Source organism: Sorangium sp. So ce406, from assembly GCF_051474675.1.
Classification (GTDB): Bacteria; Myxococcota_A; Polyangia; order Polyangiales; family Polyangiaceae; genus Sorangium; species Sorangium cellulosum_G.
This window is the reverse complement of sequence record NZ_CP150340.1, coordinates 3,648,187-3,763,529: the sequence shown is the minus strand read 5'-3', so window position 1 is coordinate 3,763,529 and position 115,343 is coordinate 3,648,187. Positions and strand designations below refer to the sequence as shown.

At 73.3% G+C, this 115,343-nt stretch carries 81 protein-coding genes, 2 tRNA genes and 1 pseudogene (2 of these 84 only partly in view); 31 read left to right on the top strand and 53 right to left on the bottom strand.

The window, feature by feature from the left end; translation table 11 throughout:
• From WME96_RS14020 to WME96_RS14010, 3 genes are all read left to right on the top strand, one after another.
• On the top strand, positions 1–319 hold the 3' portion of the coding sequence (locus WME96_RS14020; RefSeq protein ID WP_437290624.1) for a hypothetical protein. 179 nt of this gene lie to the left of the window's left edge; only the last 319 of its 498 coding nucleotides appear in the window; its start codon lies off the left edge, out of view; it ends in the stop codon at positions 317–319.
• 631 nt (positions 320–950) lie between these two features.
• Positions 951–2,639, top strand: a complete 1,689-nt coding sequence (locus WME96_RS14015; RefSeq protein ID WP_437290623.1) for a L,D-transpeptidase — start codon at positions 951–953, stop codon at positions 2,637–2,639.
• 155 nt (positions 2,640–2,794) lie between these two features.
• Complete coding sequence (locus WME96_RS14010; protein ID WP_437290622.1) at positions 2,795–4,096, top strand: UDP-glucose dehydrogenase family protein; 1,302 nt, start codon at positions 2,795–2,797, stop codon at positions 4,094–4,096.
• Between the two features lie 102 nt (positions 4,097–4,198).
• Here WME96_RS14010 and WME96_RS14005 read toward each other — a convergent pair whose 3' ends face one another.
• The 6 genes from WME96_RS14005 to WME96_RS13980 all read right to left on the bottom strand — a co-directional run bounded on the left by WME96_RS14005 (position 4,199) and on the right by WME96_RS13980 (position 13,771).
• Complete coding sequence (locus tag WME96_RS14005) at positions 4,199–5,749, bottom strand: sigma-54-dependent transcriptional regulator (RefSeq protein ID WP_437290621.1); 1,551 nt, start codon at positions 5,747–5,749, stop codon at positions 4,199–4,201.
• Positions 5,746–8,085 carry a sensor histidine kinase gene (locus WME96_RS14000; protein WP_437290620.1) on the bottom strand — a complete coding sequence of 780 codons (2,340 nt, stop codon included), beginning with the start codon at positions 8,083–8,085 and terminating at the stop codon, positions 5,746–5,748. Before WME96_RS14000 ends, WME96_RS14005 begins: the two co-directional genes overlap by 4 nt.
• A 180-nt stretch (positions 8,086–8,265) precedes the next feature.
• Positions 8,266–10,101, bottom strand: a complete 1,836-nt coding sequence (locus WME96_RS13995; RefSeq protein ID WP_437290619.1) for a hypothetical protein — start codon at positions 10,099–10,101, stop codon at positions 8,266–8,268.
• A gap of 275 nt (positions 10,102–10,376) precedes the next feature.
• On the bottom strand, positions 10,377–11,507 hold the full coding sequence (locus WME96_RS13990) for a hypothetical protein (protein WP_437290618.1): 1,131 nt from the start codon (positions 11,505–11,507) through the stop codon (positions 10,377–10,379).
• Positions 11,508–11,681: 174 nt separating this feature from the next.
• Positions 11,682–11,990 carry a hypothetical protein gene (locus WME96_RS13985; protein ID WP_061618292.1) on the bottom strand — a complete coding sequence of 103 codons (309 nt, stop codon included), beginning with the start codon at positions 11,988–11,990 and terminating at the stop codon, positions 11,682–11,684.
• 308 nt (positions 11,991–12,298) lie between these two features.
• Positions 12,299–13,771, bottom strand: coding sequence for a DUF4178 domain-containing protein (locus WME96_RS13980; RefSeq protein WP_437290617.1), 1,473 nt, complete (start codon positions 13,769–13,771; stop codon positions 12,299–12,301).
• A gap of 65 nt (positions 13,772–13,836) precedes the next feature.
• On the opposite strand from WME96_RS13980, the gene WME96_RS13975 reads away from it, so the two are divergent.
• The 3 genes from WME96_RS13975 to WME96_RS13965 all read left to right on the top strand — a co-directional run bounded on the left by WME96_RS13975 (position 13,837) and on the right by WME96_RS13965 (position 18,167).
• Positions 13,837–15,429 (top strand): polyamine aminopropyltransferase, encoded by a 1,593-nt coding sequence (locus WME96_RS13975; protein ID WP_437290616.1) that lies wholly within the window; start codon positions 13,837–13,839, stop codon positions 15,427–15,429.
• A 4-nt stretch (positions 15,430–15,433) separates the two neighbouring features.
• Positions 15,434–17,083, top strand: a complete 1,650-nt coding sequence (locus WME96_RS13970) for an FAD-dependent oxidoreductase (protein ID WP_437290615.1) — start codon at positions 15,434–15,436, stop codon at positions 17,081–17,083.
• Between the two features lie 265 nt (positions 17,084–17,348).
• A complete protein-coding gene (locus WME96_RS13965; RefSeq protein ID WP_433935947.1) occupies positions 17,349–18,167 on the top strand; it encodes a PP2C family protein-serine/threonine phosphatase in 819 nt (272 codons plus the stop codon).
• 140 nt (positions 18,168–18,307) lie between these two features.
• Here the strand turns inward: WME96_RS13965 and WME96_RS13960 are convergent, their stop codons facing one another.
• The 4 genes from WME96_RS13960 to groES all read right to left on the bottom strand — a co-directional run bounded on the left by WME96_RS13960 (position 18,308) and on the right by groES (position 21,508).
• The gene (locus WME96_RS13960) at positions 18,308–19,075 is read right to left on the bottom strand and encodes an MBL fold metallo-hydrolase (RefSeq protein WP_061620633.1); all 768 of its coding nucleotides are present in this window, start codon (positions 19,073–19,075) and stop codon (positions 18,308–18,310) included.
• Between the two features lie 4 nt (positions 19,076–19,079).
• Positions 19,080–19,250, bottom strand: coding sequence for a hypothetical protein (locus tag WME96_RS13955; RefSeq protein ID WP_437290614.1), 171 nt, complete (start codon positions 19,248–19,250; stop codon positions 19,080–19,082).
• Positions 19,251–19,448: 198 nt separating this feature from the next.
• Positions 19,449–21,137, bottom strand: coding sequence for a chaperonin GroEL (gene groL, locus WME96_RS13950; RefSeq protein ID WP_437290613.1), 1,689 nt, complete (start codon positions 21,135–21,137; stop codon positions 19,449–19,451).
• A 65-nt stretch (positions 21,138–21,202) separates the two neighbouring features.
• Positions 21,203–21,508, bottom strand: a complete 306-nt coding sequence (gene groES, locus WME96_RS13945) for a co-chaperone GroES (RefSeq protein WP_061607224.1) — start codon at positions 21,506–21,508, stop codon at positions 21,203–21,205.
• A 530-nt stretch (positions 21,509–22,038) separates the two neighbouring features.
• Between groES and WME96_RS13940 the strand changes: the two genes are divergently transcribed.
• The 4 genes from WME96_RS13940 to WME96_RS13925 all read left to right on the top strand — a co-directional run bounded on the left by WME96_RS13940 (position 22,039) and on the right by WME96_RS13925 (position 23,781).
• Positions 22,039–22,112 (top strand) — tRNA-Gln (locus WME96_RS13940).
• Positions 22,113–22,151: 39 nt separating this feature from the next.
• Positions 22,152–22,226: transfer RNA gene (locus WME96_RS13935), tRNA-Glu, on the top strand.
• 316 nt (positions 22,227–22,542) lie between these two features.
• Positions 22,543–23,238 carry an NUDIX hydrolase gene (locus WME96_RS13930; RefSeq protein ID WP_437290612.1) on the top strand — a complete coding sequence of 232 codons (696 nt, stop codon included), beginning with the start codon at positions 22,543–22,545 and terminating at the stop codon, positions 23,236–23,238.
• A gap of 150 nt (positions 23,239–23,388) precedes the next feature.
• The gene (locus tag WME96_RS13925) at positions 23,389–23,781 is read left to right on the top strand and encodes a hypothetical protein (RefSeq protein ID WP_433935943.1); all 393 of its coding nucleotides are present in this window, start codon (positions 23,389–23,391) and stop codon (positions 23,779–23,781) included.
• Here the strand turns inward: WME96_RS13925 and WME96_RS13920 are convergent.
• Positions 23,773–24,741 carry a hypothetical protein gene (locus WME96_RS13920; RefSeq protein ID WP_437290611.1) on the bottom strand — a complete coding sequence of 323 codons (969 nt, stop codon included), beginning with the start codon at positions 24,739–24,741 and terminating at the stop codon, positions 23,773–23,775. The genes WME96_RS13925 and WME96_RS13920 overlap by 9 nt on opposite strands.
• Positions 24,742–25,285: 544 nt before the next feature.
• On the opposite strand from WME96_RS13920, the gene WME96_RS13915 reads away from it, so the two are divergent.
• The gene (locus WME96_RS13915) at positions 25,286–26,173 is read left to right on the top strand and encodes a DNA adenine methylase (RefSeq protein ID WP_437290610.1); all 888 of its coding nucleotides are present in this window, start codon (positions 25,286–25,288) and stop codon (positions 26,171–26,173) included.
• Positions 26,174–26,210: 37 nt separating this feature from the next.
• Here WME96_RS13915 and WME96_RS13910 read toward each other — a convergent pair whose 3' ends face one another.
• The gene (locus WME96_RS13910) at positions 26,211–26,477 is read right to left on the bottom strand and encodes a hypothetical protein (protein ID WP_437290609.1); all 267 of its coding nucleotides are present in this window, start codon (positions 26,475–26,477) and stop codon (positions 26,211–26,213) included.
• Between the two features lie 295 nt (positions 26,478–26,772).
• On the opposite strand from WME96_RS13910, the gene WME96_RS13905 reads away from it, so the two are divergent.
• The 3 genes from WME96_RS13905 to WME96_RS13895 are packed head-to-tail and all read left to right on the top strand — an operon-like array spanning position 26,773 to position 34,041.
• Positions 26,773–31,347: a DUF2339 domain-containing protein gene (locus WME96_RS13905; protein WP_437290608.1), complete on the top strand. Its 4,575-nt coding sequence runs from the start codon at positions 26,773–26,775 to the stop codon at positions 31,345–31,347.
• A 57-nt stretch (positions 31,348–31,404) separates the two neighbouring features.
• Positions 31,405–32,298 carry a LysR family transcriptional regulator gene (locus tag WME96_RS13900; protein ID WP_437290607.1) on the top strand — a complete coding sequence of 298 codons (894 nt, stop codon included), beginning with the start codon at positions 31,405–31,407 and terminating at the stop codon, positions 32,296–32,298.
• 42 nt (positions 32,299–32,340) lie between these two features.
• Complete coding sequence (locus WME96_RS13895; protein WP_437290606.1) at positions 32,341–34,041, top strand: right-handed parallel beta-helix repeat-containing protein; 1,701 nt, start codon at positions 32,341–32,343, stop codon at positions 34,039–34,041.
• A 25-nt stretch (positions 34,042–34,066) separates the two neighbouring features.
• On the opposite strand, the gene WME96_RS13890 is transcribed toward WME96_RS13895, so the two are convergent.
• The 3 genes from WME96_RS13890 to WME96_RS13880 all read right to left on the bottom strand — a co-directional run bounded on the left by WME96_RS13890 (position 34,067) and on the right by WME96_RS13880 (position 38,067).
• On the bottom strand, positions 34,067–34,741 hold the full coding sequence (locus WME96_RS13890; protein ID WP_437290605.1) for a type II toxin-antitoxin system RatA family toxin: 675 nt from the start codon (positions 34,739–34,741) through the stop codon (positions 34,067–34,069).
• 399 nt (positions 34,742–35,140) lie between these two features.
• Positions 35,141–36,685: an aminopeptidase gene (locus WME96_RS13885; protein ID WP_437290604.1), complete on the bottom strand. Its 1,545-nt coding sequence runs from the start codon at positions 36,683–36,685 to the stop codon at positions 35,141–35,143.
• 269 nt (positions 36,686–36,954) lie between these two features.
• Positions 36,955–38,067, bottom strand: a complete 1,113-nt coding sequence (locus WME96_RS13880; RefSeq protein ID WP_433935934.1) for an S-(hydroxymethyl)glutathione dehydrogenase/class III alcohol dehydrogenase — start codon at positions 38,065–38,067, stop codon at positions 36,955–36,957.
• A 497-nt stretch (positions 38,068–38,564) separates the two neighbouring features.
• On the opposite strand from WME96_RS13880, the gene WME96_RS13875 reads away from it, so the two are divergent.
• The gene (locus WME96_RS13875) at positions 38,565–39,692 is read left to right on the top strand and encodes a hypothetical protein (protein WP_437290603.1); all 1,128 of its coding nucleotides are present in this window, start codon (positions 38,565–38,567) and stop codon (positions 39,690–39,692) included.
• Positions 39,693–39,738: 46 nt separating this feature from the next.
• On the opposite strand, the gene WME96_RS13870 is transcribed toward WME96_RS13875, so the two are convergent.
• The 3 genes from WME96_RS13870 to WME96_RS13860 form a co-directional block, all read right to left on the bottom strand.
• On the bottom strand, positions 39,739–40,902 hold the full coding sequence (locus WME96_RS13870; RefSeq protein ID WP_437290602.1) for a serine/threonine-protein kinase: 1,164 nt from the start codon (positions 40,900–40,902) through the stop codon (positions 39,739–39,741).
• A gap of 422 nt (positions 40,903–41,324) precedes the next feature.
• Complete coding sequence (locus WME96_RS13865) at positions 41,325–42,248, bottom strand: diacylglycerol/lipid kinase family protein (RefSeq protein ID WP_437290601.1); 924 nt, start codon at positions 42,246–42,248, stop codon at positions 41,325–41,327.
• Positions 42,249–42,314: 66 nt separating this feature from the next.
• On the bottom strand, positions 42,315–42,737 hold the full coding sequence (locus WME96_RS13860; RefSeq protein ID WP_433935930.1) for a TerB family tellurite resistance protein: 423 nt from the start codon (positions 42,735–42,737) through the stop codon (positions 42,315–42,317).
• A gap of 153 nt (positions 42,738–42,890) precedes the next feature.
• On the opposite strand from WME96_RS13860, the gene WME96_RS13855 reads away from it, so the two are divergent.
• Positions 42,891–43,934 (top strand): serine/threonine protein kinase, encoded by a 1,044-nt coding sequence (locus tag WME96_RS13855; RefSeq protein WP_437290600.1) that lies wholly within the window; start codon positions 42,891–42,893, stop codon positions 43,932–43,934.
• A gap of 64 nt (positions 43,935–43,998) precedes the next feature.
• Here WME96_RS13855 and WME96_RS13850 read toward each other — a convergent pair whose 3' ends face one another.
• From WME96_RS13850 to WME96_RS13805, 10 genes are all read right to left on the bottom strand, one after another.
• Positions 43,999–44,559: an SET domain-containing protein-lysine N-methyltransferase gene (locus WME96_RS13850; RefSeq protein WP_437290599.1), complete on the bottom strand. Its 561-nt coding sequence runs from the start codon at positions 44,557–44,559 to the stop codon at positions 43,999–44,001.
• A gap of 96 nt (positions 44,560–44,655) precedes the next feature.
• On the bottom strand, positions 44,656–46,383 hold the full coding sequence (ftsH, locus tag WME96_RS13845) for an ATP-dependent zinc metalloprotease FtsH (RefSeq protein WP_437290598.1): 1,728 nt from the start codon (positions 46,381–46,383) through the stop codon (positions 44,656–44,658).
• A 368-nt stretch (positions 46,384–46,751) separates the two neighbouring features.
• A complete protein-coding gene (locus WME96_RS13840) occupies positions 46,752–49,661 on the bottom strand; it encodes a PAS domain S-box protein (protein ID WP_437290597.1) in 2,910 nt (969 codons plus the stop codon).
• A 179-nt stretch (positions 49,662–49,840) separates the two neighbouring features.
• A complete protein-coding gene (locus WME96_RS13835) occupies positions 49,841–50,266 on the bottom strand; it encodes a DoxX family protein (RefSeq protein ID WP_437290596.1) in 426 nt (141 codons plus the stop codon).
• A 136-nt stretch (positions 50,267–50,402) separates the two neighbouring features.
• A complete protein-coding gene (locus WME96_RS13830) occupies positions 50,403–51,257 on the bottom strand; it encodes an ABC transporter ATP-binding protein (RefSeq protein ID WP_437290595.1) in 855 nt (284 codons plus the stop codon).
• Positions 51,254–52,171, bottom strand: a complete 918-nt coding sequence (locus WME96_RS13825; RefSeq protein ID WP_437292316.1) for an ABC transporter permease — start codon at positions 52,169–52,171, stop codon at positions 51,254–51,256. The genes WME96_RS13830 and WME96_RS13825 overlap by 4 nt, the downstream gene beginning before the upstream one ends.
• A gap of 2 nt (positions 52,172–52,173) precedes the next feature.
• Positions 52,174–53,604 carry an ABC transporter substrate-binding protein gene (locus WME96_RS13820; protein WP_437290594.1) on the bottom strand — a complete coding sequence of 477 codons (1,431 nt, stop codon included), beginning with the start codon at positions 53,602–53,604 and terminating at the stop codon, positions 52,174–52,176.
• Positions 53,605–53,608: 4 nt separating this feature from the next.
• Positions 53,609–54,592, bottom strand: a complete 984-nt coding sequence (locus tag WME96_RS13815; protein WP_437290593.1) for a HEAT repeat domain-containing protein — start codon at positions 54,590–54,592, stop codon at positions 53,609–53,611.
• A gap of 19 nt (positions 54,593–54,611) precedes the next feature.
• Positions 54,612–54,896 carry a 4Fe-4S dicluster domain-containing protein gene (locus tag WME96_RS13810; protein WP_433935921.1) on the bottom strand — a complete coding sequence of 95 codons (285 nt, stop codon included), beginning with the start codon at positions 54,894–54,896 and terminating at the stop codon, positions 54,612–54,614.
• Between the two features lie 19 nt (positions 54,897–54,915).
• Positions 54,916–56,649: a fumarate reductase/succinate dehydrogenase flavoprotein subunit gene (locus tag WME96_RS13805; RefSeq protein ID WP_433935920.1), complete on the bottom strand. Its 1,734-nt coding sequence runs from the start codon at positions 56,647–56,649 to the stop codon at positions 54,916–54,918.
• A gap of 561 nt (positions 56,650–57,210) precedes the next feature.
• Between WME96_RS13805 and WME96_RS13800 the strand changes: the two genes are divergently transcribed.
• Together WME96_RS13800 and WME96_RS13795 are read left to right on the top strand one after the other, a co-directional pair.
• Complete coding sequence (locus WME96_RS13800) at positions 57,211–61,656, top strand: serine/threonine-protein kinase (protein ID WP_437290592.1); 4,446 nt, start codon at positions 57,211–57,213, stop codon at positions 61,654–61,656.
• On the top strand, positions 61,653–62,939 hold the full coding sequence (locus tag WME96_RS13795) for a patatin-like phospholipase family protein (RefSeq protein ID WP_437290591.1): 1,287 nt from the start codon (positions 61,653–61,655) through the stop codon (positions 62,937–62,939). Before WME96_RS13800 ends, WME96_RS13795 begins: the two co-directional genes overlap by 4 nt.
• Positions 62,940–63,111: 172 nt before the next feature.
• Here the strand turns inward: WME96_RS13795 and WME96_RS13790 are convergent, their stop codons facing one another.
• Positions 63,112–65,325 carry a PilZ domain-containing protein gene (locus tag WME96_RS13790; RefSeq protein WP_437290590.1) on the bottom strand — a complete coding sequence of 738 codons (2,214 nt, stop codon included), beginning with the start codon at positions 65,323–65,325 and terminating at the stop codon, positions 63,112–63,114.
• A gap of 340 nt (positions 65,326–65,665) precedes the next feature.
• On the opposite strand from WME96_RS13790, the gene WME96_RS13785 reads away from it, so the two are divergent.
• Entirely contained in the window at positions 65,666–66,028 is a 363-nt protein-coding gene (locus tag WME96_RS13785; RefSeq protein WP_437290589.1) for a hypothetical protein, read from the top strand.
• A gap of 258 nt (positions 66,029–66,286) precedes the next feature.
• Here WME96_RS13785 and WME96_RS13780 read toward each other — a convergent pair whose 3' ends face one another.
• Entirely contained in the window at positions 66,287–71,440 is a 5,154-nt protein-coding gene (locus tag WME96_RS13780) for an AAA family ATPase (protein ID WP_437290588.1), read from the bottom strand.
• Positions 71,441–71,667: 227 nt separating this feature from the next.
• On the opposite strand from WME96_RS13780, the gene WME96_RS13775 reads away from it, so the two are divergent.
• The 3 genes from WME96_RS13775 to WME96_RS13765 all read left to right on the top strand — a co-directional run bounded on the left by WME96_RS13775 (position 71,668) and on the right by WME96_RS13765 (position 74,798).
• Positions 71,668–72,324 carry an RNA polymerase sigma factor gene (locus WME96_RS13775; RefSeq protein WP_437290587.1) on the top strand — a complete coding sequence of 219 codons (657 nt, stop codon included), beginning with the start codon at positions 71,668–71,670 and terminating at the stop codon, positions 72,322–72,324.
• The gene (locus tag WME96_RS13770; protein WP_437290586.1) at positions 72,317–73,684 is read left to right on the top strand and encodes a FecR domain-containing protein; all 1,368 of its coding nucleotides are present in this window, start codon (positions 72,317–72,319) and stop codon (positions 73,682–73,684) included. The genes WME96_RS13775 and WME96_RS13770 overlap by 8 nt, the downstream gene beginning before the upstream one ends.
• Before the next feature lie 193 nt (positions 73,685–73,877).
• Positions 73,878–74,798, top strand: a complete 921-nt coding sequence (locus WME96_RS13765; protein ID WP_437290585.1) for an SMP-30/gluconolactonase/LRE family protein — start codon at positions 73,878–73,880, stop codon at positions 74,796–74,798.
• A gap of 45 nt (positions 74,799–74,843) precedes the next feature.
• On the opposite strand, the gene WME96_RS13760 is transcribed toward WME96_RS13765, so the two are convergent.
• Genes WME96_RS13760 through WME96_RS13745 form a run of 4 tightly spaced genes read right to left on the bottom strand, consistent with a single transcriptional unit; the run spans position 74,844 to position 79,350 of the window.
• A complete protein-coding gene (locus tag WME96_RS13760) occupies positions 74,844–76,784 on the bottom strand; it encodes a YjhG/YagF family D-xylonate dehydratase (RefSeq protein WP_437290584.1) in 1,941 nt (646 codons plus the stop codon).
• Positions 76,781–78,286: an aldehyde dehydrogenase (NADP(+)) gene (locus tag WME96_RS13755; protein ID WP_437290583.1), complete on the bottom strand. Its 1,506-nt coding sequence runs from the start codon at positions 78,284–78,286 to the stop codon at positions 76,781–76,783. Before WME96_RS13755 ends, WME96_RS13760 begins: the two co-directional genes overlap by 4 nt.
• A 3-nt stretch (positions 78,287–78,289) precedes the next feature.
• Positions 78,290–79,156: a fumarylacetoacetate hydrolase family protein gene (locus WME96_RS13750; RefSeq protein ID WP_437290582.1), complete on the bottom strand. Its 867-nt coding sequence runs from the start codon at positions 79,154–79,156 to the stop codon at positions 78,290–78,292.
• A complete protein-coding gene (locus WME96_RS13745) occupies positions 79,153–79,350 on the bottom strand; it encodes an aldehyde dehydrogenase family protein (RefSeq protein ID WP_437290581.1) in 198 nt (65 codons plus the stop codon). Before WME96_RS13745 ends, WME96_RS13750 begins: the two co-directional genes overlap by 4 nt.
• A 129-nt stretch (positions 79,351–79,479) precedes the next feature.
• On the opposite strand from WME96_RS13745, the gene WME96_RS13740 reads away from it, so the two are divergent.
• On the top strand, positions 79,480–80,607 hold the full coding sequence (locus WME96_RS13740; RefSeq protein WP_437290580.1) for a hypothetical protein: 1,128 nt from the start codon (positions 79,480–79,482) through the stop codon (positions 80,605–80,607).
• A 157-nt stretch (positions 80,608–80,764) separates the two neighbouring features.
• Positions 80,765–82,267 (top strand): hypothetical protein, encoded by a 1,503-nt coding sequence (locus WME96_RS13735; protein ID WP_437290579.1) that lies wholly within the window; start codon positions 80,765–80,767, stop codon positions 82,265–82,267.
• Positions 82,268–82,466: 199 nt separating this feature from the next.
• Here WME96_RS13735 and WME96_RS13730 read toward each other — a convergent pair whose 3' ends face one another.
• The gene (locus tag WME96_RS13730) at positions 82,467–83,750 is read right to left on the bottom strand and encodes an expansin EXLX1 family cellulose-binding protein (RefSeq protein WP_437290578.1); all 1,284 of its coding nucleotides are present in this window, start codon (positions 83,748–83,750) and stop codon (positions 82,467–82,469) included.
• A 439-nt stretch (positions 83,751–84,189) separates the two neighbouring features.
• Here WME96_RS13730 and WME96_RS13725 point away from each other — a divergent pair, with 439 nt between their 5' ends.
• A complete protein-coding gene (locus tag WME96_RS13725) occupies positions 84,190–85,599 on the top strand; it encodes a 3' terminal RNA ribose 2'-O-methyltransferase Hen1 (protein WP_437290577.1) in 1,410 nt (469 codons plus the stop codon).
• On the top strand, positions 85,596–88,163 hold the full coding sequence (locus WME96_RS13720) for a polynucleotide kinase-phosphatase (RefSeq protein ID WP_437290576.1): 2,568 nt from the start codon (positions 85,596–85,598) through the stop codon (positions 88,161–88,163). Before WME96_RS13725 ends, WME96_RS13720 begins: the two co-directional genes overlap by 4 nt.
• A 151-nt stretch (positions 88,164–88,314) precedes the next feature.
• On the opposite strand, the gene WME96_RS13715 is transcribed toward WME96_RS13720, so the two are convergent.
• From WME96_RS13715 to WME96_RS13635, 17 genes and pseudogenes are all read right to left on the bottom strand, one after another.
• Entirely contained in the window at positions 88,315–89,781 is a 1,467-nt protein-coding gene (locus WME96_RS13715; protein ID WP_437292315.1) for a dockerin, read from the bottom strand.
• Positions 89,782–89,814: 33 nt separating this feature from the next.
• Positions 89,815–90,168: pseudogene (locus WME96_RS13710) on the bottom strand (cellulose binding domain-containing protein); the annotation flags it as partial.
• A gap of 500 nt (positions 90,169–90,668) precedes the next feature.
• Positions 90,669–92,060 (bottom strand): MFS transporter, encoded by a 1,392-nt coding sequence (locus tag WME96_RS13705; RefSeq protein ID WP_437290575.1) that lies wholly within the window; start codon positions 92,058–92,060, stop codon positions 90,669–90,671.
• Positions 92,061–92,281: 221 nt separating this feature from the next.
• Positions 92,282–93,658, bottom strand: a complete 1,377-nt coding sequence (locus tag WME96_RS13700; RefSeq protein WP_437290574.1) for a sigma-54-dependent transcriptional regulator — start codon at positions 93,656–93,658, stop codon at positions 92,282–92,284.
• A complete protein-coding gene (locus WME96_RS13695) occupies positions 93,655–96,657 on the bottom strand; it encodes an ATP-binding protein (RefSeq protein WP_437290573.1) in 3,003 nt (1,000 codons plus the stop codon). The genes WME96_RS13700 and WME96_RS13695 overlap by 4 nt, the downstream gene beginning before the upstream one ends.
• Positions 96,654–96,911 carry a hypothetical protein gene (locus WME96_RS13690; RefSeq protein ID WP_437290572.1) on the bottom strand — a complete coding sequence of 86 codons (258 nt, stop codon included), beginning with the start codon at positions 96,909–96,911 and terminating at the stop codon, positions 96,654–96,656. The genes WME96_RS13695 and WME96_RS13690 overlap by 4 nt, the downstream gene beginning before the upstream one ends.
• Before the next feature lie 113 nt (positions 96,912–97,024).
• The gene (locus WME96_RS13685) at positions 97,025–97,951 is read right to left on the bottom strand and encodes a TolB family protein (RefSeq protein ID WP_437290571.1); all 927 of its coding nucleotides are present in this window, start codon (positions 97,949–97,951) and stop codon (positions 97,025–97,027) included.
• A gap of 270 nt (positions 97,952–98,221) precedes the next feature.
• On the bottom strand, positions 98,222–99,193 hold the full coding sequence (locus tag WME96_RS13680) for a macrolide 2'-phosphotransferase (protein ID WP_437290570.1): 972 nt from the start codon (positions 99,191–99,193) through the stop codon (positions 98,222–98,224).
• A gap of 369 nt (positions 99,194–99,562) precedes the next feature.
• Positions 99,563–99,937: a hypothetical protein gene (locus tag WME96_RS13675; protein WP_437290569.1), complete on the bottom strand. Its 375-nt coding sequence runs from the start codon at positions 99,935–99,937 to the stop codon at positions 99,563–99,565.
• Positions 99,907–100,971 (bottom strand): hypothetical protein, encoded by a 1,065-nt coding sequence (locus WME96_RS13670; protein ID WP_437290568.1) that lies wholly within the window; start codon positions 100,969–100,971, stop codon positions 99,907–99,909. Before WME96_RS13670 ends, WME96_RS13675 begins: the two co-directional genes overlap by 31 nt.
• Before the next feature lie 19 nt (positions 100,972–100,990).
• Complete coding sequence (locus WME96_RS13665) at positions 100,991–101,215, bottom strand: hypothetical protein (RefSeq protein WP_437290567.1); 225 nt, start codon at positions 101,213–101,215, stop codon at positions 100,991–100,993.
• A 472-nt stretch (positions 101,216–101,687) separates the two neighbouring features.
• The gene (locus WME96_RS13660; protein ID WP_437290566.1) at positions 101,688–102,866 is read right to left on the bottom strand and encodes a DTW domain-containing protein; all 1,179 of its coding nucleotides are present in this window, start codon (positions 102,864–102,866) and stop codon (positions 101,688–101,690) included.
• A gap of 62 nt (positions 102,867–102,928) precedes the next feature.
• Complete coding sequence (locus WME96_RS13655) at positions 102,929–103,864, bottom strand: hypothetical protein (RefSeq protein WP_437290565.1); 936 nt, start codon at positions 103,862–103,864, stop codon at positions 102,929–102,931.
• A gap of 179 nt (positions 103,865–104,043) precedes the next feature.
• Positions 104,044–105,036, bottom strand: coding sequence for a methylmalonyl Co-A mutase-associated GTPase MeaB (meaB, locus tag WME96_RS13650; RefSeq protein WP_437290564.1), 993 nt, complete (start codon positions 105,034–105,036; stop codon positions 104,044–104,046).
• Complete coding sequence (gene scpA, locus WME96_RS13645; RefSeq protein WP_437290563.1) at positions 105,033–107,699, bottom strand: methylmalonyl-CoA mutase; 2,667 nt, start codon at positions 107,697–107,699, stop codon at positions 105,033–105,035. The genes meaB and scpA overlap by 4 nt, the downstream gene beginning before the upstream one ends.
• Entirely contained in the window at positions 107,692–108,150 is a 459-nt protein-coding gene (locus WME96_RS13640; protein ID WP_437290562.1) for a VOC family protein, read from the bottom strand. Before WME96_RS13640 ends, scpA begins: the two co-directional genes overlap by 8 nt.
• 76 nt (positions 108,151–108,226) lie before the next feature.
• Positions 108,227–109,726 (bottom strand): M14 family metallopeptidase, encoded by a 1,500-nt coding sequence (locus WME96_RS13635; protein WP_437290561.1) that lies wholly within the window; start codon positions 109,724–109,726, stop codon positions 108,227–108,229.
• A gap of 235 nt (positions 109,727–109,961) precedes the next feature.
• Here WME96_RS13635 and WME96_RS13630 point away from each other — a divergent pair, with 235 nt between their 5' ends.
• The 5 genes from WME96_RS13630 to WME96_RS13610 all read left to right on the top strand — a co-directional run bounded on the left by WME96_RS13630 (position 109,962) and on the right by WME96_RS13610 (position 114,910).
• Positions 109,962–110,597 (top strand): rhomboid family intramembrane serine protease, encoded by a 636-nt coding sequence (locus WME96_RS13630; RefSeq protein ID WP_437290560.1) that lies wholly within the window; start codon positions 109,962–109,964, stop codon positions 110,595–110,597.
• 56 nt (positions 110,598–110,653) lie between these two features.
• A complete protein-coding gene (locus tag WME96_RS13625) occupies positions 110,654–111,328 on the top strand; it encodes a uracil-DNA glycosylase family protein (protein WP_437290559.1) in 675 nt (224 codons plus the stop codon).
• A gap of 429 nt (positions 111,329–111,757) precedes the next feature.
• Positions 111,758–112,072, top strand: coding sequence for a hypothetical protein (locus tag WME96_RS13620; protein ID WP_437290558.1), 315 nt, complete (start codon positions 111,758–111,760; stop codon positions 112,070–112,072).
• 91 nt (positions 112,073–112,163) lie between these two features.
• Positions 112,164–112,973 (top strand): class I SAM-dependent methyltransferase, encoded by an 810-nt coding sequence (locus tag WME96_RS13615; protein ID WP_437290557.1) that lies wholly within the window; start codon positions 112,164–112,166, stop codon positions 112,971–112,973.
• 524 nt (positions 112,974–113,497) lie between these two features.
• Entirely contained in the window at positions 113,498–114,910 is a 1,413-nt protein-coding gene (locus tag WME96_RS13610) for an RICIN domain-containing protein (RefSeq protein WP_437290556.1), read from the top strand.
• A 17-nt stretch (positions 114,911–114,927) separates the two neighbouring features.
• On the opposite strand, the gene WME96_RS13605 is transcribed toward WME96_RS13610, so the two are convergent.
• Positions 114,928–115,343, bottom strand: the 3' portion of a protein-coding gene (locus WME96_RS13605) for a glycine-rich domain-containing protein (protein ID WP_437290555.1). Its footprint extends 268 nt past the window's final position; 416 of the gene's 684 nt are visible here — the last part of the coding sequence; the start codon falls outside the window, past its right edge; the stop codon is at positions 114,928–114,930.

Genomic DNA, 115,343 nt, shown 5'->3' with positions numbered 1-115,343 from the left:
CCGGGCGGGCGCGCGCGCGTTCGCGCCGCTCGACCTCGGGGACGCGGCGGCGCTCCTCGGCGTGGACGAGACCGAGCTCGCCGCCGCGCTCGACGCGCACCGCGCCGTGATCGATCCGGTCATCGCGTGGGGCGAGCGGTGGAGCGCGCTCCGGTTCCGGCACGAGGCCCTGCGCGCGGCCTGGGTGGCCGCGAGCGAGGACGGCGCCGCCCTCTGCGAGCGGCGGTTCGTCGAGGCCGCCCGAGCGCTGCTGGGCGCGTGCGCCCGGGCGAGCGGTCGTCCCCCGGAGGGCCGCGCCGCCGCCTATCTCCGCCGGTAGCTTCGGCGACGCCGCCGGCTCGGTCACGCTGGCGTCGACCCTGAGCGGCTGGGGAGGCGTGGAGATGCTCGCGCCGCTCGTGGCCCGGATCGGCGGCGACGGCGCGCTCGTGGCCGCGGCGGACGCCCTGCGCGAGGCGAACGAGTGGCTCGCGTGGATGGAGTCCACCGGCGGGAGCTCCTGACGCGTCGCGCCCCGCGCGGCAGGTCGCGACCTGTCCCCGCCCCCTCGAGAGGGGGGCCGGGTCGATCCGAAACCGAACCGGAGGGCCTCCGGGGCCCGCTCCGGCACGTCGCGACCTGTCCCCGCCCCCTCGAGAGGGGGGTCGGGTCGATCCGAAACCGAACCGGAGGGCCTCCGGGGCCCGCTCCGGCACGTCGCGACCTGCTCCCGCCCCCTCGCGAGGGGTGTGCGGGCGATTCGAGACCCTGCCGGAGGGCCTCCGGAGCCCGCTCCGGCAGGTCGCGACCTGCCCTCGCCCCTCGCGAAGGGCGCGCGGACGATCCAGGACCCTGCCGGAGGGCCTCCGGAGCCCGCCGCGGGGAGCGCCTCGGGTGCTCACCCAGACGCCGCGACGGGCCCGCCGAAAACTGGCCAGCCTCCCCCTCCTGTGCACTACGGTCGCCCCGCCATGGACACGCCGCCCCGAACGCGCGCCGCAGCCACGCCCGCGGCGAGCCGCCGTGCCTTCGCGCTCCTCGCCCTCGCCGCGCTCCTCCCGGGGTGCGGTCAGTCCGGGAGCGCCCCCGAATCGCCGAGCGAGCTCCCGGGCCCCGGCGATGTCCAGAAGCCCGCGGCCGCCGCGCCCTCCGCCGCCGCCTCGGCGTCCCCCGCCTCCCCTGCCCCCGCCGAGGATGAGCCCCCGCCCGGCCAGCCCGTGGGCCCGCCCATCGTCTCGCTGAGCGGCGTCGCCACCCCGCCCGCGCCGCCCCCGGAGGGCAGCCCGCGGCTCGCGAGCCTCTCGATGCTCACCCGCGTCTACGCCCGGCCCAGCACCGACGCGAAGCGCGTCGGCTTCCTTCGCGCCGGCGCGATCGTGGAGATCGACCCCGAGCCCGCCGGCACCGCCGGCTGCCCCGGGGGCTTCCGCAAGATCAAGCCGTTCGGCTACGTGTGCCTCGGCCCCGACGCGACCCTCGACCTCGATCACGAGATCGTCCGCGCCGCGTCCCGCCGCCCCGACGTCACCCACAAGCTCCCGTACATGTACGGCGTCGTGACGCGCGGCGGCCCCGCCTACGCGCGCATCCCCACCGAGGACGACGTCGCGCGCCACGAGCCGAGCCTCAAGAAGCACCTCGACCGCTGGGCCAAGGACGAGGAGAGCGGCGCCACCTACGGCCTCGACGTGTGGCTCAAGTGGCGCAGCGAGCCCGCCCCGCCCGCGCTCGACGCGCTCGCGCAGCGCATCACCGATCGCGACATCCCCTGGTTCCTGCGCGACGGCCGGCGCGCCCCCAACCTCTCCGGCCTCATCAAGACCGACGACGCCGTGAAGATCGACGAGGTCTCGCGGCGCAACGGCATGGCCTTCATCGAGTCGTTCCTCCACGAGGGCCGGCGCTACAACGTCACCACCGACCTGCGCGTCGTCCCCGCCGACCGCTTCCGCCCCATCCGCGGCTCCGACTTCCACGGCGTCGAGATCGGCAAGGACATCGACTTCCCGTTCGCGCTCGTGCGCCGCGCCGGCGGCAAGCGCTGGCGCGTCGAGGGCAAGAAGCTCGTCGATGGCGGAGAGCTCGAGTGGCGCTCGGCCGTGCCCCTGACCGGCAAGCAGCAGTTCTTCGGCGGCAAGCTGCACTACGAGACGAAGGACGGCGACTGGGTCGACGACCGCCACGCCGGCCGCATCGACCCCGCCAAGAAGATGCCCGCGTGGGGCAAGAACGGCGAGAAGTGGCTCGACGTGAACCTCACGAAGCAGGTGCTCGTCGCCTACGAGGGCACGAAGCCCGTCTACGCCACGCTCATCTCGAGCGGCGAGGCGGGGCTCGAAGACCACGAGTCCTCCACCGCGACCAAGCGCGGGATCTTCCGTATCCACACGAAGTACATCTCCATCACCATGGACTCGGACGCCGTCGGCGAGGAGTTCGAGCTGCGCGACGTCCCCTACGTGCAGTACTTCGAGGAGGGGTATGCGCTGCACGGCGCCTACTGGCACGACAAGTTCGGCCGGCCCAAGAGCCACGGTTGCATCAACCTGTCTCCGGAGGACGCGCGCCGGCTCTTCTTCTGGACCGAGCCCGCCGTCCCGCCGGGCTGGCACGGCGCGGCGCGCTCGCTCACCGGAACGGTCGTGTTCGTACACCCCTGAGCCACCCGCCGCCGCAGGCGTCGAGCGCCCGCGGCCACGCGGCGAGCGCGTCCGCGCGAGGGCGCACGCTGCAGGAGCGGGACGGATCGATCGCAGGTCACACTTCGCGCTCCTCACCGCTCGAACAGCAGCGGAGTCGTGGTAGCGTCCCGCCCATGCAGCTTGCCGTCGTGGGAACAGGGTATGTCGGCCTGGTGGCCGGCGCGGGGTTCGCGGATTTCGGGAACGACGTGGCTTGCGTCGACGTGTCCGCCGCGAAGATCGAGATGCTGAAGCGCGGCGAGGTGCCGATCTACGAGCCCGGCCTCGACGTGCTGATCGCGAAGAACGCGCGCGACGGCAGGCTCCGCTTCTCGACCGACGTCGCCGGCGCCATCCGCGACGCGGAGATCGTCTTCATCGCCGTCGGGACGCCCCAGGCCGACGACGGCTCCGCGGACCTCTCCGCCGTCGAGGCCGTCGGCGAGACGATCGGCAAGAACCTCAACAATTTCAAGGTGATCGCCACCAAGAGCACGGTCCCGGTCGGGACGGCCGACAGGCTCCGGCAGATCATCGGCGCGCACACGTCGCAGGCGTTCGCCGTCGCGTCGAACCCGGAGTTCCTCAAGGAGGGCGACGCGGTGAACGACTTCATGAAGCCCGACCGCGTGATCATCGGGTCGGACGACCCGAAGGCCCGCGAGATCCTGCGCCACCTGTACAACCCGTTCGTCCGGGCGAGCGATCGCATCCAGCTCATGGACGCGCGCTCGGCCGAGCTCACCAAGTACGCCGCCAACGCCCTGCTCGCGTCGCGTATCTCGTTCATGAACGACCTGGCCTTGCTCGCGGAGAAGGTCGGCGCGGACATCGAGCTCGTGCGCAAGGGCGTCGGGGCCGACCCGCGCATCGGCACCAAGTTCCTCTTCGCCGGCCCGGGGTTCGGCGGGTCGTGCTTCCCCAAGGATCTCTCGGCCATCCTGTACACGGCGGGGTCGGTGGGGCACGACCTCGAGATCGTCCGGGCGACCGAGCGGATCAACGCGCGCCAGAAGCGGGTCCTCGCGAGCAAGGTGAGCGCCCACTTCGACGGCGCGCTGAAGGGCAAGACGATCGCGGTCTGGGGGCTCGCGTTCAAGCCGCAGACCGATGACATCCGCGAGGCGCCCGCGCTCACGCTCATCGACGAGCTGCTCGAGGCGGGCGCGACGGTCCAGGCGCACGACCCGCAGGCGATGCCGAACGTGCGCGCGATCTACGGCAACCGCATCCTGCTGAGCGACGGCATGTACGGCGCGGCCGAGGGCGCGGACGCCCTGGTCGTCGTCACCGAGTGGCACGAGTACCGGCGCCCCGACTTCCACCGGCTGAAGCGCATCCTGAGCTCCCCGGCGCTCTTCGACGGGCGCAACGTCTGGGAGCCCGACGAGCTCCGCGGGATGGGGTTCCTCTACACGGGCATCGGCAGGAAGTAGCGCGCAGCGCGGCATCGCGGGCGTGCGGCCGCGACAGCGCGCAGCGCGGCCGCGACCACGGCGCCCGCGGCCACAGCGCGCCCGCAGCGAAAGCGCGGCCGCTCAGGTGTCGCCCGGGTCCGACGGCAGCGTGAAGCGGCGGCTGCTCGGCGGCTCCTCACCCCCGAAGTACCGCGACGCGTTCGCCGGCGTCAGCCGCCGGCTGCTCGGCGGCTCCTCCCCGAGGTACCGCGGCGCGTTCGCCGGCGTCAGCCGCCGGCTGCTCGGCGGCTCCTCCCCGGTGTGCCGGTCCCAGCGCCGCTCGAGCATCTTCCGGTCGACGCCGATGAGCCGCGCCGCGGCCGCCTTGTTGCCGCCGCAGCTCTCGATCGCGTGGTGCAGCACCGCCCGCTCGATCACCCGCAGCTTCGACCCGAGCCGCTCGGGCAGCGCGAGCAGCGCGCGCGCCAGACGGTCGATCTCCGCGGTCGCGTCGATGACCGGCCGCTCGCGCGCGAGCTCCTCGAGCGTGGGGACGTCGATGAGATCGTCGTCCGCGAGCAGCGCCAGCCGCTCGACGACGTTCCGGAGCTCCCGCACGTTGCCGGGCCACGGCCGCCGGACGAGCCACGCGATCGCGTCGTCGGTGTAGCGGAGCTTGCGCGGGAGCTCCGCGGTGAACGCGAGCAGCAGCTCGATGAGATCCGCGTCGCGCTCGGCCAGCGACGGGACGTGCACGGTGACGACGTTGAGCCGGTAGAAGAGGTCCTCCCGGAAGCGCCCCTCGTGGATGCGCTTCTCGAGGTCGACGTGCGTCGCGGCGAGGACGCGGGCGCGGAGCGGGATCTCCGACTCGGCGCCGAGCGGGCGGAAGCGGCGGTCCTCGAGGACGCGGAGCAGCTTCGCCTGGAGCTCGCCGGGCATCTCGGCGATCTCGTCGAGCAGGATGGTGCCCGCGCCCGCGAGCTCGAGCTGGCCGCGCATGCGCTTCTCGGCGCCGGTGAAGGCGCCGCGCTCGTGGCCGAAGATGAGCGACTCGATCAGCGTCCCCGGCAGCGCCGAGCAGTTGACCGCCACGAACGGCTCGCCGCGGCGAGAGCTCATCTCGTGCAGCGCGCGGGCCACCATCTCCTTGCCGCTGCCGGTCTCGCCGCGGATGAGCACCGTCTTGCTCGACTCCGCGACGCGCTCGATGATCCGGCGCACCCGCTCCATCGCGGCGGACGAGCCGAGCAGCGCCTTCGTGCCGAACGTGCGATCGACGCGCTCGCGCAGCCGCACCACCTCGCCCTTGAGCAGCAGCCGCTCGCGCTGCCCCTCGACGATCGGCAGCAGCATCTCCGGGCAGAGCTCGTCCTTCAGGACGTAGTCCTGGGCGCCGAGCCGCATGGCCTCGCGGATCTCGGAGAGCTCGCTCACCGAGGTGACCATCACCGCGGGCGTGCTGCGCCCCGAGGCCCGCACCCGCCGCAGGATCTCCAGGCCCCCGCGGTCGCGCGGGTCGTCCGAGAGGCGCACGTCGAGCAGCAGGAGGTCCGGCGCGCTCCGCTCCACCGCCGCGATGGCGTCGTCCAGTCCCACCGCCTCCAGCACCTCGACCTCGTCGAGCGCGGTCAGGATCTGCCGCAGCGTGCGGCGGCCGCTCCGCTGATCATCGACGACCAGGATCTTCACGCGACCTCTTCCTCCGCGCTCTGGGACACGTCGGCGGCCGGGATGGAGATCACGAACCGCGTCCTGCCGTCGCGCCGCTCCGCGTCGATGGTCCACCCGTGGGCGCGGACGATGCGGTGGGTGATGGCGAGCCCGAGCCCCGTCCCGCCGGGCTTCGTCGTGTACCAGGGCGCGAAGATCCGCGCCGCGTCGCCCGAGATCCCGGGCCCCGTGTCCCACACGACGAGCTCGGCGCCGCCCTCCGTGGTCGCCCAGGTGACGCCGATGGTCCCCTTCTCGCCCGCCGCGTCGAGGGCGTTCGAGAGCAGGTTCACGAGCACCTGCGTCGCCTGATCGTGGTCGCAGCGGAGCCTCGGGGTCGCGCTCACCCGCGCCTCGATCCGCCGCTTGCCGAGCTGATCGCGCAGCAGCATCTCCGCCCGGCTCACGAGCTCCTCGACAGACAGGCGGCGGCGCTCGAGCTTCCGGTGCGTGACCCGCCGCAGCCCCATCACGAGGCGCTCGAGGCGCTCGACCTCCTCGCAGCCGATCTCGACCTCCTCGGCGTCCAGGCGCTGGTCGCTCGACCCGCGCTGGAACACCGAGCGGAAGAAGTTGATCGGGTAGCGCACCTCGTGGGTGATCTCGGCCGCGAGCGTCTCGATGAGCGCCGCGCGCTCGTCGCGCCACGCGGCCGCCTGCTCGCGCCGCCGCCGCTCCAGCTCGGCGTAGCTGTGCGCGTGCGCGAGGGCGAGCGCGGCCTGGTTGCCGATGGTGCGGAGCAGGTCGAGGTCCTCGCTCGTGAACAGGGCGCCGCCGCGCTTCCGGCCCACCTCGAGGACGCCGAGCAGCCGGCCGCGGAACATCACCGTCAGCGACAGCTCGCTCGCGCTCACCTCGGGCGGGCCGAGCCCGAGGATCCGCTCGCCGCTCTGCTCGGTCGCCCGCGGCTCTCCCTCGCTGTCGAGGTGGCCAGCGTCGATCGCGTCGGCCGCGAAGGGGCGGAAGGTGACCCGCTCGCAGGGCAGCCAGCGCGCCACGATCCGCTCGACAGCGTCGGCGACCTCCTCGGGATCGGTGACGAGCGTCAGCTCCTCGCTGAGCTGCTCGACGGTGGGCTTGTACTCCGCGCGCGCCGGGAAGAGCTTCCGGTCGCCGGCGCCGAGCGCGAACACGACGAGCACGGCGCTGACGACGGCGGCCGGCACGGCGACCTTCAGCGCGCCGAGCAGCGGCAGGCCGGCGTACCCCGCGCAGGCGGAGCAGACGATCACCGTGAGCGCGACCATCATGCCGGCGATGATGACCCGCGTGAGCGGGCGCGAGAGGAGCGCGCGGCTCCCCCAGAGGTCGTAGCGGATGAACGCGACGACGCTCGAGACAGGCGTGAGGGCGAGCGCCGGGATCGCGAACCAGGCGAGCCGCGACGCCGAGACGCCGAGCATGGCCAGCATGAAGCCGAGCGCCATCACGACGTGCGGCGGCGCCATCGCGAGGAGCAGCACGCGCAGCGTGCGGCGCCGATCCCCCTCGGCCACGGCGAAGCGGACGATCAGGGCGGTCGCGAAGAAGAAGAACGACGCGACCATGAGCGTCGCGCAGACGCCCCGGAGCCCGACGGTGGTCCACCCCACGGCGTGCGAGGCGAGCAGGCCGGCGGCGAGCAGGCCGCCGAGCGCCTCCGCGATCCACCCGAGGGCGGGGTAGCGCGCGAGCAGCGGGACGTCATCCGGCAGCCGGAGCGCCAGGGTGAAGAAGCTCATCGGGACGAGCGCGTAGGCGACGTGGAAGAACGGAACGAGGTCGCGCGCGCCGTGGTAGTCGAAGATCGTGAACTGGAAGAGCGCGGTGAACAGCGCCGCGCTCGCGAAGGCGCGGGCGAGCTTGCCGTGCGGGCTGGCGCTCAGCGCGATGAGCGCGGCGCCGACGTAGAGCGAGGCGACCACCATCAGCCCGCCGGCGTAGAACCACCAGGCGAGCGGATCGAACGGGGCGAGCGTGAGCTCGACGTCGCGCAGCCCTTCCGCGGTCTCGACGCGGACGCGCATCGAGCGCTGCCCCTCGCGCGCCGCCTGCTCGACTGCGGCGTCCCAGACGCTGGCGCGGTAACGCCCCGCGGTGCTCTCGAGGCGCCAGCCGTTCACCTCGACGACCCGATCGGGGAACCGGAGGCCCTTCTGGAAGCCCTCCCAGGAGGGCAGGCCCAGGCTCGAGACAACGCCGTCCGGGTCGACGAGGACGCCAGGAAACGGGCGCTCGTACCAGCGCAGAGCGTTCCTGATCCCCAGGCCGCCCAGAACGAGCGCCGCGAGGACGACCGCCGCAAGGAGCCAACGCCGATTCTCGATAGCTCGCATCGGGAGACTCGACAGCGCGTAAATTGCGCCCCGAGCCACCCACGATACGCTGGAACCCCGGGTGAACCAACGGGGCTCACGCCCCGGCCGAGGCGCGGCGCCCCCGCCCCCACGTCCCGGTCGCCCGGCGGCGCTGTCGCGCGAGGTTCATTACGTTCCAGGGCGGAGATGAGGGCGGGATCACTCCACCGGAGGGGCGGCGGAGCGCGCCCGGGCGGCGCTCTCGGGCGCGCCGCGCTCCGCGGCGCCCGCGAACACGGCGGCCGCCAGGTCCCCGAAGCGCGCCTCGACGGCCTCCACGGCGTCGGCGTCGCTCGCGGATCGCTCGAGCCAGTCGAGCAGGGCGGCGAGCTCCTCCCGCACGCCCGGCGAGCGCGCGGGCGCCGGGCGGCTCACGGCGAGGCCGCGGACGAGGACCGAGAGGTGCCGCAGCACGACGCCCACGCCGTGGGCGCGCTGGCGCCGGGGGTCTCCCGCGGTGAGGCGGGCGTGGCGCGCGAGGGCGCAGACGCCGTGGCAGAGGCCCGGGTCGGCGAGCAGCGCGCGGACGGCCCAGCGCGCGAGGCGGCGCGAGTACAGGCCGCGGGCGAGCGGGCGCGTCGCGCGCGCGTCGTGCCAGGCGCGCGCGGCGTCGTCCTCGCCGAGGAGCACCAGCGAGAGCGCGATCGGATCGCCGGCGGCGAGGCACGCCCGGCCCGCGTCCATGCGGCCGTAGCCGTGCTTCGCGTTGTGGCCGTCGCGGTCGCGCGCCTCGGGGAGGAGGTCCCACCTGTCGGCCACCGGCTCGGCCGACGCGGGCGCCTCGGGGGGCACCGGGTCGAGCGTGCGCCGGACGAGGACGTCGAGCTCGGGCACGCGGAGCGCGGGGTTCTGCGCGAGGACGAGGAGCAGGGCGCCCGCGGCGAGGGCCGACGCCCCGCTCGACTCCGCGTGGCAGAGCCGCTCGGTCGCGGGCTCCACGCCCGACGCGGGCGGGAGCGGGCACGTGAGATCGTCGCCGGGCGCGAGCCACCGCACCGCCGGGCCGCGGTTGGCGAAGGGGCGGCTGCGCCGCCGGCGATCCCGCCAGAGGAACCAGCCCTCGCCGCGGGCGGCCGGGCCGACGCAGAACACGCGCGGGTCGCTCGCGGGCTCGCCGAACCCGAGCGAGAAGCTCGCGTGGAGCGAGTCGGGGGGGCTCGACGCCTCGCGGCCGGTCGGGAAAACGACCGGGCAGCCCCGCCCGCGGCGCCCGAGGCGGGCGGCGAACTCGAGCGCGTCGTCGAGCATCGGCGTCGTGGAGCCCTCGATGTACGCGGCGCAGACAACGACGTCGGCGCCGTCGCTGACCGCCTGGACGATCGCGACCGGCAAGGCGAGGACGCACCCGCCCGGCTTCGGGATCAGGTAGAGCCGCGGCGAGGCGTCCGGCGCGACGCCGCGGAAGCCGCCGGGGCGGCGGACCCCGACGGCCCACGCGACCATCAGCGCGCCGTGCGCCTGGCTGCGCGGCGGCTGCTCGACAAGGACCAGCACCTCGCGGTCGAGCCCGAGCTCGTCGGCCGCCTGGCCGTCGTCGTCGATCACGCCGAGGCGCATCCCGGCGCCGGTCCCGCAGCGGCGGCGATCGACGGCGATCCCGCCCTGCTCGGCGCGGAGGAACCAGCGGCCGGGCGTGACGGGCTCGTCCTCGTCCGAGGCGCCGCGCGCGGCCCAGCCCTCGCCGGGGCGCGCCGCGTCGGCCGGGGCGGCGTCGAAGCGCGGCGCGACCGCGGCGCTCGTGCGCTGGGCCGACGCGACGTAGCGCACCGGGAGCCCCGCGGCCGCGAGCGCCGCGGCGACCTCGGCGCGCCGCCCGCGATCGGGCGACCGGACGCGCAGCCAGAAGATGGGCGCCCGCTCGACGATCCGCTCGACCTCGACCCCGGACCACCGCGCCGAGAGCGCCGCGGTCACGGCGTCGGGCGCCACGGCGCGGCGCGCGGCGACGACCACATCGAGGGGGCCGCCGTCGTCGTCGCACGCGGCCGTCGGCACCGGGGCATAACCGAAGTCCCACGGCGGGCGCGGCGGGCGCTCCCGGCGCGAGGCGGCGGACGCCGGGGGCGGAGCGCTCGAGCGGCTGCGCTCCGGGCGGGCGGGTCCTTCCTCCGGGAGGCCCTCCCCTCCTGGGACGGCCGCGCCGCCCTCCGGGCAGCCCGCGCCTCCTGGGGTGGCCGCGCCGCCCTCGGGGGGGGCCGCCCCCCCTGGCGTGGCCGCGCCGCCCGCCGGAGGCCCCCCTCCCTTTCGCGTGGCCGCGCTGCGGCCCCGGCTCATGCCAGCACGGCCTTGGCCCACGACTTGAGCGCATGGGCGCGGTTGGCGAAGCCCGGGCTCTCGGCCTCGCACCGCGCGAGCTCCTGCGCCTGCACCTCCCTCCCCTCCGCCCAGGCGGCGACGCGGCGCGCGCCGAGGACGGCCGCGCGCCGCCGGGCGGCGCGGAAGCACCGGCGCTCCCCGTCGAGCATCGCCCCGAGGACGCCGGCGTCGAGGACCATGCGCCGGACGGGGATCAGGGACGAGGACGCGCTGGAGGCCGGCGGCTCGCTCTGCGCCTTCGGGGTCGCGGCGATGCCCCACGGCGGCGTGCCGAGCGGCCCGTACGCGACCGCGCCGCGGCGGTGCGCGCCGCCGGGGGCGCGCGCGGCATCGTCATCCCCGTCGTCGACGTCGCCGACGTCGCCGACGTCGGGTTCCCCGTGCGCGCGCGACCGGAGCTCCGAGGCCAGGACGACGGCCCAGGCGCCGCCGCGCTGGTAGTCGTCCTGCCAGTCCATGACGTCGTCGTGGAGCTGCAGGCCGAGCCAAACCGACGAGAGCATCCGCGAGAGCACCTCGCGCTGCGCGGCCGTCCAGCCCGCGGCGTGCGCCAGGGCGATCGACGCCGGGAAGCCGACGCTCTGCTTGGCGAGCGAGAGCGCGTAATAGCGGCTGAAGCCGGCGGGCTCGCCGCTCGCGAGGAGGACGCGCTCGGCCCCGATGGCGAGCAGCGTGGCCTCGTCCGCGCGGGCGAAATCGATGGCCGGGTCGTCGACGCCGGGGGCGACGCGGCGGAGCGCCTCGTCGCGCGCGCGCCGCGCGTGGGCCAGGATCGCCTCGAGCTGCCAGGTCGGGCGGACCTGCGCGTCGTGGATGCGGTCGGTGCCGAACGCCTCGATGACGGCGAGCACGTGCGCGAGGAGCGCGTCCTGCACCGTGGCCCCCCGGACGCCGGGCATCGCCTCCGCGAGCAGCGCGGGCGCCGCCAGGGTGAACTCGTTGCGGAACACCGCGCTCCAGGGCACGTCGCGCGACGGCGCCAGGCCGAGGGTGTGGGCCAGCCCCTGCGCCTCGGCGTGCAGCATGCCGGGGAGCGTCCGCCAGAACGCCTTGTAGAGCTCATCCACCCAGAGCGCCTCATCCATGAGCGGGCACCTCCGTCGCCAGGCGCGCCGCCCCGCCGGACCTGCGCCGCGCGCTCCGGGCGCCGGTGGACGGCCGCGCACCCGGGGCGCCGGTAGATGGCACCGGGGCGGAGCCGCGCCGGTGAGATGTACGTCGATGGCGGTGCAACCCCGCCTGTCGCCTGCGCCGCAGCATCAATAAATGTTCGACTCCTTCCAGGGCGACAGGCACACGTTGATGCGCTCCTCGACCACGATGGCCCGCCACTGGAGCACCTGAGCGGCGCTCAGCCCGTCGAAGAAGCCGCCGATCCAGGAGCGGATGCGCCCGTTGAGCTCCGCGCGGACGCTGGCCGCATCCGCCGGCTCCTCGTCGGACTCGGGCGCGACGACGTAGAGGGCGAGGAGCTGCTTGAACTCGTCGAAGTGCTCCTGGTTCCGGAGCAGGGAGATGTAGAGCGCGCGCAGCTGTGCGTGCGGATCGACCGAATTCACGGTTTGCATGGTCCTCCGTCACCGGCCCGCGCCGGCTTCGGCGGCACATTGCACGTCACGGGCCGCCGCCGACCAGCGTGTAAACCGTTGAAATCACTCGGCCGCCACGGACGGCCGGCCGCGAACGGTACCCGAAACCGACCATCGTCTGCCCGAATCCGACCGCTCCGCTCGCCGCGCGATCACCCTCGCTGCGGGGGTGGACACAGACGTGTCCAGCCCTCGGCGCCCCGACTCAGCACCAGCCGGATCGCGTCAGTCGCCGCGCCGCGACGCCGCTCAATTCAAGTCCAGCCGAATCGAGCAGTGAAGCTGGATCACTTCCCGCCGCCGAAGCTCGGGCTGCTCCCGCCGGTCGGAACGAAGATGATGCCCCCGCCGCCCCCGCCGCAGTCGCTGAGCGCGCTGAGGAGGATGAGGACGATGATCACGACGACGATGATGACGAGGATCGTGCCGGCGCTCATCCCCGTCCCGCCGCCGAGCGCGGGGCGCGGCGGGGGCGACAGGTGGAAGGCGGCGGCGAGCTCCTTGCCCGGGAGCGGCGAGCAGAACGACACGCTGACCTCGGTCGGGGCCTGCTCGATGCTGATCTTGCCGTCCGAGCCCTGGTACTCCGTCGCCTGGACCGACTCGCCGATCTCGACCTTCCAGTAGAACTCGCCGATGACGTACTCCACCTCGGCCTGGACGCTCTGCTTGAGCGAGTACGTCTGTCCCTTGTAGGTCGCGACCGAGCCCATGGGCTGGACCTCGCCGGGCGAGAGCGGCGCCACGAGCTGCCACGCGCCGTCCTCTTCCATGAGCCACAGGTAGCCGACGCTCGGCCCGCCGTAGAGCAGGTACTCCCGCCAGCGGTAGCGCTCGCCCTCCACCGTGCAGCCCCGGATGACGAAGCCGATGCAGAGCACGCGCATGCCGCGGAGCTGGCCCTCGGCGCCGAGCGGGACGTACGGCTCCATGGGCGGCCGGGGGACCTGGCCGAGCGCGGTGAGGGCGCCCCTCGAGAGGTCGCTCGCGGTGCCGCAGTACCGGCAGACGATGCGCTCCGCGGTGCCGGGGGCGGCGAGCGGCAGGTTGCCGCCGCAGTTGGGGCACGCCACGGCGGTCACCTGCGCCGAGGGCATCTCCACGGGCGCGCCGGTGTCGAGCCGCATCACGGCCGGGTCGAACTGCCGGCCCAGGTAGAGCTTCGGCGGGATGCTCCGGCCGTCGCCGTAGTCGAGGGTCCCGAACTCGCCCTGCGGCCCCGCGATGTCGACGAAGCCGGTCACCACGCCCGGCGGGGCGACGTAAGGCATCTCGCCTTCGGCCGAGATGACGCGCCGGCGCCCCACCTCGACGACGGTGAACATCCCGTGCCCCTCGAGGTGGACGCGCGCGCCGGGCTGGAGGGCGGTCCACGGCGGGAGGCCGTTCAGCGGGAGCGGCGCCTCGCTGGTCGCGTACCAGCGCCCCTGGGCGAAGGCGACCCACGTCCAGCGGCCGCTGCTCGGGAACGCGATGAAGATCTCCTGCCACGGCGCGCCAGGCGCGCCGGCGCGGTCGAGCTGCACGCGGCCGTCGACCACGAACGGCTCGTTGCCCCAGCGCCCGGTGACCCCGACCTGCAGGGGCGTGGGGATCTCGACGAGGTCGGCGACGCGGCCGATGGCGCGCAGATCCCGGTCGGTGCGGGCGATGACGAACTTGCAGTGCTTGCACACCTGGGCCATCGCGCCCGCGAAACGAAACGTGATCGGCGCGCCGCAGGAGGGGCACGCGGCTGCTCGGTCGAAGGGCGTGCTCACGCGAGCACCATACTAGAAGCGGAGGCCAGCTGTGATCCAGCACGAGCGGTGCTAGGACCGCGCCGATGCCGGTCACCGAGGAGAGCTCGACGGGCGCCGCGCTGGCCCCTGCTGGAGACGCCCTGACGGCGCAGCCGCTGCCCCGGCTCGTGCACCCGGCGCTGCTCGCGAGCGTGTTCGTCATCGCCACGTCGGGGCTCATCTACGAGCTCATCACCGGCACGCTCGCGAGCTACGTCCTCGGCGACTCGGTGACGCAGTTCAGCTTCGTCATCGGCCTCTACCTGTTCGCGATGGGGATCGGCTCGTACCTCTCGCAGTACATCGAGACCCGCCTCCTCGAGCGCTTCGTCGAGATCGAGCTCGGCCTCGCGCTCGTCGGCGGGCTCTCCGCGCCGATGCTCTTCCGGGTCTACACCGCGCTCGGGGCGTTCCGCGCGCTGCTCTACTCGCTGGTGCTGCTCATCGGCGTGCTCGTGGGGCTCGAGATCCCGCTGCTCATCCGGCTGCTCAACTTCTCCCTGGATCTCAAGCGCCTCGTCGCGCGGGTGCTCACGCTCGACTACATCGGCGCCCTCGCCGCGAGCCTGCTCTTCCCCGCGATCTTCCTGCCGCGCCTCGGGATCCACCAGACGAGCCTCTTCTTCGGGCTGCTCAACGCGGCGGTCGCGCTCACGAGCACGTTCCTCTTCCCGCTCGAGCGCGCCGTCATCGTCAAGCTGCGGGCGCTCTGCCTCGTCGTCATCGCGGGGCTCGGGGTCGCGTTCGCGCTCGTCTCGCGCTTCGTCGAGCGCTCGGAGGCGCTCTACTTCGGGGCGCCCATCGTCTACGCGGCGCAGTCGCCGTACCAGCGCATCGTCGTCACGAGGGGCCCGCGCACCACGCGCCTGTTCCTGAACGGCAACCTCCAGTTCTCGTCGGACGACGAGCACCGGTACCACGAGGTGCTCGTGCACCCGGCCGTCGCCGCGCTGGGGCGCGATCCGCGGCGCGCGCTGGTCCTCGGCGGCGGGGACGGGCTCGCCGCGCGCGAGCTGCTCCGGTACCCGTCCATCGAGCAGATCCTGCTCGTCGACCTCGACGCCGCGGTCACGGGCGCCTTCCGCGACCTGCCGCTCGCCGCGGACCTGAACGGCGGCGCGCTCCGCGATCCGCGCGTCGTCATCCGCAACCAGGACGCGTTCAAGTACCTCGAGGAGTCGACCGAGTCGTTCGATCTCGCGATCGTCGACTTCCCCGATCCGGGCAACTACGCGGTCGGCAAGCTGTACACGGACGCCTTCTACCACCTGCTCCGGCAGCGGATCTCCGTGCGCGGCCTCGCCGTGGTCCAGGCGACGTCGCCGCACTACGCGCGCGAGTCGTTCTGGTGCGTCGTGACGACGCTCGAGGCCGCCGGCTGGAAGACCGCGCCGCTGCACGTCTACGTGCCGAGCTTCGGCGAGTGGGGGTTCATCCTGGCCGGCGGCGAGGGGCTCGCCGCGCCCGGCGCCCTCCGCGTCGATCCGTCGAAGCTCCGCTACCTCGACTCGAGCGGCCTGCCGGAGCTCTTCCGGTTCCCGCGCGATCTCGGCCGCGTCGAGGCGCCGGTGAACCGGCTGAACGACCAGAAGCTCGTCTCCGTGTACACGCGCGAGTGGGCCGAGTGGTCGCGGTGATCCGGTGAACCGCCGCGGCTTCCTGAGCTCCGTCGCCGCGGGCTGGCTCGTGCACGCGGCCTCGCCGGGGCGGCCGCCGCTCGCCGGCGAGATCGTCGGCGCGTCCCACGGCGCGGGTCACCTGCTCCGCGGCGGCGCGCCGCGCGCGTCGACGATGACGGCGTCCGGCCCGCCGGAGCGCGCGGACGTCGTCATCGTCGGCGGCGGGGTGAGCGGGCTGTCGGCCGCGTGGCGCCTCGCCGACGCCGGGCTCGATCTGCGGGTGCTCGAGCTCGAGCCGCGGCCCGGCGGCACGAGCGCGTGGGGCGAGGACGGCGTGGTGCCGTACCCGTGGGGCGCGCACTACCTCGCCGCGCCGAACGTGGAGGCGCGCGCGACGCTGCGGCTGCTCGATCAGATGGGCGTCGTCACCGGGTGGGACGCGGCGGGGCGCCCCGTGTTCGATCCGCGCAGGCTCTGCCACGCGCCGGGCGAGCGGCTGTTCTACGAGGGCGCGTGGCACGCCGGCCTCGCGCCTGTCGACGCGCTGCCGGACGACGCGCTGGAGGAGCTCGAGCGGTTCCACGCGCTCGAGGAGGACCTCACGGAGCTCACCGGCAGGGACGGGCGCGCGGCGTTCCAGATCCCGCTCGCGCGCTCGTCGCGCGATCCCGAGCTCCTCGAGCTCGACCGGATCAGCATGGCGGCGTGGCTCGATCGCGAGGGGTACCGCACGCCCTTCCTGCGCTGGTACGTGCGCTACGCGATGCTCGACGACTTCGGCGGCGAGCCGGAGGAGATCTCGGCCTGGGCCGGGCTGCACTACTTCGCGGGGCGCAAGGTGCGCACGCCGGAGCTCGCGGGCAGCCACTACCTGATCTGGCCCGAGGGCAACGGCCGGCTCGTGAAGGCGCTGCTCGAGCGCGCCGCGCCGCGCGTGTCGCTCGGCGCGCTCGTCACGTCGGTGCGCCCGCTGCCGGAGGGCGGCGTCGAGGTCGGCTACATCGACGTGCAGCGCGGCGAGGCGCGCCGGGTCGAGGCGCGCGCCGCGATCCTCGCGGCGCCGGCGTTCGTCGCGCGCCGGATCTTCGCGGGGAGCGCGGCGGGCGAGCTGCCCGAGCGGACCACGTCGGCGTGGCTCGTGGCGAACCTGCACGTCGAGCGGCCCCTCGACCCGAACCACGCGTGGGATTCCGTCCTCTACGGCGCAGACGGGCTCGGCTACGTCGACGCGCGCCACCAGCTCACCGATCTCGCGGCGGCGACGACGCAGCGGTCGCGCCTCGCGACGCCGATGCAGCGCACCGTGCTGACCTACTACCGCGCCTACGGCGGGCCCGACGTCGCCGCCGCGCGCGCGGCGCTGCTCGGCGCGCCGTGGGCGTCGATCGCGGACGGCGTGCTGCGCGATCTCGCGCCGGCGCACCCGCACCTGCGCGACGACGTCGCGCGCATGGACGTCATGATCTGGGGCCACGCGATGCCGCGCCCGCGCCCGGGCTTCCTCGGCGCGCGGCCGTTCGATCCGCCCTGCGCGCTCTCGGAGCGCGTCGCCTGGGCGCACGTCGATCAGGCCGGGATGGCGCTCTTCGAGGAGGCGCAGGCGTGCGGCGTGCGCGCCGCCGAGACGATCGCCGCCGCGCTCGGGATCGCGATCGGCGAGAGCTGGCTCTGAGCGGGCGCCCGCGCCGTCGTCGCGCGCCGGAAGCGCGCCGCGCGCGCTCGGTCGGGCGCGCGGCGGGGAAATCCACGTCCCCCCTCATCTTTCAAGAGCAAAGTGCGCGCGGCGAGCGGGCGCCTCCGGAAGGGTCCACCGCCCCCGCGGCTGGCCGCTTCTTACGGGCACGGAGCCGCCCCTGTGGGAGATCCGGCCCAGGATTTCAGCTTTGCCCTCGCCTTGAACTTGCGCTGCCCCCCTGCTCCGCGTCTACTCTCTGCCCATGTTGCGGACCCGGTTTGCCGGGATGACGGATACCGGGCTCCTCCGGGACCACAATGAGGACAACCTCCTCGTCAGCGAGGAGTACCGTGTCGTGGCCGTGGCGGATGGCATGGGCGGACACCGCTCGGGCGACGTCGCGAGCCAGCTCGCCGTGAGCACCCTCTCGGACTTCCTGTCCGTGACGGTCGGGAGGGACGCGACGTGGCCGTTCCCTGCCGATCCGAACCTCACGGAGGAAGAGAACTACGTCGTCACCGGCCTCAGGCTGGCGAATCGGCGCATCTTCGATCGCTCGCTGAAGACGCTCGCCGACTTCGGCATGGGCACGACGATCGTGGCGGCGATGTTCTCCAAGGACGCCGAGCACGTGACGGTCGGCCACGTGGGCGACAGCCGCTGCTATCGCCTGCGCGACAGCCAGATCACGCAGCTCACGCGCGACCACTCGCTCGTCAGCGACGCCGCGCACATGGCGCCGTGGATGACCGAGGAGGAGGTCCGGCAGCTCCCGGCCAACGTCATCACGCGCGCGCTCGGCATCCGCGAGGACGTCCTCGTCGATCTCGTGACGGACGAGACGCGCCACGGCGACGTGTACCTCCTCTGCTCGGACGGCCTCTCCGGGCTCGTGAGCGACGATCAGATCCTCGAGCTCGTGATGTCCAGCGGCTCGCTGGACGCGGCGTGCAAGGCGCTCATCGACCGGGCGAACTACTTCGGCGGCACCGACAACATCACGGTCGTCCTCGCCCGCGTCGAGGAAGTCCCCGACGGCAAGCGCACCTTCAACGACGATCCCACCCAGGAGAGCCGCTAGCGGCGCGTCGCCGCGCCCCCTCCGGCAGCGCCGGAGGAGCGGGGGCTCGGGCGAGCGCGGCGGGGTCCCCCTGCCGCGCGACGAGCAGGGTCTCCTCGGGCCGGGCAGCCCGGCCGCCAGCCGGCCCGTTGGTTAGCTGGTTACAGGACGAAGTGGTCCATGAGCTGGAGGACCTCCAGGTTCAGCCCCTTCAGCGCGGCGCACTCCCGCTCCACCTCGGCCTGGAAGACCGGCTTGATGTGGTAGAGCATCGTCGGCAGGTCCTTCGGCGCGCGGTACTTCTGGAGCTCGACGGCGAGCGTCTGCGGCGTGTGGTGGCCGCTCACCGTGGCGAGCCGCTGCTCCCGGTCGGGGAAGCTGACCTCCATGAGCAGCGCGCGGAGGTCCTGCTGCTGGTTCAGCACCTCCCACAGCCGGTCGGTCGGCCCGGTGTCGCCGCTGTACGCGATGGCGCCGCCGCTCCCCTCGATCACGAACGCCGAGGCGTCGATCGTGTGCGTCACCTGGACCGCGCGCACGAGCCGCCCGGCCACCATCGTGGGGCGCTCCGGCTTGAGCTCGAGGTACTGGATGGTCGGCTGCGCGGGCGTCGGGATCACCGCGAAATCGGGCCACAGCACGTTGTTGAAGAAGTGCTTCTTCAGCGTCCGCAGCGTCTCGCGCGTGCCCGCGATCACGAGCGGCGGGCACCCGAGCTGGCAGCGGTTGTCCGCGATGGTGGCCAGGTCGCGGATGTGATCGAGGTGCGCGTGGCTCACGAGGCACGCCTCGATCCGCGCCTGCTCCTTGATCTCGAGCCCGCTCGTCAGCGAGCCCGCGTCGATCGCAAGGACGTCGTCCACGACGAACGCGCACGTGCGATGCCTGGGGGTCTCGCCGCCGTGGCAGCCGATGACGCGCAGCTCCACCGGCTCAGCTCTCTCCGCCGAGCTTCTGCGGCGTCCTCGGGAGCTCGATGAAATCGCTCGATCGCCGCATGTCGGTCACCATGATCGCCGCCCCGGCGTGGGAATCGCCCCCGTGAAAGGGCACGTCGCCCGGCACGTACGCGCGGCCACGGCGGGCGAACGACGATTCCGACATTGCCCGAGAGTCTAGCGCCCTGCGCGACCGCGGGTCAAAAACCCAGGCAAGAGCGCTCGGCCTCACAAAGCGCGAGGGGCCCTCCAAGCCAGCATGCTTTGGAGGACCCCTCGGCCCGCTGCATCGGGAGCGGCGCGCTCGGCGAACAGCGCCGGCGTGGAGGCCGGCGCCGGGACCGAGCGCGGCGCGGACAGGCGATCAACCCATGTCGAAGTCGCCCATGCCGCCCATGCCGCCCATGCCGCCCATGCCGCCCATACCCCCCATGCCGCCCATGCCGCCGGGGGCCCCGCCGGCCGCGGCCTTCTCCTTCTTGGGCTTCTCGGCGATGAGGGCCTCGGTCGTGAGCATCAGCGAGGAGACGCTGGCCGCGTTGGTGAGCGCGTGGCGCACGACCTTGGCCGGGTCGATGACCCCGCCCGCGAGCAGGTCCTCGTACGCGTCCGTCGCGGCGTTGTAGCCGAACGTGGGCGCGCCCGACCGGATCTTCTCCGCGACCACCGTCCCGTCGACACCCGCGTTCTGGGCGATCTGGCGGACCGGCGCCTCGAGGGCGCGGCGGACGAGCCGCACGCCGGCGTCGCGCCCGTCGTTGAACTTGAGCCCGTCGAGCGTCGCGGCCGCCCGGAGCAGGGCCACGCCGCCGCCGACCACGATGCCCTCTTCGACGGCGGCGCGGGTCGCGTGCAGCGCGTCCTCGACGCGCGCCTTCTTCTCCTTCATCTCCGTCTCGGTCGCCGCGCCGACCTTCACCACCGCGACGCCGCCGGCGAGCTTCGCGAGCCGCTCCTGGAGCTTCTCGCGATCGTAGTCGCTGGTCGTGTCCGCGATCTGCTTGCGGATCGCCTCGATGCGGCCCTTGATGGCGGTCTTGTCGCCCTGGCCGTCGACGATGACGGTGTTGTCCTTGTCGATCTCGACCCGCTTGGCGGTCCCGAGGTCGCGCACGGTGGCGCTCTCGAGCTTCTGCCCGAGGTCCTCCATGAACGGGGTCGCGCCGGTGAGGATGGCGATGTCCTTCAGCATCTCCTTGCGGCGATCGCCGAAGCCGGGCGCCTTCACGGCGGCGACCTTGATGGTGCCGCGCAGCTTGTTCACGACGAGCGTGGCGAGCGCCTCACCCTCGATGTCCTCGGAGAGGATGAGCAGCTCGCGCCCCTGCTTCACGACCTGCTCGAGCAGCGGCAGGAGGTCGGCCATCGCCGAGATCTTCTTCTCGTGGACGAGGATGAGCGGGTTCGTGAGGACCGCCGTCATCTTCTCGGCGTCGGTCACGAAGTAGGGCGAGAGGTAGCCGCGGTCGAACTGCATGCCGTCGACGGTCTCGAGCTCCGTCGTCATGCGCTTGTTCTCCTCGACCGTGATCACGCCCTCCTTGCCGACCTTCTCCATGGCGTCGGCGAGGATCTGACCGATCTCCTTGTCGCCGTTGGCGCTGACCGTGGCGACCTGGGCGATCTGGTCCTTGTCCTTGGTGGGCTTGGCGGCCTGCTGCACGGCCTCGATGACCTTCGCGACCGCCGCGTCGATGCCGCGCTTCAGGTCCATCGGGTTGTGGCCGGCCTCGACGAGCTTGAGGCCCTCGCCGAAGAGCGCCTGCGCCAGCACCGTCGCCGTCGTCGTGCCGTCGCCCGCCTTGTCGCTCGTCTTCGAGGCGACCTCGCGCACCATCTGCGCGCCCATGTTCTCGAGCTTGCCGGCGAGCTCGACCTCCTTCGCCACCGTGACGCCGTCCTTCGTGACGACCGGCGCGCCCCAGCTCTTCTCGATGACGACGTTCCGTCCCTTGGGCCCGAGGGTCACCTTGACCGCATCGGCGAGCGTGTTCACGCCCTTCAGGATCGCGGCGCGGGCGCCGCGGCTATAAACGATCTGCTTCGCAGCCATCTCTCAATCCCCTCGCGGCCGCGCGGCCGCATCTGCAACGCTTGGGTTCGGTTGCCTGATCCGGATCACGTCGCGGCGGAGGCGGACTCGGTGACCGCGAGCACGTCATCCTCGCGGAGGAGCACGTGCTCCTCGCCGTCGAGCTTCACCTCGGTGCCGCTGTACTTGCCGAACAGCACCTTGTCGCCGACCTTCACCTCGAGCGGGCGGACCTTGCCGTCCTTCAGGACCTTGCCGTTGCCCACGGCGACGACGCGCCCCTCGATCGGCTTCTCCTTCGCGGCGTCGGGGATGATGATGCCCCCCTTGGTCTTCGTCTCGCTCTCGACACGCTTGACGACAATCCGATCCTGCAGCGGCCTGATTCTCATGGTGGCTCCTCGTCCTCGGCTGGTTGACTGACCATCGGCCTCGCCGTAGGTCCCGCTCGCCCCCACCGCCGGGGCCTTCCGCCCACACGACGAGAGCTAAGTGCCCGGGATCACAGTTGCTTGGCACTCTCCTAGGCCGGTGGCTAAAACCGCGCCGAAAGTAAATCAGGCTCCCGGCGCGTCAAGGGCGCTCGGCAGACAGTCGCGACTTTTCGGTCGACGCTGCGCCTGGAAAACGAAACGGCAATTTCTGGAGGAACTGGGAAGCCGAAGCCAAGGCGCAACGTGATGATGAAGCCGGAGGGGGCCAAGGGGGGGCACCGTCGGGGTGGACGGACGCGGCGCCGAGGGGGCCGGCGCGCGCCCAGGGTGGACCCGGGGGGGTGACGCTCGGCCAGAAGGGCGCGAAATGCGGCGGATTTTCGGCGCCGAGGAGCTTTCTTCGCCGGGCTCGATTTTCATCGCTTGACATACCGGGCAGCCCGAGTAGATTCCGCGGCCCGTGGCGCTGATGCAGAGCGCTCACCCCTTGGGGGATCGTCTAACGGCAGGACGCAAGATTCTGGCTCTTGCTATCAAGGTTCGAATCCTTGTCCCCCAGCCAGGCCGATCAGCTCTGCTGTAGGCCATCTCGACAGAACAAGGTCCCATCGTCTAGCGGTTAGGACATCGGCCTCTCACGCCGGTAACGCGGGTTCGATTCCCGCTGGGATCGCCACTCTGACTTCTCTTTCCCCGCCAGCCCTCGCGCTGTCGTCGTTCGAACGTTCCGAACGACGCCCCGGGTCTGGCACTCTCGGCGCAGCAGCTCACCGTGTCGCCCCTTCGCGCCGGTAGCGACGCTGCCTGATCCGTTCGGGAGACTGACGCTTGCGGCGCGATGAGCGCCCGGGGCGGGCAGGGCGGCGCTGCGCGTCGCGCCTCTTCCTGATGAAGTACGGCTTCGTCGAGGAACACACGAGGCAGCCGGAACCACCGACTTCGTTGGAGTAGCAAGGGACGGCGCGCCGCTCGCGGTGCGGTACCCTCGACGCATGGCGGCGCAGGACGGGGACGAGCCCTTCGATGTCTTCGATCGCAGCGGCAGGCCGCTCGGCGTGCGCAAGGCGCGCAGGCTCGTCCACCGCGACGGCGACTGGCACCGGAGCGTCCACGTCTGGGTGCTCCTCGAGCGGGAGCCCGGCGCCTCCCGGGGCGACGCGGAGCCCTGGGTGCTGTTCCAGCAGCGCAGCCCGGAGAAGGACACGTGGCCCGGCGCCTTCGAGGTCGCCGTGTCCGGGCACTACCGCGCCGGCGAGGACCTCGCGGAGGCGCTGCGCGAGGCGGAGGAAGAGATCGGCCTGCCGCTCGCGCCGGGCGACGTGATCCGGATCGGCACGCGCCGCAGCGTGGATGATCACGCGCCGGGCATCGTCGACCGCGAGCTGCAGGACGTGCTCGTCGCGACGACCCGCCGCACGCTCGCGGCGTTCCGTCCGCATCCGGAGGAGGTCACCGCGCTGCTGTCGCTCCCGCTCGGCGCGGCGGTGCGCCTGGTCCGGGGCGAGGCGCAGCGTGTGACCGGCCTGCTGCGGGACGCGCCGGACGCCGCGGGCGCGGTGAAGATCGCGCCGCGCGACGTGCGGCTCGACGAGTTCGTGGCGGCGCGCGACGGCTACTACGAGCGCGCGCTCGACTCCATCCGCCGCCGCGTCGCGGGCGAGACGCCGGCGCTGTGGTCGATCGGCTAGCTGCGCCGATCGGCCACCCGCGACCTGCGCCGATCGGCCACCTGCGACGGAAACTCCGACATGCGGAGCCAGGGCGTCGCTCCGCGATCGGCCGCCGATTTCTTGGGCATCGGCGGCGGTCGGGGCAGAGTCGCGGCCGGAGGCACCCCGATGAAGCAGCAGATGACGCCGAGCGATGTCCCTCAAGATGCCGTGGAGCGCTGCCTGGTGGAGGCGATGCAGGGGAGCGGCGCGCGCGCCGTGGCCCTCGCCGGGGAGGAGGGCCTGCTCCTCGCCGGGGCGCGCGGCGCCGGCGGCGCGGGGAGCGACGACGAGCTCGCGCTGCTCGCCGCGCTGGGCGCCGGCTGCGCCGACAAGGTCACCGGGTACGCCGAGCTCGACGAGTTCGTCGACGCGGTGGCCGGCGGCGACGACTTCTACGCGACGCGGCTCACCGTCTGCGACCGGACGCTCTACCTCGCGTCGATCGGCGCGCGCGTCCCGCAGCAGAAGAAGATCGCCGCGGAGCTCGGCAAGATCCTCGCGCCCGTGCTGTCAGCCTGAGCCGCGGCGCGGCTCGGCCAGACGCCGGGGCCGCTCCGACGGGCCCGCCGAGGCGAGGAGGAACCCCTCGGCCCGGTGCGGGGCGAGGCCGCAGCGCGCGTTCATGCGCTTCGCGATCTCGTCGCCGGCCCTGACGAGCGCGTAGAACCACCGGATCCCGAAGCGCTCGTGCCCCTCCCGGAGCGCCGCGGCCTGGAGCGGCGCCCCGAGCCCGCGGCCGCGGTACTCGTCGCGCAGGCAGGTGCAGATCGGCATGCCGGTCCAGGAAGGCGCCTCGCCCACGTCGGAGATCCAGAGCGGCGGGGCGCCCAGCAGCCCGAGCTGCGAGGGCGCCTCGCGCCCGCCGTCGGCGGGCGCCGGCCGCGTCAGGACGCACAGGGTCGTGCAGCCGACCAGCGCGCCGCGGCCGTCGCGCAGCGCGAGGGTCAAGGAGCGCCCGTCGCCGCCGCGCAAGGTCCACCCCGGGAGCGGCGCGTGGCCGCTCTCGGCCTGGAGCTCCTGGATCGCGCGGATCGCGTCGTCGTCGTCGTCCGGCGAGACCCTGGACAGGTGGAGGCCCGCCGGGAACGAGCGGAACCGGCCGAGGCCCTGCACGGCGGCCCACACCTCGCCGGCCGGGGCGCCCATCACGGAGAGCCCCTCGTCGACGGAGAGCCCCGCCTGGCGCAGCGACGCGGCGAGCGCCGGGAGCTCCGGCCGGGGGGCGTGCAGGAGCACGCGCTCGAAGCAGCGCACCAGCGTCTCGCGGCGGTCCGGAGACGTCCTCTGGGCGTGCAACAGCAGGAGCGACCGACCGTCGGTCGTCATGCCGTCCTGCTCCGCGATCCAGCCGCGCGCGGCAAAGAGGATCCGCTGAGCCCGGTAATCCGCAGCCTCGCCGAAGCAGCCAGGTCCGTCCGCCGGAGCGGGGCGGCGCTGCTGCGGGGCGTCGTCGCGATCGAGGTCGAAGGCAAGCATCATGGCGGCATTCCTCCTGTCGAGAGGGAACGGCGGCTTCGACAAAAGCCGCTACACGGCGCGGGGCGCCCGCGCGCTGCGCCCGGGCGAGCCCCTGCCGCGCCGCCCAGGGCCGGCGGCGAGACGGCCCGAGGCGGCGGTGCGTGAATGCGGGAGAGCTCCGCCCCATCGAGCGGCTGCTCGGCCCGCGTGACGAGACTTCAACTTATCCCTGCTCCGCTGCCGCGCAAGCGACGACATCCCATGATCCGGGCGGTGGACAGACGCGGTCATCCGCGCTCACGCTTGCTTTCAACTATCCGTAATCACTCATCAAATGAATCAACACCCGCCCTCGACGACAAGGCACATCACCGTCCGTGGGGGTCGGGTTGTGGACATAGAACGTCCTAGCCCGGAGCGACGCGTGGCGCGCCTCATGGGGCCCCGGGGGTCGCGCGCCGGGGGCGGACCGGCGAGGCGCTCTGGACGGTGAGCTCGCTCGCGGTGAGCCGCGGCGGTTGAGGACGATCGCGCGCCCTGGTAGGTTGGCGTCCAGTATTGCGCGATGACCACCGCACTTGTCACCGAACCCGACAGCGCCGCGCCCCCGCTGCCACGCCCGTTCCTCAAGTGGGCCGGCGGCAAGGGCCAGCTCCTCCGGCAGTTCCAGCCGCTGCTGCCCACGTCGTACGGGCGCTACTTCGAGCCGTTCGTGGGAGGAGCAGCGCTGTTCTTCTGCCTCCAGCCGAAGCGCGCGGCCCTGACGGACGTCAACGCCGAGCTCATCGACTGCTACCGGGCGGTGCGCGATCGGGTCGAGGACGTCATCGCCGCGCTGGGCAGCCACGCCTACGACCAGGCGCATTACTACAGGGTTCGCGATCTCGACCCGACCACGCTCTCGCTGCCGGAGCGCGCCGCGCGGACCATCTTCCTGAACCGGACCGGCTTCAACGGGCTGTACCGCGTCAACAGCGCCGGCCGCTTCAACGTGCCTTTCGGTCGCTACGTGAACCCGTCGATCTGCAACCCGCCCCAGCTCCGGGCCTGCTCGGCGGCGCTCCAGGGCGTCGAGCTCGAGGTCCGCGACTTCGAGCGCGTGCTCGACCACGCCGAGGAGGGCGACTTCGTCTACCTGGACCCGCCGTACTCGCCCGTCTCGTCGACCGCGAACTTCACGTCCTACAGCGCGGGCGGCTTCAGCTTCCGCGACCAGGAGCGCCTCGCGGCCCTGTTCGCCGCGCTCGACGAGCGAGGCGTCAAGGTGATGCTCTCGAACTCCGATGTTCCGGAGATCCCGCCGCTCTACAAGCGGTTCAAGATCGACCGCGTGGCGGCGCTCCGGAGCATCAACGCGAAGAGCGACGCCCGGGGCCGCGTGGGAGAGATCGTGATCCGGAATTACGGGAGCAAGCGAGGCCGCAAGGCCGCGCTGGCGGACAAGGCGGGCTGAGCCCCGCGCGCGCCGCTCAGCGCGCAGCGCACGCCGCTCAGTCGATGGTCTTCGACTCGTGCTTCTCGGGATCGGGGGCCACGCACTCCTCGGCGTGGGCCATGGCCACCTCGATCTCCTCGTGGATCTCGCGCGAGGTGATCTTCTTTCCCGACGGATCGACGGCCTCCCACACGAAGCCGCGTTGCTCGCCGGGACGCTCGGGAATCCAGCGGACCCGCAAGGTCCAGCCGCGCACCTCGGCCTGATAACCGCCCTCCTCGTGATCGCGCTGCCATGCGGAGACGGTGGGGTGCTTCAGCATCGCAAGGTCTCCGGATCGGCGGGTCGTGAGGACAAAAGAACTGTTCCCGAATGGCCGCGCTCCCCCCCCGAGCAACGCCGCCGTCCGGGAACACGGGGAAGATAGCAGGCGCCTGGCGCGGGGCGATCAGGCAGGCGTGTGTTCCTCATGAGGATGCACCTTACTCCAGTCCCAGCGCGCGCCGAAAGGTCCTCGCTGCTCCGCTGGGCTGTCGGCAAGAGCGGCATGAACAGCACTGGCTTCGTCGCGCGGACGGGCGGCGCCGTCGGCGCAGGCCCTATGCTACGAAGTCCTCATGGGGGCAGGGATCCTCGTCTTTTTCGGGCTCGCGCTCGTCGCCTATCTCCTGGTCGCCCCCGTCGTGGCGTTCGTGTTCGCCGTCCGGGCCAACCGGCGCAATGAGGATCTCCTGTTGCAGATCCGCGCCCTCGAGCGCCGCGTGGCCGAGCTCTCCGGGCAGCGCGGACGCGCCGCGCGGATCGCGCCGGCGCAGAGCCCGCGCGGCGCGAGCGCCCCGGAGCCGGAGCAAGCCGCGCAGGCCGCGGTCACGCCCGCGGCGGTCGCGCCGGCGGCCATGGCGCCAGCGGCGGTCGCGCCTTCCATGGCCGCCGTCGAGGCTGCTGGCGCGGGGCCCGCGAGCGCGGCCGACGCTTCGGGCGCCACGCCCGCGGTGACCGCCGGCGCCGCAGGCGCGCCTTCGGAGATCGCGTTTCCAGCGGCCGCCGGCCCGGCCATTGCGCTGACGACGGCCGTGCCATCGGCGTCGACCGCCGGCGAGGAAAGCGCGCTCCCGGCGGCAGCGCCGGCCGCGTTCGCCGCCCCCACGGGACCTCGCCCGGCGGGGGCGCTCCACGACGCCGCCCTCGGCGCCGGCGGCCCCGCGCACCGCGGCGCCCCGGAGAGACCCTCCATCGAGGAGACGCTCGGCCTCACGTGGCTCACCCGCGCAGGCGCGGCCACCTTCCTGCTCGGCGCGCTCTTCTTCTTCAAGTACGCCTCGGACAACGCCTGGATCGGGCCCACCGGGCGCGTCGCGATCGGCGCGGCGGCGGGCGCCGCGCTCCTCGCGATCGCCGAGGTGATCCGCGGGAGAACGCAGCGTCGCTTCGTCCACGCGCTCCTCGGCCTCGGGCTCGCGGTGCTCGTCGCGTCGGTCTGGGCGAGCGCGGTGCTGTACGAGCTCATCCCGTTCTCCGCCGCGTTCGCCGCGGAGACGGCGCTGCTCCTGCTCGGCGCCGCGCTCGCGCTCCGCCACCGCGGCGAGGCGATCCTCGTGCTCTCGCTGGTCGCCGGCTTCCTCAACCCCGTCGTGCTGTCGACCGGGCAGGACCGGCCGCTCCTGCTGTTCGGCTACCTCCTGCTCATGACGAGCGTCGTCCACGCGGTGGCGGCGAAGCTCGGCTTCCGCGTCGCGCCGTGGCTCGCGCTCGCCGGCCACGCAGCGCTGTTCTCGGGCTGGTACGACCGGCACTTCGACGCGAGCGCCGCTCCGGCCCTCGGCGACGCGGGCGCGGCCCCCTGGCCCGACCCGCCGGCCGAAGCGCTCCCGGGGCCGTACCTCCCGCTCGCCGCGCGCGCGGTGCCCCTCGCGTTCGTCGCGCTCGCCGCGTCGCAGGGCGTCCTGCGCGCGCTGTGGGCGCGCCGCGCGCTCGCCCGGAGCGCCGCCGCTGCCGCGGGCGCGGCCCCGCCCGGCGGCCCCGCGCCGGCCGGCGCCTTCCCCGGCGCCGCGCCCGCGGACGCCATCGCGCTCGGCGTCGCCGCGCTCGTGCTCGCGCACGCCGGCGCGGGCGCGCTGCTCCTCGACGCCCCGCGCGCGCTCACCGCCGCCGCGATCGCGCTCGCGCTCGCGGCGGTCGCGGCGCTGCGCGCGCTCGGCGCGGCCGGCTGGCTCCTGGCGCCGATGGGCGCCGGCTTCCTCGCCTTCGCCGCGGCGTTCGCGGACGCGCCGGCGCCGGGCCGGACGACGCTCGTCGCGCTGGTCGCGGTCTGGACCCTCGTCTACCTCGCGGGCTGGCTCCGCGACGCCGGGCTCGCGCGCCGCCTCGACAGGAGGACCGCCGTCGAGTGCTCCGCGGGCGCGTCGCTCTTCGCCTGCACCGCGGGCATGCTGCTGTTCGGGACCGAGGCGGCGCTGTTCGCGCTCACGCTGGCCGGCGCCGCCGCCTTCGTCGCGTGGATGGCCGCGCGCGCCGAGCTCCCCGCCCTGCTCCTCGCCGCGGCGCTCGTCTCGGCCGGCGCGCTCGCGGCGGCGGCCCCCGGCGCGCTCGCGGCGGCCGAGGTGGACGCGGCGGCCGCGCCGGCGGCCGTGGACGCGGGCTTCCTCGCCGCCTCCGCGCTGGTCATGCTGGTGTTCCTCGGCGCCGTGGGCGCCTCGACGCGGCGCCCGCGCGAGCCCGCGCTCTCCTGGTCCGCCGCGCTCGCCGCGAGCGTGGGGACGCTCGGGTTCGTCGCGGCCGCGCTGGGCGCGACGCCGGCGGACGCGCCGACCCTGCGCGCGCTGCTCACCGCCACGGCCGGCGCCCTCGACCTCGCGCTCGGCGCGGCGCTCCTGCGCGCCGGCGCCGCGCCCCTTCACGCCGGCGCGGCGCCCTGGCACCCCGGCGCCGCGCCGCCGCTCACCGGCGCGGCGCCCCCGCGCGCCGGCGCGCCCCCCGCGGATCGCATCGCCCTGCTGCTCGGGCAGGCGCTCGCCCTCTTCGCCGCGGCCGTCGCCTTCGGGCTCGGCGGGGCGACGGTCACCGTGGTCTGGGGCATCCTCGCGGCGGTCGCGGCCGCGATCGCGGCGCGCACCGGCGAGCGCGCCTGGCTCGCCGTCACCCTGGTGCTCTTCGTCGCCGCCCTCACCCGGGCGCTCGTCGTCGATCGGGCCCAGGCCGAGGCGCTCGTGACGACCTGGTTCGAGACGCGCGGGCGCGACGGGGCCATGGCCGTCCCCATCCTGCTCAACGCGAGGGCCTGGGCGTTCGCGGGCGTGAGCGCGGCCCTGCTCGCCGCGGGGCGCATGCTCGCGCGATCGTGGTCCTCACCGCGCGCGCCCTCGATGCGCGCCGCGGGGCTCGCGGCGCTCGGGTCCGGCTACGCCCTGCTCATCGCGACCGTGGTCATCGAGGTGCGCAGCGCGATCACCGAGCTCCCCGCCGCGCCCCCCGCCCCGCTCGACGAGGCGGAGTTCGCCGAGCTCGTCGTGCAGCACCGCGCCGCCCTCGAGGCCCAGCAGGGGACCCTCGCGATGGCGACCACCCTCGTCCTCGCCCTCGCGGCGATCGCGCTGCTCACGGCGGGGTTCGCCGCGCGCGACGCCTTCCATCGGTACGCCGGGCTCGCGCTGTTCGCCGTCACGATCGCGAAGCTCGTCGCCTGGGACGTATGGCACGTCGAGCGCATCTACCAGATCGCGCTCTTCACCGGCGTCGGCGCGCTGCTCGTCGGCGGCGGCTTCCTCTACGCCCGCTTCGGCCGGCGCCTCGTGACGCTGCTGCGCGCCGGCCCGAGGGGCGCGGCCGGGCTGCTCGCCCTGCTCGCGGCGACCGGCCTCGCGCGGCCCTCGGAGGCCCAGACCGGCGCGGCGCCGCCGCCCGCCGCGGCGCAGGCCGCCGCGGCCGTGTCGATCGAGAAGCACGCGCTCGTCCGGCCCATCGAGGGCGTCGACGCCGCCGGCGACCACCGCGTCGACGTCGATCTCGAGCTCTACCGCGAGAGCCGCGCCGAGGAGCTGCTCGCCGACGTCCGCATCGCCGGCCCCGACGGCGCCGAGGTGCCGTACGTGATCCGCGAGGCGGGCGCCGCGCCCTCCCCCGGCCGGATCGCCGCCACGATGCTGGACCCGGGGGTCGACGCCGCCGGCGTGACGCACGCGACCTGGGCGCTCGACGCGCCTGGCACGCGCCACTGCCGGATCGAGCTCAGCGTGCTCGGCAGCAGCTTCCTCCGCGAGGCGCGGGTCGACACCGGCGCGGACCCGAGGTCGCTCAGCGAGGTGGCGCGCGGCGCCCACGTGTACCGGATCCCCCAGGGCTCGGAGACGGTCGAGCACCTGGCCGTCTCGTATCCGCTCTCGCGCGCCGCCCTGGTCCGCGTCCGCCTCGTCCCCGAGGTCGCCCCGGCGCGCGGCGCGGCCGCGGACGTCCGGATCACGGGCGGCGCCGTCTCGTGCGAGCCGCCGGCCGACGCCGGCAAGACCGCGCTGCTGCCGCTCGCGATCGTCGAGACGCAGCGGGACAGCGAGGCGAAGATGACCCTCGTCACCCTCGACGCCGGCGCCGACGGCGCGCCGCTGCAGGCCGTGCTCCTCGACATCGCCACGCCGGAGTTCAGCCGCCGGGTCGAGGTCGCCTCGACCACGTACCGCGCGGTCTGGCCTCCGGTGGGCAGCGGCCTCGTCTACCGGGTCCGCCCCCGCGGCGAGGCCGGGGTCGCGCTCGCGCTGACGCGGATCCCGCTGAGCCCCACCCGCAAGCGCTACCTCCGCCTCACGGTCCACGACGGCGACTCGGCGCCGCTCTCCCTGTCGGGCGCGCAAGCCGAGGTGCGGGCCCGCGAGATCGTGTTCCGCGCCGCCCAGCCGGGCCCGCACCGGCTGTACGTCGGCGACCCGCTCGGCGCGCGCCCCCGCTACGACCTGGCAGACGTCCTCGATCGCGGCGAGCGCGAGCTGCCGCCCGCGCCGGCGAGGCTCGGCGCCGCGCAGGCCAACCCGGCCCTCGGCGCCGCCCGCGCCCCGCGCAACCTCCCGTTCACCGAGCGGCACCGCGCGCCGATCGGGGCCGCGCTGGCCGCCTCGCTGCTGGCGCTCTCGCTGTGGGCCGCGCGGCTCCTGCGGCGAGCAGCGCCGCGGTCCGGAAGTTCAGCGTCCGCGCCGCGACGCCCGTGACGGCCGGCGAGGAGCTTTCGTGGCGAGGATTGTATTGACCAGCGATACAATGCGGCCATGCTGCTCCCCTCGCTGGAGAACCTCGCCTGCTTCGAGGCCGCGGCGCGGACGCTGAACTTCCGGACCGCGGCGCGCGCCGTCGCGCTCAGCCCCGCCGCCTTCGGCCAGCGCATCAAGCAGATCGAGGAGCAGGTGGGCGCGCCGCTGTTCGAGCGCACCACCCGCCGGGTGCAGCTCACGCCGCTCGGCCTCGCCATGCTGCCGCGCGCTCGACAGTGCCTGGCGCTCGCCGAGGACTGCCTGCGCAGCGCGATGAGCCCCGCGCCCGCGCCCGTCGAGCTGACGCTCGGCACGCGCTTCGAGCTCGGGATGTCCTGGCTCGTCCCCCAGCTCGGCAAGCTGACGCGGCGGCGCCCCGAGGTGACGCTCCACCTCTACTTCGGCGCCTCCGACGACCTGCTGCGCCGCCTCCACGACCGCAGCGTCGACTGCGTGGTCACGAGCGCCCGCTGGAGCGCCGCGAGCCTCGCGGCGGAGACGCTGCACGAGGAGCGCTACGCGTTCGTGGCCTCCCCGAAGCTGCTCCAGCGCGCGGAGTTCTCCCGCCCGGAGCACGCCGCGCGGCATTGCCTGCTCGACATCGACCCGACCATGCCGCTGTTCCGGTACCTCGCCGACCAGATGGGCGGCGTCGGCCGCTTCGCGTTCGCCCGCCATCGCTGGGTGGGGCTCGGCGCCGCCATGAAGGCGCTGGTGCTCGCGGGCGAGGGCGTGGCCGTGCTGCCGCTCCACATGGTCGCCGCCGAGCTCCGCGGCGGCAAGCTGAAGCGGCTCCTCCGGTCGGCGGTCCTCGCGCGCGACCACTTCCGCCTCGTCTACCGGCGCGACGACCCGCGGAGCGCGCTCTACGCGAAGCTCGCCGGGTCGCTGCGGGCCGCGCCGATCCAGTGACGCGCGCCGGGCGCCCCGTGGCGTAGACTCGCGCGAGGAACCATGACCGAGCTCCCCCACGGCGACGCGCGCTGCCGCAGGATCCCCATCACGGCGCGGGACATCAACGGCGGGCCGGACCCGGACCGCCGCGCTCCGTTCGTCATCACGGCGCCCGGCCAGTACGCCCTGGTGGAGGACGTCGACTGGGCGGCGAGCGACGCCGACGCGCGGGCGATCACGATCGCGAGCGACGACGTGACGCTCGACCTGTGCGGCAGGACGCTGCGGCAGGTGCACCCCCCGGCGCCCAGGACCGTCACCGATCCGGGCGCGAGGCCGTGCCGGGGCGAGGTCGTCTCCGGGAACGTGGGCGTCCACGTCGAGGGGCGGCGGCGGATCGTCATCAAGAACGGCAGCGTGGTCGGCATCCAGGGGGTCGGGATCGTCGCCAGGGACTGCCGCCAGGTGGATCTGCGCGACCTCTCGGTCAGCCGGTGCGGCGGCGACGGGGTGATCGACACAAGCTTCCTCTGCCGCAACGGCGGGATCTTCGTGATGGGCACGCAGCGCACGCAGGAGGCGAGCAACGACATCACCTTTGCCTCCGATATCCGGATGCTCAACTGCGTGTGCTCGGAGAACACGAGCCGGCTCGACGGCGTGGTGACGCTGGGGGCGCTCGTCCTCTTCTGCGACAACGTGGAGGTCAAGCAGTGCGTGTTCAACCGCAACGCGAACACGAGCGCCCAGCCGAGCGGCGTGCAGTTCAACGTCGTGGGCGTCGACTTCGTCGTCTGCCGCAACGTGCTCGTGGAGGACTGCGAGGCGCACGACAACACGTCGGGCGGGGAGCCGGCCGGGTTCTTCGCCTGGGGGGAGAACTACAAGTTCCTGCGCTGCCGGGCGAACCGGAATCACACGCTGACGGGCAACCGCGCGTGCGGATTCAACATCTCGACCACGAGCAACCTCGAGATGATCGCGTGCGAGGCGGACGGGAACTACAACGCGAACCCGCGCGCTTCCGCCGATGGGGTCAGGGATTTCTCCGCCCTGGGCTTCCGCATCGGCAGGGCGGTGTACCGCGCGCTGATCGAGGACTGCCGCGCGATCGGCAACCACAGCGTGGGCGTGAACGCGCCCGCCGGCGGCTTCGCGCTCCACTCGACCCGCCAGGTGGTGCTGCGACGCTGCGCGGCCGTGGGGAACCGGAACGCGAGCGGGACCGCCGAGGACGACGGGCTCGCGGCCGGGTTCATCGCGTCGGCGCCGCTCGCGGATCCGGAGGGCGGCTTCGTGGGAGGCGAGGACAACGCCTTCATCGACTGCATCGCCGACGGCAACACGGTCCACCGCGCCCCGCTGTTCGTGCAGCCGCCGGCCCCGCCGGTGGACGCGGGCCCGTCGCGCGGCGATCCGCGCAAGGGCGCGGGGTTCCTGCTCGAGGGCCAGAGGGACGCGCGGATCATCGGGTGCCAGGCCGCCAACAACGACGGCAAAGGCATCTGGCTGAGGGCCTGCGCGCGCGCGCTCGTCGAGGGGAACACGCTGTCGCGGAACACGCTGTACGGTATCGAGAACGAGGCCCCCGCCGGGCTCAGCGCCTTCACGGGGAACCGGGCGCACCTGAACGGCGCGCGCCACCGCCACAACTACGTTGGCCTGCCGGCCGGGACGCCGGTGCGCAAATGGACGCTCGGATCCCGTCCCCTCCCCGGCCCTTCGGGGGCGTTGGACAACCTCAGCATCCGGCTGCCCTGACGCGATCGCCGACCGCGGGCGCGCGTCAGCGGCTCCCGTCCTGCGCCTGCTCGAGGCGCGCCCGGATGGCGGCGACGGCGCGCGCCGAGCCGTCGAGGTTCTCCGAGTTGAGGAGGCTCTTCGGCAGCGGCAGCTTCGGCCGGAGGAAGACCTCGAGGGACAGGCGCGTCGTCTGGTCGTCGATCTTCTCCAGCTGCCAGGTGGCCTGGAGGTCTTGCACGTTGCCGGAGACGAAGCGGGACGAGTAGGTCTCGACTCCATCCACGTGCGCCGGCTTCTGGATCTCGAGGCGCGCCCACATCGTGACCGCGCCGTTCAGGGCCGAGACTTCCATGTAGACATCCCACCCGCCCGAAGGGGTGCGCCCGAGCACGCGGCACTTCTTGTAGTACGGCATGAACTCCGGATAGCGCTCGAACGAGAGCACCGCGGCGCGCACGCGCTCGATCGGGGCCTTGACGACGGCCGTCGACCGCCCGCGCGAGAAGCCGGTGCTGCCGATCGGGACTGCCACGCTCTTGATCCCGGCCCGTTCGGGCGCCGGCTGCGCGCGCTCGGCGCTCGAGTCGTCGCCCGCGGCGGCCAGGAGGACGTCGCGGCTGTCGCGCTGCGGCGCGGCGAGGCGCGGTGAATCCAGGTTGTTCCCCCCTTCACCCGCGCCGCACGCGGCGGCCGCCGCAGCGAGCCATCCGGAGAGCACAGGCCGAATCAGGGCGCGATGGACGATTGCGGTCGAACGAGCTGTCCCCATGGCCGCCGAGCTTGCCAGCAACGTGCCGGCCGCAACCGCGGCCCCCTGACACCGCGCAACACATCCACGCTCGGGCCGTGCCCCACCCCGCCATCACGGACGGATCAAACGCCCCGCGCCACCGCACAAGCCCAGGTCGCAGCACCAGGAAATCCAAAGACGGCCGCCTGAGATCCGTCCCCCACCTCTCTCCCCCCTTCGCTTTCTCTCCTGATTCCCCCAACGCTCGCCGGGGCTCACCCGCACAGGAGACGGGCCCAGATCGGCGTTTTCGGCGCACAGGCGTACTCTCTGTACGCCGAGCACCGAAAACGCCGAGATGGGCCCGTATCCGAAGCGGGTGAGCCCCTAAGAAGACTCACCGGATAGATAGGCGGTCAGGCTTGGAATCGGGACGCCGGTGGGGCGGCCGAACTGCCAGTCCACGGACTCGACCCCGACGCCGCCGATGTCGAGGTGGATGAACGGCAACGTGCCCCCCTTGAGCCCCGACGCGATGTCGAGGAACGCGAACGGGAACTGGTGCCCGCGCGGCGTGTTCACCGAGGCGAGGCGGTTCGAGGAGACCACGTCCTCGGCGCACGATCGGGGCGCGACGAACGCGTAGTCCTCGCGCCGCGGCCGCACGCGCTCCATCGGCTCGCCCCAGCGCTCCGCGAGGACGTCGAGCCGGTCGAGCTCGGGCCGCGCGGCGGCGTTGCAGATCGCGCCCGTGTACGGCCCGTGGGCGCGGTAGACGTGCCCCGTCAGCGTGGCGACCGAGAACAGGATCGGATCGGCCGCGCCGCTCATGGCGAGCTCCCGCGCGAGCGCGAGCAGGTCGGCCTGGATCAGGCGCCCCTCGGCGTCGGTGTTGCCGATCCGCACGCGCACGCCGGCGCGGCTGCGGATGATCTCGTCGCTCACATAGGACTCCTCGCCGATGCTGTTGCGCACGAGCCCGAGCAGCCCGACGATGCGCACCCCCTCCAGGCCGAGCGCCACGGCCGCGCGCACCAGACCGGCGACCGCGCCGGCGCCGCCCTTGTCGCGCGACATCCCGGCCATGTTCCCGTCCGTCTTCAGGTCGACGCCGCCGGTGTCGTAGGTGACGCCCTTGCCCGCGAGCAGCACCGTGCGCCGGATCTCCCCGCGAGGCCGGTAATCGAGCCGCACGACGCACGGCCGGTGGCGCTCGACGACCCGCGACGCCCGCGAGACCGCGCTGATCAGCGGGTAGTCGTCGACGTTGCGCTCGATCTTGACGAGCACGCCCGTCCTCGCGAACGCCGCCTCGCACATCTCGGCGACGCGGCGGGGCGCCATGCGCTCCGGCTCGGTGCCGGTGATGTCGCGGCAGAGCGCGCGGCCGACCTCGATGGCCGCGATCTCGCGGGCGCGCGCCTCCGGCAAGCCCAGCACCGCGACCGACTCGGCCGTGCGCGGGGCCATCTCCGCCTCGCGCGCCTCGAGCGGCGTCCACTGGCTCCCGAGCGCGGCGAGCGCCCCCACCTCGATCGCCCGCGCGAACCGCGGCCCAGCCGGCGCGCGCACGACGAGGAGCGGCCGGCTCGCCCCCGCCTCCACCGCCCGCGCGAAGCCGGCCGACGCCGCCTCCGCCACGGAGCGCACGTCGTCGATCTCCTCCGAGAGCGTCCCCATCGGCGCGAGCACCAGGCGCCCGCCTGGCACCCCGGGCGCCGGCAGGACGATCGGAGCACACCTGCCCTCCAGCGCGCAGTCCGCCCGCGCGGCCGCCTCGACCAGCGCGCCGACCGCGGGCCCGAGCCCCCCCACGTGCTTCGCGATCGGCGAGGGCGCGACGAGGACGACAGCATCGCAGGCGGCGGTCGCCGCGTTCGCCTCGGCGAGGGCGTTGGCGGGCAGCCCCGCCAGGGAGGTGACATGAACCATGGCAGTGGATGATGTCACAGAGGGCAGCATTTTTGCAGCACCCGTCGCCGCTGCCATGGCACCGACATCTCCCCCGAGGCGCGGCCGCGCACGACGCCGTGCAGGCAGCGCCCGAGCGCGTCCGCCCCGGCGGTCACAGCACGACCGACGGGCAGGCAGAGCCGCGCGCCGGCCTGCCTCCTGGGCCCGCGGGGAGCGCAGGCGCCGACGAGGGCGTACCTCTCCGCCAACGCGCGTTGACGGAGAGGCGCGCCCCCGCGCCGTTCAGCTCAGGAGAAGAGCACGACGCTGCGGATCGACTCGCCCTCGTGCATGAGATCGAAGGAATGGTTGATGTCGTCGAGCGGCATCGTGTGGGTGATGAGCTCGTCGATCTTGATCTTCCCCTCCATGTACCAGTCGACGATCCTGGGCACGTCGGTGCGCCCGCGCGCGCCGCCGAACGCGGTGCCCTTCCAGACGCGCCCGGTGACGAGCTGGAAGGGGCGCGTGGAGATCTCCTCGCCCGCCCCGGCGACGCCGATGATGATGCTCGTCCCCCAGCCCTTGTGGCAGCACTCGAGCGCCTGGCGCATCACCTTCACGTTGCCGATGCACTCGAAGCTGTAATCGGCGCCGCCCCGGGTGAGATCGACCAGGTAGGGCACCAGATCTCCCTGCACCTCGTTCGGGTTGACGAAATGGGTCATCCCGAACTTCTCGGCCAGCTCACGGCGCTTCGGGTTGATGTCGACGCCGACGATGAGATCGGCGCCGGCCATCCGCGCGCCCTGGATCACGTTCAGCCCGATGCCGCCGAGGCCGAAGACAACGACGTTGTCGCCGGGCTTCACCTGGGCGGTGTTGATCACCGCGCCGATACCCGTCGTCACGCCGCAGCCGATGTAGCAGACCTTGTCGAACGGCGCGTCCTCGCGGATCTTCGCGACCGCGATCTCGGGGAGCACGGTGAAGCTCGAGAAGGTCGACGTGCCCATGTAATGGTGAATCCGCTCGTTGCCGATCGAGAAGCGGCTCGTTCCGTCCGGCATCAGCCCGCGGCCCTGCGTGGCGCGGATGGCCTGGCAGAGGTTGGTCTTTCCGCTCGTGCAGTAAGAGCACTGCCGGCACTCGGGCGTGTACAGGGGAATGACGTGATCGCCCTTCTTGAGGCTCCTCACGGAGGGGCCGACGTCGACGACGACGCCGGCGCCCTCGTGCCCGAGGATCGCGGGGAAGAGGCCCTCCGGATCCTTGCCCGAGAGGGTGTAAGCGTCGGTGTGACAGACGCCGGTGGCCTTGATCTCGATGAGCACCTCGCCTTCGCGAGGGCCCTCCACCTGGACGTCCTCGACCGTGAGCTTCTCGCCGGCCTTGTGGGCCACGGCTGCGCGCGCTTTCATGATCGGTGGTTCTCCTCCCGCTAGCGGGGCGTTCGGGGCCCGAGCGGCCCGAGCCCCTCCATTAGCTGGCCGGGGAAGCAGGTTTCAAGGGGAACGCGGGGAGCGCCGGCCGAGGTCGCCGCCCGGCCTGCCCGCGCGGTCGCGCCCTACGACAGGGCCCGCCCGCCGTCGGTCAGCGACAGCGCGACCACGCGACCGCCCCGCCTGCACCGCGCGCGGACCACTCCCACTCCACCTTACAGACGAGCTGGGCTGGTCGTGGGGCAGATAACCGCTCTCGCGCAGCGCCATTGCACGAGCAGCGCGCGCTGCGTCGCAAAAGGTGCTCTCGGTGAGCGCATGAATGAATACGGATGGCGCCCGTGAACGGGCGCGCGTAGCATCGCACCATTGACACCATGAACCGCCCTGCAAGTGCACTGGGTCGCAGCGTTTTCATCACGGCAGCCGCCCTGGCGCTCGGCGCCTGCGGTTTGGCCGGCTCACTCGACAGCGAGGTGGAAGGCGAACAGGCCGGCGGCGCGCCGCCGGAGCGCGGATACGGCGGACAGGGAGGCGGCGAGGGAGGCCAGGGCGGCGACGGCGACGGCGGAGAGGCCAGCACCGTCGCGTGTGTCGACGAGTGCCCCGCGAACGGCGGGGGTATCACCCTCGGCTGCGAGAAACGCTTCCTGTTCGGGATGAACTATGCGTGGCACAACTTCGCCGGCGATTTCGGCGGTATCGCCGCGTGGGACAAGCGCGGCGTCACGGCCGAGGCGGAAACGCACGCAAAGCACCTCGCCGGCATGCGCGAGAGCGGGGCGAGCGTCGCGCGGTGGTGGATGCTGCCGGAGATCCGGGGCGAGAGCGTCGTCTTCGACGAGAACGGCGACCCGGCCGGCCTCGGCGAGACGACGCGGAGCGACGTCCAGAAGGCCCTGGAGCTCGCCGAGCAGGCGGACATCAACCTCATGTTCTGCCTCTTCTCCTTCGACAACTTCCACCCGAGCCGGGTCGACGGGGACGTGAAGACCGTGGGCATCTCCCCCCTCGTGACGGACGCGGCGCGGCGCGCGGCGCTGATAGAGAATGTCGTCAGGCCGATCGCCCAGGCGGTCGAGCAGAGCCCGTACCGGCACCGGATGGTCGCCTGGGACGTGATCAACGAGCCCGAGCTGGCCATGACCGGACCGAGCCCGTACGGCGACCCCGATTACGACCCGGACCCCGAGGTGGAGCCGATCGCGCACGAGCAGATGGAGGCGTTCCTCCGCGACACGATCCAGGCGCTCCGCGCCGAGAGCCAGGCGCTCATCACGATCGGCTCGGCCTCGATGAAGTGGTCGCTGGCCTGGACGACCACGGACATCGATTTCTACACCTTCCACATGAACGACCGGGTCAACCGGTACTGGCCTTACAACCAGTCGCCCGCGGACTACGGCATCACCGACAAGCCGGTCGTCATGAGCGATTTCCCCACCGCCGGCCTCGCGACGGCGAACGTGTCGAAGCTCCTGGAGAGCTGGTACAGCCAGGGATACGCAGGCGCGATCAGCTGGGCCTACCGGGACGCGGGCCCGAACGAGCTCGCGTCGATGAAGGCCTTCGTCGACGCGAAGGGCTGCGGCGTCCGCTTCTGAGTTCTGAGCCGCCGGCCGGCGGCTCACCCCACCTCCGCAGGCACGCTCAGGGGAGCCAGTAGTCGACGAGCGACGCGCCGGTCACGTCGTGGGAGACGCCGCTCGCGATCGCCCACTGGGCCAGCGCACGGCCGAGCGCCGCCATCGTGGGGAAGCGATCCTCCGGGGCCTTGGACAGGCCCCGCGCGACGATCTCCCAGAGCCGCGGGTGCGCCTCGAACGCGTCCGGGCGCGGAGGATCGACGCGCAGCACGTCGTGCACGATGGAGATGCTGCCAGGGCCCCCGAACGGGCGACGGCCGCTCACGAGCTCGTGGAGCACGACGCAGACGCTCCACACGTCGGAGCGCGCGTCGGACTCCTGCCCGCCGCGCACCTGCTCGGGCGCCATGTAGGCCGGGCTCCCGACCAGCGCTTCCCGCCGCCCGTCGCCGACGACGCGGGTCGCCGTGAAGGCGATCCCGAAGTCGATCAGCTTGGGGATCATCCTGCGGCCATCGCGCACGAGCACGACGTTCGCCGGCTTCACGTCGCGGTGGACGACCCCCGCGCCGTGCGCGGCGCTGAGCGCGCCGATCACGGGCAGCAGGAGCTGGACGCTGGAGATGGGCGACATCGGCCCCGAGTCGGCGAGCACCTGCGCGAGCGACCTGCCGTGGAGGAACTCCATCACCACGAACGGCTCGCCCTCCTCCGTGACGCTGAGGTCGAATACCCGAACCGCGGCGCGGTGTGACACGCGCGCCGTGGCCTGCGCCTCCCGGAGCAGCCGCGAGGCGGCCTCCGGAACGGGGCAATCGCGGCGGATGAGCTTCAGCGCGACATCGAGGTTCAGGGCGACATTCCGGGCTTTCCATACGGCGCCCATGCTCCCCTCTCCGATGAGCTCCATGAGGCGATAGCGCCCCGCGAGGACGTCGCCTGGGGCGTAGCGCCGCAGCGCGGCGCCCGCCTCGCCCGCCGCGGGAGACGGCAGATCCGCGGCGGCCGGCGCAGCAGACCGCAGATCCGCGGCGGCCGGCGCAGCGGCGGCCTGGGAAAGGCCGGCGAGGCCGGTCCGCAGCGTGGCCGGCGGCGCGCTCGCCGGGGCGTCCGCCGCCGGGTCCAGGGGCGCGACATCCGCGCCAGGACACCAGACCGAGCCAGACGGCCTCGACAGCTTGCCGGAAGTCCGGAGCTCGACGGGCTCGAACGGAGGACGGTGCGCCACCGACCAGCGCGGAGAACGCGGTGAGCGATACGCGCGCGGTGAAGCTCTGCCCCCACTTGCGGGGCGGGATCGATTCGACGTGGGTTCCATCGATGCGCCATGTGGCGTCGTGGAGCTGTCAGTTCGTTGGCTGTCCATGACCTTGTGCATGGAGTATGTGCAAGGAACAGGCCGACACAAACCGCAGTGAAAGCGCGCCTTTCGCGCCCGCCGGGGCGCCGGGTGCGGGCCCGAGGCCTCAGTTCCGGCGCCGGGTGACGGTCGTTCCCCTCAGCCCAGCGGCGCGGTCGTTCCCCTCAGCTCAGCGGCGCGCCGGCTCTCGGGCGGTCGCGGACGTCGCGCGGCCGGATCCGCCGGCGCAACGATCGGGCGGCGGCGCATTCCCTGCGCTGGCACACGGGCGGACACAACGGCCGCCGGTGTCAGCTCCCCTCGCCCCCGGCGTCGTATCCGGGGCCGACCAGCACGCTGAGCGCGCGGTGCTCGACCGAGAACGAGATGGGGGCGTTGCTCAGGAGCTCGCCATCCACATTGAACCACATCCCCGGCTTCGCGGCGATCCGCACGCGGGAGGCGCGCCGGTGCATCACCTCGGCGCTGTCGAGGTAGCTGCCCGCGACGAGGCGCGCCGCCACCGCGGCGAGATCGAGCAGCGAGGCATACCGGACGATCACCACGTCGAGCAGCCCGTCCTCCATGCTCGCCCCGGAGGCCACCTTCATCCCGCCCGCGCAGGTCCTGCCGTTGGCGACGATCACGTTGAGCGCCTCGACGCGCTCGAACTCCTGATCATCCCAGGCGATCGTCGTCTCGTAGCCGGTGAGATCCGGCAGCACCTTCATGGCGCCGCGCACGTAGGCGAGCGGGCCCCACGCGGCCTTCATCTCGTCGGTCAGCGCCTCGTCCACCTGGCCGCTGAAGCCGCCGGCGGCGACGTTCAGGCAATACCGGGTCTGCCCCGCGCTCTCGACGTGGACGAGATCCACCTTGCGCGTGAGCGCCTCGACGCGCCCCGCGTCGAGCAGCGCGAACGCCTCGACCGGGTCGAACGGGATCCCGAGCGTGCGCGCCAGATCGTTGCCGGTGCCGAGCGGCATGAGGCCGAGCCGCGCGCGGTCGCGGTACGGGCCGAGCCCCTGGACGACCTCGTTGATCGTGCCGTCCCCCCCGGCCGCGACAACGATCTCCGAGCCCTCCTCGACGGCGGCCCCGGCGAGCTCGCGGGCGTGGCCCGGGCCCTCGGTCTGGATCAGCCGCACGTCGGGGCGCGCCGCCGCCAGCTCGTGGAGCCGCGCCGACTGGGCGGCGTTGCCGGCGGCGGGATTGACGATGATCGAGGTGCGCAAGGTGCCGCGGATGCTAGCGCCCGGGTCGCATGCTGTCCCGCGCCGACGTCGCGGCCGCCCGGCCGCTCAGCGGGCCGAGCCGGGCGCGACGCGCCCCCGGAACGCGATCGGCACCTCGAGCGCCTCGGCCGCCTCGACGAGCAGCGCGTGCTCGCTCTCGTGGATCACGCCGTCGGCGGCGACGAGCCGCACCGCCAGCTCGATCGCGGCCTCGCGCATCCGCACGTCGGGCAGGCGGGCGCGGAGCGCCGCGAACCGGCCGCGCCGGCCCTCCTCGCGCACCGACCGCTCGATGATCGCGATGAGCGTCTCGACGACGTCAGCCCCGATGCGGCCCACGCTCATCGCCGCCACGTGCCCCGCGAGCTCGTCGCGCTCGGCCTCGTTGATGGACCCGTCGGCGTAGGCGGCGAGGAACATGATCTCGACCATCGCCTCGAGCTTGCTGATCTCGAGGTGAGGAAAGGAAAGCTGCGTCTCGTCCATCATGATGGTTCGCGCTGCAGCGTATCACGATCGCGCGAAGCGCGGCGCGCGGCGCGCGCCGCGCTTCGCGCCGACCTCGCCCGGCGCCGCGCCCGGGTCCGCCCGGCCAAACTTCTCGTCGAGCGCGGCGCCGGTTGGTGCTCAACTCCCCCCACCATGAGCGTCACCACCCCGACCGACCTCTTCCTGTCGCTGACCCCGCACAAGGTGATCGAGGCCGTCGAAGCCGCGGGCCTGCTGTGCAACCGCGTCTGCTACCCGCTGAACTCGTTCGAGAACCGCGTCTACGAGGTCGAGCTCGAGGACCGCACCCGCATCATCGCGAAGTTCTACCGCCCGGGGCGCTGGACGCGCGAGCAGATCCTGGAGGAGCACCGGTTCCTCGCGGAGCTCGCGGAGGCCGAGATCCCCGTCTGCCCGACGCGCCCGTTCCCCGACGGCGAGACGCTCCAGCAGATCGATCACATCCAGTATTGCCTCTTCGAGCGCATGGGCGGCCGTGCGCCCGACGAGCTCGGAGACGAGCTGTTCACGCGCCTCGGCCGGCTCGCCGCCCGCATCCACAACGTGGGCGCGGCGAGGACCGCCGAGCACCGGGTCCGGCTCTCCGCCGACACGTACGCGCGCGAGGACCTCGGCTGGCTCGCCGAGCGCAAGATCATCCCCGCGGCCGTCGAGCGGCGGTACCTCGCGGCCGCGCGCGCCGTCGCCGACGCGGCCGAGGAGCGCCTGCGCGGCGTCGAGGCGCACCGCATCCACGGCGATCTGCACCCGGGCAACCTGCTGCTCCGCGACGGCGCGCTCCGGGTGCTCGACTTCGACGACATGGTCGTCGGCCCCGCGGTGCAGGACCTCTGGCTGCTCCTGCCCGGCCGCGACGCGACCGCCCGGCGGCAGCGCGAGCTCTTCCTCGACGCCTACGAGGAGCTCCGCCGCTTCGACCGGTCGACCCTCGGCCTGATCGAGCCGCTGCGCGGGCTCCGCCTGATCCACTACGCCGCCTGGATCGCGCGGCGGTGGCACGACCCCATTTTCCCCAGGACTTTCCCGCACTTCGGGACGGAAGCGTACTGGCGCGACGAGGCGAGCTCGCTCGAGGAAGTGATTCAGCTCACAAATTCAGGAGACGCTGTCGGCTCCGACGGGGACGCCGACGCGCCGCCGCCGAGCGGGGGCAAGTACTTCTGGGATCTGAACTGACGGCGCCGCGCGCGGCAATCGCGCGACGATCGCGCGGCGATCGCGCGGACAGCGCCGCGCTCGCTCAGACAGCGCCGCTCGACGGCGGGGCGCCCTGCGCGAGCTGGCGCGCGATGTGCGGCGCGAGGCGGTACTCGGCGAGCACGGCCGGCGGTAGCTCGGAGGCGCCCGCGATCCGGCCGAGGCAGCGGGCGCTCCCGCAGCGGCACTCGAACGGAGAGGACATGGCCCACTCCGTGGAAGGATAGAAGAACGTGATCTCGTCGCCGGGCGCGATCGGCCGGAGCGCGACGAGCTCGCGCAGCTCGACGTCGAAGCAGGCGTTCGGATCGCAGCTGTGGTTGATGAACGCCAGGAACCCCGGCTCGAGCTCGATGTGCTGGTGCTGGGAGAGCTGGAGCGACATCCGGTCCGGCCGGTCGTGCACGACCGCGGCGCCGAACGGCTGGAGCACGTCGCCCGCGGCGAACGCCGCGAGGCTGCGGACGCACCGCTCGCCGAACCGGTCGGGGGCCGTCACCTCGAAGCGAGGGACCTGGGCGAGGGGTGCGCTGCCCTGCCGGGCAAGGTCAGCGGGCGGGAGAGCGGGAGTCGCGGCGAGGTCGGAGCGACGGGCGACGGTCATGTGCGGTGTTCCTGGGGCGGCGCCCCGCCCCTGCGCAACCCAGCCCGCCGCTGGCTCGCGCCGGGGGAGGAGCGCTCCTCCCGGCGCCCGCGGGGATCAGGCGGCTTCCTGGGCGGCGCGCTGGCGTCGGTCGGCCGGGAAGCAGGCCTCGATCTCGTCGCTGCCGAGCGTCTCCTTCTTGAGGAGCGCCTGGACGAGGGCCTCGATCTCGCCTCGCCGGGACTTCACGATGTCGACGGCGCGCGCGAGCTGCGATTCCGTGAGCGCCCGCGCCGTCTCGTCGACGCGGTCGAGCAGGGCCGGGCTGCGCGAGGGGTGCCCGTCGCCGACGCAGATCGGGCCGAGGTGGCTCATGCCGAGCTCGGCGACCATCTTCCACGCGATCGTCGCGGCGCGCTGGATGTCGTCCGAGGCGCCGGCCGTCATCGTCCCGAGGATGACCATCTCGGCGGCGCGGCCGCCCATCAGCATGCAGATCTGATCTTCGAGGTACTCTTTCCGGTACATCAGCCGATCCTTCTCGGGCATCGCCTGGGTCACGCCGAGCGCGCGGCCGCGCGGCAGGATCGACACCTTGTGCACCGGATCGCAGTTCTTCGCGAGGAGCCCGACCGCGACGTGGCCGGCCTCGTGCACCGCCGTCGCGTAGCGCTCGTCCTCGTCGACCAGCACGCCCTTGCGCTCCAGGCCCATGAGCACCCGGTCGCGCGCGCGGTCGATGTGCGTGAAGTCCACCGCCTCGGCGCCCTCGCGGGCCGCGAGGATGGCCGCCTCGTTCAGCAGGTTCGCCAGATCGGCGCCCGAGAAGCCCGGGGTGCTGCGGGCGACGGTGCCGAGATCGACCTCGCCCTGGAGCGGGATGGGCCCGGCGTGGACGTTGAGGATCTCCTCGCGGCCGCGCACGTCGGGGAGCGGCACGGTGATCTTGCGATCGAAGCGGCCCGGCCGGAGCAGCGCGGGATCGAGCATGTCGACGCGGTTGGTCGACGCGATGACCACGATTCCGGTCGCGTGATCGAACCCGTCCATCTCGACGAGGAGCTGGTTCAGGGTCTGGTCGTGCTCCGCAGAGGCGGAGTCGCCGTGCCCCTTCGCGCGGGCCCGACCCACGGCGTCGATCTCGTCGATGAACACGATGCACGGGGCGGCCTTGCGCGCCTCGGCGAAGAGCGCGCGGACGCGGGAGGCCCCGACGCCGACGAACATCTCCTGGAAGCTCGACCCCGACGCCGAGAGGAACCGCACGCCCGCCTCGGAGGCGACGGCGCGCGCGAGCAGCGTCTTGCCGGTCCCGGGCTCGCCCGTCAGCAGCACGCCGCGCGGGGGGCGGCCGCCGAGGCGCGCGAAGCGCTCGGGGCTCTTCAGGAACTCGACCGTCTCGGCGAGCTCCTGCTTGACCTCCTGCATGCCCGCGACGTCGGCGAAGCGGACGGGCGACCGCGTCGCCGCGGCCTTGGCCTCGGTGAAGACCTTCGGGCTGCGGCGCCGGCTCACCGAGTAGAGCGCGAAGCCGACGGCGGCGAGGACCACCACCGGGAGCACCGCGGCGGCCGCGCGCGACTTCTCCTCGCGAGAGGCGAAGTCGACCGAGGCGCCGGCGCTCGCGAACCGGGAGACGAGCTCCTGCCGGAGCGTCGGCTCATCGACGACGGCCGTCACGGCGACGCCGCCCGCCTGGCGCACGAAGAAGCGATCCCCGCTCACCTCGACCGCGGTCGCCTGCCCCGTCTGCGCGATCTGGAGGAGCTCCGTGTACGTCGCCGTACGCTCGCTGGGCGCCGCGCGGAGCGCGAACCCGAGAGTCACCGCGAGCACCACCCCCATGATCCCGAGTGCCCAAAGCCGACGCCCCGCGGGCCCCAGCCGCTTACCCACCTGCAAGAACCAGGAATTCACTGCTGCGCCACCTCACTACCCCGACGTCGGGCCGGAGCGGATCTCAGGTGTAGCAAGGATACGAACCTCAGGAAGTTCCTTCTGCGATCATTCTGAGCGGCCTGAGCACAGAATACTGCGAAAGGATGGTGGTACCGCAAAACCGAAGTCGGAGAACGAGCATCGGTGTAACGAAACTCGCGAGTACTACTGCCGAGCTCGCCTCTGCATCTGACGAGCTCGCTTTGATTGCCGAGCTCGCCAAGCGGGCAGTCGGCTGCATGTGAGCTCTCCGCAGGAGCCCGTCGCGGGGGTAATTACGTCTCGGCGGCGCGCGCGGACCCCCTCGCGAACGGCATGGTGACGTGGAATGTCGTCGTGGCCCCGGGGGTGCTCTCGACGGAGATGCTCCCGCCGTGGGCCTCCACGAGCCCCCGCGTGATGTAGAGGCCGAGGCCGGCCCCGCGGACGCGGCGCGGCCCGCGCTCGGGCGCGCGCCAGAAGCGCTTGAAGAGGTGCGGGAGCATCGCCTCCGCGATGCCCGGGCCCTGGTTGCTGACGGTGATGTGCGCGCCGGCCGCCCCGGCGCGGATGGCGACGACGATGTCGCGCCCCGGCTCACCGTACCTGGCGGCGTTCGAGAGCAGGTTGGTCACGATCTGCTCGAGCCGCCCCGGGTCCGCCCGGACGGCGGGCACGTCGCCCTGCACGTCCAGGCGCACGGCGTGGCCCTCGGTCGCCCCGGTCGACCGCTCGACGATCTCCCCGAGGAGCGCGCGGAGATCCACCGGGCGGCAATCCAGCGTGAGCTGCCGCGCCTCGATGCGCGAGGCGTCGAGGAGGTCGTCGATCATGCGGCGCAGCCGGTCGACCGAGTCGGAGATCCTGCCGATCTGCTTCTCGCCGTCCGAGGCGGGCAGCGCGCCGAGCCGGCGGCGCAGGAGATGGCTCGCGGTCGCGATGACCTGGATGGGCTGGCGGAGGTCGTGCGCGATGACGCCTGTCCACTCCTGGCGCTGCCGCTCCATCTCCTTGAGCGCCGTGATGTCCTGAAAGACCACGACGGCGCCCTGGATCTCGCCGTCGTCCGAGCGCACCGGCGCGGCGTTGACCAGCACGGGGACGAACGCGCGCTCGGCGGCGCTCCAGAGCAGCCCCTCGGCGCCCGTCACGACCTCGCCCTGGCAGAGGGCCCGGGTCAGCGGGCGATCGGACCACGCCACGGGGTCTCCCGACGGGGATCGGTGGTCGAAGAGCGCCGCGTTGTCCCAGGGGTCGCGCTCGCCCTCGCGGCGGATCGCGTACTTCATCGCGAGCCTGTTGCACGTGATGAGCCGCCCCTCCGCGTCGGCCAGGAGCGCCGCCTCGGGCATCTGCTCGACGACCGCCTCGAGCCGCCGGCGCTCGCTCGCCTCGGAGCGGTAGAGCCGCGCCGTCTCGATCGCGGCGCACGTCCGCTCGGCGAGCAGCGCGACGGCGCGCTCGTCGTCCTCGTCGAACGGCGGGCGACCGGGGCGCCTGGCGAGGTAGAGGTTGCCCACGGTCCGGTCCTGGAAGCGGAACGGCACGCCCAGGAAGGCGTGAATCGGCGGGTGGTGCGGCGGCAGCCCGATGAAGTCGGGGTGCGCTCCGACGTCGTCGAGGCGGACCGGGCGCTCGCCGCGGGCCACCGCGCCGAGGACGCCGACGGGCCGCGGCGGCGCGCGGAGCTGCGCGGCCTCCTCGGCGGCGACGCCGCACGGGACCCACGGGTCGAACGGCCGCCGGTCGTCCTCCGAGATGCCGATCGCCGCGTAGTCGGCGCCCGAGATCCCCTTCGCGTGGAGCGCGATCACCTCGAGCACGGAGGGCAGGTCGGAGCGCGACAGGCTCGCGAGGGCCTCGGTCACCGCCGCGCTCGCGGCGCCGATGGCCTCGAGCTGCGATCGCAGGCGCCGCTCCGCCGCGTGGGCGCGCTCGACGGCGGCCTCCATCGCCTTGCGGCGCCCGATGTCGCGGCAGATCGCGGAGAAGCCGGTCATGCGCCCGTCCTCGTCCGCGATGGTCGACACGGTGACCTCGACGTCGATGGTCCTCCCGTCCCTGGTCCGGCCGGCGGTCTCGAAGTGATCGAAGCGCTCGCCGCGGCGCAGGCGCTCGAGGTGCGCCTCGGCCTCGCCGGCGAGCTCGGGCGGGTACAGGGCGAGCACCTTGCGCCCGATCACCTCCCCGGCGCTGTGGCCGTAGAGGCGCGCCGCGGCGGGGTTCCAGCTCAGGATGGTCCCGTCGAGGTCGGTGCCGATCACGGCGTCGTCCGAGGAGTGCGCGAGGGCCGCGAGGAAGGCGCGCGCCCCCTCGGCCCGGCGCCGCGCCTCGTCGAGGAGGTTCAGGTGCGCCGCGCCGATCCAGAGCACGGTCACGAGGAAGAGCGTCGTGACGGCCGAGGCGAGCGCGAACGACGCGGAGATCGGGTAAGCCCCTCGATCCGCGCCGATCAGGAAAAGGCGGCCGAGGACGATCGGGACGAGGACGACGAAGGGCAGGAGGCGCCGCAGCAGGGCGCCTCCGGGCGCGCTGGACGTGAGCACGGCGAACGCGCCGCAATCGGGCCGCGCCGCGAGGATCCCGGCGGACAGCGCGAGCAGGGCGATCGAGGTGTGGAGCGCCATGCCCGTGAACGGGAACAGCGGCGGCAGGCCGTAGAAATAGCCGACGCCGAGCAGGTAGCCGCTGAGCGCGGTCAGCGCGAGCGCCGCGGCCGCCAGCGCGCAGACCACCGCGCGGCGGCAGGCGCGCGGCGTCTTCACGGGCAGCGAGAGGAGCGCCGCGCCGATCAGGGCGCAGCTGAGCGCGGTGTTCGGCGACTGCCTGCCGGGGAACCTGCTCGGGAAGTCCACGCGCGCCGGGAACAGCAGGCGATCGACGCCGAGATCCCACCCGAAGACGTACTCCGCGAGGGGAGCGAGGGCGAGCGCCGCGACGACGGCGGCGCTCGCCTGCCCGAGCTGACAGAGCGGCGCCGAGCGCTCCTCGCGGCCGAGCAGCCCGAGCGACAGGCCGGCCAGGATGAGGGTGACCGCGGTGTTGGGCACCATGCTCGGCCAGCCGCGCGCGATCGAGGTGAGCGCGGTCTCCCGCGTCCACCAGCCCAGCAGGGCCGCGCACCCCGCGAGGACCGAGCAGGCCGCGCCGACGACGACGCCGAGCGGCGCGCGGCCCGATCGCTCGGTCGACCCCCCCTCCCCCATCAGCGTCCCCTCCCGCTCGGGGTGTATAGCGCCGGGACAGGGCGCCGTGCTCGGTGCGCGGCGGGAAACGAGGAGCGCGCGGCGCGGCCCTACCGCCGCGGTGGTCGGGCGCGCTCCAGGGCGCCAGACGCCGAGCGCCCCCCTCCACGCGGGCGCGTCACGCCGCGCGGGCGCTCAGCTCAGCTCTTTCGCCCGAAGATCGCCGCGTCGGCGGAGAACCGCCCCGGGCCGACGAGGAGCAGCACGAGGGCGATGCAGAGGTAGACCAACGCCACCTCGTACGAGCCGCTGCCCATCGCGAAGAACGGATCGCCCCGCGTCACGTGCGAGAGGACCGCGACGGCCATGGTGGCGGCGATGCCGAGCGACGCGAGCGGCGTCAGGAGGCCGAGGATCCAGGCGAGGCCGCCGCCGACCTCGGAGAGCGCGGCGAGCGCCTGCAAGAACCCCGGAACGGGGGCGTCGGGGCCCATCCAGCCGAAGGGGTTCTGGATCTTCCCCCAGCCGTGAAAGATGAACGCGATGCCGGTGACGACGCGAAGCGCGAGCAGCGCGGCCGACGCCGGGGGCGGCAAGTCGGTCACCCGCAGGAATCTCTTGAGCATGGGGATCACTCCTCTCGGCTCGGTAGTAAGGAAAAGCGCATGGAACATCAAGCGGATACGCGAGCCCGCCCACACGCCGCGGCGAGCGGCGCGGCGCTCCCGTCCCGCTGACCGGAGCCGGCGCGCCGGCGCGGCCTCAGGCGCCGGCCTGCTGGTCGCGGCCCGGCGCCGTGATCGCGAGGGTCGCGGGCGTCGTGCTGATCGCGCGCTCGTCGCTCAGGGCCTCGAGGCACCGCCGCTTGATCGCGGCGAACTCGCTCGATCCCACGATCGCGGCGCTCCGTGGCCTCCCGAACGGCACCGCGATCTCGGCGCCGACGCGGCAGGGGCGGCGGGTCATGAGGGCGATGCGGTCGGACAGGAAGATGGCCTCGTCGATGTCGTGCGTGACGAACAGCACCGTGGTGCGCACCTGGCGGAACACGTCGAGGAGCAGCTCGTGCATCGAGAGCCTTGTCTGGGCGTCCAGCGCGCTGAACGGCTCGTCCATCAGCACGACCCGCGGCTCGTTGATCAGGACGCGCGCGATCTCGACCCGCTGCTGCATGCCGCCCGAGAGCTGCGACGGGTACGCGTCCTCGAACCCGGAGAGCCCCACGAGGTCGAGCAGGCGCCGGGACGCCTCCGCGCGCTCGCGGGCCGGGACGCCGCGCATCTTGAGGCCGAAGCCGACGTTGTTCAGCACCGTCTTCCACGGGAGCAACGAGGACTGCTGGAACACCATGCCGCGCTCGGGCCCGGGCTCCTCGACCCGCTCGCCGCCGACCACGATGCTGCCGCGCTCCGGCGTCACGTACCCGGCGACGGCGTTCAGGATCGTCGACTTGCCGCACCCGGACGGGCCGAGCAGGCTCACGAGCTCGCCGCCCTCGACGGTCAGATCGAGATCCCGCACCGCCTCGACGCGGCGGGGGCCCGCCCCGAGGGCGACGGACAGGCCGCGGATCTCCACGGTACCCCCCGGGATCCCGGGGCGCGCTGCGGGCGTCATCGCGCGTTCTCCTCGGGCCGGTGCCAGGGGGTGAGCCAGACGCCGGCCCGCTTGACCAGCGCGCTGCTCAGCATGCCGAGGAGGCCGATGAGCAGCATGCCGAGGACGATGTCCGGGTAGCGCTGCAGGTTGTAGGACTCCCAGGTGAAGTAGCCGATGCCGTACTGGCCGCCGATCATCTCGGCGGTCACGAGGCAGAACCAGGACGTGCCCATGCCGATGCTCATCCCGGTGATGATGCTGGGCAGCGCGCCCGGCAGGACGACCTCGAGGAAGAGGCGGAGCGGGCGCGCGCCGAGGCTGCGGGAGCTCGCGATGAGCCGCGGGTCGAGGGCGCCCACGCCGTGGATCGTCGCGAGCAGGATCGGGAACAGCGCGCCGATGTACGTGATGAAGATCATGCTCAGCTCGGCCGACGGGAACATCAGGATCGCGAGCGGGAGCCAGGCGACGCCGGGGATGGGGCGCAGGACCTCGAGCGGCGGCAGGAGGGTGTCCTCGGCGAGCCGCGACCTGCCGATGACGAGCCCGAGCGCGACGCCCGTGACGCCCGCGGCCGCGAAGCCGGCGAGCACGCGGAGCACGCTGCTCCAGAGGTGCAGCCAGAGCTTCGGCGAGCCGAGGAGATCCCGCGCCGCGACGAGGATCTCGGTCGGCGCGGGCACGTTGGTGAACGTGACGACGCCGAGATCCGCGCGCGACGCCGACGCCCACTGCCAGAGCGCGACGCACGCGACCACGGACAGGGCGCGCAGCCACGCGCGGCGCAGGTGGAGCCGCGGGCGCTTCGCCTGCTGGAGCGCGCCCGCCGCCGCCGGGGGCGCGCTCCGCGGGGCCGCGCTCCCCCGGGGCGGCGCGAAGCCCGCGCGGCCGCCGAGGCCCACCCGGGGCGGCGCTGTGTGCTCGGAGATCATCGTCACGGCGCCACCGCCGTGAGCTTCGCGGCCTCGCCTCGCAGCGTCGCGAAATCGACGACCGCCGCGGCGTTCTCGGCGGCCCACCGCGCGGCGTCCTCCTTCGCGAGGAACGCGGAGACGCTCCCGTCGGGGCGCCGCGCGTACCACGCGCGATCGGCCAGGAGCTTCACCCCGCTCTCGCGATCGTGGACGAAGACGACGCGGATCTCCTTGCCCTCGGCCGTGAGCTGCGCGAGCGCGGCGAGCGCGGAGGCCGGGCTCCGGTACGCGCGCACCTTCGGCTCGCCCGCGACCCAGATCTGCGCGGCGAGCGTCGGCTCGGCGATGGGCTCGCCGGACGCGGCGTCGCCGCCGGTCAGCGGGAGCTTCGCGTAGCTCGCGAGCCGCGCCTCGTAGTCGAGCCCGAGCTCCTCGGCCGCGCGCCGGATGTAGCGGTCGTCGACGAACTGGCCCACGTCGAGGGTCGTGTCCGTGCGCTTGAGCAGCGTGAGCGTGTCCACGGCCACCTGGAGGGCGCGGCGGACCTCGGGCTTGATCGTGAAGTCGCGCGTCTGGATGCCGAGCGGGCCGTGGAACATGTAGGCGACCTCCGCGTCCACGCCGGTCACCTTCTCGATGAGCTCGCTGTGCTTCTCGGGCTCCTCCGCGAACAGGCGGTCCGCCTCGAGCGCCGCCTTGAGGAACGCCACGACGATCTCCGGGTACTTCTCGGCGTAGGCCGCGCGCACGAGCACGCCGTGCGCGGTCGGCACCTTCACGCTGGATCCGTCGTAGATCTTCCGGGCGAAGCCGCGGAACGGGAACAGCTCCGCGAACGGGACGAAGTCGGCGTGCGCGTCGATCTTCCCCGCCTTGAGCGAGGAGCCGCCGACCTCGGGCGACTGCGAGACGAGCGTGACGTCCCTGTCCGGATCCCAGCCGAGATCGCGGATCGCCCGGAGCAGCATGCCGTGCGCGGACGAGCCGAACGGGACGGAGATCTGCTTGCCCTTGAGGTCCTTCAGGCCCTGCGCCGGCGAGTCGATGGGCACGACCACGCCGTTGCCGCTGCCCAGCGCGCTGCCGGAGAGCGTGGCGATGTAGAGGCTGCGGCTGCCCTGCTTCTGGAACGCCACGCCGTTCAGCACGCCGGGGAAGTCGGCCATCGCGCCGATGTCGAGCTTCTCGGCCACCATCTCGGTCGTCAGCGGCGGCCCGGAGGTGAAGTCCTTCCACTCGATCTCGTACGTGACGTCCTTGTATTTGCCGTCCCTCGGCAGGTGCTTCTCGAGCAGCTTGAGCTCCCGGATCAGGAGCCCGCCCGTCGCGCAGTTGATGGTCGTGTCCTGCGTCCCGATGGCGATGCGGATCGTCTGCTTCGCGTCCGGCTTGCACGACAGGCCGACGAGGACCGCCGCGAGGAGCAGGAACGCGCGAATACCGTGGATCATTGACTCAGTCCCTCGCGAAGGTCTCATGTCGTCCGGCGCCCGCCCGGATGGCGTCGAGCGCGCGGGTCGCCGCCTTGCGCACCTCGACGTCGGTGTCGCCGAGCAGCCGGTGCAGCGGCGCCTCGGCGACAGCCGCCTTGAGCTCGCCGAGCGCCTGGGCGGCGGCGCGGCGGAGATCCGGGAGATCGCTCCCGAGCAGCCGGAGCAGGTCCGGCACCGCCGGCGCGGCCCGGAGCCGCCCGAGCGCGAGCGCCGACTCCTTCCGGACCTGCCAGGCCCCGTCGTCGAGCGCGCTCCGGAGGTGCGGCACGGCGAGGCCGTGCCCCGAGCGGCCGAGCACGATGGCGGCCTCGACGCGGACCCGCCAGTCGGGGTCCGAGAGCAGCGCGATGAAATCCTGGACGAGCGCGGGGGCGCCGGCCGGATCGAGCGCGTCGATCGCGCCGACGGCGACCTGCCGCACCTGCGCGTCGGGATCCCGCAGGCGCGCCCGGAGCGCGGGCGCCGCCTCGGGCCGCCGCAGGTAGGCCAGGGTGAGGACCGCCTCGCGCCGCACCTCGGGCGCAGGGTCCTCGAGCGCGCCCTCGAGGGGCGCGAGCGCCCGCGGATCGCGGAGCTCGCGGAGCGCCACGATGACCGAGACCCGCGCGAACGGCGGCCCATGACGCATAGCGTCAATCAGGTGGGTGGCGGCGTCGGCCCCGCGGAACTCGCGGAGCGCCGCGGCGGCCGCCTCGCGCACGTGGGTCTCCTCGTCCTCGAGCGCCCCGATGACGGCCGGCACCGCGCGGGGGTCGCCGAGGTCCTCGAGGTGCCCGAGCGCGAGCGCCCGCACGGTGGGGTCCTCGTCGCGGACGGCCTCGATGAGCGGGCGCACGATCTCCGGATCCGAGAGGTCCTCGAGCTGGGTCAGCGCGAGCTGGCGCGCGCCGGGGTCGGGATCGCGCAGGACGCTCTCCAGCTCCTGCGCAAGGGACGGATGGGTCATGTCGTCTCCGGCTCCGTCATCAACGAATGAGAAAGGGGATCTTCACGGTGATGGCCTCTTTGGGGCAATCGATCTCGCACGCGAGGCAATACCAGCACTCGTCGTAGGCCATGTGCGCCTTGCCCGTCTCCGGGTTCACGGCGATGCAGTCGACAGGGCACGAGTCGATGCAGATGCGGCAGCCCTTGATGCAGGACGCCTCGTCGACCACGACCGGCAGATCGAACCGGACGACGGCCTCGGCGTTGCCCGCGGTCCGCGCGCGCTGGGCCTTGACGGACTCTCTGTTGGGAAGGTGACCCATGGATTGACCTCTCGGCGCGTCAGAGCGACGCGCGCTGCTCCTCGGCGGGGATGCGCAGCTGCTGGTATGTCTTGCGCTCGCCGTCGTCGATCGGGAAGAGATAGGGCTCCACCGGACGCTTGAAGGCGACCATCTCGCCGCCCTCGTCCTTCTTCAGGTTCACGTGCGCGAACCAGCGACGGTCGTCCATCTCGGGGAAATCGAGCCGATAGTGGTAGAGGCCCCAGCGGCTCTCGGTCCTGAACAGCGAGGCGCGCGCCGCCATCTCCGCGCAGTCGCGGATGAAATGGCACTCCATCACCCGCATGAGCTCGTGCGGGCTCGCGGCGGTGACCTCCTCGAGCTCGTCCTTCGCCCGCAGGAAGTACTCGAGCCCGAGCGTCATCCGGTTGCCGGTCTTGGGCGGCTGGAGGTAATCGTTCACGAGGCGACGCACCTTGTATTCGTACTGGTGAGGCGCCACCCCGCTCTTGCGGGACAGCGGGGCGAGGATGCGCTCTCGCTCGGCGTCGACCGCGGACGCGAGCGGCTCGATCGCGGGCGTGCGATCGAGGTAATCGAGCGCGTTCTGGGCGCAGATCTTCCCGTAGGTGAGCGCGCCGAGCAGGTAGTTGTGCGGCACGCACGCCATGTCGCCGGCGGCGTAGAGCCCGGGCACGGTGGTCTCGCCCTTCTCGTTGACCCACACCCCCGACGCGCTGTGCCCGCTGCACAGGCCGATCTCGGAGATGTGCATCTCGACGAGATCGTTCGCGTAGCTGTGCCCCCTCCCCTCGTGGAAGCGCCCGCGGCTCGGGCGCTCCGTCTGGTGGAGGACCCGCTCGACCTCGGTGATCGTCTCCTGCGCGAGGTGGGTGAGCTTCAGGTACACAGGGCCGTTCGCGGAGTGGAGCTCCCGGTAGAACTCGAGCATCATCTGCCCGCTCCAGTAATCGCTCTCGATGAAGCGGTGCCCCTTCGCGTTGACCGTGTGTCCGCCGAGCGGGCCGGTCACGTAGGCGCACGCCGGACCGTTGTAGTCCTTGATCAGCGGGTTGATCTGGAAGCACTCGATGCCGGTGAGCTCGGCGCCCGCGTGGTACGCCATCGAGTAGCCGTCTCCGGCGTTCGAGGGGTTCTCGTACGTCCCGTGGAGATAGCCTGACGCCGGCAGCCCGAGCCGCCCGGAGGCGCCGCAGCAGAGGATCACCGCCCTCGCCTTGATCACCTCGATGTGGCCCTCCCGCGTGTCGAAGCCCATCACCCCGGCGACCTGCCCGTCCGACACGAGGATCCGTGTCGCCATGACGCGGTTGACGACGCGCACCCCGGCGCGCTTGACCATGCGGGTGAGGATCTTCTTGAGATCGTAGCCCTCCGGCATCGGGAGCACATAGCTCCCGTTGTGGTGGACCTTCTTGACGTCGAAATCGCCCGAGCGCGTCTTCTGGAACTTCACGCCCCAGGAGTCGAGCTCCTGGATCATCGCGAAGCTGTTCCGCGCATATTCGTAGATGGCGCGCTGGTTCACGATGCCATCGTTGGCCACCGTGATCTCCTTCACGTACTGCTCCGGCGTCGAGTGACCGGGGATGATCGCGTTGTTCAGGCCATCCATGCCGATCGCGATCGCACCGCTCCGCTTGATATGCGCCTTTTCGAGGAGGACGACCCTCCCCCGAGGCAACCGCTGTTGCGCCTCCACCGCCGCAGTGGAGCCTGCGCTGCCGCCGCCCACGACGACGACGTCCGCCTCTGTCACGCGAATGTCCATTACGAGTCCTCTTGTTTTTCAGGCGCGCGCGCACGCAAGCACGCACGCGACCCCACCACCGAAGGTGCCAGTGGCCCAGGGTCGGACGCCCGACGTCTCACATCACAGACGCGGCATCCGTTTTAACAGACGACCGCTTTCCCGGCAATCGGTTTTGTCTCCCGGGCAGCAGTCGGTGCCTCTCGGGCAGCAGCGGGTGTCTCTGGGGCAGCAGGCCGCGGCGCTCGGCGGCGGCAGCAGGCAGGCGTTTGCACGTCTGCAAGCGCCGCGCCGGGGCGCCTTGCAAGCGAAAACTCAGGGCCGGCGGTGGACGGCGGCGCGACCGTGGCGGCGCGGCGCCCAGACAGGCTCACCCCCGGTGCGGATCCCCGACCCGCCCAGAAAGATTCGCCTTTCCACCATGGTTGTCTCCCCGAAGACGCGGGCGGGACGCTACCATGCGGGTGAACCCGTAGTCCTCCCACGGATCGGGGGCCGCGCGCGGTCCTTCACCTCCTCGGTCACCCTGATCCACCGCGCCCGGCGCCTCCCAGCCGCGGCGCCCGCGCGCCGCTTCGCTGCATGGCCAAGCACCCGTCTCAGCTCGCCGACCTAGAGATCCAGCGCCGCCTCGGCGCTGGCGGCATGGCGGAGGTCTTCCTCGCCAAGAAGCGCGGCGCCGAGGGGACGTACAAGCTCCTCGTCGTCAAGCGGATCCTCCCCGCGCACGGGTCGTCGCGGCGCTTCCGCGCGATGTTCGTCGAGGAGGCGCACCTCGCGACGCGCCTGAACCACCCGAACATCGTCCAGGTCTACGAGTTCTCCGACCACGGCGAGGACGGGCTGCTCCTCTCGATGGAGTACGTCGAGGGCTTCGACCTCGGCAAGCTGATGCGGGCCGCCCAGCAGAAGGAGTCGCGGATCCCGCCGCTCGTGTCGGCGTTCATCGTGTCCGAGGCGGCCAAGGGGCTGCACTACGCCCACGAGCGCAAGGACGAGGGCGGCATGCCGCTCGCGATCGTCCACCGCGACGTCTCGCCGCAGAACATCCTGATCTCGTTCGAGGGGGTCGTGAAGATCGCCGACTTCGGCATCGCCAGCGCGAACCTCTTCCGCGAGGAGCCCGGCGTGCTGAAGGGCAAGTTCGGGTACATGTCGCCCGAGCAGGCGCGCGGCGAGCGCGTCGACCGGCGGAGCGACATCTACGCGCTCGGCGTCGTGCTCTACGAGCTGCTCGCCATGCGCTCGCCGTACGGCAAGCTCGACGACGAGGCGCTGCTCCAGGCCGTCAAGGAGGGCCTCTTCGAGCCCCCGTCCGCGCACGCGCCCGACATCCCCGCGGAGCTCGAGGCGATCGTGATGCGCGCCATGGCGGGTGCGCCCGAGGACCGCTTCCAGACGGCGCGCGACCTCGCGGGGGCGATCGCGCGCGTGCTGCTCGCGAAGCAGGAGCTCGTCGACAACGCCTCGGTCGAGCAGACCGTGGGCCACCTGCTCGGCCGCGAGCGCGAGCAGGAGGCGCGCGCGCACGCCGCCGAGGGCGCCAAGGAAGAGGAGCAGGACGCGGGCTCCGAGGCGCAGCCGCAGACGCTCGCGGCGGTGCCGGCCGCGCGCACGGGCGGCGACGTCGAGGGCACCGGCGCGCCGCGCGTCGTGCGCGAGGTGCGCCACGTGGCCGTGGTGACGATGCGCATCGAGGGCGTCGACGCGCTGCTCGGGGCGCAGGGGCGGCTCGCGGGCAGGCGCAGCGGGCGCTCGATCCGCACGACGCTCGACGCGATCGCCTTCAAGCACGGGGCGATCTGGTCGTGGGAGTCGCACGCGAGCGCGCGCGCCGTCGTCGGCCTGCTCGCCAACCCGTCGCGCGCCGCGGCCGACGCCGCGTCGCTCGCGGTCGACGTGCACGAGGCGCTCGCGGGCGCGTCGGAGGACCTGCCCGTCGAGCTGCGCGCCGCGATCGGCATCGTCCGCGGCATCGCGTACGGCGAGCGCGACGAGCAGGGGCACCTCATCAACCACGCGCTCAAGGAGCCCGCGAACTTCCTCGCCGAGCGCCTCGGCAGCCGCACCCCGTTCGGCAAGACGTGGGTCGCGGGCGGCGTCTACCGCCTCGTCCGGCGCGACTTCCGCTGGGGCGACGCGCCGTCGCTCGACCTCGACGACGCGCAGGCCTACCCGGTCCCGCACCAGATGCGGCTCTACGCGCTGCAGCGCCCGCTGACGCGCGAGGAGCGCATGGCCGAGATCGCGCTCTCGCCGAACGATCTCGTGGGGCGCGACGCCGAGCGCGCCGACCTGCACGCGGCCTACCACAAGGCGGTCTCGCCGCCGGTGAAGGCGCTCAGCGAGCCCCCGCCGCGCTTCGGCGAGAGCGACCCGCCGCCGAGCATGTCGGGCAAGCCGCCCAGCCCGCTGGGCGGCGCGCTCCGCGGCACGTCGGTGGCGCGCGTCATCGTCGGCGAGATGGGCATCGGCAAGAGCGCGCTCATCTCGACGTTCCTCTCGGAGCTGCCGGGCGAGGCGCGCGTGCTGCACGTCGAGTGCTCGCCGGTGAAGAGCGAGCTGCCGCTCGCCACGGTGTGCGACGTGCTCCGCGACGTGACCGGGATGGGGCTCGACCACGCGATCGACGACGCGGCGCACGTCATCCGCGCGCTGCTCGGGCCGATCGCGCGCTCGCCGCTCGGGGCGCGCCTCGTCACGCGCCTCGCCGAGCTCGTCACGGGCAAGCAGGTCGAGCACCCCGAGGAGGACGCCACCGCCTACGGCCGCGACATGGTGGCGCGCGGGGTGAAGTACCTGCTCGGCTCGCTGGCGCGCCACCAGCCGCTCGTCGTGGTCATCGACGGCCTCCAGTGGGCCGATCGGCCGAGCCTGGAGCTCATCTCGGAGCTCTTGAAGCAGCGCTCGGAGCGGCTCCCGGTCCTCGTCCTGCTCCTCACCCGCCCCGAGGAGCGCGTGACCCCGTTCATCGAGGGGCTCGTGCGGATCGAGCTCCGCGGGCTCAGCGCCGAGGAGCAGATGCGCCTCGTGGAGGCGCGCCTCGGCGTGCGCGAGGGCGTGGCCGCCGTCTGCGGCGAGCTCGTGCCGCGCGTCGCCGGCAACCCGTTCTTCCTGCTCGAGATGGTCGACGCGCTGCTCGAGCGGGGCACGCTCGAGATCGTCGAGCACCCGGGCGGGCGGCACGAGCTCGTCCGCCACGACCGGACCGGCGACCGCGGCGAGCCGCTCCCGTCGACGCTGGAGCAGCTCATCGGCGACCGCCTGCGCGAGCTGCCGCCCGCGGAGCACGACGTCGTGAACTGGCTCGCGGTCGCCGGGGGCCCGCTGCTCAAGGACGACATCCTGAACCTGACCCGGCTCGCGGACGACGAGGCGGTGACGCGCCTCTGCGCGCGCGGCCTGTGCGATCGCCGCGCCGGTGCGGTGGACTTCCGGCACCCGCTCGTGCGCGACGTCGCCTACCTCGCGCTCGACAGCGCGAGCCGCGTGCGCATGCACCGGCGGCTCGGCGAGCACCTGTCGACGACGCCGCTGGCGCAGGGGCTCTCGGCCGCGATCGTGGCGCAGCACCTCGCGCGCGGCGAGGCGCCGGGGCCGGCGGCGGAGCTCTACCTCGACGCGGCGCGGGCCGCGCGCGCGGGGCACCAGGCGCAGCTCTCGCGCCGGTACTACGAGCGCGCGCTGTCGCTGCTGCCGACCGGCGACACCCGCCGGATGATCGCGCACGAGGCGCTGGAGGCGATCTTCCGCCACCTCGGCCGCCGCCGCGAGCGGCGCAAGCACCTCGCGTCGCTGCGCCAGCTCGCGAAGGAGAGCGGGCAGGCGCGCTGGGCGGCGCTCGCGCTCGTGCGCACCGCGCGGCTCGACCTCGACGACGGCCACCTCGCGCGCGGCCTGCCGGTGGCCCAGCGCGCCGCCGAGATCGCGCGCATCGCGCGCCGCCCCGCGCTCGAGGTCGAGGCGCTGACGATCCTGTCCGAGGTGCTGCGCGAGCTCGGCGACGTCCAGGGCGCGATCAGCGCGGCCGACCGGGCGCTGCGCGTGACGCACACGGGCGGGCTGACGCCGCGGGCGCGCGCGGAGGTGCTGCGCACGAAGGGGGTGCTGCTGCGCCGGGTCGGCCGCGTGCAGGAGGCGGTGGAGGCCTACGCGGAGGCGATCGCGGTGTTCCGCGCGGTGGGGGCGCGGCGCAGCGAGGCGCGCGCGAAGAACTCGCTCGCGGTGGCGATGTTCGTGCTGGAGCGCTTCGAGGACGCGATCGCGGTCGGGCTCTCGTCGATCTCCATCGATCTCGCGATCGGGGGGCGATTCCAGATCGCGAAGACGCTGAGCAACATCGGCCACGCGTACGCCAAGCTCGGCGACCTGCAGCGTAGCCTCGCGTACATGAAGCGGGCGCGGGAGGCGCACGAGCGCTATGACGACCAGGATGCGCGGGCCGACACGCTCCTCTGCTCGGCGGGGATCCTGCTCGAGGCGGGGGACGTCGACGCCGCGCACGCGCTCTGCGCCGACGCGAGCGCGCTCATCGCGATGACCGGCAGCGTCTACGACATGATCCACGAGCGCAACGTGCGCGGCCTGCTCGCGAGGGCGCGCGGGGACATCCAGGGGGCGCTCGCGAACGCCTCCGAGGCGCGGCAGCTCGCCGAGTCGCAGGGGCTGATGAGCTACCACGCCTACGCGACGGCGATCGAGGCGGCGTCGCGGGTGGACGCGGGCGAGGTGCACACCGGGGTGCTGCTCGCGCGGACGGCGCTCGGCGCGGTCGAGGCGAGCAGCTCCGAGTACGGCATCGAGGTGCGCGACCTCTGCTGCGCGGCGCTGCAGAAGGGCGCGCCGGCGAGCGCGGGGGACGCCTACCACCGCGCCGGGATGCACGTGCGCCAGGTGGCGGGCTACATCCGCGACGCGCGGCTCCGAGCGCTGTTCCTGGAGCGCACCGTGGTGCGGCGCATCCTCGCCGCGGAGGCCGAGGGTCCGGCGGCGGGGCACGACCCGCTCCGCCGCGGGGAGATGGCATGACGGGTACCGGCGGAAGGACAGGGACGAAGCCGCGGCGCAAGGTCGCGGTGATCCTCTCGGGCGGCGGGGCGCGGGGCGCCTACGAGGTCGGCGTGCTGTCGTACGTGCTCGACGCGTTCGCCCGCCTCCGCGGGGCGCCGCCGCGCATCGACATCCTGTGCGGGACGTCGGTCGGCGCGGTGAACGCGTGCTACCTCGCGGCGCACCTCGACGACGCGACGCTGGGCATCCGGCGGCTCGTGAACCTCTGGACGCAGCTCAAGCTGGAGACGGTGCTCGGCTTCGGGGTGCGGCAGGCGATCTCGCTGCCGAAGCTCCTGTTCGGCGGCGGGTCGCAGGGCGTGGGGCTGTTCGACGTCTCGCCGATGCAGCGGCTCGTCGAGCGCGAGATCCCGTGGCGGGCGATCGCGCGCACGCTGCGCCACGGGTACCTGTCGGCGGTGAGCGTGTCCGCGACGGAGATCGGGACGGGGCGCACGGTGATCTTCATGCAGACGGGCCCGGACGGCGCGCTGCCGACGACGGCGCCGCCGCGGACGATCATCCGGGGCGCGCTGATCGGCCCGCCGCACGCGCTCGCGTCGGCGGCGATCCCGATCCTGTTCCCGCCGGTGCGCATCGGGCGCGATCTGTACATGGACGGCGGCGTGCGGCAGAACACGCCGATCGCGCCGGCGCTGCGGCTGGGGGCGACGCACGTGCTGGCGATCGGGCTGTCGCGGGAGGTGCGGAGCATCGACGCGGGCGACAGCGGCAAGCCGCCGGGGATGGCGCTGGTGCTCGGCAAGGTGCTGAACGCGTTCCTGCTCGACCACATCCAGACCGATTTCGAGGTGCTGACGCGGGTGAACCACATGATCGAGGACGGCGAGCGGGCGTTCGGCCCGGATTTCCTGCCCTCGATCAACGCGGCCGCGGCGCAGCGCGGGGCGCTGCCGTACCGGCGCGTGGAGACGCTGGTGGTGCGGCCGAGCGTGGATCTCGGGCGCCTGGCGGCGGAGCACGTGAAGGCGGGCAAGGTGCAGGGCGGGCCGGCGATGATGCGGCGGCTCCTGTCGCTGGTCGACGTGGGGGCGGAGAACGACGCGGATCTCGCGAGCTATCTCCTGTTCGACGGGTCGTTCACGCGGAAGCTCATCGAGCTCGGGCGGGCGGACGCGGAGGCGCGGCGGCACGACGTCGCGGATTTCTTCGGGAGCGCGGCGGAGGAGGCGGAGCCCACGCTGTCGGACAGCGCGGAGTGGTCGATTCCGCCGCCGGTGGGGCCGGGGGGATCCATCTAGAGCTGCCCGGCCCTCCGCGGGGGTGTTCGTCGCGCGGTCCCGAGTACGCGAGCATCCGGCGCCACGGGCGCGCGCCGCGACGCAAACGACACAGCCGCGAGGCGTTCCTTCGAACGCTCCGCGGCTGGGTCACGAGCGACGCTCCGAGCGGCGCTGCGCGAGCGCCTCGCCCTCAGCGCGCCTTGTCCTTCTTGTCGCTCCCCTTCTCGCCCTTCTTCTTCTTGTCGTCGTCCTTCTTGGACTTCGACTTGGACGCGACCTTCTTCGGCTCGTCGCGGCCCAGCGAGATCTCCAGTCGATCGCCGCGCGCCTTCGCCTTGTAGGCGGGCACGCCGTCCTTGAACTGCAGGGTGATCTCCGCGCCGTGCGGCGTGTTGACCACGCGCACCGACGCGATGCGCTTGTCCTTGCGGGCGAGGCCGCTGCCCGAGGACAGCGCGCGCCGGTCGGGGAGCGACACCGTGAAGCCCATCGCGCCGGCGGCGCCGTTCAGCTCGCTGACGGGGCCGTCCATCTTCAGCTTGAGCACGACGGGGTTCCTGACGGTCCCCTGGCCCCACTCGCGCGGGCTCTCCTGCTCGTCGTCGTCCGCCTCCGCGTCATCGTCGTCGCCGGGACCGCCAGGGACCGCCGCGGCCTGCTGCGCGAGCGGGTCGCCGGCCAGCGCGCTCGGATCGGCCGGCGGCGTCGGCGGCACCGGCTCGGTCGTCGACAGCGGCGTCGCGCCGAACAGCGGGACGTTCGCGGTCAGCACGCCGCCCGGCGCGGCCGCCGGCGCGGTGGCCGCCGGCAGGGCAGGCGCGCCCGACGACGCCGGCAGCGCCGGCGCCCCCTCGGCGGCCGCAGGGGCCCCGGCGGTCGGCGCGTCGCCGCCGCCCAGGCCGCCGATCAGGCGCGCCGCGCCGAACACCACGAGCACCGCCGCCAGCCCAAGGAAGCTCCCGACCGCGGCGGCCTTCTTGTTGAAGCGCGGCGGCTCCGACGCCTCGCCCCCCGCCTCCTCGGCCTCCTCGCGCACCACCCGGCGCCTGCCGGTCTTCAGCGCGCCGGCCGGCGGCGGCGCCGTCTTGCGGCGCGGGCCGTCCTTCGTCGACCCGTCCTCCTCGCCCGCCGCGCGCGCCTCGCGCCGCGCCTTGATCCTCGCCACCATGCCGGCCATCGCCGTGGCCGCGCGCGCCCCGGCGCCGGCGAGCGCGGGCGCGATCTTCCCCGCCACCGCCCTGCCCGCCCTGGCGGCCTTGTCGCCGACGTCGCGCAGCCGGCTCGGCTCCGCACCGGACGCCGGCGCCGCGCCCGCCTCCTCCGACGCGTCCGCCGCGGAGGCCGGCGCCGCGTCCTGCGACGGCGGCGCCGCGTCCGCCGCGCGCGCCTCGCTCGCCGAGGGCGCCGGCGAGATGTCGCCGTCGTGATCGTCCTCGCCCTCGGCCGCCGCGCCGCCGCCCGCGCCCGCCTGCACGCGCTCGCCCTGGTCGCGCGAAGGCGCTGGCGCCGACGACGCCCGCGCCTGCGCGCGCTCGCCCTGCGGGGGCGCCGAGGACGGCCGGGCCTGGGCGCGCTCGCCCTGGTCGCGCGCCGGCGCTGGCGCCGACGACGCCCGCCCGGGTGCGCCCTCGCCCTGCGGCGGCACCGACGCCGACGACGCCCGCCCGGGCGCGCCGGCCTCGAGCGCCGCCGGCCTCGCCGGGGGCAGGCTCTCGGACGACGCCCGCGGCCGCGACGCCCTGGCGGCGCGGGGGGCCTCGTAGCGCAGCGTGACGACGAGCTGCGGCACGCTCGTCGCCGGGTCGACCTCGACCTTCACGTGGTCGATGTACGCCTCGCGGCGCGTGCCCTGCTCGACCTCCTCCAGCTCGAGGGAGCGGCCCACCTTGAGGAACTCCAGGTTCGATCCGACCTCGAGGTCGTCGGGGCCGCCGGCGCGCACGCGCGCCTTCATGGGCGAGCCCAGGCCGTCGATGTGGAGCCGCACGCGCGCGCCCCGCTGCGCCGTCTCCATCGCGGCCGGCGCCGCGCCCGCGGCGACGGTGAGCGTCGGCGCGGCGCCCGCATCCATGGACGAGCACATCGCGCGCACGGCCTCCTCGGCCTCGGCGTCGAGGCCGGTGAAGCGGAGGCCGAACTCGCCGCCGCGGGCCTGCTCGGCGCGCCAGCAGACCTCGCCCTCGACGACCAGCTCCTTGCCGAGCCCGTCGAACCGGCAGATCAGCGCGTCGCCGACCCGCGGCAGGTATGCCGTCCGCAGGCGCATCCCCTCCGGGGACATGTCGATCGACTCGGCCTCGAAGCCGCCGCCCGACGTCTCGCCGACCGCGACGAGCGCCTCGATGCGGACCCGCTGGCCGGCGCCGGCGCGCCGCTCCGCGCCGGCCTCGCGATCTCTCTCCAAGGATTCCGGCGCCTTGCGAACGCCATCTCCCTCTGCGCCTCGAACGTTCATACGCCCATTCCTCCGCCTTCGCCGCGAAGCCGCGTCCGCCATCGCGGGACCTCCGCGGTGCAGAGGGCCCACTGGCCGGCAGTACGGCCTAAGCCCCGCGCTGGCCAAATTTGGAGCGCGACGCGGGGGCGACGGCGCGCGGCGCGGCGCGGCGAGCCACGCGGCGACGGCGACGCGCGGCGACGCGCGGCGACGCGCGGCGAGACGCCCGGCGGCACGCGGGCGCGGCGTGGATCGACCGCTCGCTTCGCCTGGCGCGCCAGGGGGCAAACGTGGGAAACTCCCGGGGATGGGCAAGGACGAGCCGCCGCAGAAACACGACACGCCCGCGCCGGCCGCGACTCAGGACGTCGTCTTCATCCACAGCCCCGTCGAGCAGGGAGAGGGCTTCCGGGTGATCCGGAGCCGCGAGGACCGGATCGAGATCGGCGAGCTGCGCCCCACCGAGCACGGGCGCCCGCTGGCCGGAGAGCTCGTGAAGCTGACGCAGCGCTCCGAGCACGCCCGGCTCTTCGACGTGGAGGTGCTCCTCCCGGCGCAGCGCGGGGCCGAGGCGCCGCGCTCCGGCCCCGCGCAGGTCGCGACCGACACCTACCGCTCCAACTGGGAAGCGATCTTCGGCCCGCGCGAGGAAAACAAGCTCGCCAACTGAACCGCCCCCGGCGGCGGCCGCCGGACGCCGCGCTGGCGAGCCGCGACGCGTCGCCAGTAGCTCGGGTCAGGAATCGTGCCGGGGCTGTCGAGCGGAGAGAGATCTCAACGCAAAGACGCCAGGGCGCAAAGGCGCAAAAATGCGCGGAATTGCTCTCTTTTTTTTGCGTCTTTGCGTCTTTGCGACTTTGCGCCTTGGCGTTGAGCTCTCTCTCCGGATCCCTGGGGCGTGGAACCACGCCCGCAAGCCGCGCCGCGCTCAGCGCGGCTTGTCGCGGGACGCCGCCCTCGTCAGCCGCGGCGCCTCGCCGGTCCTCCGGATCGCGTAGGCGATCCCGCGCTGGAGCGTCCCCTGGACGACGGTCCCGCCGAGATCGATCCCGAGGCCGACCAGCGTCTGCGAGACGTGGGGGCCGATCCCGGTGATCACCGCCTCGGCGCCGAGCAGGCGCAGCGCCGTCGCGGTGCGCAGGAGCGTCGCGGCGACGCCGCTGTCCACGCCCCGCACGCCCGTGATGTCCAGGATGACGACCTGGGCCCCCGTCTCCGACACGCCGCGGAGCGCCGCGGCGAGCGCCTCGTCCGCGCGCTGCGCGTCCACGGTCCCGATGAGCGGCATGACCATGATCCGGTCGGTGATCGGGATGAGCGGCGTCGACAGCTCCGCGAGCCGCTCGCGCTGCATGCGGATGAGGTCCTCCTGCAGGCCGGCGCGCTCCTGCTCGGCGCGCGCCCGCTCGGCGAGCTCGTCCTCGAGCTGCGCCTTCGCCGAGGAGAGCTCCGCGGTGCGGGCGGCGACGGCCGCCTCGAGCGCGTCGTTGGCGCGGCGGAGCTCGTCGCTCGCCGCCTGGACGCGCGCGTAGAGCAGCGCGTTCTTCACGGCGATGGCGGCCTGCGCGGCGACGAGCTCGAGCACGTCGAGGCGGGCGGGCGAGAACACGTCGGGCGCGGCGTTGTTCTCCAGATAGAGGATGCCCGAGACCTCCCCCTGGCTCACCATCGGCAGCGCGAGCACCGATCGCGGCGCGCGCGCCGCGACGTACGGGTCGCCATCGAGCCGCGCGTCCTGCGCGGCGTCGGCCACGACGACGGCGCCCCCGGTGCTCATCGCGAGCTCGATCACCCGGGCTGCCGCGGCGCCGCTCTCGCGCACGGGCGTGGACGGGCCGACGCGCACCTCGCCGTCGTCCTCGACGACGGCCTCCACGCGCGGCCCGCCCTCGTGGTCCAGGATCAGCGCGCCCCGCTGGGCGCCGACGCTCTCGATGGCGAGCCGGAGCAGCCGCGTCATCACGCGGCCGAGATCGATCTCGCGCGCCACCGCCTGCGCGGCGCGGATCAGCGCCGCCGCGTCGAGCAGCGCCACGCGCCGCGCGATCATCTCGGTCGTCGACGAGGCGACCGAGGTCAGGTTCGACAGGACGCCCGCGGACGCGGGCTGGTCCGCCGCCGCGCGGGGGAGCAGCTCGACGTACGCCTCCTCCATCTGCCGCAGCTTGGCCGTGGCGCCCCAGCGCGCGTAGGCCTGGTAGGCATCGACGAGGCACGACCGCGCGAGCCACGGCATGCGCCTCGCGGCGAGGAACCTGCCGCAGAGCTCGCTGACGAGCGCGCGGTAGCGCACGTACCCCGCCCGCTCCGCCGCGTCGCTCGCCTGCTGGTAGAGCTCGAGGATCGGCTCCAGCGCCTCCCCGGCGACGCGCGCGCGCTCCGCCCGGACGAGCTGCTCCAGGTGCCGGAGCTCGGGGCAGTCCCGCGCGAGGACGGCGAGCTTGTCGTGGCTCGACGCGAGCAACTCGGCCAGCGCGCCGCCCTCCTCCTCGCTCGCCCGAGGGCCGAGCGCCAGGATGGTGAGGCAGGTGTAGAGCGGCAGATCGACGATGCCGATGTACTGGCCCGTCAGGGCGCGGGCCCGCTCGTGCGCGCGGCGCGCCATCCGGAGCGCGCCCTCGTGATCGCCGTAGAGGTACGCGAGCGCGAGCTTGTTCGTGTAGTAGAAGCCGGCGACGATCGAGAAGCCCACCGCCTCGAGCTTCGGCACGAGGGCGTCCTCGTCGAAGCCGGCGTCGCTCAGCGTGCCGCGGTCCAGCGTGCGCCCCTCGAGGTTCTGGATCACCTGCCGCGCGACGGTCTGGACCGCCGTCGACAGCGCGTCCTTCGTGCGGGAGGTGAAGCGCAGGAACCCGCCGACGTCCTCGCGCACGCGCCGGAGCTCGCCTTCCAGGCTGAGCTTCATCTGGGCGACGATGTTGGAGGACGCCGACGCGAACATGAAGTCGCCGGTCTCCATCCCGGCGACCCGCGCCCGCTGGAGGACCTCGAGCGCCTCGCGCTGCGGCCTCGAGTGGTTCATGACGACCCCGTGGTTGAAGTCGAGCTTCGCCCGGATGGCATCGACCCGGTACCTGTCGTTCAGGGCGACGCCCATCCGCACGATCCTGTAGCCCTCGTGCGGCTGGCCCCAGAAGGCGGCCAGGTAGAAGCCGTGGTACGAGTACGCCACGCTGGCCATCGGCGAGTTCCCGTGCCGGAGCGACAGGTTCGTCATCTTGACGGCGAGGAGCTGGGCCAGCGGCGGGTTGAGGAAATACGCCGACGGCGAGCCGTAGCCGAGCATCTCCACCACGGCCCTGACGCGCGGATCGGCGAGCTCCGGGCCCGCGCCGACGTCCTCGCCCCGCCGGGCGGCGAAGCCGCGCTCGGCCTCGGCGAGCTCCGCGCGGAGCGCGGCGGCGAGCGCCTCGCCCTCGGTGGGCACCTCCATGCCGAAGAGGCGCAGGCCCTGGAGCGCCACCGCGAGCGTGTCCGCCCAGCGGTGCTGCGCGTTGTAGAGGACCATCCGCGTGCAGTAGACGCGCGCGCGCTGGACGTCCGAAGCGGTGCGCTCGAGGAGGGCGTCGAAGAGCGCCTCCGCCTCGTCGCAGCGGCCGCTCAGGTACGCGCACTCGGCCTTCGCGGCATGGATGTCGAAGATGTCGAAGACGTCGGAGGCGAGCCCCGGCTCGCCGGCCCATGGATCCGGGCCGAGCGCGGACACCGCGGCGCTCAGGTAGCCGAACGCGGCGTCGTACGCGGTCGCCGCCTGCGCGCGCCGCCCCGCGGCCACGTTGAGCCGCACGAGCTCGCCGCGCTCCGCCGCGCCCTCGATCAGGGCCGCCGCGACGTTCAGGTGGCCGACGACGACGAACAGCTCCTCGTCGCTCGGGTCCTCGCCGAGGCTCGCCGCGAGCAGCCGGCCGATGCGGTGGTGCAGCCGCTTCCGCTCCGGCTCGTCGATGAGCGCGTAGGCCGCCTGCTGGACGCGATCGTGCAGGAACCGGTACGAGACGCGGAACGAGGGGTCCTCGAGCAGCCTGCCCGCGACCGCCGCGTCGCCGGCGTGGACGAAGCGGTACTCGGCATCGAGGGGCACGACGAGGCCCTGCCGCAGGGCCTGCCAGAGGGCTGCGGCCACCTCGCCCGGGGGCTGCTCGGCGGCGAGCGCGAGCGTCCGGAGGTCGAACCGGTGGCCCACGCAGGCGGCGAGCTGGAGGGCGCGCTGCGCGCCGGGCGCGAGCCGCCGGATCTTCGCGGCCATCAGCTCGACGACGCCCTCCGCGCCCTCTGCGCTCCGGGCGCGCTCGAGGCTCCACGCCCACGCCCCCGCGGCCGGATCGAAGCGCACGATCCCCTCGCCGGCGAGGGCGTGCAGGAGCTGGTGGATGAAGAACGGGTTGCCCGCGGTCCTCTCCAGGATCAGCGCCGCGAAGGCGTCCGTGTCCTCGAGGCGACAGCGCAGGGCGTCGGCGAGGAGCCGGCGGATGTCCTCGAGCTCCAGCGGCCCGAGCCACACCTCGGTGGCGGGCGCGCCAGCCGCCCGCAGGTCGCGGACGAGCCTCGCCAGCGGGTGGGCGTCGTCGATTTCCTGGTCGCGGTAGGCGCCGATCACGAGCATCCCGCGGCCGTCGGGATCGGTCATCAGGAGCTCGAGGAGCTTCAGCGAGGCCGGGTCGGCCCACTGGAGATCGTCGATGAAGAGCACGAGGAGGTGCTCCTCCGTGACGGCGCGGACGAAGGTCTGGAACGCCAGGCTGAAGCGGTTCTTCGACTCGTTCGGCCCGAGCGGCTGCGCGGCGGGCTGGGGTCCGACGACGCGCTCGAGCTCGGGGATCACATCGACGACGACCTGCCCGAGCGCACCGAGCGCGGCGCTCAGCCGGGCCTTCCAGCGCGCCACGGACTCGTCGCCCTCCGACAGGATGCGCTCGCACAGCTCGCCGAACGCCTGCGCGATGGCCGCGTAGGGGGTGCGCTGCTTGAGCTGGCCGAACTTCCCCGAGACGAAGTACCCGGGCCGCCCCGCGAGCACCTTGTAGACCTCGCGGACGAGGGCGGACTTGCCGACACCGGCGTGGCCGGAGATGAGGAACAGCTCGACGGCGCCGGCCGCCGCGCGCTCGCACGCGGCCACGACCGCCTGCGTCGCCGCCTCGCGCCCGTAGAGCTTCTCCGGCAGCCAGAGCCGGCCGCCCGCGTCGCGCTCGCCGAGCGGGAAAGGATCGACGCGGCCGTCGGCCTCGTACCTCCGGAGGCACTCCTCGAGATCGGCGCGCAGCGCCTCGGCGCACGGATACCGATCCTCGGCGGCCTTGGAGAGGAGCTTCATGACGAGATCGGAGACGACGCGCGGGATCTCGGCCGACGCGGCGTGCGGCGGCGTCGGCGTCCTGGCCAGATGGCAGTGCACGAGCTCCATGGCGCTCGGCGCTGTGAACGGGGGAGCGCCCGTGAGCATCTCGTAGAGGGTGACGCCCAGGGAGTAGAGGTCCGTCCGGCAGTCGAGGCTGCGGTTCATCCAGCCCGTCTGCTCGGGCGACATGTACGCCAGGGTCCCCTCCGCGGCGCCCGGGTTCTCGGCCCTCGGCGCCTCCTGGGACAGGCGCGTCGCGATCCCGAAGTCGGAGAGCTTGACCACCAGCGGATCGAGGCGGACGAGGATGTTGTGCGGCTTGACGTCCTTGTGAATGATGCCCGCGTGGTGCAGCGACGCGAGGGCGTCCGCGACGTGGATGCCGATCCGCAGGGTCGTGGCCAGGCTGAGCCGCTCGCCCCGCAGGAGGGTGTCGAGCGACGCGCCGCCGAAGTCCTCCAGGACGAGCACGGGCCCCCCGTCGCTCTCCTCGACGTCGAGGACGCGCAGGACGCCCGAATGCGCGATCTCGCGCGTGATCACGTGCTCGTGGCGGAGCCTCGCGATCGCGCGGGGCGACGCCCGCCCGGCGCTCGGCCCCTTCAGCACGACCGGCTGCCCGTCCGACGCGCGGCGCGCGCGGCGCACGGTGATCACGGTCCCCTCGTGGAGGATGGCGTCCGCGGCGTAGCCCTGCAGCGGGCTCTCGGATCCGGCGGCCTCAGCCGCGCCGGGTGTCGTCATACCTACATGGTACAACCGATACGAAACCCCCCGTGACGGCGTTTGACGGCGCGTCGAGAGCCGCCGGCGGCGGAAATATGTAGCATCGCTCACATCACATCGATGTTCCTTCTCGTGCCCTGTCTCGAGCTCCTCCGGCGCTCGGGCGTGCCGATTCTTGAGCCGCGGCGGACCTCTGGAGAACACTGCTGGGCGTGATCCGAGGCCGTCGGTCGACCGTCCCGCCCTTGACAGCGGTCGCTCCCTCCGCGCACGGGGGGAGCGTGCAGGCGATGCCGCTGTCCGCGACCGACGACGAGACGCTGGCGCGCGCCGCGGCGCAGGGGCACCCGGGGGCCGCGCCGGTCGTGTGGCAGCGGTTCGCGCCGCTCGTGCGCCGGATCCTGAAGCGCACCCTGGGGCCGGGCGACGAGGTCGACGACCACGTGCAGGACACCTTCCTGCGCTTCTTCCGGGTGGCGAAGGATCTGCGGGATCCGTCGCTGCTCTCGAGCTTCATCGTCGGCATCGCGGTGCGCGTCGCGCGCGGCGAGCTGCGGCGCCGGCGCCTGCGGCGCTGGCTCACGCTCTCGTCGTCGGGCGAGCTCCCGGAGGTCGGCGGCGCGCAGCAGGACCCGCAGGGGCGCGCGGCGCTGGCCCGGCTCTACCTCATCCTCGACCAGGTGGACGACCGGTCCCGGACGCTCTTCGTCCTCCGGTTCATCGAGGGTCTGGAGCTCACCGAGATCGCCGCCGCGCTCGGGTGCTCCCTGGCCACGACGAAGCGCCACCTGGCGCGCGCGTCGCACCGGATCCTCACCGCCGCGCAGCGCGATCCCGCGCTCTCGGCCTACCTCACGAAGGCCCCGCAAGCGCTCGATCTGCCAGGAGTCCACGATGAATGAAGCGGAGAAGTTGAGCCGTCTCGCCGACCTCGCGCGCGAGGGCGTCCCCGTGGACGTCGACGCGGCGCACGACGCCGCCGAGCGGGCCCGCTTCGTGGAGGCCGTGAGCCGCGGGGCAGCCCTGCGCGGCGGCGGGGCGCTGGGCCGCCTCGGGGCCTGGCTGCGGGCTGTCGGGCTCTGGCCCGCGTCGGGGGAGCGGCCGCGGTGGGGGTTCGCGCTCGCCGGCGCCGTGGCGCTCGCTGTCGCGCTCGTGGCGCTCTGGCCGGCGCGGCGGCTCGACTACGCGGTCGAGGGCGTGGCCGGCGCCGCGGGCGGGTACATCGCCGCGGCGGCGGGCGAGGAGGCCCGGCTCCGCTTCACGGACGGCACCACGGTCGCGCTCGCGCCGGGCAGCGCGCTGCGCGTGGCGGAGGTCGACGCGACCGGGGCGCGCATGCTGCTCGAGGACGGCCGCGCGTCGCTGCGCGTGACGCCGCGGCCGAAGGCGCGCTGGTCGGTCGAGGCCGGGCCGTTCGCGGTGCTGGTCACCGGCACGGAGTTCGACGTGACCTGGACGCGCGGGGACGGCACGCTGCGCGTCGATCTGCGCGAGGGGAGCGTGACGGTGCGCGGGCCGCTCGCGCCCGACGGGCTGCCGCTCCGCGCGGGTCAGCGGCTCGTGGCGCGGCTGCGCGAGGGCGCCGTGCAGATCTCGAGCCTCGACGCCGCGGGCGCGGAGGGGCCGGCGGAGGGAGGGCCGTCGTCCGCGACGGCGGCGGCGCCGGACGCGGAGGAGAAGGCGAGCGGGCCGGGCGGCGCGACCGCGGCCGGAGTGGGAGGGGAATCGGAGGAGGACGTCGGGGCCGCGCGGCCGGAGGGCTCCCGGGCCGACGGCGCGCCGGCGGACGGCGCGGCCGCGGGGCCGAGCTGGGCGAAGCGCGTGGCGGCGGGCGATTTCGGGTCGGTCCTGGCCGAGGCGGAGCAGCGCGGCCTCGGCGGGGTGCTCGAGCGGGGCTCGCTCGACGACCTCGTGGCGCTGGCGGACGCGGCGCGGTACGCGCGGCGCGGCGACGTCGCGCAGCGCGCGCTCACCGCGACGCGCAAGCGGTTCCCCGGGACGAGCCACGGCAAGGCAGCGGCCTTCCTGCTCGGGCGCATGGTCGACGACGGCGGCTCGCCCGGCGCGGCCGTGCCCTGGTACGACACGTACCTCGCCGAGTCGCCCGGCGGCCCCTTCGCGGCCGAGGCGCTCGGCCGCAAGATGGTCGCGGTCGAGCGCACCGGCGGCCGGGCGGCGGCGCGGCCGACCGCCGAGCTTTACCTGAAGCGCCACCCGCGCGGCGCGCACGCGTCCGTGGCGCGCGATCTCCTGAAGCCGTGACGCCAGCCGGGGCGCGCTCCGGGTTGGTCCTGATCTCGCTGCTTCAGCCCTTCCTGTGAGTGATGCAGATCCCGCAGATGGACCGGCAGGTCATTCACGCGTCGTGACCATCGCGACGCTGCTGGTCTACAGTCGCGGCCGCAGGCATCTGGATTGAAGACCGCAGGCGCCTGGAGTGAAGGAGGAGAACCCGATGGTCATCGAGCTGACCCCGAGCTTCCAGGTGATCGACCCGCGCTTCCGCAAGCTCGCGCTCCCGCACGTGCACGTCGACAAGCTGTACACGGGCTGCCGCTGGGCGGAGGGGCCGGCGTGGTTCGCGGCGGGGCGCTACCTCGTCTGGTCGGACATCCCGAACGACCGCATGATGCGCTGGGACGACACCGACGGCTCGGTCTCGGTGTTCCGCCAGCCCGCGATGAACGCCAACGGCCACACCGTCGACCTGCAGGGCCGCCTCGTCTCGTGCGAGCACCGCGGCCGCTGCGTCTCGCGCACCGAGCACGACGGCTCGCGCACGGTGCTCGCGTCGCATTTCGAGGGCAAGCGGCTGAACTCGCCGAACGACGTGGTCGTGAAGTCCGACGGCAGCATCTGGTTCACCGACCCGAGCTACGGCATCGACAGCGACTACGAAGGCGACGCGTCGCCGAGCGAGCAGGGCGCGCAGCGCGTCTACCGCCTCGACCCGGTCTCCGGTGCGCTGACGGTCGTCGCGGACGACTTCGTGCAGCCCAACGGCCTCGCCTTCTCGCCGGACGAGTCGCTGCTGTACATCGCCGACACCGGCGCGACGCACGCGAAGGACGGCCCGCACCACGTGCGCAAGTTCCGCGTCAGCGCGAATGGCGCGCTGACCGGCGGCGAGGTGTTCGCGACCTGCCCGGTGGGCGTGTACGACGGCTTCCGCGTCGACGTGCACGGTAACCTGTGGCTGTCCGCCGGCGACGGCGTGCACTGCCACGCGAGCGACGGCGCGCTGCTCGGCAAGGTGCGGATCCCCGAGACGGTGTCCAACGTCTGCTTCGGCGGCGCCAAGCGCAACCGCCTGTTCATCTGCGCCACGACCTCGCTGTACGCGGTCTACCTGAACACACGCGGCGCAGGGCGCTAGCAGGTCGGAGTGTGCGGAGCGGTGCTCTCGTGATCCGGTGCGCGATCAGGAGCTCCGCTCCGCCGCGACGGCGCGACCGAGGAGCCCGATGATGCGTTCGGCATCATAGACGCACCCACCCCAGCTTCCGCCGCTGGCATCCTGAAGCGCAGCCCACAACCGCGTATCTGCGTTCACTCGGCCGTCGGGTTGAAGGGCTGGATTGGGCAGGCGGGCGGCAAGATCGCCGGCATCCGCACCCACGACGTCCACCGTCCCCTCCAGCCTGCGCGTGTCGATCCGGAGCCTGACGCGGTCGCCGTCGCGCACGCGGCCGATGGGTCCACCCGCCCACGCCTCCGGGCTGACGTGGCCGATGCACGCCCCGGTGGAGACGCCGGAGAAACGACCGTCCGTGACCAGGGCGATACGGTGCCCGTCCTTCACGTGCTTGAGGGCGGAGGTGATCTGGTATGTCTCCGGCATCCCGATACCGGGACCGATGCCGATCAGCACCATCACGTCCCCCGGTTGCACGGCGCCGGTCTTGATCGCCTCGATCGCCGCGTCCTCGCTGCCGAACACGCGCGCAGGTCCTTCGTGCAGATAAACGCCGTCCGGTCCGATCACCTGGGGGGCGATCGCGGTGCTCTTCACCAGCGCTCCCTCGGGCGCGAGGTTACCGCGCAAGAAGGTCACCGTGCTGGTGAGGCCGCGCTCGCGCGCCTTCCCGGCGGGCATGATCACGTCGTCCGGGTCGATGCCGTCCAGCTGCCGTAGTTTGTCGCGCAGGCGCAGGCGCCGCTCGCTGCGCTCCCACCACTCGAGGTTCTCGCCCAGGGTCCGACCGCTGACGGTGCGCGCACCGAGCCGCAGCAGGCCCAGCTCGCGCAGATGGAGCATGACCTCCGGGACGCCTCCCGCGAGGAAGACCTGAACCGTGGCAAAGTGTCGCGGCCCGTTGGGCAACACGTCCACGAGGCGCGGAACAAGGGCGTTGATGCGCGCCCAGTCGTCCACCGTGGGGCGTCGGAGTCCGGCCGCATGGGCGATCGCCGGCACATGGAGCACCAGGTTGGTCGACCCGCCGACGGCGGCATGCAGCACCATGGCGTTGTGAACCGAGTCGTCGGTGACGATATCCCGCGTGGTCACGCCGCGTCGCTCGAGGGCCATGAGCGCGTGCGCGGAGCGGCGGGCGAGGTCGCGCCAGATCTCGGCGCCCGACGGGCTGAGCGCGCCGTGCGGGAGGGCGAGCCCGAGCGCCTCGGCGACCACCTGGCTCGTCGCGGCCGTCCCCATGAACTGGCAGCCGCCGCCGGGGGAACCGCAGGCGCGGCAGCCCATCTCGGCGGCGTGGTCGAGGCTCACCTCCCCGCGCGCAAAGCGCGCCGCGAGCGTCTGGACCTTGGCGGTATCCTCCGCCTCCTCCGCGAGGAGCGTGACGCCGCCCGGCACGAGCACCGTGGCGAGGTCGAGGGAGCCGGCGAGCGCCATCAACATGGCCGGCAGCCCCTTGTCGCAGGTGGCGACGCCGAGCACGCCCCGGCGGGTGGGCAGCGAGCGTATCAGTCGTCGAAATACGATGGCGGCGTCATTGCGGTAAGCGAGGCTGTCGAGCATGCCGACGGTGCCATTGGTCCGCCCGTCGCACGGATCGCTGACATAGCCGGCGAACGGAATGCCGCCGCTGGCCGTGAACGTGCGGGCGGCTTCCTCCATGAGCAGCCCCACTTCCCAGTGTCCCGTGTGGTACCCGAGCGCGATCGGCGTGCCGTCGGGCGCGCGGATACCCCCCTGCGTGCTGAGCACGAGGAACTGCTTCCCGCGCAGGCGCGCGGGATCCCACCCCATCCCGGCGTTCTGAGTCCAGCCGAACAGCTCGCCGCTGGACATGGCGCGCAGCTGCTCGGCCTCGAGCGGAAGGCGCCCCGACGGTCCGGGCGCGGTGGTGCGCAGGGTGTAGATCGCCTCGCTGCCGGACTCGAACACCGGGTCGTGGTTCATGCGCGGGGTGCGATGGGGTCGCGGGTGGCCTGGCCGTCGACGAGACGCGATATCCCGAGCGGATTCTCGTCCTGCAGCTCCAGCGGGAGCAGCGCGGGAGGACACGACTGGTAGCAAACGGGACGTGCGAAGCGGAAGATGGCCGCGCTCCCGACCGAGGTGAAGCGCGCGTCGCTGCTCGCTGGATACGGCCCGCCGTGGTGCATGGCGTGCGACACCTCCACCCCCGTCGGATAGCCATTGAAGACGAGGCGGCCCGCGACGCGGCCGAGGACATCGACAAGGTCCTGGGCGGCGGCGAGATCGTCGTCGGTCCCGTGAAGCGTGGCGGTGAGCTGGCCTTCGAGCCCGCCGAGGAGATCGAGCAAATCTCCGCGGCTCGAGGCGGTGACGAGCAGCGTGTACGGCCCGAAGATCTCGTGCGCGAGGTGCGGCTGCCGTGCGAAGTCGACGGCGGAGACGCGAGCGACGCGCGCGCCGGTGTCGGTCAGCCACTCCGCTCCTTTCAGCTCCCGCACGGAGCGGTCGAACGACTCCTGAATACCGGCGTGCAGCATCACACCGGGCGTGAGGGCGCGGGCTCGGTCGGCGACCGACCGCGCAAACGCATCCCATTCAGGGGAGGCCAACCCCAGGACGAGGCCCGGCTTGGTGCAGAACTGGCCGACGCCGAGCGTGCACGAGTTGACCAGCCCCTCGGCGATCGCATCGCGGCGCTCGCGCAGCGCGCCGGGCAGCACGATCAGCGGGTTGATGCTGCTCATCTCGGCGAAGACGGGGATCGGCCGCGGGCGGGCGGCCGCGGCGTCGCAGAGGGCGCGGCCGGCGCGGGTGGACCCGGTGAAGCCCACCGCCTGGATGGCCTCGTGGCGCACCAGCGCGAGCGAGACCTCGGGCGAGGCGCCGTGCACCATGCCGAACACGCCCGCGGGCAGGCTCGCCTTCTGGACGGCCGCGCGCAGGGCCGAGGCCACGAGGTCGGAGGTACCGGGGTGCGCCGGGTGGGCCTTGACCACGACCGGGTTGCCTGCGGCGAGGGCGGAGGCGGTGTCGCCCCCGGCAACGGAGAACGCGAGGGGGAAATTGCTCGCGCCGAAGACGGCGACCGGACCGATCGGTCGCAGCATGCGGCGCACGTCGGGGCGCGGGAGCGGCTTGCGGTCCGGCAGCGCGGGATCGATCCGGGCATCGACCCAGGAGCCCTCGCGCACGACGGCGGCGAAGAGGCGGAGCTGGCCGGTGGTGCGGCCGCGCTCGCCTTCGAGGCGGGCGACGGGCAGCCCGGTTTCCCGGTGTGCTGTCTGGATCAGCGGCTCGCCGAGCGCCGTGATCTCGTCTGCGACGGTCTCCAGGAATCGCGCGCGCATCTCCGGCGCGAGGTCGGCGATGGCCCGCGCTGCGCCGACGGCGGCGCGTGCGGCGGCGTCGATCTCGGTGGGTGTGGCGTCGCGGAAGGCGCCGAGTTTTTCCCCGGTGGCGGCGTTGTGGGCGAAGAATTCCATGGGTTACCCCTGAGATACCGGATTTGCCAGCGTGCCGGCGCCGGGGATCGTGATCTCCACGAGGTCGCCAGGCTCGAGGGTGAACGAGTCTGGCGGCACGATGCCGGTCCCGGTCATGAGGACGACGCCCGCGGGGAAGCTCAGCTCGCGCGTGAGGTAGGCGACGAGCTCCTCGGGCGCGCGCCGCATCCTCGCTGTCGAGGTCTCCCCCGCGAACACAGCCTCGCCCTTGCGCCGGATCGCGAGCTGGATGGAGAGCGCGCGCAGATCCAGCCCGGGCTCGTCCGCGAGCGCGATGGCGGGGCCGAGCGCGCAGCAGCCGTCGTAGACCTTCGCCTGCGGCAGGTAGAGGGGATTGTCGCCCTCGATCGATCGCGACGAGACGTCGTTGCCGGCCGTGTAGCCGACGATGCGGCCCGCCGCGGACACGACGAGCGTGAGCTCTGGCTCGGGCACGTTCCAGCTCGAGTCGCGACGGATCCGCACCGGCGCGCCCGGGCCGGCGACCAGGCGGGGCGTTGCCTTGAAGAACAGCTCCGGGCGCTCGGCGTCGTACACGCGGTCGTAGAAGTCGCCGCCGCCGGCGCTCTCTTCCTTGCGCGCGCTGCGCGAGCGGTCGTAGGTGACGCCCGCCGCCCAGACTTCCTGCCCGTCGATCGGGGCGAGCAGCGGGACGTCGGGCGGCAGGGGGTGGGCTGCGACGCGCGCGCGCGCGTCGCGCACCGCGCCGAGGGGATCGGGCAGGGCAAGCCACGAGGCCACGGACGCGAACGCCTCCGGGGACGCCGCCGTCAAATCGTGGCGCGCTCCCCGCTCGTCCTCGAGCCCGAGACGCGGCCCGCCATTGCCCGCAAACCGAAACAGCTTCATGTCCGCGCCTCCCTGAGCACGACGGCGGAGTTCTTGCCGTCCATCCTGAGCTGACAGCGAATCCCTCGCTCGCCGCACGCGCGCGCGACGCTGCGGCCGGCCGCGACGGAAGCGGTGAACGAGGACCCGTCCACCTCGACCGTGGGTGCGGTGTTGAACGCCACCCCCACACGGTCGTGTAACGCCGGCCGCATGATCCACCATTTACGCGCCCTGTAAAGCCACTTCTTCGCTCTCGCCGCTGCTGCTCTCGTGCGCGCCGTGCGCGTCGTGCGCGCCGGCCCTGCCCGCGCCGCGCTCACGATCTGATAAAGCCCTGGCGAGTGCGCTCCTTCGCCATTCTGACCTGTCTCCTGCTCGCGCCCGCGCTCACCCCCGCGCGGGCTGCCGCGGCGCCCGCTGCGCCCCCGCAGGAGGCCGCGGCGGCCGCCTCGCGCGTCGCCATCCTCGAGGCCGACGCGGACGACGCGCTGGTCCGCGAGGCGGCGACGCGGCTCAAGGCCGAGCTCGGCGCCGCGGGGTTCGAGGTGGTGATCGTGCCGCTCGAGCGCGAGGGCGACGTGCGGGCTGCGCTCGAGCGCGCCGCGCAGGACGAGGGCGCGTTCGCGGCCGCGGCGATCTTCCGCTCCCGGGCGGGCGCCACCGCGGACCTCTGGATCGTCGACCGGGTGACGCAGAAGACGGTGGTGCGCACGGTGGAGGTCGCCGGCACCGCGGCGCCCTCGGTCATGGCGGTGCGCGCCGTCGAGCTCCTCCAGGCGAGCCTCCTGGAGGCGAACCTGCTCGCGTCGCGCGCGCGGCCCGGGGGCGCGGCGGGCGGCGGCGTCGCGGCCCCGGACGACGTGCAGCGCTGGATGGCGCCGGTGCGCCGGCAGGCCGCGGAGGACGCGGCGGCGGAGCGGCCCGGGATGTTCGCCGGCGTCGGTGTGGAGGCCGGGATCGCGGCGCTCCAGAGCACCGGCGGCGTCGGGCCGTCCCTGGGGCCCGCGCTGCGGCTGTCGTACGGCGGCGGCCCCGCCGGGCGCGGCGTGCTGCCCGCGGGGCTCGCGGCGCGGCTGACGTTCGCAGGGCCGACGCTCGGGCCGGCGCTCGAGGGCGCGCTCGGCACGGTGTCGGTCCGGCAGGAGATGGCGTTCCTCGAGGCGGTGTGGGCGATCGAGACGGGCGGCGCGGTCTCGCCCGTGCTCTCGGCGGGCCTCGGCGGGTATCACCTGTTCATCAGCGGCGACCCCCTGCCCCCGCTCCGGAGCGCGACAGGCGAGGTCTGGTCCGTGGCCGCGACCCTCGGCGGGGGCGCCGGGCTGCGCCTCACCGAGCGCGCGGCGCTCTTGCTGGACGTGCACGCGATCCTCGCCGAGCCGCGCGCCGTCGTGACGCTCGGCGGCGAGCGGCTCGGGACCGCGGGGCGGCCGACGTTCGCGGGGTTCCTGGGGCTGCTGGTGCGGCTCTGAGGCGGGCGGCGCCCGCGCGGCCCCCCGCGGGCGCAGGGGAGCTCCCTGCTGCATGAGGTCGCTTGTCCGCGTGGAGCGGCGCCGATTCCGGTACGGTGCGGAGACGCAGACAGCGCGCGCCTGATGTGGGCGGGGGCTCCTGGCCAGGGAGGCATCGATGAGCATTCGAGGATTTTCGGCGACCTTGCTCGCCACGTTCGCTTTCTCCACGGCGTTCCTTGGTTGCTCTGACGACGCGGGCGACGACCCCGGAGGGAGCTCGACGGGCACGGGCTCGGTCTCCGGGAGCGCCAGCTCGGGCGCAGGCGGCGACGGCGGCTCCAGCGCCGCGGGCGGCGACGGCGGCTCCAGCGCCGCGGGCGGCGACGGCGGCTCCAGCGCCGCAGGCGGCGACGGCGGCTCCAGCGCCGCGGGCGGCGACGGCGGCTCCAGCGCCGCGGGCGGCGACGGCGGCTCCAGCGCCGCGGGCGGCGACGGCGGCTCCGGCGCCGCAGGCGGCGGGGCGCGCCTCGCCGCCCGGTGCGAGGCCGACGCGGACTGCGGTCCTTCCGGCGTGTGCATCCCCGAGTCGGACTCCGAGTTCTTCGGCGGAGGCCCCGCGGGCGGGTACTGCACGGCGGCGTGCAGCGAGGACAGCGACTGTACCGGCGAGGGCAGCCTGTGCATCGGCGGCGCGTGCCTCCTCGGCTGCACGATCGGAGAGCCCCCGCTCGAAACCCTGGCGATGGAGCTCGATCCGGGGAAGTGCCAGGGTCGCGAGGATCTGCGCTGCGATGCGCTCGACGACGCGTCAATCTGCTTGCCGAGCTGCGGCTCGAACAGCCAGTGCACGGGCGGCCGCGTGTGCGACCCCCGGTGGAACCTCTGCGTCGACGACCCGACGACCGGGCTTCCCGACGGGTCCCCGTGCGAGCTCGGCCGGGACGGCGAGGACCCCTGCGCGTCGTGGTGCATCGATTTCGGCGGTGAGTCCGGTGTCTGCGCCGGACTCTGCGTCCTCGGCGGCGACATCGCCAACGACGACTGCGGAGGGCTGGAGAGCGGGCTCTGCCTCTACGGCCTCGCGACCGATTCCGGCGCTGGCGACGTCGGTGTCTGTGCCAACGCGTGCACGAGTCACAGCGACTGCCTGTTGCCGGACGCCTCCTGCGTGTCCGCGGGGCTCGAGTCCAACGGGTACTGCCTCTTCGGCGTGACGCCCTGTCCGAGGGGCCAGAGGCAGTGCGCACGAGGCGAGGTGTGCACCCGGACGCCCCAGGGCTCGTTGTGCCTCGACGAGACGTACCCGCTGGACGACGCCGGGGCAGGCGGCGCGGGCGGCGGGGGCGGCACCGGCGGTGACGGCGGCGCGGGGAGCGCGACCGGTACCGGCGGCGCGGGGAGCGCGACCGGTACCGGCGGCGCGGGGAGCGCGACTGGCACCGGCGGCGCGGGCGGCACCGGCGGCGAGGGCGGCACCGGCGGCGCCGGCGGCGAGGGCGGCGAGGGCGGCGCCGGCGGCGCGGCTGGCACCGGCGGCGCGGGCGGTACTGGCGAGGGCGGAGCCGGCGGCGCTGCCGCCGTCGGCGGCTCGGACGGCGCTGGTGGCGTCGGGGGTGCGGGCGGCTCGGCCGGCGCAGGAGGCGCGGGCGGCTCGACCGGTGCAGGAGGCGCGGGCTGACACGGGCGGCCGGCTGGCACCGGCTCGGGCGGGCTCGGCGCAGCCCTTTTCAGCGGGGAATTTGAGAGAAAATTGAACAGGGAGGCGGGGAGACGGGGAGTATCTTGAAGATTTCCTCCCCGTCTCCCCGCCTCCCTGTGATTTTTTTCCGAAGAATTCGAGGGGATACCTCAGCGCGCGATCCCCAACAGCGGTCGGATCACTCGCACGTCGAGAACTGGTCCGACGCGGACTGCTCGGCCGTGCTGACCTGGACCGTTGTCTCGATCGTCTCGCCGAGGACGTCGGTCACGCGCACGCGCCACGGCCCCGCCGGCATGCTGCCGTCGCCGACGCGCCAGTAGTTGTAGACTTGCCGCGTCGCCGCTCGCCAGGTCCCGTTGATCTGGACCTCGAGCTTGTCGATCGGCGTGCGATGGCCCTGCACGCGGAACTCGTTCCACCAGGTGTTCTGCTCCTTCAGCGAGATGGAGAGATCCCCCTCGACCGGACAGGGCACGTACTTCCACGAGATCCTCCCCCTGGCCCCGCCGTTGCCGGTGCCCAGATACCCCTCGTCGATCGACCCGATCTGCTGGAAGGCCTCCTGGCTCAGATCGATGTGCCCGGGCGTGCACTTCGGGTTGCCGCTCGAGGGGCACTGATCGACGACCGTCGCCACGACCTTGCGCCCGTCGTCGCGGCTCACCTCCACGCACGCCCCGCACGCGGCCGCCGTATCGTAATCGGCCGTGTTCATGGCCGCGAAATACCGCCCGCCGCCGGTCGCGACGTGCGCAATCCTGTCCGGGCTCGTCCCGAGGACAGGAAAGCTGCAGTTCACGACCCCGCCGGAGCCCTGGCCGAGCGTGTACCACGTCACCGACCCGTCGCCGTCCTCGTAGCTCGGCAGCGGGATCGAGCAGGTCCCGCCGTCCCCGCCGCCGGTCGTGGTGCCCACGCCCTCGGAGCTGCCGCCGGTGCCGCCGCTCGCGCTGCTGGTCGAGCCCCCGGTGCCGCCGCTCGCGCTGCTGGTCGAGCCCCCGCCGCTCCCCCCTGCCCCGCCGGCGCCGGTCGTCGCGCCCGATCCGGTCGTTCCGCCCGAGCCGGTCGATCCGTTCTGGATCATCGACACCATCACCGGCTGGTAGTCGCTCCCGGTCGCGCCCGCGCAGAACCCGAACTTGGCCGCGCCTCCCACCGGGATCGCGGGACGGTTGGCCTGCGGGGTCACCGTCAGGATCGAGCCGCTCCGGCTGGACTCGGCCTCCCAGAGGCTGATCAGGCTGGACTGCCGGAGATCGATCACCACGGTCCACGACGTCACCGGCGCGGTCCCCTCATTGGCGACGTTCACCTCGGCGCAGTAGCCGCTGCCCCAGTCGACCGACCTCGTCAGCGCCGCGACCCCGAGCCCATCGCTCGTGATCACGGCGCTGGTGAGGTCGCCCGCGCCATCGTCGCCCTCATCGCCCTGCACCGGAGCGGTGCACGCGGCAAGCAAGCCAAAGCCAAGCAAAGGTAGCACAGCAAAGGATCGAGAAGCCAAGGATCGCATCGCACTCTCCACAAGGTGGGCGCGCCGAGAGGGCGCAGCCGGTGACAACTCAATAATGCAGATTGCACAGCTCGCCATCACTCGAAGCCACAGAAGATCATTTTGAGAGACAACCACTCTGGAATGATCCCTCCTGAACGAAGACAGCCCGCGGATCCGCCGAACATTTCACCTCGGGCAAACGCACCTGCGCCGGCGCCAATTACCCACATCGAGCCCCACGGGCGCCCACACCACCACCGTTCCCCCGCGAACACGCGATCTCCGTCGATACAAGCTTGTCTTTCCACGGGCGACTCCCTGTCTCGGCGCCGGGGCGCGGCGCGCGCACGACGGCAGCCGCGATTGTCGCGAGTCGCCCCGCTCCCGTAGACTGCGGCCCCCGATGCTCCTCACGCTCACCACCACGCACCGGCCGGCGACCGACCTCGGCTACCTGCTCGTCAAGAACCCGGCGCACACGCAGTCGTTCTCGCTCTCGTTCGGCAAGGCGCACGTGTTCTATCCCGAGGCGACCGAGGAGCGGTGCACCGCGGCGCTCCTGCTCGACGTCGACCCCGTGGACCTCGTGCGCGGGCGCGGCATGGGCGAGCCGGGCACGCTCGCGCAGTACGTCAACGACCGGCCCTACGTCGCCTCGTCGTTCCTCTCCGTCGCGATCGCGCAGGTCTTCGGCTCCGCGCTCGGCGGCAAGTGCCGCGACCGCCCGGAGCTCGCCGACGCGCCGCTCCCCCTCTCGGCGACGATCGAGGCGCTGCCGTGCCGCGGCGGCGAGGCGCTGCTCCGGCGGCTGTTCGAGCCGCTCGGCTACGAGGTCGCGGCCGAGCGGCTCCCGCTCGACGAGGCGTTCCCGGAGTGGGGCCAGGGCTCGACCCTGCGCGTCTCGCTCGCGAGGACGTGCCGGCTCCGGGAGCTGCTCGCGCACCTCTACGTGCTCGTGCCCGTGCTCGACGACAAGAAGCACTATTACGTGGGCGACGCCGAGGTCGACAACCTCCTCGCCAAGGGCGAGGGCTGGCTCGCGGAGCACCCCGAGCGCGAGGCGATCGCGCTCCGCTACCTCAAGCACAGCCGCCCGCTCTTCCGCGCGGCGCTCGCGCGGCTCGTCGCCGACGACGACCCGAGCCCCGAGGAGACCGAGGACGAGAAGGCCGCGCCCGAGGACCGGGTCGAGGCGCGGATGAGCCTCGACGAGGAGCGCCGCGCGGCCGTCGTCGCCGCGCTCCGCCGGGCCGAGGCGCGGAGCGTGCTCGATCTCGGCTGCGGCGAGGGCAAGCTGCTGAAGCGCCTCGTCGACGAGCGCGTCTTCGAGCGCGTCGCCGGGGCCGACGTCTCGGTGCGCAGCCTCGAGATCGCGAAGAACCGGCTCCGCCTCGACGACCTGCCCGACAAGCAGAAGCGGCGCATCCAGCTCTTCCAGGCGTCCGTCACCTACCGGGACGCGCGCTTCTCGGGCTACGACGCCGTGACCCTGGTCGAGGTCATCGAGCACGTGGACCTCTCGCGCCTCGGCGCGCTCGCGCGCAGCGTCTTCGAGCACGCGCGCCCGCGCGTCGTCGTCGTGACCACGCCGAACGCCGAGTACAACGAGCGGTTCGAGGGCCTGCCGCGCGGCGCGCTCCGCCACGGCGATCACCGCTTCGAGTGGACGCGCGCCGAGTTCCACGCGTTCTGCGAGAAGGTCGCGGGCGCGCACGGCTACACGGTCGAGCACCTGCCCGTCGGCCCGATGGATCCCGCGCTCGGCGCGCCCACGCAGATGGCGGTCTTCCTGCGCGCCGAGGTGTCGCCGTGAGCGAGCAGAAGCCCCTCGCCGTCCCCGACCTCTCCCTCGTCGTGCTCGTCGGCGCGTCCGGCTCCGGCAAGAGCACGTTCGCGCGGGCGCACTTCAAGCCGACCGAGATCCTCTCGTCGGACCACTACCGCGGCGTCGTGTCCGACGACGAGAACGACCAGGCCGCCAGCGCGGACGCCTTCGAGGTGCTGCGCTTCATCGCGGGCAAGCGGCTCGCGGCCGGGCGGCTCACCGTCATCGACGCGACCAACGTGCAGGCGGACGCGCGCAGGCCGCTCGTCGCGCTCGCGCGCGAGCACCACGTGCTGCCGGTGGCCATCGTGCTCGACATGCCCGAGAAGCTCTGCCACGCGCGCAACGCCGGCCGGCCCGACCGGCAGTTCGGCCCGCACGTGGTCCGCGGCCAGAGCCGCGAGCTGCGCCGCTCGCTCAGGGACCTCCGGCGCGAGGGCTTCCGCTACGTGCACGTGCTCTCGTCGCCCGAGGAGGCCGCGGCGGCTGCGATCGAGCGGCAGCGCCTCTGGACCGACCGCCGCGACGACCACGGGCCGTTCGACATCATCGGCGACGTCCACGGCTGCTTCGACGAGCTCGTCGAGCTGCTCGAGGCGCTCGGCTACCGCCTGGAGGGGCTGCCGGACGCGCCGCGCGCGTCGCACCCCGAGGGCCGGCGCGCGCTCTTCCTCGGCGACCTCGTGGACCGCGGGCCGCGCTCGCCCGACGTGCTGCGCCTCGCGATGGCCATGGTCGCGTCGGGCGCGGCGCTGTGCGTGCCGGGCAACCACGACGTCAAGCTGCTCAAGAAGCTGCGCGGCCGCGACGTGAAGCCGACCCACGGCCTGGAGCTGACGCTCGCGCAGCTCGAGGTCGAGACGGACGAGTTCAAGGCGAAGGCGGCGGACTTCATCGACGGGCTCGTCAGCCACTACGTGCTCGACGACGGCAACCTCGCTGTCGCGCACGCGGGGGTCAAGGAGGCGTTCCAGGGCCGCGGATCGGGCGCGGTGCGCGAGTTCTGCCTGTACGGCGAGACCACGGGCGAGACCGACGAGTACGGCCTGCCGGTGCGGTACAACTGGGCGTCCGAGTACCGCGGCAAGGCGATGGTGGTCTACGGCCACACGCCGACGACCGTGGCCGAGTGGGAGAACCGCACCATCTGCATCGACACGGGGTGCGTGTTCGGCGGCGCGCTGACGGCGCTGCGCTACCCGGAGCGCGAGCTCGTCGAGGTCAAGGCGCGCCGCGTGTACTACGAGCCGAAGAAGCCGCTCGCGCCGCTCGCGGGCGAGCCGAGGGGCGGATCGCGCGGGCAGGACGCCGACGTGCTCGACATCGACGACGTGAGGGGCCGGCGCGCGATCCGCACGCGGATCCACGGCATGGTGACGATCCGCGAGGAGAACGCGGCGGCGGCGCTCGAGGCGATGAGCCGCTTCGCCGTGGATCCGCGGTGGCTCATCTACCTGCCGCCGACGATGTCGCCGACCGAGACGGCGAAGGACGGGGGCGTGCTCGAGCACCCGCGCGAGGCGTTCGCGTACTTCCGGCAGAACGGCGTGGGCCGCGTGGTGTGCGAGGAGAAGCACATGGGGTCGCGCGCGGTGCTGGTCGTGTGCCGCGACGAGGCCGCGCGGCGGCGGAGGTTCCGCCTCGACGAGGGGCCGCTCGGCGTGTGCACGACGCGCACGGGCAGGCCGTTCTTCGCGGACGAGGCGCGGAGCCGGGAGCTCATCGACCGGGTGCGCGCGGCGATGGACCACGCCGACCTGTGGACCGAGCTCCGCACCGACTGGGTCTGCCTCGACGCCGAGCTCCTGCCCTGGTCGGCGAAGGCGCAGGACCTCCTGCGCGGGCAGTACGCGGCCGTGGGCTCGTCCGGCCGCGCGTCGCTCGGCGCGGCGGTCCGGGCGCTGGAGCTCGCGGCCGCGCGGGACGAGAGCGCGCGGCCGCTGCTCGAGCGGCACGCGGCGCGGAGGGCGGCGATGGACGGGTATGTGGCCGCCTACCGCCGCTACTGCTGGCCGGTGCGCTCGCTCGCCGACATGCGGCTCGCCCCGTTCCACCTGCTCGCGAGCGAGGGCGCGGTGCACGCCGCGCGGGATCACGGCTTTCACCTGCGGATGCTGGCGCGCCTCAGCGAGGTCGATCCTGCGTTCTTCGTCCCCACCCCGCACCACGTTGTCGACCTCTCCGACCCGCAGAGCGAGGCCGCGGCGGTGGCCTTCTGGACGGAGATGGTCGAGCGCGGCGGCGAGGGGATGGTGGTCAAGTCGTGGGAGTGGGTGGTGCGCGGCCCGCGCGGGCTCGTCCAGCCGGCGATCAAGTGCCGCGGGCCGGAGTACCTGCGCATCATCTACGGCCCGGAGTACCTGATGCCGCAGCACCTCGCGCGGCTGCGGCACCGCAGCGTCTCGTCGAAGCGCGCGCTCGCGCTCCGGGAGTACGCGCTCGGCCTGGAGGCGCTCCACCGCTTCGTGGAGGGCGAGCCGCTCTACCGCGTGCACGAGTGCGTGTTCGGCGTGCTCGCGCTGGAGAGCGAGCCGGTCGATCCGAGGCTGTGACGGGAACGGGCGCAAACCGCGGCGACGAGCGCTGAGATCGCCGTGGCCAGACGTCTGGCCGTCCGTGGCCAGACGTCTGGCTGTCCGTGGCCAGACGTCTGGCCACGGCGCTCTACCGCGACGGCGCGGCTTCACGCGCCGCCAGCGAGGCTCAGGGCACCGGCATCTCGAACGCCACCGCGTAGTTCGGCTGGGCGACGCGCGTTATCGAGCCGACGAACGGATCCGAGTCGCGGAGCTGGCCCGAGCGCCACGTCCGGCCGGCGAACGCGGTGCCGTCGCTGGTCATCGCGTAGCCGACGAAGACGCCCGTCGCCGGGAGATCGCTGCCGACCGTGATGCGCACCGAGCTGCCCGAGATCTCGACGGAGCTGATCCGGATCCGGGAGCTCCCCGTGCGCACCTCGAAGCCCTTCCCCTGCGACCACTCGGTGAGCGCGCCCTGGTGCGGCGCGGGCAGCGTGTTGTCCCAGGCGAGCGGCGGCACGGGCACGTGGAAGTGCACCGTGATCACGCGGCCGCTGCGCTCGACGCGGGTCGGCTCCAGCGGCCGCCAGTCGCGGCCCTGCACCACCTTCTCGTGGTAGATCTGCCCGAGCTTCTCGCCGAGCCGCTCATAGCCATCCACCGTCATGTGGATGTTGTCGCTCGCGTACGGATACTGATACTTCGGCCCGGAGCAGATGATCTCGCCCGCGCGGTCGACGCCGACCTGCCACTGCGCGAGCGTGGAGGCCGACCGCTGGTTCGAGCCGGTCGGATAGGCGTGCTGCTGGGACACGAACATCGGGATCGACTGGGTCTGCCCCGTCAGGGGTTTGACGTCGGTGTTGTAGTCGGTCCAGAGCCGGATGAGATCGTTCTTGTAGCTCGCGCTGCCGGCGTCGGACTCTCCGTGGGTGATCACGATCGCGCCGACGCCGAACTTCTTGCCCTGCGCGCCGGCGAGGCGGGCGATCGCCGAGGTCTCGAACAGCGACGCCGCGTAGGCCCGACCCGTGGAGCCGGTGTCGCTGGCGCCCTTGCGGATGACCGACATGGCCTGTCCGCTCTCGCCGACGACCGTGTGCACGCTGATGTAATCGCGGCCCGTCGAGGCCTGCGCCAGCGTGGTGATCTGGTCGCCCATGGCCGTGTGCGGCGATTCGCCGTACATGTTGCGCGGATACGCGCTCGGATAGCCGGTGGCGAGCGGGCGGATGGGCTCGACAAGCGGCACCATCGAGAGCCCGGCGGCGTTCGGATTGAACGGAGGCACGCTGACGCTGCCCAGCGAGAGCTTGAGGTTGTGATAGCGCTGGGTGGTCGCTCTCACCGGCGTCGCCTGCGCGCCGACCGACAGGCTTTGCCCGGTGCCGATGATCCCGGCCCAGTCCCATCCAGGGCCCGTGGTGCCCCCACCTCCGCCGCCAGCGCCGCCAGCGCCGCCAGCACCGCCCGCGCCGCCCGCGCCGCCCGCGCCGCCAGCGCCGCCCGTTCCGGAGCTCACGGAGCTGCTGCTGGAGCTGCTGGAGCTGCTCGACGCGCTGCTGCTGGAGCTGCTCGACGCGCTGCTGCTGGAGCTCGCCGAGGTCGAGCCGCTGACCCCGCCGCCGTTGATCGACGCGATCGTGGGCATGCCGGCACCGACCCCGCAGAAGCCCCAGCTCGTCGAGGCGCCCCTGGCCAGCGCCGCGTTCCAGCTCAGGGGAGCGACGGAGAACTGGCCGCTCGACGGCGTGGTGGTCACGTTCCACGCGCTGTCCAGCCTGGAGCCGTTGAGCGCGATGACCATGCTCCAGGTGGAGATCGGGGCGGCGCCCACGTTCTTCAAGGACACGTTCGCGCAGTACCCCGACGCCCACTGCGACTGGACGGAGAGGACCGCCTCTATCGACCCGTCCGCGCTGACGACGCCGCCCTCCAGGGACGCGATCTCTTCGTCGTCCGTCGACGCGCCGATGCAGGCGACCAGGGAGCACGCGATCGAGGCCGAGCAGAGGCCCAGCAAGCTGATAAAGCGCATGAAGATTTCTCCTTGAAGTGATGAAGCGAGCCGCGAATCATTTCATCCAGGCGCACCACGCGGGCGCGGTGCGCGCAAAGCAAGGGACACGGCTCGCCCAGGCCACATTCCCGATCGACGGTTGTGTGATCACGACACGTCGCAATAGAGCTTGAGTGTTATTTCTCAGCTCGATCGCGAATCAAGAGCGATGGTCGCGCGATGTAATGAAGAGTCAGCGCAAGCGCACGATGCCCCCGAGCGATGAGCGGGAGGCGGTCACGGCAGGAGAAAGACGGCGGATGACAGGCGGACACGGCAGGAGATCGCTCGTCTTCGCCTGTCAGGCGGGATTGACAATGACTGAAGATCGATTCGTGTTCACGAGAGGCGAGCAGCGCTGAATGTGCCGCTCGCTCTCGTCGAAGCTGCCGTCTCACCGGATCCCCGGGGGAGCCCGGCGCGCTGCAGGCTGGCCGCAGCGACGGCGCGGCGGCCTCCGAGCGACCGCCTCGCGGCCGTCAGGACTCGCGCGGGCGCTCGAGCTCGTCCCAGAGGCGCACGTCGCTCTTCTCCTTCAGGAAGATGCCGCCGACCACCACGGTGATGAGCGCCACCGTGATCGGGTAGAGCAGGCCGGCGTAGATGTTGCCGGTCGCGACCGTCACCGAGGAGGCGATGAGCGGCAGCAGCCCGCCGAACACGCCGTTGCCGACGTGGTACGGGATCGACAGCGACGTGTAACGCACCTTGGCGGGGAAGGCCTCGACCAGGTAGGCCGCGATCGGGCCGTAGACCATCGTGACGAAGAGCACGAGCACGAACACGAGCGCGGTGAGCACCACCGGGCTGTCCGCGTTCTGCTTCATCGCCCAGAACACGGGGAAGAAGCCGATCGCGCCGAGCAGGTTGCCCGCGAGCATGATCTTCTTCCGGCCGATGCGATCGGACAGCGAGCCGAAGAAGACGAAGAACGGCATGCCCAGGGCGAGCGCGGCGGCGACCACGATCGTGGCCGTGATGAAGGGGACCTTCAGCGTGTTCTGCAGGAAGTAGAGGGCATAGAACTGGCCCGTGTACCAGACCACGCCCTGGCCGGCCGTCGCGCCGAAGAGGGCGATCAGGATGACCTTCCAGTTGCGCTTGTTGCCGAGGCTGTCCTTGATGGGCGCGGCCGACGTCTTCCCCTGCGCCTTCAGCTTGGAGAAGATCGGCGACTCCTTGAGGCGGGTACGCACATAAAAGGACACGGCGACGAGGACGACCGAGAGGAGGAACGGGACGCGCCAGCCCCACTCCTTGAAGGCGTCCTCGCCGAGCGCAAGGCGGGTCCCGAGGATCACCGCCAGCGAGACGAACAGGCCGAGCGTCGCCGTGATCTGGATGAACGAGGTGTAAAATCCGCGCTTCTCGTCGGGCGCGTGCTCGGCGACATACACCGCCGCGCCGCCGTACTCGCCGCCGAGCGCGAGGCCCTGCACGAGGCGGATCAGGACGAGCGCGAGCGGGGCGGCGAGCCCGATCGTCTCGTACGTCGGCAAGAAGCCGATGAGCGCCGTCGCGCCGCCCATGAGCAGCAGCGTCACGAGGAACGCGTACTTCCGGCCCACGATGTCGCCAATCCGCCCGAACACGAGCGCGCCGAACGGGCGGACGACGAAGCCCGTGGCGAAGGTGCCCAGCGTCAGCAGGAAGCCCGCTGTCGGGTTGTCCTTCGGAAAGAAATGGGTGGAGATGATCGCCGCGAGGCTCCCGAAAATATAGAAGTCGTACCACTCGATCATCGTGCCGCCCGCGGAGGCGAAGATGACCTTCCAGAGGGTCGCGCTGTCGACGACCTCGCGCTGGCCCTCACCGTCGCGGGCGAGGCTCGTGGGGTTCACTGCGAGGGTTTGGGGAGACGTCTGTGCCATAAGAGCAGTTCCTCGGAGTCCATGTCCGGAATACCACGCATGGAGCGAGGGGAATACCCGTTCCGCCATCGGGAGAACACGCGGGCGCGCCCGCCCCAAGACGCCGCGTTACGATCGGTAACACGCGACGGCGCCGCGCCGGCAGGGAGTTACGAACAGCCTGCATCGTTCTCGCCGCCGCGGTCAGGACGCGCGCGCCGCGCCGCGCCGAGGGCCGCGGATCAGGTGCGCGGCCGGGGGATCCCGAGCCGCTGTCGCCGCTCCCAGAGGGCCTTGCGGCTGATCCCGAGTCGACGGGCGATCTCGGTCTCCGTCATCTCGTGCTGGTGCTCGAGGACGAAGCGGCGGAAGTAATCCTCGAGCGAGTCGGACGGGGGCGCGCCGTCGCGCGCGGCGGCGCGCGGGGCGGGCGAAGGCGGCCGCGGAGGGGTGTCGAGCCCGAGCAGCGCGACGCCGATCTCGCTCGCGTCGGCGAGGACGATGGCGCGGTGAACGGCGTTCTCCAGCTCGCGGACGTTGCCGGGCCACGGGGCCGCCGCGATGGCGGCGCGCGCCTCGGGCGACAGCGCGAGCGGCGCCCGGTCCGCCGTCCCCGCGCGCCGCGCGAGCAGCGACTCGGCGATGCGCACCGCGTCCCCCGGCCGCTCGCGCAGCGGCGGCAGGCGGATCTCGTGGAGCCGCAGCCGGAAGTAGAGGTCGCTCCGGAACGACCCGTCGCGCACCCGCTCCGCGAGATCCCGGTGCGTGGCCGCGATGATGCGCACGTCGACGCGCCGGGCGCGGCCCGCGCCCACGCGCCGCACCTCGCCGGTCTGGAGGAAGCGCAGGAGCCGCGCCTGGACCCTCACCGGCAGCTCGCCGATCTCGTCGAGCAGGAGCGTCCCGCCCTCCGCGGCCTCGCAGAGCCCCGCGCGCGGCGACAGCGCGCCGGCGAAGGCGCCGCGCTCGTGGCCGAACAGCTCGCCCTCGATGAGCCCCTCGGGGATCGCCGCGCAGCGGACAGGCACGAACGGGAGCTGCCGCCGCGGGCTGAGCCGGTGCACGGCGCGGGCGAGCGTCTCCTTGCCGGTGCCGCTCTCGCCGAGGATGAGCAGCGTCGCCTCGCTCGGCGCGACCTTGCGCACCTGCGCGAACACCTCCCGCATGGCGGCCGAGCCGCCGACCAGCCCCTCGAGCTCGTCGTCGAGCACGGGCGACACGGGCGGCGCGGGCGGCGTCACGCCCGGCGCGACCACGGCGGGGGCGCTCCGCGCGCCGGCGAGGTGGTGCTCGACGAGGGCGAGGAGCTCGTCGTGGTCGAACGGCTTCGAGAGGTAGTCCGCGGCGCCGCGCTTCACCGCGTCGACCGCCGCCTTCACCGTGGCGTAGCTCGTCATGAGCACGACCGGCGCGGCGCCGCACTGGCCGACGAGCTCCGTCCCCGGCGCGCCGGGCAGGCGCACGTCGGCCAGCACCAGATCGAACGCGCGCAGGTCGCAGCCCGCCTCGGCCTCGGCGATCGACCCCGCCTCGACCACGTCGTGGCCGTGGCGGGCGAGCAGCCGCCGCAGCTCCGCCCGGATGACGACCTCGTCCTCCACCAGCAGGATCCGGCTCATGCCTCCGCCTCCGGCGCGCGCCGCGCCCCGGCCGCGCCCGCGAGCGGGAGCCGCACGACGACCGTCGTCCCCTGCCCCACCGCGCTCCGCAGCGCGAGCGTCCCGCCGTGGTCCTGGACGATCGAGCGCGAGAGCGGCAGGCCGAGCCCGGTGCCGCTCGGGTCGCGCTTCGTCGTCACGAACGGCTCGAGCACCTCGCCGAGGAGCTCCTCGGGGATGCCGCTGCCGTGATCCTCGACCTCGACAACGATCTCCCCCGCCTCGATCCGCCCCCGCACCGCGATGGTCGCGCCGGGCTCGGAGGCGTCGCGCGCGTTCGCGAGCAGGTTGACGAAGACCTGGACGAGCTCGCGCCGGTCGCCGATGACGACGAGCGACTCCGGGCAGGCCTGCTCCACCTGGACGCGCGGCGCCGCGCGGTCGAGCCGGATCAGCCGCTCGGCCTCGGCGACCACCTCGGCGAGCGCGACGCGCCCGACCCGCGCGCGCCGGATCTCGCCGGGCGACTGCACGGCGCCGGTGCGGGCGTGGTCGAGCAGCGATCGCAGGATCGCCTCGATGCGCGCCGCCTCGCCGAGGATGAGGCTCGCGCGCGCGCGGAGCTCGTCGTTCTCGGCCTCGGCGCGGAGGTTCTGCGCGAGGCAGGCGATGCCGGTGAGCGGGTTGCCGACCTCGTGGGCCACGCCCGCGGCGAGGCGGCCGAGCTGGGCGAGGCGATCGCGGTGGGCGAGCTGCGCCTCGAGCGCGCGCTGCTCGGTGCGGTCCTCCACGAGCAGGACCACGCCCCCGGAGGCCGCGCGCGCGTCGAGCGGGTCGAGCGCGGCGCGGTGCACGCGCAGCGCGCGCGCGCGCCCGGCCACGCGCACCTCGACCTCGTCGGCGCCCGCGCCGGCCTCGCCCGCGGAGGCCGCGCGGGAGGCGCGCGAGAGCAGCTCAGCGAACGGGGCCGGCAGCCGGTCGAGCGGCGCCCCGACGAGGTCGCGCTCCTCGACGCCGACGAGCGCCTCGAGGCGGCGGTTGACGAGGCTGATCGCGCCGTCGGAGCCCACGGCGCAGACCCCGAGGGGGAGCTGCGCGAGCACGGAGCGGAGCCACCGCCGCAGGAGGTCGAGCTCCCTGGCCGCGCCGACGAGCCGCGTCTCCCCGCGGGCGAGGCGCCGCTCCAGCCACCGGAGCTGCTCGGTGAGCGCGCCGCTCGCGCCGCCCGCGGCGGGGGCGTCCGCCTCCGCGACCGTCCTCGCGAGCACGGGGCCGACCAGCGGCGACAGGTTGCGGTGCAGCCGCTCCTGCAGGGCGTGGAGCTCGGTGGGCCGCGTCTCGTCGCGCGGGATGTCGAGCTCGATGCGCGCGCGCGTGACCTCGATGCCGGCGGCCTCGCGGCCGAGCAGCCGGGCGAGCCGCTCCTCCAGCGCGTCCACGCTCGCGGGCACGGTCGCGCGCTCGACCGACGGGCCGATCTCGCGCCGCCGGCACAGGCGCGCCGCCTCGCGCTCCTCGTCGGCCGGCGGGCGCAGGAGCGAGACGAGCCCGAGCGTCGCGCTGTTGACGGCGAGCGACACGAGCGTCGGCAGCGACCAGGAGTCGGCGTGGCCCGCGCGGCCCGCGCCCGCGCGCAGGAGGTCGAGCCACGACCGGTCGAGGCCGGTCAGCTCGGGCAGGAGCGGCGCGAGGCACGTGGCCGTCCAGGTCGCGATGCCGGCCGCGAGCCCTGCGATGAACCCCGCGCGCGTCGCGCGCTCCCAGAAGAGCACGGCGAAGAGCCCCGGCAGGAACTGCGCGAAGGCGACGAACGACACGATGCCGCTCTCGACGAGCAGCCCGCGGTTCGGCTGCGCGCGGTGGAAGAGCCAGCCGCCCACGAGGATGGCGGTGAGGAGCCCGCGCCGCATCCACAGCACGCGCGCGTAGACGTTGCGGCGCAGCGTCCTCCTGGCGAGCGGCAGGAGCAGGTGCGTCGCGCTGTCGTTCGCGAGGGCGACGGCCGTGACCATGACCATGGCGCTCGCCGCGGAGATGCCGCCGATGAACGCGGCGAGCGCGAGCCAGCGCTGGTCGAGGAGCTGCGGCACGAGCAGCACGTAGCTGTCGGCGGGCTCGGCGGGGGCGAGGCGGGTGCCGGCCCAGAGCACGGGGAGGACGGGCAGGTTGAGCGCGAGCAGGAACAGCGGGAAGGCCCACGCCGCCGTGGCGAGCGCGCGGTCGCCGGCGCCGCTGGCGAACGCCATGTGCCACTGCCGCGGCAGCAGGAAGGCCGCGGCGAAGCTGATGACGAGCATCGAGGTCCAGCCGCCGTCCTCGCGCACGGGGCGGCCGAGCGCCTCGACCTCGGCGGCGTGCTCGCCGAGCCAGTCCGCGAGCCCGCCCGCGCCGCCGAACGCCCCGAGCACCGCGATGAGGCCCACGGCCGCGAGCACCGCGAGCTTCGCCGCCGACTCGAACGCGACCGCCGCGGCGAGGCCGTCCTCGCGGCCGCGCTCGGCGGGCGGGCGGGCGCCGAAGAACGCCGTGAAGAGCGCGAGCAGCGCGCAGAAGACGGCGCCGACGGCCTCCTCGTGCCCCGGCCCCGAGAGCACGCGGACCGACTGCTCGGTCGCGCGGAACTGCTGCGCGACGTAGGGCACGCTGGCGACGAGGGAGAACGCGGCGGCGAGCGCGCCCGCGGCGGGGCTCTGGAAGCGGAACGCGAGGAGGTCTGCGAGCGAGGAGAGGCGCTGCTCGCGCGTGATCCGCAGGACGCGCGACCAGAGCAGCGGCGTGGCGATGCACGCGAGCGTCGGGCCCAGGTAGACAGCGAGGAAGACGAGCCCGTGGCGCTGCGCGAAGCCGACGCCGCCGTAGTACGTCCACGACGAGGCGTAGACGCCGAGCGAGAGGGCGAGCACGAGCGGGTGCCGCGCGAGCGCGCGGGGGATCCGCTCGCGCTGCGCGGCGAGGGCGATCGCGGCGAGCACGGCCAGCCAGGCGCCGGTGGCGAAGAGGAGGACGCCGACGTTGATCACGGCGGCGGCCCTCGATCGCCGCGGAGGGCGTCGGCGCGGCCGGCGTCGGCGCGGCCCTCGTCGGCGCGGTCGGCGCGCGTCGCGAGCGCGGCGAACGCGATCAGCGCGATCCACACCGCGAAGACGGCCGCCACCGCGAGGAGGCCGTGGGCCCAGAGCAGGCGCGCTGGAGAGAGCAGGAGAAACGTTCCCAGCAGCACGAGCACGAGCGCGCGATCCGCCGCGCCGGCCTCCGCGTCGTGTCCTCCGCTCATCGAGAAGAGGCTACCCAGGGCCGCCGTCTCTGAATACGCACCGCAGTACGACGCAATGCATCATGACGGAGCAACGGAGCGGGTGCGCGCGTCCACCTCGAGATCCGGGCCGGTCAAGGCGCGGCGCGGCGCGCTTCGTAGATGTCGGTCCCGCCGCTGCGCGCCGACGAGAAGAACAGGGTGGACCCGTCCGGCGACAGGTAGGGATCGTTCTCGCGCGCCGCCGGATCGTTCAGATCGTCGAGCGGCTCCGGCTCCCCGAACAGCGCGTCGGTCGACGGCCGTCGGGCCCAGAACAGGTCGTCCCCCGACCGGAACAGGATCTGCCGGCCATCGTCGAACAGGAACGGGGCGAGCTGTTCGCCCTCGTCGTTCAGCTCGTCGAGCGGGGCGAACGCGCCCCATTCGTCTTCGGGGCTCTCGCGGGAGGCGATCGCGAGATCCCAGCCCTGGGTCTCGGGCCCGTTCAGGCCGACCACGACGCGGAGCTCGGGCAGGTCGACGTGAGCGTTCATCGCCTGCGTGCCGCCCTCGTGTCCCGGGTTGAGCGCCTCGACGTAGGAAGGGTCGCCCCACGGGTCGCTGCGGCTCGCGCGCTCGGACATCCAGATGCCTGTCTGCTGCGCGCTGTTGCGGAAAAACCACATCCTGAGCCCGTCGTTCGAGATGGCGGGCGTATCGTCGTCGTCCGCGCTGTTGAGCTTCTCCGCGAGCTCGACGGTCGGTGTCTCCCAGGGCGAGTCGAGGTCCGCCCGCCGCGAGATCCAGATGTCCTGGCTCGCGCCGCGCTCGGACATGAAGTGGATCTCGAGCAGGTCGCCCGTGAGCGTCGGGTCCTCGTCCCTGGCCGCGTCGTCGTTGAGCGCGGCCACCTTCTCCGGCGCCGTGAACCGCGGCCGCTCCGGCACGAACACGCCGATCACGACCTGCTGGTCCGCGCACGCCGCCCCGCCGAGCGCGAGCCCCAGCCCGCAGGACCCCGCGAGCCAGCGGGATCGCCGTGCCCGGGAGGTCCCGTCGAGCCGACCGGCGGAGGGCACATCCCGAGCGGATTTTTCTACCGACATGGAAAATCGAGGCCTCCAGGCTCGATGAGCGAGGGACGTCTGCCCGCTCGGGGCGACCTGGATCTTACCTCTGCCGGAGCCGCGGTTATACCCGCGCCAGGCGTCGCCTCGGCGGGCGCGACGCGGCGGACGGCGTGCGCGACGCGGCCGACGGCGCGCGCGACGCGGCCGACGGCGCGCGCGACGCGGCCGACGGCGCGCGCGACGCCCGCCGCGTCGCGCGCGCCTCGAGTCACCCGCGCTTCACGCGCTCTCGGCCGCGAGGCCGGCGAGCATGCTGCGCGCGTGCTCGATCACGCCCTCGTTGCCCGAGTCGACGCCCCACTTCGCCGCCAGCGCGGGCCACGCCGCCCAGCGCTCGGCGGCGTGGGCCGCGAGGCCGGGCCACGTCGTGCCGCCGGCCGCCTCGAAGCGCGCGATGCACGCCTCGAGCACCCCCTTGCCGAAGGCGCCGGCGAAGAGCGCGAAGTCGATCGACGGGTCGCCGAGGTGAGCCTCGGTCCAGTCGAGAATCCCGGTGAGCCGGCCGCCCTCGTCGAGGAGCATGTGCCCGGGGTGCAGGTCGCCGTGCACGAGGGCCAGGTGGCGCGGCCAGATCGCGTCGTTCGCGAGCCAGCGCTGCCAGCGCGCCCACAGGGCGTCCGGCGGCGCCAGCAGGGCGCGCGTCTCCTCCATGGCCCGCGCGTGGGCCTGGCGCGTTTCGTCGATCGACTTGACGGGCACGCCCGCCGCCTCGATCTCCGCCGCGCCGATGCGCTGCAGCGCCGCGAGGGCCTCGGCCATCGACGCGATGAACGCCGCCGAGGGCGCCGCCGGATCGAGGCGGTTCCAGCGCACGCCCGCCTCGGGATCGATGGATATCGCGGGCACGTCGACGAGCCGCGGATAGGCGATCACCTGATCGGTGTGCACGCGCCAGTCGGGCACGGAGACCGGCAGGTGCTTGCGCACGAGGGCCAGCACGCGCGCCTCCACGCGGGCCGACGCGACCACCGCGGGCCGGCGCGGCGTGCGCACGACCCACGGCACGCCGTCCTCGTCCTCCGCGTGCACGACGAGGAAGTCGAGCCCGGACTGGTCGAAGTCGGCGTGGTTCGTGGCGAGCCGGAGCCCCTCGCGGCGCGCCGCATCGAGGAGCGCGCCGACGGACTCGATCGGCGCGAAGGGGGAAGAACCGGTGGATGAGGTGTCTTGACGTTCTTGGCGTTCGGTCATGATCGCGAGCCTCTTCGCGCGCCCCCGGCAGGGCGGCGCGCGTGATGGGGGAAGACTCGCGGCGCGAGCTCACGACCGATGCGCGTGGCGTGCTCCATCCATGCTCCCGGGCGTGAGTCGACGCGCCCCGGTCTTCCACGTTTCGAGCGAACTCGGAGGAAGACAGGGCACGGACAGGCACCCGCGCGCTCGCCGCGTGCCGCCGGCGGCGCCGGGGCTACGGGGAGGACGAGGATGCCGGACTCAGCGGAACCGGATGGAATGCACGGACGGAGAGTCTCATACGGCGCCCCGCGCGGCAAGGGCGCTCAGGGCGCTCGGCCCGACGCCGCGGTCGCTGGTGCGCCAGACGGCCGACGGCCCGTCACCTCACGGCCAGCCCACGCAGCTCCGCAGCGCAAGGCCGAGCCCTACGCTCAGCGCGTTCGCGCAGAGCGCCCAGCGGAGCGCGCGGCGCAGGCCGAAGAGGCCGAGGTAGCAGCCTTCGGCCACGACGGCGAACGCCTCGGCCGCCGCGAACAGGGTCCAGTAGCCCTGGCGCGACAGCAGGCGCGGGAAGATGAACCAGACGATCGGGTGTGTGAGCGCGCTCGCGCCGAACGCGGCGCAGAAGCGCACCGCGCGCCGCGCCTCGACGCGCTCTCGATGCATCGCGGCGAGGTACACGGGCACCTCGACGACCTGCGTGAACGCGAACGCTACCGCCCAGCGCATCATGCGCACGACGGCGCGAGCGCCATGCATCGAGGGCTCGGCGAGCCCCGCTGCGGCCCCGGGTCGCCGGCGCCGGCCATCCAGCGCCGCTCGATGAAGAGCCATGTTGCGGCCGCGAGCTCGAGGTGCCCGTGGAATACAGCGAATCGAAGGTAGCCGGCGCGCGCAGCCAGGAGATCGAAGCAGGCCCACGCGATCAACGCGAGCGCGGCGGCCGCCGTGAGCCAGAGGAACGGGCGCCCGAGATCGTCCGCGAGCGCTCTCCAGCTGCTCACGAACCCGCGCGGAGCGGGGCGGGGGCGATCGTCCTCCGGGACGAGCCTCAGCCAGACCGCATAATGCACCGACTGCGCGAAGGCGTAGAGCAGCACGAGGCGGACGCCGAGGTCGCCTGGGGCGCGCGGCGCGATGTCGCGCACGTGGGCGTGGATCGGCGCTCCGAGCCCGGGCAGCGCCGCGGCCGCGGCGCGCCAGAGCGGATCGAGGAGGCCTGTCGCGAGCGCGACCGACGACCCGAGAAACAGCGCGAGGGGCACGAGGTGCCAGCGTGTCCGCCGCGGCCGCCAGGCGCACCATAGCCCGACGGCGATCGCATTGTGGCCGTGCGCGAACACCAGCTCGGACCAGCCGCGGAAGGCCACGGCGACGCAGACGAGCGGCGCCAGGCAGGCAATCGCGACGGCGCGGCGGCGGCGCGTGCCCCTCGCGACGAAGGCCGCCGCCACCGCCGCCAGGAGCCCGCACGCGAGGCGGCTCGTCACCGCGCCCACGGCGAGCGGCGCGGCCACGGCGAGCGCCGCGAGCCCGCGCCGATGGAGGCCCGGGCGCGCGACGAGGTAACGGACGTCCGCGAGCACGTGAGGGACGCCGAGCACGATGGGGCCGAGCGCCAGCAGCCATGTCGGCGCCAGCAGCGCGCCTGAGAGCGCCGTCACGACGGCGATGGTCCCCAGCACCGACACGCGGACGTCCCGGCGAGCGACCCAGGTGCCCACGTGGCGGCCCAGGAGGCGGAAGCAGGCGCGCCGCAGGCGGTCGAGCGGCGCGAGGATGACGTCCATCATGACGGGCGCTCGCGCTGCTTCACTCGAGGGCTTCGCGATGCCGCCGCCGGAGCGCGAGGGGCAACCCCACGAGTCCGGCGATGGCCAGGAAGCTCATCACGAAAGCGGCCGTCGGCGTCGCCAGGGCGGCGGGCCCCCCTCCGCCGCTGGCGGGGGGAATGACGTCCGCGTACGCCAGGCTGGTAGCGCCGAGCGTTCCGGATACCGCGGCCGCCGCCGCGATGAGACGATATGCAAAACTCATGGTGTTCAGTCCTCCTGCTTCGGGTTGTTGCTTGTTGCAGTCGAGCCAAGAAGCGCCTTCTCTGGCCCAGCAACGATTCGTTGCTTACCTGGCCACATGCAGTGGCGATGCCATGAAAGGCGCGCGTGGGAGAAGGGATCTTGGCGCGCTCTCCGGGCCGCGGAGCGACCATCGAAGCGCTCGCGCCGCTCGGTCGGCTGCGCCGCGGCGTGACCCCTGCAGCCTGCCTGTCCGATGCACGGATGCTTCATGTCGGGCCAGCGAGAATGCACTCCTCATGCCCCGCTGCGCCCCCTGCCTTTACTTGATGGGAGCTCGCCGGCTCTGGCTCGCTCGCGCAAGACGTTGCGTCAGCGAGCAAAGCAGCGGTGCTCGTGCCGTTCGGGCTCGTCGTCGACCGTGAAGCCGCGGCACCGGAGAAGACGCGCGCTCTCCGCCAGCGCGCCCGCCGGCTCGCTGCGGCGGGCGCTCGTCATCCCGGAGATCCCGGAAACCCCGCGCCGTCGTCCTCTCCCGCGAGATCGAGCAGGCGCGCAAGGACGACCTCGAGCCAGCCCAGCGTGCGCCCGGCCCGCCCGCTCCCGCGCGGCGCTGGTTCCGTGGGCTCCCCGGGCAGGAGCGCCCGCGCCCCGTTCGCGATGCCGCCCGGCCGGCGCCGCAGGTGCCGCGCGCAGAGGTCGCGCAGGTCGATGGAGGGCGGGCGCCCGAGGCCCTCCTGCGCGAGCAGGTCCGCCGTGAAGGCGCCCCAGGCGCCGAGCACGCCGCCCGGGCCCACGAACGCGCGGAACCGGGCCAGGGCCGAGCCCGCTTCCTCGCCGTCGAGCAGGCGCCGCTCGGGCACCTCGATCTGGTGCGCGACGCTCGGGCCCAGCGGCCGCCGCGGGCGAAGGAACGCCTCGAAGCGCTCGCCCGACGCGCGGCTGGCGACGAGGTGCACGAGCTCGGACCTGGGCCCGGCCGCGCCGGCGTCCGCCGGCCACCCGGAGTTGGCCCCGCCGTCGACGAGCACCACCCGCTCCGGCGCGGCGAGGTAGGGGCGCAGCGGCCCGAGCGGCGAGGCGGCCGCCCCGCGCGACCGCCGGCGCGGGCCGTCGCTGCGCGCCTGGTGCTCGATCTGCCGGTCGACCATGAACTCGAAGGCCCGGAGCATCTCGTCGAACCGCGCGGGCTCGCCCTCGAGCGCGCCGAGCGCGCTGGCCACCGCCTCGACCGTGGCGAGGCACTCCGGGCGCGGCTCCCTGCGGATGCGGTAGTTGCCCGGCGCCCTGGGCGTCACGCCGATGCGGCGCACCGCGGCGAGGCGCGGGTTCAGGGCGAGCATCTTCCTCGCCTGCCACCAGGTGCCGTCGACCACGATGAGCGACCGCACCGGCGGTCCTGCCGCAGGGTCGGGGTCGCCCCCGGGGAAGAGCACGGCCGTCGCCGGATCGGCGGCGAGGGCCATGATCCGGGGGTCCTCCTCGAAGACCACCCCCTCGTGCAGCTCGGAGTTGGGCAGCGACAGGTGGGTCATGCGCGCCGTGCCGATGCCCACCCGGCGCTCGCGCGGGTGCTGGAGGAGCACGACCCGCGTCGTCGTCGGCAAGGAGGGCAGGAGCGCGCAGTAGCAGACCGGGCGGGGGCGCCGGCAGCGCCAGCAGACGTCGCGCATCGGCGGCACCCTAGAGCCTCCGGTTTGAATTGCAATTCTCCCGGCGCCCCCCGGCGGCCGACTCAGAATTTGCCCCCCAGCGCGACACGGACCGTCGCCAGCTTGCCCTGCTCCAGACCGAACCCGAGGGGCTCGTCCAGCGCCACGAGCAGCCCGGCCCGGAAGTACATGCCCGACGTGGGCGGCTCGACGCCGAGGAAGGGCTCGGCCGCGAGCTGCACCTTGTCGGTCTGCGTGAGGGGGAACGCGGCCTGGAGCCGCGCGCCGACCCCGAACCCGCCCACGCTGCGCAGCTCCGCCTCGCTGGCGTGCTCGATGAAGAGCTCCGTCTCTCCGTCGCCGGTGGGGATGGCGAACATCGCCGCGAGATCGCTCCGCACATAGAACGCCTCGATCGGGCGCAGCTCGACGCCGCCGCGGGCTCGCAGCGGGACGTGCTCCAGGAGCGCCCGCTGCGAGTCGAAGTACCCGCGCACGGCCAGCGCCGCCGCTGCAGCCGCCTCCGTGTCGTCGGACGGATCTTGCGTGACGGGGATGGAGGCCGAGAGCCCGCCGATGAGCACCAGCGTGGGGAAGACGCTCGCGACGTAGTGGAGCCCGATCGAGGGATTGCCGAAGAAGAACCCCTCGAGCTCCGGCGCGACGGTCGCCGCATCGCCCTCCGCCGGGCCGGGCGGGCGCGCCTGGCTGCTCCCGTACGCAAAGGGCAGCTCGGCGTCCAGGTGGAGCCCCGCGAAGAGCGGGATCTGAGCGACCACCGCGAAGGACGCCGCGAAGGAGCTCTCCTCCACGCCGGCGCTCGTCGCGTCGCCGTTCGCCGCGTCCCGGCCGGGGAGGTTCGCCTCGAGGGTGCGGGCGAGCACGTCCGCCTCCGCGCCGAGACGGAAGCCGTAGGACTTCGCCCACTGCTCTTCCTTGACGGTCTCCGCGGCGAGCACCGGCGCGGCCGCCGTGAGCAGGAGAGAGAGGGCGGCGAGCGATAGTCCAAGCTGGCGCATCCGGCCATCTTAGCGAGTTCTCCGCACCGGGGCCCTCCGAGAGAAGAAGAAACGCCAAGGCGCAAAGATGCAAAGACGCAAGAAGCAGGGATGGGGCTATCTCTCTCCCCCCTTGCGCCTTTGCGCCTTTGCGCCTTGGCGTTCCTTCTCCCTCGCGAGCTCTCGGAGCGCTCGCCTCCTCAGCCCTTCCTCGCCGTCCCCCAGGCCTCCAGCAGCTCGCGCGCGGCGCGCAGCGGGCTGAGCGCGCCGGCCGCGACGAGGCCCTCCACCCCGGGCATCCGCTCGCGCACGGCCGCGCTGCGCAGGAAGGCCTCCCGGAGGTGCCCCTCGATCAGCTCGAGCAGCCACCTTCGCGCCTGCGCGGCCCGGCGGCGCTCCAGCCAGCCGCCGGCCTGCATGTGCGCGCGGTGGCGCAGCACGCTCTCCCACGCCTCGCGGACGCCGCGGTTCTCCTGGGCCGAGCAGACCCCGACAACGGGCGTCCAGCCGTGCGGCGCCGGCGGGAACAGGTGCAGCGCGCTCTCGTAGTCGCGGCGCGCCCGCGCGGCGCGGCCTTCGTTGCCGCCGTCGGCCTTGTTGATGATCACGAGATCGACGAGCTCCATGATCCCGCGCTTCACGCCCTGCAGCTCGTCCCCTGCCCCCGGCAGCATCAAGAGCAGGAAGCAATCCGTCATGTCGGCGACGGCGACCTCGGACTGGCCGACACCGACGGTCTCGACGAGGATGTTGCGGTATCCCGCCGCCTCGCAGAGCACGATCGCCTGGCGCGTGGCCCGCGCCACCCCGCCGAGCGAGCCGCCCGACGGCGACGGGCGGATGAACGCCCGCGGATCGCTGGCGAGCCGCGGCATCCGCGTCTTGTCGCCGAGGATGCTCCCGCCGTGGACAGGGCTGCTGGGGTCGACCGCGAGCACCGCGACCGTCTCGTCGCGCTCGCGCACGAGGTGCACGCCGAGGGCGTCGACGAACGTGCTCTTGCCGACGCCCGGCACGCCGGTGATGCCGAGCCGCGCGGCGCCGCCGCTGTGCGGCAAGCAGAGCTCCAGGACCTCCTCGGCGAGCTCCTGGTGCCGCGGGAGCGCGCTCTCGGCCAGCGTGATGGCCCGGGCGAGAGCCGCGCGGTCGCCCGCGAGGAGGCCGTCGACGAGCTGCCCCGGGCTCGGCCTCAACCCTGGCGCGCCTCCTGCGCGCCGAGCCGCTCGATGAGCGTGCGGACGATCCGCGCCGCGGCGTCGGGGATGACCGTCCCCGGCCCGAAGACGCCGGCGACGCCGCGCTCCTCGAGATACCCGTAGTCCTGCGGCGGGATCACGCCGCCGGCGACGACGAGGATGTCCCCGCGGCCCGCCTTCCCGAGCGCCTCGATGAGCTGGGGAACCAGGGTTTTATGGCCGCCCGCGAGCGACGAGATGCCGACCACGTGGACGTCGTTCTCGACCGCGTGGCGGGCCACCTCCTCCGGGGTCTGGAACAGGGGGCCGATATCGACGTCGAACCCGAGATCGGCAAAGGCGGTGGCGATGACCTTCATCCCCCGGTCGTGGCCGTCCTGGCCCATCTTGGCGACCAGGATGCGCGGGCGGCGGCCCTCGAGACCGGCGAACTCGCCGACGAGCGCCTCCACGTCGCGGCCGGCCCCGGCCTCGCGGATCTCCGCGCCGTACACGCCGCTGACCGTGCGCACCGGGGCCTCGTAGCGGCCGAAGACGCGCTCGAGCGCGCCCGAGATCTCGCCGAGCGTCGCGCGGCGGCGCGCGGCCTCGACGGCGAGCGCGAGCAGGTTCCCCTCGCCCGTCTCGGCGCAGCGGGTAAGCGCGGCCAGCGACGCGTCCACGGCGGCCTCGGCGCGGGCGGCCTTCACCTCCCCGAGCCGCGCGACCTGCTTCTCGCGCACCGCCGTGTTGTCCACCTCGCGCAGCTCGAGCGGCGCCTCCCTGTCCAGCCGGTACGCGTTGACGCCGACGATGACGTCGCGGCCCGCGTCGATCCGGGCCTGCTTGCGGGCCGCCGCCTCCTCGATGCGCAGCTTGGGCAGGCCGTTCTCGATCGCCTTGACCATGCCGCCCAGCGACTCGACCTCCTGGATGAACTGCCACGCTTCCCGCGCCAGCCTGTCCGTGAGCCGCTCGACGTGGTGGGAGCCGCCCCACGGGTCGACGACCCGGCAGACGTCGGTCTCCTTCTGCAAGAACAGCTGCGTGTCGCGCGCGACCTTGGCCGAGAAGTCCGAGGGGAGCGCCAGCGCCTCGTCCAGGGCGTTCGTGTGCAGCGACTGGGTGCCGCCGAGCACGGCCGCGAGCGCCTCGATGGCCGTGCGCGTGATGTTGTTGAACGGGTCCTGCTCGGTGAGGCTCCAGCCCGAGGTCTGGCAGTGGGTCCGCAGCGCCATCGTCTTCGGGTTCTTCGGCTGGAACCCCTTCACGATCTTCGCCCACAGGAGCCGCGCGGCCCGCAGCTTGGCGATCTCGGTGAAGTGGTCCATGCCGATCCCGAAGAAGAACGAGAACCGCCCGGCGAAATCGTCGATATCCATGCCCGCCGCGATCCCGGCGCGCAGGTACTCGAGGCCGTCGGCGAGCGTGTACGCGAGCTCCAGCTCGGCGGTCGCGCCGGCCTCCTGCATGTGATAGCCGCTGATGCTGATCGAGTTGAACCGGGGAGTCTTCTCGGCGGTGTAACGGAAGATGTCGGCGACGATCCTCATCGAGGGCGCGGGCGGGTAGATATAGGTGTTCCGGACCATGAACTCCTTGAGGATGTCGTTCTGGATGGTTCCGGAGAGGAGCTCGGGGCGCACGCCCTGCTCCTCGGCCGCGACGATGTAAAACGCCATGATCGGCAGCACCGCGCCGTTCATCGTCATCGACACGCTCATCCTGTCGAGCGGGATCTGGTCGAAGAGGATCTTCATGTCCTCCACGGTGTCGATCGCCACGCCGGCCTTGCCCACGTCGCCGACCACGCGCGGGTGGTCCGAGTCGTAGCCGCGGTGGGTCGCCAGATCGAAGGCGACCGAGAGCCCTGTCTGCCCCGCGGCCAGGTTGCGCCGGTAAAACGCGTTCGACTCCTCGGCCGTGGAATACCCGGCGTACTGGCGGATGGTCCACGGGCGGACCACGTACATGCTGGTGTACGGCCCGCGCAGGAACGGCGCGATGCCGGCCGAGAAGCCGAGGTGCTCGGGAAGCTGCTCGGGAGGCGCCGTGTCCGCGGGCGCCGTGGCCAGCGCGGGCAGCTCGGCGGCCTCGTCGATCTGTCGCAGCGCCGAGCGCGCGAGGCTGCGCGCGAGCTGCTCGATGAGCCAGCAGCCGGCGGCGGGGCTCTCGGCGGCGTTGAAGCGCGCCTCCTCGCGGAGGATGACGCGGGCGTTGCCGAGCAGGCGCTCGGGCGGCGCGATGACGACCTCGTCCGCGCCGCCGGCGAGCGCCGCCATCATCGCGACGATGCCGCGCAGGAGGTTCTTGTGCGGCTCGTCGCCGGGCACGGCCGCCGACGGGACCACGGCGGTGATCGTCGCGCCCGGCCGCAGGCGCTCGGCCAGGAGGCGCGCGGCGCGGAGGCGGGCGATCTCGAAGAAGTAGCTGGTGCCCATGGCGAAGCGCAGCTCCGGCGCGCCGCTCCGGAGCTCGGCCACGAGCGACGCCACGAGCGGGCCGCCGGCGGCCACGGGCAGCTCCGGGCTGTCCGGCGCGACCATCGGCGGCACGAGCAGGCCCTCGGCGCTCGCCCAGGCGAGATCGTCCGCGGTCTTCCCCTTGAGATCCCGGTGGAGCGCCTGCTTCCACGTCTCGAGCGCGACCGGCGTGAACTCGGCGAAGAGCCGCTCATTCATGTTCATGGGCCTCCACCACCTCGATGAGCGTGCCGAACGGCGCGTCGTCGCGCGATCTCGGGTGCACGAAGAAGATCGTCGTCCCGCGGGAGCCGGGCCGGGGCGCAGCGTCGATGATGCGGAACCCCTTCTCCCTGAGCGCGTCGAAGGCGACCTGAGCGTCGCGGACCCGGTAGGCGATGTGGGCGAAGCCCGCGCGGCCGCCGTTCTTGTCGAGGAGCTTCTGGACGGGAGACGCGGAGGACAGCGGCTCGAGGAGCTGGATGAGGTTGTCGCTGTCGCCGACGCGGAGCATCACCTCGCGGACCTGATCGGTGCCCAGGACCTCCTCGCGGTGCACCTCGCGGAAGCCGAGCAGCTCGTACGCCTTCACCTGCGCGTCGAGCTGCCCGGCAGGCACGGCGATGGCGACGTGGTCGATGAACAGAAAACCGGGGATCTGGTCCTTCATGCGCTCTCCTGGCTCCAGAGCGGATCGCCTGTGTTGAAAAAGCAGAACGCTCCCGAAATGCCAAGCGTCCCAGCGCTCACCGGACCCGCCACGCCGGGTGCTCGTCCCCGACCGCGGGCGCCTCCACGAGGCCGTTCTCGACGGCCCCGTCGTCGCTCTCGGGCTCGCACAGGTACACGGCGATCGCGCCGAGCGGCTGATCGGTGTCGACCAGGGACCACCCCTCGGGGGCCCGCCGGGCCTCCTCGCGCCACGCCACGGCGACCTCGCCGACCCGGGCCGCCTCCAGGATGGCGCGGCCCCCCTCGGCGCCGAGCGACGCCACCCGCGCGACCTCGACGTCGTGGACGCCCTCGGCCGGCGCCACGCGGAGCCCGTGCCGGCGCAGCGCCTCGGCGATCGCCGGCGGCACCAGGTAGGCCCGCGGCCGATCCACCACGGTCGCTCCGACGAACCGCGCGTGGTGCGGGATCCGCAGCGTGACGGGCGCCCCCTCGAACGTCCGCGGGCTGCGCGTGAGGACGTCGACCGGGGTCGCGGTCGGCTCGAGCCGGTACCGGACCGCGACGCGCTCGGGGGGCCGGGCGCTCGCGGCGACCACCTCGCGGATGGCGTCGGCGTGCGTGGCCGCCCAGGTGAGCGTCTCGATTTGCCACGCCGAGGCGGTCTGCACCCGCTCCTCGAACGGCAGGTAGCTGTAGCACTCGAGCAGCAGATCGAGCCGGTTCGTGAGGCCGCGGTAGTTGGAGCCGAACCGCGGGTGGTGTGGGTAGGTCATCCACCCGAGGCCCACGGGCGCGGTCGGATCGACGTCGCCGTTCGCGTCGAGCGCGCGCTCGTCCTCGACGAAGTTGCCGTACCAGCCGCTCTCGAAGCCGCGCTTCCGGACCGCGGCGATCACGTCGGGGACGAGGCGATCGCGCACCATCGCGATCGGCTCGGCGCGGCCGGACTCGATGGTGTGCGGCACGTCGACCGTCATGTGGAACCGATGCACCGAGCCGTTGGTCGCGTGGTTGTCGATCGTGAGATCGGGCGCCCAGGGGACGCACACGTGCTGCTGGAGCAGGCGCATCTCGGGGGCGGCCTGGCGGAGATAGTCGCGGTTCAGGTTGATGCCCTGGCTCTGGGTGCGCGTGCCGACGACGGGACCCGGCTGGCCGGTGAGCTTCTTCAGGTCGAGCCGGCGGTTCTGCGGGTCGAGCGCGTCGTTGCCGTCCGGGTTGAACAGCGGCGCGACGAGGAGCACGAGCGAATCGAGCCAGTCGGGGTGACGGCCGTCGAGCAGGTCGCGGACGAGCGCGAGGCTCGCCTCCTTGCCCTCCACCTCGCCGGGGTGGATCCCGTCGAGCATCAGCACCACGGGGCGCCCGGCGCGGCGCGCCTCGTCCGGGGAGCGCACGCCGTCCCGCGACAGCACGAGCAGCGGCAGCTCGCGCCCGCCGGGGCTGGTCCCGAAGCTCGTCACGTGGAGGCGCGGGTCGTCGCGGGCCGCGAGCGCGCGGACGAACCGCATCACGTCCGCGTGCAGGGAGGTCTCACGGAATCCGGTGGCTTCGGCGCGGGTGAGCAGCATGAGCCCGACTTCTACCGCGCGGCCCGCGCAGCGGACAGCGATCGACGCGCGCGGGCGAGCGGGCGCGGGGGCTTGACGCGGCCGGAGCGCGCGGCGGACCGGGCCCGACGGCTCACGTCGTGTTTGCGGGATTCGCGGGAAGAGCGCGCGCGCGTGCTCGTTTCACGAGCTAGGCTGAAGGCGTGGGCTCCTCGTGCACGCACGTCACGGTTCACGGGGCCCGCGAGGGATCAGGATGAGCACCACCGAAACCAGGACGATCACCCGTGAGCTCAAGCTCCATGCGACGCTGCTCGGAGGCTTCGTCGCGCTCCTCTGGGCCATCGAGATCATCGACTTCCTGGTCTTCCGCGGATCGCTCGACGCGCTCGGAATCCGTCCTCGCACGGTCCCGGGCCTCGTCGGCATCGCGCTCGCGCCGCTGCTCCACGGCAGCTTCGCCCACCTCGCGGCGAACACGCTCCCGTTCCTCGGGCTCGGCTGGCTGATCATGCTCCGCAAGACGAGCGACCTCGTCCTCGTGACGCTCCTCTCGGCCCTCGTGGGCGGGCTCGGCGTCTGGCTCATCGGGTCGCCCTCCTCGGTGCACATCGGCGCGAGCGGCGTCATCTTCGGCTATTTCGGCTTCCTCCTCCTCCGCGGCTGGTTCGAGCGGAGCGCCGTCTCGATCGCGCTCTCTCTGGGGGTCGGCCTCTTCTACGGTGGGATGATCTGGGGCGTGCTGCCCACGCGCATGGGCATCTCGTGGGAGGGCCACCTGTTCGGCTTCCTCGGCGGCGTCCTCGCCGCGCGCCTCCTCGCGGGCCGCCTGCGCGCGCGCTCCGCCGCCGCCGTCGGACGCCCGCTCGCCGCCCGCCGGCCGCGCGGATGAGCGCGCCCGCGCTGCCTCGCCCGGGCGCTGATTTCCCGTCAATTCAAGCCGGATCGATGAGCAGCCCCGCGGTTCGCCTTTCTGTCATGACCCCGGAGCAGCGGCTCGCCGCGGTGCATCGCGAGCTCGAGGCGTGCCGCGCCTGCCCGAAGATGATCGGCCCGGCCGTCCACGGCCCGGCCGTTCCCAGCCGGATCTTGCTCATCGGCCAGGCGCCCGGCGCGCGCGAGGGCAGCTTCGGCCGGCCGTTCGCGTGGACGGCGGGCCGCACCCTGTTCCGCTGGTTCGAGGGGGCGCTCGGCGTGGGCGAGGAGGAGTTCAGGCGGCGCGTCTACATGTCGGCCGTCGCGCGCTGCTTCCCGGGAAAGGCCAGGGGCGGCGGCGATCGGAGGCCGGATCCCGAGGAGATCCTGCGCTGCCAGGCGCACCTCGCGCGGGAGGTGGGGATCCTGGAGCCGCGGCTGATCCTGCCGGTGGGCGGCCTCGCCGTCGAGCAGGTGCTCGGCCACAGGGGGCCGCTCGCGGGCGTGATCGGCGAGCTGCGCCGCGCGCGCTATCACGGCGTGGACGCCGACGTGATCTGCCTGCCGCACCCGAGCGGCGCGTCGAGCTGGCACAAGACGGAGCCCGGGATCTCGCTCCTGCGCCGCGCGCTCCGCCTCATCGCGGAGCACCCGGAGGCCGCGCGCACGTTCGCCGGCGCCTCGCCCGCGCGCGCCGACGGCGCCTGAGCCATGGCGGCGCCGCACGAGCGGCGCTGTCCGCGCTGAAGAGGTGTCATCCGCACGTGGGATGAGCCGACAACATCGTCCGTGTCGAGCATGGCGTCATGACCGGGTTCGCGCGGACATCGCCTGCGGCTCGCCAGCCACGCCGGACGCGCGCCGCGCTCCACACATCCTGGTCTCGGGGCACACCGGAATCGAGCGCCCGGCGCAGGACGGATTGTCATTCTGGCAAGATGCGCCAATCTCCAGGTGGCCGGCGTGTCCACTTTGGCAGAGCGGCACCAGGAGCCGCCGCGGTTCCTGCGATCATCCAGCGGACGGCTGCTGGCATGACGCTCGCATTCCCCGGAGAGGTCACGAAGAGGCTGGCGGCTCCGGACATGACCGGATGCGCGCGGCGAGCGGTCGCTGGAACACGAGGCAGGGTGCACCATGATGCAGAAACTCCGGAACTTGAACCAAGGCAGCCTCCTCCAGCGCACACTGCTGCATGTTGCCTTGTTCGTCCTCGGCTCGGCGAGCGTCGTCACGCTGGCGAGCGTGCTGCTCGTGTCGACCGCGAAGGCGGTGTTGCCGCCTCACGACGCGACGGAGACCGACGCCGACAAGGCGGATCAGGAGCAGGGGGAAGGGTCGGACGCCGACTCGAGCGCGCCCGAGGCGGCGGCCGGCGCCGCCGGCGCACAGGGCAGGACGAAGACGCTCGCGCGCCTCGGGAATCGCCGCGAGACCGCGGTCGCGCGCTGACCGGCGCGCCGCGGCGACGGCGCCAGCGTTCCAGCGTCGGCGGCTCGCCCGCTGGACGAGCGCGACGCGCGCGTGATAGCAGCCTTGCGGGATGACCCAGCCTCCGAGCCCCCTCGCCACCCCCGTCGCCTGGGACATGGTCGCCGCCGATTACGCGGTCGACACCGCCCCCCACTTCGAGAAATACGCCGCTGACGCGCTCCGGCTCGCGGGCGTCGGGCCGGGCGCGCGCGTGCTCGACGTGGCTGCCGGGCCGGGCACCCTGTCCCTCCTGGCCGCCCGGGACGCGCGCGTGACCGCCATCGATTTCGCCCCGGCGATGGTCGAGCAGCTGCGCGAGCGCGCCGCGCGCGCGGGGCTCGCGGTGGACGCCCGCGTCGGCGACGGCATGGCGCTGCCCTTCGAGGACGGCTCGTTCGACGCCGCGTTCTCGATGTTCGGGCTGATCTTCTTCCCCGACCGCGACCGCGGCTTCCGTGAGCTCTTCCGGGTGCTGCGTCCCGGCGGCCGCGCCGTCGTCGGGAGCTGGGCGCCGATGGACAGGGCGCCGATCGCGGCCGAGCTCTTCTCGGCGATCCGCGCCGAGCTGCCCGACCTGCCCTTCGGCGAGGGCAAGGCGCCGCTCGGCGATCCGGGCGAGTTCCGCGCCGAGATGGAGGCCGCTGGCTTCCGGGACGTCTCGGTGCGCGAGGTCGAGCACCCGATGGAGGCGCCCTCGACCGAGGAGCTCTGGGGCTGGATGCGCCGGGGCAACGCGCCGCTGGTCCTGCTGCGAGACAAGCTCGGCGCGGCGCGCTGGGAGGAGCTCGGCCAGGCGATCTTCGCCAGGCTGCGCGCGCGCTTCGGCGACGGCCCCCAGCGCCTCTCGATGGTCGCCAACCTGGGCGCGGGCACGCGGTAGTGCCGCGTCCGCCGCCCTCTTCTCACGTGACGTGAGATGAGAGGTTCGAACCACAGAGGCACAGAGGGCACAGAGGAAAGAGACACAGAGAACAAAGTATCAAAGTCTCTTTCTCTCTCCCCTCTGTGCCCTCTGTGCCTCTGTGGTTCAATATCTCTCATCTCATCAGGGACGACCTCGCGCTGTCAGAAGTACTGGCCGAGGCTCTCCCTCGTGAAATGCTCGAGCTCCCGAGCCACGGCGACCGCGAGCCCGTGAAGCTGACGGGGTGAGCTCGATCACGCGGTGCGCTCCGCCGGATCGCCCCTCGCGTCGAGGGGGTGATCCCGCGGATCGCCTCCCGCCGGGGAGGGGCGATCCCGCAGATCGCCCCGGTGCTCCCTGAATCTCCGCGAAACGTCGCGAAAACCTCCGCAGCCCGGGCGTGCGACACGGACTGCCCACGTGGAACGCCGCCTGCAATCGCCCCTCGACAAGCGGGTGCACCGGGATGGAGGGGGCACCGCAACGATGAGGAGGAGATCATGGCTCGCAAAGTTACCCTGGGTGGTCTGTCGCTGGCGCTCGGGTGGACCCTGCTGCTGGGAGGGTGTCTGATCGCCGAGGACGAGATGGCGTCGACCGAGGCCAGCGTCGACGACTCGGATGCGGTCATCGTCTCGAGCATCACCGAGGGGGAGTACGTCATCCGCTCGGTCGCCACCAACAAGTGCCTCGACGTGCCCTCGTCCAGCACCGCCGACGGGACGCGGATGCAGCAGTGGACCTGCAACGGGACCAACGCGCAGAGGTTCCGCATCTCCCCGACCAGCGACGGCTACTGGAAGATCGTCAACGTCAACAGCAACAAGGCCCTCGACGTGCGCGACGTGAGCACCGCGCCGAACGCGGTCATCCATCAATGGATCTATGTCGGCGGCGCCAACCAGCAGTGGAAGCTCGTCAACCGCGGGGGCGACCAGTTCAGCATCCACGCGCGCCACTCCGATCAGGTGGTCGACCTGGCGTGGGGCCGCGCCGCCGACGGGACGGACATCCTCCAGTACCCCTACCAGGGCACCACCAACCAGCGCTGGACCCTCGACAAGGTGAGCGGCGGTTCCTCGCCCGGCGGCGCCCGCACGCTGAAGATCATCAACAACTGCGCGGCGCCGATCTGGGTCGCCCACTCCACCAACGTGGAGGGCCCGCAGAACGTCAAGCTCACCCGGGGCGCCGCGTACACGTACAACGTGCCCGAAGGCGGCATCAGCGCGACGCGCTTCTGGCCGAAGACCGGCTGCGACGAGAGCGGTTATAACTGCACCACGGGCGACAGCGTCGCCCCCTGCCCGGCCGGCGGCTGCCAGCCGCCCTTCGAGTCGAAGTTCGAGGCCACCTTCGCGGCCAAGGGGGGCGCGGCCCAGACCTGGTACAACCTCAGCCAGGTGGACGGCTACACCCTGCCCTTCAAGGTCGTGCCCAAGGGCGTCGGCGCCGAGCAGGGGAGCTGTATCACCTCGGACTGCTCCCGGCTGTCGCTGGCGCAGTGCCCCGGCGACGAGGATCTCGGCAACGGCCAGTTCCCCGCGTACGCGCACCAGGACCTCCGGGTGCGCGACCGGAACGGCAACGTGGTCGCCTGCATGGCGCCCTGCAAGAAATGGAATTACCCGGCGCCCTGGGGCCTGGGCCAGCCGGAGAGCGCCGATCCCGGGCTCCACCTCTGCTGCCCGACGCCCATCGATCCGGCCACGGGCCAGTGCACGGCCGCCAACGCCTGCATGACGTCGGACGCGTGCCGTGACACCGCGGACCCGCGGAGCGTGGAGCACACGGACTACGTGCGCCGGATGCACGAGATGTGTCCCACGGCGTACAGCTACGCTTACGACGACGCCGCCGGCCTCCACGCCTGCTCGTCGGAGACGAGCTTCGAGGTCACCTTCTGCCCCTGATCTGCGCCTGATCGAGGCTACGGCGCGACGCGGAGCGTGCGCGACGCGACGAGCGCCCGGCAGAGGGCGACGCGATCGTCCAGGTCGAGCCCGGGAAGCTCGCGCACGTAGAAGATGCCGTGACCTGCGATGAAGCGCAGCGCGGCTTCACCCCAGGGGTCGACGCGGACGAGCACCGTGTCGCCGTCGACGAGCTCGGCCTTGCCGTCCCGCAGCCGGACCGACACCTCGCGATCCCGGATCACGCGCCGCGGGCCACACACGGAGGTCGCGTCGTTCCACACCTCGGGCGGCGGCTCGCCGTAGAGGGCGCTGTACGCGGCCGCGAACTCGTCCCACGTCGCCTCGCGGACCGCGTGCGTGACCGGCGCGTTGCCCGGTGCGTGGTGCAGGAAGCGACCGAAGAAGCGCTCGCAGAAGTCGGCGTACTCGA

Excerpts from the sequence above, each read along its gene's own strand:
- groES (WP_061607224.1), bottom strand. The coding sequence starts at position 21,508 with ATGAGAATCAGGCCGCTGCAGGATCGGATTGTCGTCAAGCGTGTCGAG.
- WME96_RS13705 (WP_437290575.1), bottom strand. The coding sequence starts at position 92,060 with ATGGCACAGACGTCTCCCCAAACCCTCGCAGTGAACCCCACGAGCCTC.
- WME96_RS14010 (WP_437290622.1), top strand. The coding sequence starts at position 2,795 with ATGCAGCTTGCCGTCGTGGGAACAGGGTATGTCGGCCTGGTGGCCGGC.
- WME96_RS13990 (WP_437290618.1), bottom strand. The coding sequence starts at position 11,507 with ATGGATGAGGCGCTCTGGGTGGATGAGCTCTACAAGGCGTTCTGGCGG.
- WME96_RS13915 (WP_437290610.1), top strand. The coding sequence starts at position 25,286 with ATGACCACCGCACTTGTCACCGAACCCGACAGCGCCGCGCCCCCGCTG.
- WME96_RS13850 (WP_437290599.1), bottom strand. The coding sequence starts at position 44,559 with ATGACCGTCGCCCGTCGCTCCGACCTCGCCGCGACTCCCGCTCTCCCG.
- WME96_RS13815 (WP_437290593.1), bottom strand. The coding sequence starts at position 54,592 with ATGACCCATCCGTCCCTTGCGCAGGAGCTGGAGAGCGTCCTGCGCGAT.
- WME96_RS13620 (WP_437290558.1), top strand. The coding sequence starts at position 111,758 with ATGATGCAGAAACTCCGGAACTTGAACCAAGGCAGCCTCCTCCAGCGC.
- WME96_RS13610 (WP_437290556.1), top strand. The coding sequence starts at position 113,498 with ATGGCTCGCAAAGTTACCCTGGGTGGTCTGTCGCTGGCGCTCGGGTGG.
- WME96_RS13895 (WP_437290606.1), top strand. The coding sequence starts at position 32,341 with ATGACCGAGCTCCCCCACGGCGACGCGCGCTGCCGCAGGATCCCCATC.
- ftsH (WP_437290598.1), bottom strand. The coding sequence starts at position 46,383 with ATGGGGGTGGTGCTCGCGGTGACTCTCGGGTTCGCGCTCCGCGCGGCG.
- WME96_RS13955 (WP_437290614.1), bottom strand. The coding sequence starts at position 19,250 with ATGTCGGAATCGTCGTTCGCCCGCCGTGGCCGCGCGTACGTGCCGGGC.
- WME96_RS13855 (WP_437290600.1), top strand. The coding sequence starts at position 42,891 with ATGAGCGTCACCACCCCGACCGACCTCTTCCTGTCGCTGACCCCGCAC.
- WME96_RS14000 (WP_437290620.1), bottom strand. The coding sequence starts at position 8,085 with ATGCGAGCTATCGAGAATCGGCGTTGGCTCCTTGCGGCGGTCGTCCTC.
- WME96_RS13700 (WP_437290574.1), bottom strand. The coding sequence starts at position 93,658 with ATGAGCCGGATCCTGCTGGTGGAGGACGAGGTCGTCATCCGGGCGGAG.
- WME96_RS13810 (WP_433935921.1), bottom strand. The coding sequence starts at position 54,896 with ATGGGTCACCTTCCCAACAGAGAGTCCGTCAAGGCCCAGCGCGCGCGG.
- WME96_RS13805 (WP_433935920.1), bottom strand. The coding sequence starts at position 56,649 with ATGGACATTCGCGTGACAGAGGCGGACGTCGTCGTCGTGGGCGGCGGC.
- WME96_RS13910 (WP_437290609.1), bottom strand. The coding sequence starts at position 26,477 with ATGCTGAAGCACCCCACCGTCTCCGCATGGCAGCGCGATCACGAGGAG.
- WME96_RS13680 (WP_437290570.1), bottom strand. The coding sequence starts at position 99,193 with ATGACCGAACGCCAAGAACGTCAAGACACCTCATCCACCGGTTCTTCC.
- WME96_RS13820 (WP_437290594.1), bottom strand. The coding sequence starts at position 53,604 with ATGATCCACGGTATTCGCGCGTTCCTGCTCCTCGCGGCGGTCCTCGTC.
- WME96_RS13640 (WP_437290562.1), bottom strand. The coding sequence starts at position 108,150 with ATGAAGGACCAGATCCCCGGTTTTCTGTTCATCGACCACGTCGCCATC.
- WME96_RS13675 (WP_437290569.1), bottom strand. The coding sequence starts at position 99,937 with ATGCATGGCGCTCGCGCCGTCGTGCGCATGATGCGCTGGGCGGTAGCG.
- WME96_RS13670 (WP_437290568.1), bottom strand. The coding sequence starts at position 100,971 with ATGATGGACGTCATCCTCGCGCCGCTCGACCGCCTGCGGCGCGCCTGC.
- WME96_RS13690 (WP_437290572.1), bottom strand. The coding sequence starts at position 96,911 with ATGAGCGGAGGACACGACGCGGAGGCCGGCGCGGCGGATCGCGCGCTC.
- WME96_RS13725 (WP_437290577.1), top strand. The coding sequence starts at position 84,190 with ATGCTCCTCACGCTCACCACCACGCACCGGCCGGCGACCGACCTCGGC.
- WME96_RS13615 (WP_437290557.1), top strand. The coding sequence starts at position 112,164 with ATGACCCAGCCTCCGAGCCCCCTCGCCACCCCCGTCGCCTGGGACATG.
- WME96_RS13985 (WP_061618292.1), bottom strand. The coding sequence starts at position 11,990 with ATGCAAACCGTGAATTCGGTCGATCCGCACGCACAGCTGCGCGCGCTC.
- WME96_RS13965 (WP_433935947.1), top strand. The coding sequence starts at position 17,349 with ATGTTGCGGACCCGGTTTGCCGGGATGACGGATACCGGGCTCCTCCGG.
- WME96_RS14015 (WP_437290623.1), top strand. The coding sequence starts at position 951 with ATGGACACGCCGCCCCGAACGCGCGCCGCAGCCACGCCCGCGGCGAGC.
- WME96_RS13860 (WP_433935930.1), bottom strand. The coding sequence starts at position 42,737 with ATGATGGACGAGACGCAGCTTTCCTTTCCTCACCTCGAGATCAGCAAG.
- WME96_RS13830 (WP_437290595.1), bottom strand. The coding sequence starts at position 51,257 with ATGACGCCCGCAGCGCGCCCCGGGATCCCGGGGGGTACCGTGGAGATC.
- WME96_RS13745 (WP_437290581.1), bottom strand. The coding sequence starts at position 79,350 with ATGCGGCCGGCGTTACACGACCGTGTGGGGGTGGCGTTCAACACCGCA.
- WME96_RS13630 (WP_437290560.1), top strand. The coding sequence starts at position 109,962 with ATGAGCACCACCGAAACCAGGACGATCACCCGTGAGCTCAAGCTCCAT.
- WME96_RS13635 (WP_437290561.1), bottom strand. The coding sequence starts at position 109,726 with ATGCTGCTCACCCGCGCCGAAGCCACCGGATTCCGTGAGACCTCCCTG.
- WME96_RS13625 (WP_437290559.1), top strand. The coding sequence starts at position 110,654 with ATGAGCAGCCCCGCGGTTCGCCTTTCTGTCATGACCCCGGAGCAGCGG.
- WME96_RS13795 (WP_437290591.1), top strand. The coding sequence starts at position 61,653 with ATGACGGGTACCGGCGGAAGGACAGGGACGAAGCCGCGGCGCAAGGTC.
- WME96_RS13750 (WP_437290582.1), bottom strand. The coding sequence starts at position 79,156 with ATGAAGCTGTTTCGGTTTGCGGGCAATGGCGGGCCGCGTCTCGGGCTC.
- WME96_RS13765 (WP_437290585.1), top strand. The coding sequence starts at position 73,878 with ATGGTCATCGAGCTGACCCCGAGCTTCCAGGTGATCGACCCGCGCTTC.
- WME96_RS13755 (WP_437290583.1), bottom strand. The coding sequence starts at position 78,286 with ATGGAATTCTTCGCCCACAACGCCGCCACCGGGGAAAAACTCGGCGCC.
- scpA (WP_437290563.1), bottom strand. The coding sequence starts at position 107,699 with ATGAATGAGCGGCTCTTCGCCGAGTTCACGCCGGTCGCGCTCGAGACG.
- WME96_RS13975 (WP_437290616.1), top strand. The coding sequence starts at position 13,837 with ATGCCGGTCACCGAGGAGAGCTCGACGGGCGCCGCGCTGGCCCCTGCT.
- WME96_RS13825 (WP_437292316.1), bottom strand. The coding sequence starts at position 52,171 with ATGATCTCCGAGCACACAGCGCCGCCCCGGGTGGGCCTCGGCGGCCGC.
- WME96_RS13840 (WP_437290597.1), bottom strand. The coding sequence starts at position 49,661 with ATGGGGGAGGGGGGGTCGACCGAGCGATCGGGCCGCGCGCCGCTCGGC.
- WME96_RS13925 (WP_433935943.1), top strand. The coding sequence starts at position 23,389 with ATGAAGCAGCAGATGACGCCGAGCGATGTCCCTCAAGATGCCGTGGAG.
- WME96_RS13785 (WP_437290589.1), top strand. The coding sequence starts at position 65,666 with ATGGGCAAGGACGAGCCGCCGCAGAAACACGACACGCCCGCGCCGGCC.
- WME96_RS13770 (WP_437290586.1), top strand. The coding sequence starts at position 72,317 with ATGAATGAAGCGGAGAAGTTGAGCCGTCTCGCCGACCTCGCGCGCGAG.
- WME96_RS13885 (WP_437290604.1), bottom strand. The coding sequence starts at position 36,685 with ATGGTTCATGTCACCTCCCTGGCGGGGCTGCCCGCCAACGCCCTCGCC.
- WME96_RS13835 (WP_437290596.1), bottom strand. The coding sequence starts at position 50,266 with ATGCTCAAGAGATTCCTGCGGGTGACCGACTTGCCGCCCCCGGCGTCG.
- WME96_RS13760 (WP_437290584.1), bottom strand. The coding sequence starts at position 76,784 with ATGAACCACGACCCGGTGTTCGAGTCCGGCAGCGAGGCGATCTACACC.
- WME96_RS13715 (WP_437292315.1), bottom strand. The coding sequence starts at position 89,781 with ATGCCCACGATCGCGTCGATCAACGGCGGCGGGGTCAGCGGCTCGACC.
- WME96_RS13905 (WP_437290608.1), top strand. The coding sequence starts at position 26,773 with ATGGGGGCAGGGATCCTCGTCTTTTTCGGGCTCGCGCTCGTCGCCTAT.
- groL (WP_437290613.1), bottom strand. The coding sequence starts at position 21,137 with ATGGCTGCGAAGCAGATCGTTTATAGCCGCGGCGCCCGCGCCGCGATC.
- WME96_RS13900 (WP_437290607.1), top strand. The coding sequence starts at position 31,405 with ATGCTGCTCCCCTCGCTGGAGAACCTCGCCTGCTTCGAGGCCGCGGCG.
- WME96_RS13655 (WP_437290565.1), bottom strand. The coding sequence starts at position 103,864 with ATGCGCCAGCTTGGACTATCGCTCGCCGCCCTCTCTCTCCTGCTCACG.
- WME96_RS13660 (WP_437290566.1), bottom strand. The coding sequence starts at position 102,866 with ATGCGCGACGTCTGCTGGCGCTGCCGGCGCCCCCGCCCGGTCTGCTAC.
- WME96_RS13735 (WP_437290579.1), top strand. The coding sequence starts at position 80,765 with ATGAGCATTCGAGGATTTTCGGCGACCTTGCTCGCCACGTTCGCTTTC.
- WME96_RS13920 (WP_437290611.1), bottom strand. The coding sequence starts at position 24,741 with ATGATGCTTGCCTTCGACCTCGATCGCGACGACGCCCCGCAGCAGCGC.
- WME96_RS13930 (WP_437290612.1), top strand. The coding sequence starts at position 22,543 with ATGGCGGCGCAGGACGGGGACGAGCCCTTCGATGTCTTCGATCGCAGC.
- WME96_RS13780 (WP_437290588.1), bottom strand. The coding sequence starts at position 71,440 with ATGACGACACCCGGCGCGGCTGAGGCCGCCGGATCCGAGAGCCCGCTG.
- WME96_RS13800 (WP_437290592.1), top strand. The coding sequence starts at position 57,211 with ATGGCCAAGCACCCGTCTCAGCTCGCCGACCTAGAGATCCAGCGCCGC.
- WME96_RS13880 (WP_433935934.1), bottom strand. The coding sequence starts at position 38,067 with ATGAAAGCGCGCGCAGCCGTGGCCCACAAGGCCGGCGAGAAGCTCACG.
- WME96_RS13665 (WP_437290567.1), bottom strand. The coding sequence starts at position 101,215 with ATGAGTTTTGCATATCGTCTCATCGCGGCGGCGGCCGCGGTATCCGGA.